This window comes from Hathewaya histolytica, from assembly GCF_901482605.1.
Taxonomy (GTDB): domain Bacteria; phylum Bacillota; class Clostridia; order Clostridiales; family Clostridiaceae; genus Hathewaya; species Hathewaya histolytica.
In genome coordinates this window covers 1,668,870-1,784,212 of sequence record NZ_LR590481.1, presented here as the reverse complement: position 1 = coordinate 1,784,212, position 115,343 = coordinate 1,668,870, and the positions used below count along the sequence as shown (strand labels likewise).

At 29.0% G+C, this 115,343-nt stretch carries 93 protein-coding genes, 4 pseudogenes, 6 riboswitches and 1 other annotated feature (1 of these 104 only partly in view); of the genes and pseudogenes, 75 read left to right on the top strand and 22 right to left on the bottom strand.

Going from position 1 to position 115,343, the window contains the following annotated elements; all coding sequences use genetic code 11:
* Nucleotides 1–193: 193 nt before the first annotated feature.
* The 11 genes and pseudogenes from FGL08_RS08690 (at nt 194) to FGL08_RS08640 (ending at nt 11,335) form a co-directional block, all read left to right on the top strand.
* Nucleotides 194–1,159, top strand: a pseudogene (locus tag FGL08_RS08690) (helix-turn-helix transcriptional regulator).
* Between the two features lie 572 nt (nt 1,160–1,731).
* On the top strand, nt 1,732–2,643 hold the full coding sequence (locus tag FGL08_RS08685) for a CPBP family intramembrane glutamic endopeptidase (protein ID WP_138210416.1): 912 nt from the start codon (nt 1,732–1,734) through the stop codon (nt 2,641–2,643).
* A 4-nt stretch (nt 2,644–2,647) separates the two neighbouring features.
* Entirely contained in the window at nt 2,648–3,040 is a 393-nt protein-coding gene (locus FGL08_RS08680) for a helix-turn-helix domain-containing protein (RefSeq protein WP_138210415.1), read from the top strand.
* A 205-nt stretch (nt 3,041–3,245) separates the two neighbouring features.
* Nucleotides 3,246–4,031: a pseudouridine synthase gene (locus FGL08_RS08675; RefSeq protein ID WP_138210414.1), complete on the top strand. Its 786-nt coding sequence runs from the start codon at nt 3,246–3,248 to the stop codon at nt 4,029–4,031.
* A 136-nt stretch (nt 4,032–4,167) separates the two neighbouring features.
* Nucleotides 4,168–4,692 (top strand): GNAT family N-acetyltransferase, encoded by a 525-nt coding sequence (locus FGL08_RS08670; protein ID WP_138210413.1) that lies wholly within the window; start codon nt 4,168–4,170, stop codon nt 4,690–4,692.
* A gap of 76 nt (nt 4,693–4,768) precedes the next feature.
* A riboswitch (cobalamin riboswitch) is annotated at nt 4,769–4,956 on the top strand.
* 420 nt (nt 4,957–5,376) lie between these two features.
* Nucleotides 5,377–6,513: an ABC transporter substrate-binding protein gene (locus FGL08_RS08665; RefSeq protein ID WP_138210412.1), complete on the top strand. Its 1,137-nt coding sequence runs from the start codon at nt 5,377–5,379 to the stop codon at nt 6,511–6,513.
* 3 nt (nt 6,514–6,516) lie between these two features.
* Nucleotides 6,517–7,578 carry a FecCD family ABC transporter permease gene (locus FGL08_RS08660; protein WP_138210411.1) on the top strand — a complete coding sequence of 354 codons (1,062 nt, stop codon included), beginning with the start codon at nt 6,517–6,519 and terminating at the stop codon, nt 7,576–7,578.
* Nucleotides 7,578–8,336, top strand: coding sequence for an ABC transporter ATP-binding protein (locus FGL08_RS08655; RefSeq protein WP_138210410.1), 759 nt, complete (start codon nt 7,578–7,580; stop codon nt 8,334–8,336). The genes FGL08_RS08660 and FGL08_RS08655 overlap by 1 nt, the downstream gene beginning before the upstream one ends.
* Nucleotides 8,337–8,401: 65 nt before the next feature.
* Nucleotides 8,402–9,181 (top strand): nicotianamine synthase family protein, encoded by a 780-nt coding sequence (locus FGL08_RS08650; RefSeq protein ID WP_138210409.1) that lies wholly within the window; start codon nt 8,402–8,404, stop codon nt 9,179–9,181.
* On the top strand, nt 9,178–10,497 hold the full coding sequence (locus tag FGL08_RS08645) for an opine metallophore biosynthesis dehydrogenase (protein WP_138210408.1): 1,320 nt from the start codon (nt 9,178–9,180) through the stop codon (nt 10,495–10,497). The genes FGL08_RS08650 and FGL08_RS08645 overlap by 4 nt, the downstream gene beginning before the upstream one ends.
* The gene (locus tag FGL08_RS08640; protein WP_243117966.1) at nt 10,484–11,335 is read left to right on the top strand and encodes a DMT family transporter; all 852 of its coding nucleotides are present in this window, start codon (nt 10,484–10,486) and stop codon (nt 11,333–11,335) included. The genes FGL08_RS08645 and FGL08_RS08640 overlap by 14 nt, the downstream gene beginning before the upstream one ends.
* Nucleotides 11,336–11,472: 137 nt before the next feature.
* Here the strand turns inward: FGL08_RS08640 and cloSI are convergent, their stop codons facing one another.
* Nucleotides 11,473–13,053 carry a clostripain gene (gene cloSI, locus FGL08_RS08635; protein ID WP_138210406.1) on the bottom strand — a complete coding sequence of 527 codons (1,581 nt, stop codon included), beginning with the start codon at nt 13,051–13,053 and terminating at the stop codon, nt 11,473–11,475.
* Nucleotides 13,054–13,791: 738 nt separating this feature from the next.
* On the opposite strand from cloSI, the gene FGL08_RS08630 reads away from it, so the two are divergent.
* The 6 genes from FGL08_RS08630 (at nt 13,792) to FGL08_RS08605 (ending at nt 18,709) form a co-directional block, all read left to right on the top strand.
* A complete protein-coding gene (locus tag FGL08_RS08630) occupies nt 13,792–14,289 on the top strand; it encodes a hypothetical protein (RefSeq protein WP_138210405.1) in 498 nt (165 codons plus the stop codon).
* A gap of 19 nt (nt 14,290–14,308) precedes the next feature.
* On the top strand, nt 14,309–14,791 hold the full coding sequence (locus tag FGL08_RS08625; protein ID WP_243117965.1) for a hypothetical protein: 483 nt from the start codon (nt 14,309–14,311) through the stop codon (nt 14,789–14,791).
* A gap of 386 nt (nt 14,792–15,177) precedes the next feature.
* A riboswitch (cobalamin riboswitch) is annotated at nt 15,178–15,364 on the top strand.
* Between the two features lie 117 nt (nt 15,365–15,481).
* A complete protein-coding gene (locus FGL08_RS08620; protein WP_138210404.1) occupies nt 15,482–15,802 on the top strand; it encodes a CGGC domain-containing protein in 321 nt (106 codons plus the stop codon).
* Nucleotides 15,803–15,837: 35 nt separating this feature from the next.
* Complete coding sequence (locus FGL08_RS08615; protein ID WP_138210403.1) at nt 15,838–16,851, top strand: ABC transporter substrate-binding protein; 1,014 nt, start codon at nt 15,838–15,840, stop codon at nt 16,849–16,851.
* 2 nt (nt 16,852–16,853) lie between these two features.
* Entirely contained in the window at nt 16,854–17,942 is a 1,089-nt protein-coding gene (locus FGL08_RS08610) for a FecCD family ABC transporter permease (RefSeq protein WP_138210402.1), read from the top strand.
* Nucleotides 17,942–18,709: an ABC transporter ATP-binding protein gene (locus tag FGL08_RS08605; protein WP_138210401.1), complete on the top strand. Its 768-nt coding sequence runs from the start codon at nt 17,942–17,944 to the stop codon at nt 18,707–18,709. The genes FGL08_RS08610 and FGL08_RS08605 overlap by 1 nt, the downstream gene beginning before the upstream one ends.
* A gap of 137 nt (nt 18,710–18,846) precedes the next feature.
* On the opposite strand, the gene FGL08_RS08600 is transcribed toward FGL08_RS08605, so the two are convergent.
* Both FGL08_RS08600 and FGL08_RS08595 read right to left on the bottom strand, forming a co-directional pair.
* Nucleotides 18,847–20,412 carry an FAD-dependent oxidoreductase gene (locus tag FGL08_RS08600; protein WP_138210400.1) on the bottom strand — a complete coding sequence of 522 codons (1,566 nt, stop codon included), beginning with the start codon at nt 20,410–20,412 and terminating at the stop codon, nt 18,847–18,849.
* Between the two features lie 129 nt (nt 20,413–20,541).
* Nucleotides 20,542–21,432, bottom strand: coding sequence for a LysR substrate-binding domain-containing protein (locus tag FGL08_RS08595; RefSeq protein WP_138210399.1), 891 nt, complete (start codon nt 21,430–21,432; stop codon nt 20,542–20,544).
* 112 nt (nt 21,433–21,544) lie between these two features.
* Here FGL08_RS08595 and FGL08_RS08590 point away from each other — a divergent pair, with 112 nt between their 5' ends.
* Together FGL08_RS08590 and htpG are read left to right on the top strand one after the other, a co-directional pair.
* A complete protein-coding gene (locus FGL08_RS08590) occupies nt 21,545–22,588 on the top strand; it encodes a YeiH family protein (RefSeq protein ID WP_138210398.1) in 1,044 nt (347 codons plus the stop codon).
* A 345-nt stretch (nt 22,589–22,933) separates the two neighbouring features.
* Nucleotides 22,934–24,814, top strand: coding sequence for a molecular chaperone HtpG (gene htpG, locus FGL08_RS08585; protein WP_138210397.1), 1,881 nt, complete (start codon nt 22,934–22,936; stop codon nt 24,812–24,814).
* A 72-nt stretch (nt 24,815–24,886) separates the two neighbouring features.
* Here the strand turns inward: htpG and FGL08_RS08580 are convergent, their stop codons facing one another.
* Together FGL08_RS08580 and FGL08_RS08575 are read right to left on the bottom strand one after the other, a co-directional pair.
* Nucleotides 24,887–26,107, bottom strand: a complete 1,221-nt coding sequence (locus tag FGL08_RS08580) for a NupC/NupG family nucleoside CNT transporter (protein WP_138210396.1) — start codon at nt 26,105–26,107, stop codon at nt 24,887–24,889.
* A 340-nt stretch (nt 26,108–26,447) separates the two neighbouring features.
* Entirely contained in the window at nt 26,448–26,933 is a 486-nt protein-coding gene (locus tag FGL08_RS08575) for a ferritin family protein (RefSeq protein ID WP_138210395.1), read from the bottom strand.
* A gap of 280 nt (nt 26,934–27,213) precedes the next feature.
* Here FGL08_RS08575 and FGL08_RS08570 point away from each other — a divergent pair, with 280 nt between their 5' ends.
* The 3 genes from FGL08_RS08570 (at nt 27,214) to FGL08_RS08560 (ending at nt 31,878) form a co-directional block, all read left to right on the top strand.
* A complete protein-coding gene (locus FGL08_RS08570; RefSeq protein ID WP_138210394.1) occupies nt 27,214–28,209 on the top strand; it encodes a helix-turn-helix domain-containing protein in 996 nt (331 codons plus the stop codon).
* Nucleotides 28,210–28,397: 188 nt separating this feature from the next.
* Complete coding sequence (locus FGL08_RS08565) at nt 28,398–30,152, top strand: ABC transporter ATP-binding protein (RefSeq protein WP_138210393.1); 1,755 nt, start codon at nt 28,398–28,400, stop codon at nt 30,150–30,152.
* A 1-nt stretch (nt 30,153) separates the two neighbouring features.
* Nucleotides 30,154–31,878, top strand: a complete 1,725-nt coding sequence (locus tag FGL08_RS08560; RefSeq protein ID WP_138210392.1) for an ABC transporter ATP-binding protein — start codon at nt 30,154–30,156, stop codon at nt 31,876–31,878.
* A 164-nt stretch (nt 31,879–32,042) separates the two neighbouring features.
* Here the strand turns inward: FGL08_RS08560 and FGL08_RS08555 are convergent, their stop codons facing one another.
* A complete protein-coding gene (locus tag FGL08_RS08555) occupies nt 32,043–33,506 on the bottom strand; it encodes an IS1182 family transposase (protein ID WP_138208895.1) in 1,464 nt (487 codons plus the stop codon).
* A gap of 165 nt (nt 33,507–33,671) precedes the next feature.
* Complete coding sequence (locus FGL08_RS08550; RefSeq protein ID WP_138210391.1) at nt 33,672–35,096, bottom strand: spore germination protein; 1,425 nt, start codon at nt 35,094–35,096, stop codon at nt 33,672–33,674.
* Nucleotides 35,097–35,290: 194 nt separating this feature from the next.
* Between FGL08_RS08550 and FGL08_RS08545 the strand changes: the two are divergent.
* Together FGL08_RS08545 and FGL08_RS08540 are read left to right on the top strand one after the other, a co-directional pair.
* A pseudogene (locus tag FGL08_RS08545) lies at nt 35,291–36,275 on the top strand (helix-turn-helix domain-containing protein).
* A gap of 96 nt (nt 36,276–36,371) precedes the next feature.
* Nucleotides 36,372–37,574 (top strand): RtcB family protein, encoded by a 1,203-nt coding sequence (locus tag FGL08_RS08540; protein ID WP_138210390.1) that lies wholly within the window; start codon nt 36,372–36,374, stop codon nt 37,572–37,574.
* Between the two features lie 61 nt (nt 37,575–37,635).
* Here the strand turns inward: FGL08_RS08540 and FGL08_RS08535 are convergent, their stop codons facing one another.
* Nucleotides 37,636–38,934, bottom strand: coding sequence for a 2-hydroxycarboxylate transporter family protein (locus FGL08_RS08535; protein ID WP_138210389.1), 1,299 nt, complete (start codon nt 38,932–38,934; stop codon nt 37,636–37,638).
* A gap of 564 nt (nt 38,935–39,498) precedes the next feature.
* Between FGL08_RS08535 and FGL08_RS08530 the strand changes: the two genes are divergently transcribed.
* The 9 genes from FGL08_RS08530 (at nt 39,499) to FGL08_RS08490 (ending at nt 48,589) form a co-directional block, all read left to right on the top strand.
* Nucleotides 39,499–40,434, top strand: coding sequence for an ABC transporter substrate-binding protein (locus tag FGL08_RS08530; RefSeq protein ID WP_138210388.1), 936 nt, complete (start codon nt 39,499–39,501; stop codon nt 40,432–40,434).
* Nucleotides 40,435–40,509: 75 nt separating this feature from the next.
* Nucleotides 40,510–41,490, top strand: a complete 981-nt coding sequence (locus FGL08_RS08525) for a FecCD family ABC transporter permease (RefSeq protein WP_138210387.1) — start codon at nt 40,510–40,512, stop codon at nt 41,488–41,490.
* The gene (locus FGL08_RS08520) at nt 41,480–42,451 is read left to right on the top strand and encodes a FecCD family ABC transporter permease (protein ID WP_171012026.1); all 972 of its coding nucleotides are present in this window, start codon (nt 41,480–41,482) and stop codon (nt 42,449–42,451) included. The genes FGL08_RS08525 and FGL08_RS08520 overlap by 11 nt, the downstream gene beginning before the upstream one ends.
* A 1-nt stretch (nt 42,452) precedes the next feature.
* Nucleotides 42,453–43,229 carry an ABC transporter ATP-binding protein gene (locus FGL08_RS08515; protein ID WP_138210385.1) on the top strand — a complete coding sequence of 259 codons (777 nt, stop codon included), beginning with the start codon at nt 42,453–42,455 and terminating at the stop codon, nt 43,227–43,229.
* 278 nt (nt 43,230–43,507) lie between these two features.
* Nucleotides 43,508–44,872, top strand: coding sequence for a Trk system potassium transporter TrkA (trkA, locus tag FGL08_RS08510; protein ID WP_138210384.1), 1,365 nt, complete (start codon nt 43,508–43,510; stop codon nt 44,870–44,872).
* 1 nt (nt 44,873) lies between these two features.
* Nucleotides 44,874–46,319, top strand: a complete 1,446-nt coding sequence (locus FGL08_RS08505; protein ID WP_138210383.1) for a TrkH family potassium uptake protein — start codon at nt 44,874–44,876, stop codon at nt 46,317–46,319.
* Nucleotides 46,320–46,478: 159 nt separating this feature from the next.
* Complete coding sequence (locus FGL08_RS08500) at nt 46,479–47,111, top strand: hypothetical protein (RefSeq protein WP_138210382.1); 633 nt, start codon at nt 46,479–46,481, stop codon at nt 47,109–47,111.
* A 19-nt stretch (nt 47,112–47,130) separates the two neighbouring features.
* The gene (locus tag FGL08_RS08495; RefSeq protein WP_138210381.1) at nt 47,131–47,685 is read left to right on the top strand and encodes a hemerythrin domain-containing protein; all 555 of its coding nucleotides are present in this window, start codon (nt 47,131–47,133) and stop codon (nt 47,683–47,685) included.
* Between the two features lie 139 nt (nt 47,686–47,824).
* Nucleotides 47,825–48,589, top strand: coding sequence for a MerR family transcriptional regulator (locus FGL08_RS08490; protein ID WP_138210380.1), 765 nt, complete (start codon nt 47,825–47,827; stop codon nt 48,587–48,589).
* A 129-nt stretch (nt 48,590–48,718) separates the two neighbouring features.
* Here FGL08_RS08490 and FGL08_RS08485 read toward each other — a convergent pair whose 3' ends face one another.
* Complete coding sequence (locus FGL08_RS08485) at nt 48,719–49,684, bottom strand: IS3 family transposase (protein ID WP_171012025.1); 966 nt, start codon at nt 49,682–49,684, stop codon at nt 48,719–48,721.
* Nucleotides 49,685–49,695: 11 nt separating this feature from the next.
* Nucleotides 49,696–50,382 (bottom strand): helix-turn-helix domain-containing protein, encoded by a 687-nt coding sequence (locus FGL08_RS08480; RefSeq protein ID WP_138210378.1) that lies wholly within the window; start codon nt 50,380–50,382, stop codon nt 49,696–49,698.
* 375 nt (nt 50,383–50,757) lie between these two features.
* On the opposite strand from FGL08_RS08480, the pseudogene FGL08_RS08475 reads away from it, so the two are divergent.
* From FGL08_RS08475 to FGL08_RS08415, 13 genes and pseudogenes are all read left to right on the top strand, one after another.
* Nucleotides 50,758–51,417: pseudogene (locus FGL08_RS08475) on the top strand (ABC transporter ATP-binding protein); the annotation flags it as partial.
* Nucleotides 51,418–51,519: 102 nt separating this feature from the next.
* Entirely contained in the window at nt 51,520–52,641 is a 1,122-nt protein-coding gene (locus tag FGL08_RS08470; protein WP_171012024.1) for an ABC transporter permease, read from the top strand.
* Nucleotides 52,641–53,744, top strand: coding sequence for an ABC transporter permease (locus FGL08_RS08465; protein WP_138210375.1), 1,104 nt, complete (start codon nt 52,641–52,643; stop codon nt 53,742–53,744). Before FGL08_RS08470 ends, FGL08_RS08465 begins: the two co-directional genes overlap by 1 nt.
* Nucleotides 53,745–53,849: 105 nt before the next feature.
* Nucleotides 53,850–55,559, top strand: a pseudogene (locus FGL08_RS08460) (WG repeat-containing protein); the annotation flags it as partial.
* 289 nt (nt 55,560–55,848) lie between these two features.
* Nucleotides 55,849–56,775, top strand: a complete 927-nt coding sequence (locus tag FGL08_RS08455) for a DUF2935 domain-containing protein (RefSeq protein WP_138210373.1) — start codon at nt 55,849–55,851, stop codon at nt 56,773–56,775.
* A 45-nt stretch (nt 56,776–56,820) separates the two neighbouring features.
* Nucleotides 56,821–56,920: riboswitch (purine riboswitch) on the top strand.
* A gap of 84 nt (nt 56,921–57,004) precedes the next feature.
* Nucleotides 57,005–57,997 (top strand): adenosine deaminase, encoded by a 993-nt coding sequence (gene add / locus FGL08_RS08450; RefSeq protein ID WP_138210372.1) that lies wholly within the window; start codon nt 57,005–57,007, stop codon nt 57,995–57,997.
* A 182-nt stretch (nt 57,998–58,179) separates the two neighbouring features.
* Complete coding sequence (locus tag FGL08_RS08445) at nt 58,180–58,500, top strand: nitrous oxide-stimulated promoter family protein (protein ID WP_138210371.1); 321 nt, start codon at nt 58,180–58,182, stop codon at nt 58,498–58,500.
* 480 nt (nt 58,501–58,980) lie between these two features.
* Nucleotides 58,981–63,027, top strand: coding sequence for an NEAT domain-containing protein (locus tag FGL08_RS08440; RefSeq protein ID WP_138210370.1), 4,047 nt, complete (start codon nt 58,981–58,983; stop codon nt 63,025–63,027).
* Nucleotides 63,017–63,733, top strand: coding sequence for an NEAT domain-containing protein (locus tag FGL08_RS08435; protein WP_138210369.1), 717 nt, complete (start codon nt 63,017–63,019; stop codon nt 63,731–63,733). Before FGL08_RS08440 ends, FGL08_RS08435 begins: the two co-directional genes overlap by 11 nt.
* A gap of 90 nt (nt 63,734–63,823) precedes the next feature.
* Complete coding sequence (isdE, locus tag FGL08_RS08430; protein WP_138210368.1) at nt 63,824–64,720, top strand: heme ABC transporter substrate-binding protein IsdE; 897 nt, start codon at nt 63,824–63,826, stop codon at nt 64,718–64,720.
* Between the two features lie 20 nt (nt 64,721–64,740).
* Nucleotides 64,741–65,736: a FecCD family ABC transporter permease gene (locus tag FGL08_RS08425; protein WP_415578640.1), complete on the top strand. Its 996-nt coding sequence runs from the start codon at nt 64,741–64,743 to the stop codon at nt 65,734–65,736.
* The gene (locus FGL08_RS08420; RefSeq protein ID WP_138210366.1) at nt 65,729–66,523 is read left to right on the top strand and encodes an ABC transporter ATP-binding protein; all 795 of its coding nucleotides are present in this window, start codon (nt 65,729–65,731) and stop codon (nt 66,521–66,523) included. The genes FGL08_RS08425 and FGL08_RS08420 overlap by 8 nt, the downstream gene beginning before the upstream one ends.
* Nucleotides 66,524–66,547: 24 nt before the next feature.
* A complete protein-coding gene (locus tag FGL08_RS08415; protein WP_138210365.1) occupies nt 66,548–67,135 on the top strand; it encodes a sortase in 588 nt (195 codons plus the stop codon).
* A 159-nt stretch (nt 67,136–67,294) separates the two neighbouring features.
* Here FGL08_RS08415 and FGL08_RS08410 read toward each other — a convergent pair whose 3' ends face one another.
* On the bottom strand, nt 67,295–68,395 hold the full coding sequence (locus FGL08_RS08410) for a DEAD/DEAH box helicase (protein WP_138210364.1): 1,101 nt from the start codon (nt 68,393–68,395) through the stop codon (nt 67,295–67,297).
* A 382-nt stretch (nt 68,396–68,777) separates the two neighbouring features.
* Here FGL08_RS08410 and FGL08_RS08405 point away from each other — a divergent pair, with 382 nt between their 5' ends.
* The 5 genes from FGL08_RS08405 (at nt 68,778) to FGL08_RS08385 (ending at nt 73,205) form a co-directional block, all read left to right on the top strand.
* Entirely contained in the window at nt 68,778–68,975 is a 198-nt protein-coding gene (locus FGL08_RS08405; RefSeq protein ID WP_138210363.1) for a cold-shock protein, read from the top strand.
* A 145-nt stretch (nt 68,976–69,120) separates the two neighbouring features.
* The gene (locus FGL08_RS08400; protein WP_243117964.1) at nt 69,121–70,734 is read left to right on the top strand and encodes a spore germination protein; all 1,614 of its coding nucleotides are present in this window, start codon (nt 69,121–69,123) and stop codon (nt 70,732–70,734) included.
* On the top strand, nt 70,734–71,885 hold the full coding sequence (locus FGL08_RS08395; protein ID WP_138210362.1) for a Ger(x)C family spore germination protein: 1,152 nt from the start codon (nt 70,734–70,736) through the stop codon (nt 71,883–71,885). Before FGL08_RS08400 ends, FGL08_RS08395 begins: the two co-directional genes overlap by 1 nt.
* A gap of 1 nt (nt 71,886) precedes the next feature.
* The gene (locus FGL08_RS08390; RefSeq protein WP_138210361.1) at nt 71,887–72,096 is read left to right on the top strand and encodes a hypothetical protein; all 210 of its coding nucleotides are present in this window, start codon (nt 71,887–71,889) and stop codon (nt 72,094–72,096) included.
* 8 nt (nt 72,097–72,104) lie between these two features.
* A complete protein-coding gene (locus FGL08_RS08385) occupies nt 72,105–73,205 on the top strand; it encodes a GerAB/ArcD/ProY family transporter (protein ID WP_138210360.1) in 1,101 nt (366 codons plus the stop codon).
* A 71-nt stretch (nt 73,206–73,276) separates the two neighbouring features.
* On the opposite strand, the gene rluF is transcribed toward FGL08_RS08385, so the two are convergent.
* On the bottom strand, nt 73,277–73,999 hold the full coding sequence (gene rluF / locus FGL08_RS08380; protein WP_138210359.1) for a 23S rRNA pseudouridine(2604) synthase RluF: 723 nt from the start codon (nt 73,997–73,999) through the stop codon (nt 73,277–73,279).
* 285 nt (nt 74,000–74,284) lie between these two features.
* On the opposite strand from rluF, the gene FGL08_RS08375 reads away from it, so the two are divergent.
* The 3 genes from FGL08_RS08375 (at nt 74,285) to FGL08_RS08365 (ending at nt 78,626) form a co-directional block, all read left to right on the top strand.
* Nucleotides 74,285–75,244 carry an alpha/beta hydrolase gene (locus FGL08_RS08375; protein WP_243117963.1) on the top strand — a complete coding sequence of 320 codons (960 nt, stop codon included), beginning with the start codon at nt 74,285–74,287 and terminating at the stop codon, nt 75,242–75,244.
* 170 nt (nt 75,245–75,414) lie between these two features.
* Nucleotides 75,415–77,115 carry a methyl-accepting chemotaxis protein gene (locus FGL08_RS08370; protein WP_138210358.1) on the top strand — a complete coding sequence of 567 codons (1,701 nt, stop codon included), beginning with the start codon at nt 75,415–75,417 and terminating at the stop codon, nt 77,113–77,115.
* Nucleotides 77,116–77,184: 69 nt separating this feature from the next.
* Nucleotides 77,185–77,364: riboswitch (cobalamin riboswitch) on the top strand.
* Nucleotides 77,365–77,612: 248 nt separating this feature from the next.
* Nucleotides 77,613–78,626 carry a TroA family protein gene (locus FGL08_RS08365; protein ID WP_138210357.1) on the top strand — a complete coding sequence of 338 codons (1,014 nt, stop codon included), beginning with the start codon at nt 77,613–77,615 and terminating at the stop codon, nt 78,624–78,626.
* 183 nt (nt 78,627–78,809) lie between these two features.
* Here FGL08_RS08365 and FGL08_RS08360 read toward each other — a convergent pair whose 3' ends face one another.
* The gene (locus FGL08_RS08360; RefSeq protein WP_138210356.1) at nt 78,810–80,057 is read right to left on the bottom strand and encodes a putative manganese transporter; all 1,248 of its coding nucleotides are present in this window, start codon (nt 80,055–80,057) and stop codon (nt 78,810–78,812) included.
* Nucleotides 80,058–80,247: 190 nt separating this feature from the next.
* On the opposite strand from FGL08_RS08360, the gene FGL08_RS08355 reads away from it, so the two are divergent.
* Together FGL08_RS08355 and FGL08_RS08350 are read left to right on the top strand one after the other, a co-directional pair.
* Nucleotides 80,248–81,609, top strand: a complete 1,362-nt coding sequence (locus tag FGL08_RS08355) for an MATE family efflux transporter (RefSeq protein ID WP_138210355.1) — start codon at nt 80,248–80,250, stop codon at nt 81,607–81,609.
* Nucleotides 81,610–81,654: 45 nt separating this feature from the next.
* Nucleotides 81,655–82,029: a PH domain-containing protein gene (locus tag FGL08_RS08350; RefSeq protein WP_138210354.1), complete on the top strand. Its 375-nt coding sequence runs from the start codon at nt 81,655–81,657 to the stop codon at nt 82,027–82,029.
* Between the two features lie 87 nt (nt 82,030–82,116).
* On the opposite strand, the gene FGL08_RS08345 is transcribed toward FGL08_RS08350, so the two are convergent.
* Nucleotides 82,117–82,647 carry a tryptophan transporter gene (locus tag FGL08_RS08345; RefSeq protein ID WP_138210353.1) on the bottom strand — a complete coding sequence of 177 codons (531 nt, stop codon included), beginning with the start codon at nt 82,645–82,647 and terminating at the stop codon, nt 82,117–82,119.
* Nucleotides 82,648–82,783: 136 nt separating this feature from the next.
* Nucleotides 82,784–83,030, bottom strand: a binding site (T-box leader).
* A 283-nt stretch (nt 83,031–83,313) separates the two neighbouring features.
* Here FGL08_RS08345 and FGL08_RS08340 point away from each other — a divergent pair.
* The 9 genes from FGL08_RS08340 (at nt 83,314) to FGL08_RS08300 (ending at nt 93,754) form a co-directional block, all read left to right on the top strand.
* Entirely contained in the window at nt 83,314–85,011 is a 1,698-nt protein-coding gene (locus tag FGL08_RS08340) for a M3 family oligoendopeptidase (protein WP_138210352.1), read from the top strand.
* A 242-nt stretch (nt 85,012–85,253) separates the two neighbouring features.
* Nucleotides 85,254–86,546: an NCS2 family permease gene (locus FGL08_RS08335; protein WP_138210351.1), complete on the top strand. Its 1,293-nt coding sequence runs from the start codon at nt 85,254–85,256 to the stop codon at nt 86,544–86,546.
* A gap of 169 nt (nt 86,547–86,715) precedes the next feature.
* Nucleotides 86,716–87,849 carry a THUMP domain-containing class I SAM-dependent RNA methyltransferase gene (locus tag FGL08_RS08330; protein ID WP_138210350.1) on the top strand — a complete coding sequence of 378 codons (1,134 nt, stop codon included), beginning with the start codon at nt 86,716–86,718 and terminating at the stop codon, nt 87,847–87,849.
* A 112-nt stretch (nt 87,850–87,961) separates the two neighbouring features.
* A riboswitch (cobalamin riboswitch) is annotated at nt 87,962–88,146 on the top strand.
* A 172-nt stretch (nt 88,147–88,318) separates the two neighbouring features.
* On the top strand, nt 88,319–89,188 hold the full coding sequence (locus FGL08_RS08325) for a DUF4430 domain-containing protein (protein ID WP_138210349.1): 870 nt from the start codon (nt 88,319–88,321) through the stop codon (nt 89,186–89,188).
* Nucleotides 89,189–89,204: 16 nt separating this feature from the next.
* Nucleotides 89,205–90,107, top strand: coding sequence for an energy-coupling factor transporter transmembrane component T (locus tag FGL08_RS08320; protein ID WP_138210348.1), 903 nt, complete (start codon nt 89,205–89,207; stop codon nt 90,105–90,107).
* Entirely contained in the window at nt 90,098–91,723 is a 1,626-nt protein-coding gene (locus FGL08_RS08315) for an ABC transporter ATP-binding protein (RefSeq protein WP_138210347.1), read from the top strand. The genes FGL08_RS08320 and FGL08_RS08315 overlap by 10 nt, the downstream gene beginning before the upstream one ends.
* A complete protein-coding gene (locus FGL08_RS08310) occupies nt 91,716–92,432 on the top strand; it encodes an ECF transporter S component (protein ID WP_138210346.1) in 717 nt (238 codons plus the stop codon). Before FGL08_RS08315 ends, FGL08_RS08310 begins: the two co-directional genes overlap by 8 nt.
* A gap of 83 nt (nt 92,433–92,515) precedes the next feature.
* Nucleotides 92,516–92,671, top strand: coding sequence for a hypothetical protein (locus FGL08_RS08305; protein WP_138210345.1), 156 nt, complete (start codon nt 92,516–92,518; stop codon nt 92,669–92,671).
* Between the two features lie 141 nt (nt 92,672–92,812).
* Nucleotides 92,813–93,754, top strand: coding sequence for a patatin-like phospholipase family protein (locus FGL08_RS08300; RefSeq protein WP_138210344.1), 942 nt, complete (start codon nt 92,813–92,815; stop codon nt 93,752–93,754).
* 100 nt (nt 93,755–93,854) lie between these two features.
* Here the strand turns inward: FGL08_RS08300 and FGL08_RS08295 are convergent, their stop codons facing one another.
* Together FGL08_RS08295 and FGL08_RS08290 are read right to left on the bottom strand one after the other, a co-directional pair.
* Nucleotides 93,855–94,043 carry a ferredoxin gene (locus tag FGL08_RS08295; protein ID WP_138210343.1) on the bottom strand — a complete coding sequence of 63 codons (189 nt, stop codon included), beginning with the start codon at nt 94,041–94,043 and terminating at the stop codon, nt 93,855–93,857.
* Between the two features lie 72 nt (nt 94,044–94,115).
* Nucleotides 94,116–94,460, bottom strand: coding sequence for a cupin domain-containing protein (locus FGL08_RS08290; protein ID WP_138210342.1), 345 nt, complete (start codon nt 94,458–94,460; stop codon nt 94,116–94,118).
* A gap of 354 nt (nt 94,461–94,814) precedes the next feature.
* Between FGL08_RS08290 and FGL08_RS08285 the strand changes: the two genes are divergently transcribed.
* From FGL08_RS08285 to FGL08_RS08270, 4 genes are all read left to right on the top strand, one after another.
* Nucleotides 94,815–95,363, top strand: coding sequence for a biotin transporter BioY (locus FGL08_RS08285; protein ID WP_138210341.1), 549 nt, complete (start codon nt 94,815–94,817; stop codon nt 95,361–95,363).
* Between the two features lie 114 nt (nt 95,364–95,477).
* A complete protein-coding gene (locus FGL08_RS08280; protein WP_138210340.1) occupies nt 95,478–96,890 on the top strand; it encodes a DEAD/DEAH box helicase in 1,413 nt (470 codons plus the stop codon).
* A gap of 164 nt (nt 96,891–97,054) precedes the next feature.
* Nucleotides 97,055–98,281: a polysaccharide deacetylase family protein gene (locus tag FGL08_RS08275; protein WP_243117962.1), complete on the top strand. Its 1,227-nt coding sequence runs from the start codon at nt 97,055–97,057 to the stop codon at nt 98,279–98,281.
* Nucleotides 98,282–98,479: 198 nt separating this feature from the next.
* Nucleotides 98,480–99,769 (top strand): flagellin N-terminal helical domain-containing protein, encoded by a 1,290-nt coding sequence (locus FGL08_RS08270; RefSeq protein WP_138210339.1) that lies wholly within the window; start codon nt 98,480–98,482, stop codon nt 99,767–99,769.
* A 120-nt stretch (nt 99,770–99,889) separates the two neighbouring features.
* On the opposite strand, the gene FGL08_RS08265 is transcribed toward FGL08_RS08270, so the two are convergent.
* From FGL08_RS08265 to FGL08_RS08245, 5 genes are all read right to left on the bottom strand, one after another.
* Complete coding sequence (locus FGL08_RS08265; protein WP_138210338.1) at nt 99,890–100,264, bottom strand: hypothetical protein; 375 nt, start codon at nt 100,262–100,264, stop codon at nt 99,890–99,892.
* A gap of 385 nt (nt 100,265–100,649) precedes the next feature.
* Complete coding sequence (locus tag FGL08_RS08260) at nt 100,650–101,879, bottom strand: aminopeptidase (protein WP_138210337.1); 1,230 nt, start codon at nt 101,877–101,879, stop codon at nt 100,650–100,652.
* Between the two features lie 115 nt (nt 101,880–101,994).
* On the bottom strand, nt 101,995–103,317 hold the full coding sequence (locus FGL08_RS08255; protein ID WP_138210336.1) for an MFS transporter: 1,323 nt from the start codon (nt 103,315–103,317) through the stop codon (nt 101,995–101,997).
* A 395-nt stretch (nt 103,318–103,712) separates the two neighbouring features.
* Nucleotides 103,713–105,029 (bottom strand): MFS transporter, encoded by a 1,317-nt coding sequence (locus FGL08_RS08250; RefSeq protein ID WP_138210335.1) that lies wholly within the window; start codon nt 105,027–105,029, stop codon nt 103,713–103,715.
* A gap of 359 nt (nt 105,030–105,388) precedes the next feature.
* Complete coding sequence (locus tag FGL08_RS08245; RefSeq protein WP_138210334.1) at nt 105,389–106,696, bottom strand: MFS transporter; 1,308 nt, start codon at nt 106,694–106,696, stop codon at nt 105,389–105,391.
* 732 nt (nt 106,697–107,428) lie between these two features.
* On the opposite strand from FGL08_RS08245, the gene FGL08_RS08240 reads away from it, so the two are divergent.
* From FGL08_RS08240 to colG, 3 genes are all read left to right on the top strand, one after another.
* A complete protein-coding gene (locus tag FGL08_RS08240) occupies nt 107,429–108,322 on the top strand; it encodes a M15 family metallopeptidase (protein ID WP_171012023.1) in 894 nt (297 codons plus the stop codon).
* 177 nt (nt 108,323–108,499) lie between these two features.
* Nucleotides 108,500–108,994 (top strand): hypothetical protein, encoded by a 495-nt coding sequence (locus FGL08_RS08235; protein ID WP_171012022.1) that lies wholly within the window; start codon nt 108,500–108,502, stop codon nt 108,992–108,994.
* A 410-nt stretch (nt 108,995–109,404) separates the two neighbouring features.
* The gene (colG, locus tag FGL08_RS08230; RefSeq protein WP_138210331.1) at nt 109,405–112,761 is read left to right on the top strand and encodes a collagenase ColG; all 3,357 of its coding nucleotides are present in this window, start codon (nt 109,405–109,407) and stop codon (nt 112,759–112,761) included.
* A 45-nt stretch (nt 112,762–112,806) separates the two neighbouring features.
* On the opposite strand, the gene mscL is transcribed toward colG, so the two are convergent.
* Nucleotides 112,807–113,208, bottom strand: coding sequence for a large conductance mechanosensitive channel protein MscL (gene mscL, locus FGL08_RS08225; RefSeq protein ID WP_138210330.1), 402 nt, complete (start codon nt 113,206–113,208; stop codon nt 112,807–112,809).
* Between the two features lie 272 nt (nt 113,209–113,480).
* Between mscL and yfcE the strand changes: the two genes are divergently transcribed.
* From yfcE to FGL08_RS08210, 3 genes are all read left to right on the top strand, one after another.
* Nucleotides 113,481–114,023: a phosphodiesterase gene (gene yfcE / locus FGL08_RS08220; protein WP_138210329.1), complete on the top strand. Its 543-nt coding sequence runs from the start codon at nt 113,481–113,483 to the stop codon at nt 114,021–114,023.
* A gap of 21 nt (nt 114,024–114,044) precedes the next feature.
* Nucleotides 114,045–114,221 (top strand): HTH domain-containing protein, encoded by a 177-nt coding sequence (locus FGL08_RS08215; RefSeq protein ID WP_138210328.1) that lies wholly within the window; start codon nt 114,045–114,047, stop codon nt 114,219–114,221.
* 40 nt (nt 114,222–114,261) lie between these two features.
* A riboswitch (cobalamin riboswitch) is annotated at nt 114,262–114,441 on the top strand.
* 184 nt (nt 114,442–114,625) lie between these two features.
* Nucleotides 114,626–115,343: the 5' portion of an energy-coupling factor ABC transporter permease gene (locus FGL08_RS08210; protein WP_138210327.1), read on the top strand. The gene runs 14 nt beyond the window's last position; the window shows 718 of its 732 coding nt (coding positions 1–718); its start codon is at nt 114,626–114,628; the stop codon falls past the right edge of the window.

Here is a 115,343-nt window from a genome sequence, read left to right as displayed (position 1 = left end):
ATAGCATGGAGAATGGCAACGGTGCAGAGAAAAATTTCTTTGATAGGGGTATTAAAAATCTCATATTGTGGGCCAGACGCAAAGATATATAACTTAAAAGAGAAAAATGAAATAACAGCAAGTAAAATCAAGAAGTAATCTCTCTATTTCCTTATAATAAATGCAGGACGGTTGAAACGAGGTGAACAGACGAATGTACCAGTGGCAGAAGCAAATTCAAATAATCGTTGATGAAATTGACAAATGTATTAAAAATTATAATGATGAAGCCTTGACACTACGCTTTCTTTCTCGCAGGCTGGGTTATTCGGAATTTTATACAACGAGAAAATTCAAAGAAATATCGGGTATGCAATTTAGGGATTATCTGCGGCATAGAAAATTAGCCTTTGCACTAAAAGAGGTTCGGGATAGTGAAAAAAGTATTTTGAATATTGCTTTTGATTATGGTTTTTCATCACATGAAGCTTTTACCAGAGCTTTCAAGGGAACATATGGTGTAACTCCAAGTGAATACCAAAAAAAGCCTAATCCTGTCGTTCTTCGTACAAAAATAAACCCTTTCGACCGCTACTTTTTAGGATTGGGAGAGATTGGTATGATGAAATCTACAGATGATGTTAAAACTTATTTTGTAACCATTCCTGCACACAAGTTTTTACACATTAAAAACTATGAGAGTAATGGATATTGGGATTTTTGGCAAAAGCAAAGTCTTATTCCGGGACAGGACTGCGAAACAATTTGTGGCTTACTCGATAGTATCAAGGGCAAATTGGATGATGATGGTGGGAGCTAATCTAACAGTGGCAGCGGTCAGATTATGGCGTACATTAATGACCCGGACGGCAGACTCTGCGATTGGGGTATTCCACGTACAGAGTGTTATGGTGTACGTCTTCCTTTTGATTATAAAGGCGAAGTACCACCACAAATGCTTATGATTGATGTTCCTGAAGCTGAGTATATTGTTTTTGAACATGGGCCATTCGATTATGAGCAGGAAAATCGTAGTGTGGAGGAAAAGATTGAAAAGGCAATGGTAACTTTTGATTTTGCAGGCACTGGTTACTGCTTTGATACTTCCCCCAGTAGAATAATTTACTTTTATTTTAATCCGGAACGTTTTTTTAAGTATATCAGACCAGTGATGAAGTAAATAAAATGGACTGCTTAGACACTATTGTTTCTAACGAGAAAAACAAACAGGAAATAACAAGTTCCAATTTGTTCAGATTAATATATTAAAAGAGAGGGGATAGAAATAATGATATTATAAAATTTTATTATATGTATAGGAAATTAAGAAATGCAAATTAAAGGATAGGTTTAAAGCCTATCTTATTTTTTAGAGAAAAATATGATTAAAACTTGAAATTGAAATTTAATTAATTATATTGTATATTGAGAAATTCATAATTTTTTATTAAAGTTGGATAGGAAATTTCAGGATAAGTTTGTTAATTTGAAGGTATACAATAGATTTAGAAATAAAGCTTTAGTATGTCTTTATTTTATAATCGAGATTTTGAATTGCCATTAAATGTTTAAAATAGGCTCTTAAAACACTAGGGTACTATAACTGTTAACGCCTAAGAATTCAAGAATGTTAAGTTTGGGTGACATATTGCTAAGAGTAATTGGTAGTCATTATTAAAGAGAAAATGTAAACTTTGTTATATAAAAAGTATATTTATTTTAATATAAATAATTAATTGGGGGACAGAGTTTATGAAAAAAATGATAATGATGATTAATCCATTAAAGAAGGATGTAGATGATATTTCTAAAGGAGCATATGTAATTAAAAAATTACTTGGTTTTATTTTAGTATATATATCATCTAGTATTATTGCAGAGTGTATAGTAATATTAGGGTTAAATATAACAGGTTATGACTTTTTACATGGAGAGATGCCGAGCGACGATTTTATGATGTTAATTAAATGTTATGGTTTTTCGGTTCACTTAGCAATAACATTACTATATTGTAGATTTGTAGAAAAGATGAGCCTAGCGAGAATGGGGATAGTAAAAAAGAAAGTTGTAAAGTCATATTTTTTAGGAATAGGAATAGCAGCAATACTGCTCGGTAGTATATTTATTTTATGTGTATCTAGTGGGAGTATTGTATATTACGGAAAAAATGATGATATAAATATGATTTTAATTTTGGGTTATCTAGGATGTTTTATTATTCAAGGTGCCATGGAAGAAATTATGTGTAGAGGATTTTTGATGAATTCGCTTCTATATAAAGTTTCTACTAATAGAGCAATATTAATTAGTTCAGTTATATTTGCATTTCCACATTTTTCTACGCTTTTTCAGTTTAATATAATGATTGGAATTATAGGAATAGTTAATTTGTTATTATTTTCGACATTAGTATCTTTGTTGATGATAAAGTATAATAATATATGGGTATCGTGTGCTGTTCATAGTGTTTGGAATTTTACATTAGCTATTATAATTGGAATTAATTTAAGTGGTGCAAACAGTATATCATCTGTATTTAAATTTAATGTTAATGAGAATATGAAATTATTAAGTGGAGGTCAATACGGAATTGAGGCTGGATTAATTTGCACAATGGTATTGATTTTGTTTGTTATAGTATTAGGCAGAAAGGTTGAGAGATGAAAAGATGACGTTTAATAATAAATTATATTCTTTGAGAAAACAAAAGGGTTTATCTCAAGAAGAATTAGGCGGAAAGTTAAATGTTTCAAGACAGACCATTTCCAAATGGGAACTTGGTGAAACTACACCAGAATTAGAAAAATTAATAGCCTTAGGACACTTTTTTGAAATATCCCTAGATGAGTTGGTAATGGATGTAAAAGCAAAAGAAAGTACAAAAACAGGATTATTAGCAATGAATAGGTTTAAAACAATAATTGATAGTATTGATCAAGAAAAAGTTAAGATCTCTATAAAGAAAATATTGAAAATGGTACTAATAACTATAGTAATAATTCTTGTTATTGATTTAATTTCAATGATTGTGTACTTTGTGCTTAATGGCTTTCCGGTATAAATATTTATATAGTTTTTAAATATTATTATAAAATGTTTCATAGGACATGTTGTGAAATTACTGAAGAGAATTTAATTAAAAATTATAAATTGAATTGAATAAAATTAGATGATAAACTTAAAAATATATAAAATGCATAAAATGAAAGGGGGAAGATTTAGTAAGGGTTTCTACTTATAAGACTCTCTCTAACTAAAGATAAAATATGAGATTAGATAAATTTTTATCAGAATCATCCACTGAAGGGAGAAAGAGCATTCGAACCTATATTAAAGAAGGCAGAGTTAAGGTAAATGGAGAAGTAATAACAGAACCTGCAATAGAAATTAAGGAAGATTCTGATGTTATTGAGTATAGTGGTAAAGTTGTTGATTATACTGGAAAAGTATATTACATGTTTAACAAACCTGCAGGTTATATCACTGCAAGGAAGGATAAAGTTAATAAAACCGTATTTGATTTTTTTCATGATGCTAACATGAATGGAGTATTCCATGTTGGAAGATTAGATAAAGATACGGAAGGATTATTGCTACTGACTAATGATGGTGAATTTGAACATAAATTAATGTATCCTGAAAAGCATGTTGAAAAAACCTATTTCTTTTGGGCTTTGGGTTCCTTAGATGAGGAAGATAGGAAGGAATTGGAGCAAGGAGTTTACATTTCGAAAGGTGAAATACTAACGAAACCTGCAAAAATAAAAATTGATAAAAGTGGAATGTATAAAGAACTCAACTATAAAATGCCTATTGAGAATTTATATAATATAGATTCAGGTCAATATAATCAGCCTGTGGTTTCTGGATATCTTACTATTTCAGAGGGACGTAAGCATCAAGTGAAACGTATGTTAAAGGCAGTAGGGTGTTATGTTGTATATTTAAAAAGGATTTCCATTGGGGGATTAATGTTAGATGAATCCTTAGAAAAAGGTCAGTATAGGTCATTGACAGAATTAGAGGTTCAAAAGTTACTAGGAAATTTATGAAAAATTTTTGTGTTAAATTCTACTTTTGGTAATTTGGTGTATTTCTTTATAGAACGTTTAAACAATTAATTATAGTTTATGGGGCTAGAGTATTGTTAAAAATACGTGGTAGATAATAAAAGGGGGATTGAGCATTTTGGAGTATAAATTACTTAAAAGGTCAGAACTTTCATTATTGGGACAAGTTGATAGAAAAGAAGTAGTAAATGAGGTTTATTATTTTAGGAATAATAAGCTTGAAATAGTAAATGAATTTTATAATATTGAAAGTTGGAATTTGAAAGAACTTAATGAATATATTATTAGATTAGAAGATATATATGATAGGAATGGAATAATATATGGAGCATTTGATAACAATAAAATTGTAGGTTTAGCAGCCTTAGAAAGCAAATTTATTGGCAGAAATAATGACCAACTTAAACTTGATATGTTATATATAAGTAATAATTATCGTAAAAAGGGTATAGGAAAGAATTTAGTTAATTTGTTATCTAAAAGAGCAAAAGAGTTAGGTGCTAAAAGCCTGTACATATCGGCTACACCCTTTAAAAATACAGTAGGTTTTTATTTTTATATGGGTGCAAAAGTAGCCAGTGAAGTAAATAAAGAATTGTATGAATTAGAACCCTATGACATACATATGGTATTAGAATTATAATAATTAATCTTTTGTGATGGAATTTTCAAAATTATTTGCTTAATTTGATTGTAGTATGTTAAAATGATTTTATAAAATTGAATATGTTAAAATTAGGTTTAATAGATATTAATATCTATTAATTAAAAGGGAAGTGGGTTTGAATCCCACGCGGTCCCGCCACTGTAATAGATGAGTTCCTACAATTATGCCACTGGGAAACTGGGAAGGCTGTAGGAATGTTGATGCTTAAGCCAGGAGACCTGCCTATTTTAATATACTTATAACTCTACGAGCGATAGGGGGTATATATATGTTTGAAAAATATTTTTTTGAATAAATAGCCCTTTGACAATTGTTAAAGGGCTATTATTTATGGGGAAAAATATTTTTTTGGCATGGTAAATAATATAATCTATGTTATTAGCTTAAATAATTTACAAAATAAATTATTAAAATATCTTATATGTAATATATTTTCAAAATATGAGATAAGCATAATTAAATGGTATATTTTTTAAATTATATTCTTGATAAAAAATAAGCCGTATGATATTATTAAATGCAAATAATATGCATTTGCATTTAATAATAAGCATTTTGGAATATTCATAAAATGCAAAAGGGGGTAGGGAAGAGATTTAAATTAAAAAGTCATAGGATTAAAAATTATCTGTTATAAGAACGATATTTGGGAGGTATACTATGAAGAAAATACTTAGCATTATATTAGCTATATTAGTGATTGTAAGCCTAGGGGGGTGCTCACAAGGCAATGATAAGAAAAAGTCGGAAGCAAGTAAGAGTATTGAGGTAGAAGATATTAATGGAGATAAAATTGTTTTAAAGAAACCAGCTGAAAAGATATTTTTAGGTTTTTACATAGAAAATTATTTTGCTATATCTGGAGATTTTAAATTAGATAGAATTGTTGCAATGTCAAAAGGAGAAACAAAAGACTTAATGAATGCAATGTGGTCAAAATATGCAAAAGTAGCTCCAAATCTAGAAAATTGCATAGACACAGGATCCATTTATTTAGATAGTTTTAGTATGGAAAAGTTAATCGAAGCAAAACCAGATTTGGTTATCCTTGCACCTTATCAAGCTAAAAAGCTAGGAGATGGTATTAAGACAATTAAAAATCTTGGGATTCCTGTAGCGGTAGTTGATTACAATTCATTTACTTTAGATAAACATATAAAGAGCACAGAAATACTCGGTAAGCTTTTAGGAAAAGAAGAAAGGGCAAAGGAACTTATAGAAAACTATAAAAAGCAAATAAAAGATGTTGAAGATAGAGTAAAAGAAATACCAGAAAGTAAATTTAAATCAGTTTATTTTGAACTTGCAAGTCAAGGGCCAGAGACTTATGGAAACTCTTATGGAAGTTCTCTGTGGGGAAACATACTTAAAACTGCAAGATGTAACAACATAGCAAAAGAAAAAATTAAAGAGTACGGGCCATTAAATCCTGAATATGTTATTTCTACAAACCCAGAGGTTATAATTTTTTCTGGACAAACTAATTCTAAAGATGAGGGTAAAAAAAGATTTGAAATGGGCTTTGATGTAAAAAAAGAAAGATCCTTAGAAACTATGAATATGTATTTAAAAAGGCCAGGTTGGGATAACTTAAATGCAGTTAAAAATAAAGAAGTATATGGTGTTGATCACAGTGGACTTAGAACACTTTATGATTACGTATATCTTCAATACATTGCTAAAGCTATTCACCCAGAAAAGTTTAAAGATGTAGATCCACTAGCAAACTTAAATGAGTTCTATAAAAAGTATTTACCTGTAAAACCAGAGGGTACTTTTATGATAAAGGGGGAATAGGTAATGCAAACCCCAAAAGAAGTGCTGGAGGATTTAAATAAGGGAGAAGATATATACAAAAGTATTAACCGAAGAAGACTTCTTTTATTTGTTATAGTAACTGTAGTATTAGCCATGGTTTGTATTATAGATTTGGTTGTTGGACCATCTGGTATGCCACTATCTGATGTAATAAGTACATTGTTACAAGGACCAGGGAATACAAGTGTAAATTCAGCTGTAATGTGGTCTATAAGACTTCCAATGACTTTTACCTGTGTATTTGTTGGAGCATCATTAGGACTTGCAGGATCGCATATGCAAACAATATTAAACAACCCTTTAGCAAGTCCATACACACTTGGCATATCTTCATCAGCAGGCTTTGGAGCTTCACTTGCTATTTTAACAGGTTTTACTATTGGAAATATAGGTTGGCTTTCTATACCACTGATGGCATTTCTATTTTCATTTATATCTAGCTTATGTATTTATTTCATAGGTAAAAATAAAGGCATGAAATCTATAACAATGATATTAACAGGGATTGTTATTCACTTTTTATTTCAAGCACTACAATCTCTAGTTCAATATATGTCTGCACCAGAAGTATCTCAACAAATTGTATTTTGGATGTTTGGAAGTTTATTAAAATCCAGTTGGATTGGTGTTTTTGTTACAATGAGTATTTTTATCATTTGTCTCTTATTAACAACAACAGTAATATGGCAAATAACAGCATTATCTGCTGGAGAAGAAAGGGCAAGAAGTCTTGGAATAAATGTGGACAAACTAAAATTAAAGATATTTTTAATTGCAACATTACTAACAACTGGAGCGGTTTCTTTTATAGGTCCAATTGGATTTATAGGGCTAATCTCTCCACACTTTGCAAGGATGTCAATTGGAGAAGATCAAAGATATTTATCGCCTATTTCTGCTATATTTGGTGCTCTTATTATGGTTGTTGCTTCTATAATATCTAAAATGATAAAACCAGGTGCAATGATACCAATAGGAATTGTTACATCCATTGTTGGGGTACCATTCTTATTATTCTTATTACTATCGAAAGGAGCAGAATAATGAGTTTTATGAAGGCTGACAAAGTTTCAGTTAAGTTTAAAAATAAGGAAGTTTTAAAAGATATAACAGCTACATTTCACGAAGGCGAGGTAACTTCTATTATAGGGCCAAATGGTACAGGAAAGACTACATTTATAAAGGCTATATCAAAAATGATTAATTATGAAGGAACTATACATATGAATGAAAATCCAAAAGAAAAACTTCCTATGGATAAAATTGCGTATGTTCCTCAAATGAGTAGTAGTAACTCTAACTTAACTGTATTTGAAATGGTATTGCTTGGACATATGAAGGATTTAAGATGGAAAATTCCTAAGGAAAAATTAGAAGAAACAAATAGGATATTGAAAAAAATAAATTTGAGTCATTTAAGTCGTAATAAGTTTTCAAGTCTAAGTGGTGGACAAAAGCAACTTGTTATTATGGCTCAGGCCTTAGTTTCAAAACCCAAAATACTACTATTAGATGAACCAACTAGTGCATTAGATATAAGACATCAATTGCAAGTCCTAGATTTAGCAAGAGAATATACTAAAGAAAATAATGCTATTACTATTGTGGTAATTCATGATTTAGCTTTATCTACAAGATATAGTGATAAAATCATATTACTTAACGGAGGATATGTAGCAAAAGAAGGACTTGCAGAAGAAGTATTGGACCCATTTTTATTGAAAGAGGTATATAAAGTAGAAGTAGAAGTTTGTTGTACTAAGAAGGGGTATCTTAGCGTAACGCCAGTTAAATGCAGTTAGTAATAAAACATTATTTTATTAACGATTAAATACTAAGAACAAAAGGTTGAGAGGTTAGGGGAGATATGGAAAAACATAAATTTTTATTAGATTTAAAATTAATAAACATAGATATTAATGAAATTATGAACTTATGTAATGAACATAATGAATGTTGTACAGTTTTAAAAGATAAGCTTGATTATGTATGTGAATTTATATTAGATAGTTCTAATAACTTAAAATGGAATAAATATATATCAGAAAAAGATCAAGATACTTTAATAAGAGATTTGAGATATGCTACTGCAGCAGCATTAGGGTGTGTTGAAAAATGTCAGGCACGTAGTATATTAAGTGATAACCTAGATTCATTTAAGTATTCTGATGACCTAAGACTTGCAGTAGAAAATGAAATATTAGAATTTGATATAAATAAGAAGTCAAAAATTTTATTTATAGGTTCTGGTGCTATGCCAATAACAGCATTTACTATAAATAATGAAGTTAACTCTGAAGTAGTTTGTTTAGATATTGATAATGAAGCACTTGATTTATCAGAAAAGTTATCTAATAAATATGGTATTAAAAATATATCGTTTTCATCAAAAGATATACGTAATTTTGATTTAAAGAGCTTTAGCCATATTATAATAGCTTCTTTAGTTGAATCAAAACTAGATATTGCAAAGTACTTATTAGAAAATATCGATGATGATACAAAGATTATTTTAAGATATGGAAATAAATTAAAGAGCATATTTAACTATCCCTTGGATATAAAGAAAATAAGTAACTGTCAAAAAACAATAATAAAAGATAATAAATATATTTATGAAAGTGTAGTTTTGGAGAAAATTTTATGATGAATAAAAATATGAATAATAATTTAAAAAATACACTGATAATAGGTTCTGGCCCAGTTGCAATTAATATGATAATTAATTTATCCAAGGGATTTTCAGATGAAATTGGAGTAGCTGTTAGAGATAGTAACAAATCTTTATGCTTTGTAGAAGAATTAAAAAAGAATAATTTCATATTAAAAGGAAATGTAGCTAAAAAAGAATTATCTATGATGGAAGGAAGTTATAAACTAAAAAATTTATATGTAGACTATTCCGATATAAAAGACATTTGGGAAACCATGATATTGTGTGTTCCTTGTGATTGTTATATAGAAGTATTAAAAAGTTTAAACCTTAAAAAATTAGAAAGATTAAAAACCATTATTTTAGTATCACCAGAGTTTGGATCAAGTATATTAATTTCTAACTATTTAAAAATATATGGAAGAGATATTGAAATAATTAGTTTATCAAACTATTTTGGAGCTACAAAGTATACATCTACAGAATCTTTATTAGAAATAACAACAAAAGCTTTGAAGAAAAAAATATATATGGGTTCAACTCTAAAAGGTAGCAATAAGATAGAAGTTCTTGAAAGTTTTTTTAAAGAAGTTGGGGTTACTTATGAAGTATTAGATGAAGCACTAGAAGTAGAAAGTAAGAACATAACTGTTTTCGTCCACCCAGCTTTTTTAATTAATGATATTAGTTTAAATCAAATATTTGACTATGATAAAACCAATAAATATGTGTACAAGCTTTATCCAGAAGGCCCAATAACAATGAAAACTATTGAAGTTATGTGTTATCTATGGAAGGAAATATCTAATGTATATAGTCATTTGAAAATTAAACCTATAAATCTTCTTAAATTTTTAAATGATGATAATTATCCTGTGCTTGAGAAATCTATATCAAGAGAGGATATAGATAATTTTACTAAGTATAGTCAAATAAAACAAGAATATTTACTTTATGTTAGATATTCTTCAATATTAATAGATCCTTTTTCTATTCCTGATGAGGAGGGGAGATATTTTGAGTTCTCAAAAGTCTCTTACCCTAAAGTCTATAAAGATAACTTTGGAAAATGGAATATACCTAGGATGCCCTTTGAGGACTATAGAAAGATTAAGCTTTTATATAGCATTGGATCAATGTTAAATGTAGAGATGAGAAATACAAAAGAGTTAATAGATGTATTTGATATGTATTTAAATAGATTTATTAATGATAAAGGTAAAGAAAATATGAATGATAACATATTTAAAGATAATATCTTAAACAGTGCAAAAATTATAGTTGAGGAGCGATTTAATGAAAATAAATAAAGGTGTTTTATTAGCTATACTATCTTCTCTCACGTTTAGTATAATGAATGTTTTGGTGAAATCTGTAAGTGCCAGGATACCATCTAATGAAATAGCGTTTTTTAGGGGTATAATTGGAACGGTGCTAATATTGATTTTAATGAAAACTTCTAATATAAAGTTTTCTAAAGAACAAAAACCATTATTATTGCTTAGAGGTATGCTTGGAGGACTTTATATGGTAACTTACTTCTTTGCTATTTCTACAATGAAGCTTGGAGATGCAGCAATACTTGCTCACTTATCTGGACTTTTTGTAATGCTATTTTCATCAATTTTTCTAAAGGAGAAATTACCGAAAAATGCTTGGATGTTTATCATTATTATTTTATTTGGTGCCGCACTTATCATAAACCCATTTAGATACTCTACTTATTCTTTCTATGCCATCTTTGGATTGTTAAGTGCAGTTTTATCGGCAAGTGCTTCAATTACCATAAGAAAATTAGCAAAGTCTAAGAAACATCATCATTACGAAATAGTGTTTTATTTCTTAGCTGCATCTACTATAGTTGCTGGAGTATTGATGAGAAATAACTTTGTAATACCAACAGCAAAAGAATTAATCCTGTTAATCTTGTTAGGTGCCGTTTCCTTATTAGCACAAATATTCTTAACAGGTGCTTTCGGAAATGCTAATGCAGTAATTGTAGAAGTTGTAAGATATATAGGAATATTCTTTAATACCGCTTGGGGATTTATTTTATTTGGAGAAGCTTTATCTGTATATTCTATTATAGGAGGAATACTAATTGTTGGAGCATCTATTGTTTTATCTAGACAAAAAGCAGTTTCATAAGAAGAATAGTTGAAATAAAGGAATGAATTATTAAAATATTGCCTCAATTTAGAAAGGCAATTTTCTAGATTGAGGCAGAAGTTTTTAGTTGAATATAAATTTTATAAATTACAATTCAATTATAGTAATATTGAGTTTTACCATTGGTAATGATTAACTCCTCCAGTTACATCATTAGTTTTATCAAACCAAGAATCTAGAAGTTCAAACCAATTTCCAACTTTATTTATTTCAGGATCTTGTCCATCTTTACACCAACTTAATTTTCCGTAAGGATTCAATCCATATTTAACTGTATCTATTGAATTATACCAACTTTGCATAGTCCAATGAGGTATCTTGGTTGATGTATAATAAGTTGAATATTTTTTATCTCCATTAGGTAAGAATATACTCAATCCATTTTTTCCTTCTTTAAAATTATTACTAGGGTCTCCAAAAGAATAAACTATCATTTCATTTAATTTATTCATAGCATTTGAAGCTAAATCTTTAGTTTTACTACTAAAATTTTCACTTTTATTTATTTTTTCACATAAATCATACACGTCAAAATAAGGATATTCAACCCATTCTCCTTCAGAATATTCATCGAAGTAATGCATTAAATCTGTATGAATTCCACTTCCTCTTAATTTTTCAATTTCAGATTTTTTGTTTTCATTACTTAGATTAACAGCTAAATTATCTATGGCTCTTTTTACTGATTCAGCTTTCTTTAAATCATAAAAGCTTAAGTGTTGATCATAGCGACCATTGGCATGTGTTGAGTCTCTTTGCTCTTCTACAAATAATGCACCTAATTGCTCATTGGTAATGGTTGCAGGATCAAAGTTTTGTTCTTTACCACCTAAAGTTAAATCATCCTCATTATTAGTTCCTCCACCAGCTTTTATCCTATCGAAAATCTTATCATATTTGAATCCAGGACCCCAAACTACTGGGCTTGAAGCAACTAAAGTATCGGCAGAAAATCCTCCATTACCTGGTCTATACTGATACGCTACTTCTGCAGTTCCCATAAGGCATGCATCAAAGGCAAGTAAATCAACTGATTGTTTTTCTGTTAAATGATCTGAAATTTCACCCATATAAAGGCAGTCTGCTTCACCATTTTTATCAAGGTTACTATCATCCCAGCAAATTGCTCTATTTAATCTTGGATTTGATTTTTCCCTTGCACCACCACCATGATTAGCCATTATAAGCACATATTTATCAGCCTCATAATTAGATTTACAATAATCAATAAATTTTTTAAGAACTTCAGGATCCCCCATGTTAGCTTCATATTTACTAGTAGTACTTATTTCTGGAAATTCATTTTTACCGTCTAATCTATTTGCCTTATTGTGTTCAATCTTATAAAGACGTGTATCACTAAAATCTTCACCTAAAACTTTTTCGTCACTGCTATATCTTGGGGATCTGTCTACAAGAGCAATTAAATTTAAATTAGGACTATCCTTATATCCTGTTTTCATTTCCTCGATATCATTTAATAGACTTCCTTCCAAGTTATTATCTGCGTCGCAATAGTACATAATAGTTACTTTTTGATTTTTGTTTTTATTACTCTTGCTTGTAACTTGTTGTACTTCTTTTAAGTTATTATCCTTGGATTTAGTTACTGGATTTGCATATACGGGTTTGGAATTTAAAAATGAAGTAGTTATCAAAGCTGTCATTAATAGTGTTGATACTTTTCTTCTTAACATAATACATACCTCCAAAAGTATATTTTAAATTTAATTTATAGTTTTATAGCATCTATAAATTAAAATTTAATCCATATAAATACATTATGTACCATTATAAGAGTTATTATTTAAAGTTTTACATTATTTTTATATTTAATATATTCTATAATGTTTAGGATAATCCTTCTTAAACTTCAGAAAAAAATTATTTTTTTAATTTAAACTATAATTTCATTATAATTAATATTCAAGCATTACAATCGGGGGGTATATTTTATGGTCTTTGAATTTACTTATATATTACAATCTCAAAAAGGAAGTTATCTGAACTGTTAGATATATTAAGTGATCAATCATTTGTTTTGTTAAAAATCTACATTAGGTCTTTAGGTTCAAGGATTTAATATAGGACTCTTGCTTTTTATATTACGTGGTAAAAGCATTCTATGATATAATGATTACGTAATTATGGTAGTGATGGAAAAATCAAAAGCTGAATTTAACTATTTAGTAGAAGAGTATACTAACTTACAAATAATTTTTTAAAAAAGCAATTAATTAATAAAAGCTGATACTCCATTATTAGATGATACAAAAGATTACTTTAATCTTTATATATATGGCATTGATTATAGCTAGATAATCAGTATTGGGTTGATAAGGGCTGGATAAAGGATAAAATAAAATGATTGTTTTTAAAGTCATTATGAACAAATCTGTGCTTTCTAAATTAGTCATTTGGGTTGGAGGTTAAGTATGAATTTTGGGATATTATTAATAGAAACTGTACTTATAACAATGATTTTTAATTTGGTTATATTCATTCCTTTATGTAAAAACCCAGTTTGGTGGATTCATGATTATCCAAAAGATATTCAAGAAGAATATTTTAAAACTCATGAAAGAATACCATCAGAACCATTAAGTAAAACAGCTATAATTAAGAAAGGAATATTTCTTTTACTTAGCCTTATAGTACTTGTTATTCTAATGGGTTTAGCCCAGGTAAAAACCTTTTTAGAGGGTTTCTTAGGAAGCTTTTTTATTTGGGTTATAATTAATATTTGGGATTGTTTCTTTATGGATTGGATTTTATTTGCTAATATTAAGGCAATAAGATTACCTGGCACTGAACATATGAATAAAGAATATCATCAAAAAAAGTATCATTTTGTTCATGGAGTAATAGGAATATTAATAGGAATATTCCCATGCTTATTTGTAGGGGTATGTATTTTATTAATTAACTTATAAATTCTATTTGCAGGGCAAAATGAAAGGAGAAAAAATGATAAATAAAAATAAAAGTTTAGCATGGTTAGATGAACATAAAAAAATTACTCTTGATGAAGCAATTAAAGATGTTAATAATCCAGTTAGAGGTATTTACGGTATTTTTGTGAAAGATGAAGAAATGAGATGTGTATATGTAGGACGCACATCCAGTATATACCAGAGGATGTTCAGCGCTGAGGGACATATAACTAAGTTGATGAATGAAAATCATACAAATTTACAGCTAATGGCTGCAGTGCAAAGTGGAAAAGAAATAGTTATAAAAATATTAGAAAAGGTTCCGTTCAAGTTTGATAATTACTATAAAGATATGCAACGCTTAGCATCAGCAGAAAATAAATATATTGATATTTATCAAGAGAAAAATCAGTGCTTAGAACAAGTTCCTGAGGGAACAAGGATAAGTGAAAATGAATGGGAAGATATGAAACTCCAAAATTCCAATTTGAAGGGGAGATAGGTGTGGATATATGTAAAGAATTTTATAGTGAAGAAAATCGTAGTACGCCATTATTGCATTTACAAGATTGTCTAGAAAGTCATACAAAATATTTGCAAGGATTGAGGATTTAAAAACTTATCTTGATAAGAATAAAAATAAAATGCCTATTAAAACTTAATCTATTTCTTTTGTGGATAGCTTATTTTTATATGCCAATTTTTTATTGTGCTAGTGACATCTTATGTATACATTTTATGGTTTATAAAGAAAATAAAAATTATAATTACACTATAATAATTTTATAAAAAATACAAGTAAATAAGTTTATATAATAATTTTTGTAATATAATGTTGAAAAATATTTGATTAATCTGATTATTATATGTTAAAATGATTTTGTAAAATTGAATATATAGAGAATAGGTTTAATAGATATTAATATCTATTAATTAAATGGGAAGTGGGTTAGAATCCCACGCGGTCCCGCCGCTGTAATAGAAGAGTTCCTGCAATTATGCCACTGGGAAACTGGGAAGGCTGTAGGAATGTTGATACTTGAGCCAGAATACCTGCCTGTTTTTAATTTGAGAGCAACTCTACGAGCGATAGGGGGTGTAATGTCTTAGAATTTTTTTGATATGTGAACCCTTAACTTTGTGTTAAGGGATTATTATTTTATAGGGATAATTTGTTTTCAAGAGGTGAAATATGAAAATAGCTATTGGTGTATGTGAAAGAATTAATGGAATATGTACAACCATGGGATGCTTTAGAGCTTTCAATAACAGAGATAAAACCTTCAGTAGGTATAAAAATCAACAGTTAGAACTTGTATCTTTTTTTACCTGTGAAGCATGTTCTAATAAATCTGATGAAAATTTAATCAATATAGCTAAAAAATTAGAATCAGAAGGTGTTCAAAAACTTCACTTAGGTGTTTGTATTGTTAAATGTGAAGTTGAAAGGCTCAAAGAAATAAAATCAATATTTGAAAAGTATCATATAGAGGTAATAGAAGGTACTCACTAAGAATATTAGTAAATTTACAAAGGGGAGAAATTTAAATGAAAAAGACGATAAGTATAGTTTTGGCAGCATTAATTGCAATAGGAGTAACTGGATGTAGTGGTAAAGATACAGCAACTAAACCTAAAACAGAAACAAAGGTAGAGGATAGTAATAAACAATCGTCACATTATCCTGTTACAATTACAACATATGATTATGCTAAGAAGCCTGTTAAAGTTACATTCCAAAAGTCACCGGAAAAGGTTGTTGCAGTTTATCAAAACTCAATAGAAACATTATTAGCATTAGGATTACAAGATAAAATTGTTGGGGCAGCTGGATTAGATCATGATGTTAAAGTTGAATATAAGGATGCTTTTAGTAAGGTGAAATATTATGAAAAAGTGCCAACAAAGGAAGAAGTAATCGGATTGCAACCTGACTTTATATTAAGCTGGTATTCTTTATTTGGCGATAAAAAACTTGGTGATGTAGGCTTTTGGCATGAGAGAGGTACAAATACATATATGGCTCAAAATAGTGGTGTTATTAAACAAAATACACTACAAAATGAGTACGATGATATTCTAAACGTAGGTAAAATTTTTAATGTGGAAGATAAAGCGAATAAGATGGTTAACACAATGAAAGATGAAATTGAAAAATCTAAAAACTTTGTTAAAGGAAAAAAAGCTGTAAAAGCAGTAATCCTTGAAGTGGAGAAGGAAGGCGTATACAGAATCTATGGAGAAGATAGTATAGGTGGAGATATAGCAAAACAAGTTGGAGCAGACTTGGTAGCGAAATCAAATGGAACTATAGGAAATGAAGAGTTAATAAAGCTTAATCCCGACGTTATTTTTACTGTTTACTATGGCAAAGAAATCGATAGAGATTCTGCATTAAAAAGTATTATGGATAATACTGCACTTTCAAGTATTTCAGGAGTAAAGTCTAAGAGAGTTCACCCTATAATGCTAAGTGAAGTTTATGCTAGTGGTATTAGAACACTAGATGGTATAAAAACAATTTCAAAGGGCTTATATCCTGAGCTATATGGGAGTAAATAAGGATGAAAAAAATTGGTAAACATAGAGAACAAAATGGTTTACTTAAGGGAACACCTGCTTATGTAGGTGTTTCCATTGCACTTATGATCATTTTGATTTTTTCTATTTTAATAACTGTAACTATGGGTTCAGTAGATATTTCTATAAAAGATGTATATAGTATAATAATCTATAAGATATTAGGCGTTGGGGATGCGAATATTTTATCTAAGGGTCCTGTACACGACATTGTATGGTTTGTAAGACTGCCAAGAATTATTCTTGCAGTTGCTGTAGGCATAGGTCTTTCAGTATCTGGAATTGTCATGCAAGCTATTGTAAAGAATCCTTTGGCGGATCCTTATATACTGGGAGTTTCTTCAGGGGCATCTTTAGGGGCTACACTTGCCGTAGCACTTGGAGTAGGTGTTTTTTTGGGTGGTAATTATGTAGGGATATCAGCTTTTATAGGAGCATTTTTAATATCAATACTTGTGTTAAGTCTTGCAAATGTTAAGGGAAGAGCAAACTCTACAAAGCTTTTGCTAGCAGGTATGGCATTAAGCACTGTATGTTCAGCATTTTCAAGTTTTGTTATATACTTTACTAATGATAGAGAAGCTAGTAAAACAGTAATGTATTGGCTTATGGGAAGCCTTGCCGGTGCAAAGTGGGAGGTTATAGTAATAATTTTCCCAATTGTAATATTAACTACATTATTTTTTATGACGCAATATAGAACTCTCAACTTGATGTTACTTGGAGATGAGGTTTCCATAACTTTAGGTAAGGATCTACATAAATATAGACAGTTTTATCTTATAGTTACATCTATTATGATCGGCTTTATAGTATACTCATCCGGTATGATTGGATTTGTTGGACTAATTATTCCCCATTTAGCAAGAATGATATTTGGTACGGATCATAAAAGAATTGTTGTAATATCAGCACTGATAGGAGCTATATTTTTAGTTTGGGCGGATGTTTTATCTAGAATAATAATACCAGGAAATGAACTTCCAATAGGTATATTAATTTCTATGATAGGTGCTCCAAGTTTTATATATTTAATGGTAAGTAAGTCATATGGATTTGGAGGTAATTCTTAATGGAGTTAAAAACTTTAAGCATAGAAGCATATTTAGGGGAAAGTCATATTTTAAAAGGCCTAGATATCAATGTAAAGAAAAAAGAATTTGTAGGAATTATAGGACCTAATGGTAGTGGTAAAAGTACACTTTTAAAATGTATATACAGGACATTGAAACCTTCTATGGGAGCTATATTATTAGATAATAAAAATATTAAGGATTTTTCTATTAAGGAAACTGCGAAAAAAATGGCTGTGGTATCACAACATAATAATTATAACTTTGACTTTACTGTTGCTGATATGGTTTTAATGGGACGATCACCACATAAAAAGTTTATAGAAAAAGATAATGCTGAGGACTATAGGATTATGGAAGAATCCTTGGAAAAGGTAGGCATGAAAGAGTATGTTAACCGAAGTTTTTCAAGTCTTTCAGGTGGAGAAAGGCAAAGAATAATTCTTGCAAGGGCATTGGCACAAAAAACTGAATGTCTAATATTAGATGAACCTACAAATCATTTAGATATAAAATATCAACTACAGTTTATGGCTACAGTAAAGAAACTTGAAATTACAGTTATATCTGCTATTCATGATTTAAATATTGCCGCATTATATTGTGATAAAATTTATGCTATGAAGTCAGGTAAAATACTTAGTTATGGAACTCCAAAGCAAGTACTAACAGAGGAGTTAATAAAATCTTTATATGAAGTGGATGCTAAAGTTACTGAGGATAGGGAAACTGGTATCTTAAATATTATGTATAAACCATGTATATAAATATGTAAAATAGTAAGATTTATTTTGCATTAGCATAATATACTTAATGAATAGATTTAAAGTGAATCTTATTAATTGTACAATAGAAAATATATTTAAAAACTTTTAAAGGGACATATAGCTGTCCCTTAGTTATTTTAGAAGTCTTCTTTGAATAGTTTTTCAATGGTGTTAACATCATTAGTAAATTTCAAGGGTCTTACTGCTGGTCCTTCTATTATTTCTCCTTTATATGAAAATCTTGAACCGTGACAAGGGCAATCCCAGGATTTTTCAGCAGGATTCCAATTTAATTCGCATCCCATATGTGTACATGTGGTGTTTACTAAATACAGAACGCCATCTTCATCCTTATATGCTCCAGCTCTTTTTCCTTCCAATTCTAAAACTTTTCCTTCTCCTTTATTGAGCTCTATATGTTCTGGTAATGTAGAAAGTTTACCATCTATAAGATTTTTTGCTACACTGAGATTTCCAGTCATAAAGTTTTTAGCAGATCCAATAATATTTTTACGTGATGGGTTATATACGTCTTGCCATGGGCTTTCTCCTTTAACAATCAAGTCTCTAAGAAGTATTGAAGAAGCTATACTATTTGTCATGCCCCACTTTCCAAAACCAGTGGCAATATACAAGTTGGGTGTATCTGAAGTGAAATGGCCCACATAAGGTAATCCATCTAAGGTCATGCAATCCTGGGTAGACCAATGGAAGGGTATATCTTCTACAGTAAAGGTGCTATTTGCAAAATCTATTAAGTCTTCATATTGTTTTAGGGTATCTTTACATTGCCCAGTTTTGTGGCTATTGCCACCTACAAGTATAAGTTCATGATTTTCATAACTTTGAGCTCTAAGTGAACGTGTAGGTTCTTCAGCATTTATATACATTCCACCTGGATATTTCTCTTTTGCTTTAATTGCAACCACATAAGATCTCTCAGGAAAAAGTCTAGTAAAGTACATTCCATGTTTATTATAAAAAGGGTAATGAGATGCAATAATAACTTTTTCGGAAGTAACTTTTTTCCCCTGTTCAGTTGTAAGTATATAGTTCTTATCTTTTGTAATATCAATTACTCTACTTTCTTCAAATATGAGAACTCCATTATTATGTATAACTTTGGTTAAACCAAGTACGTATTTAAGTGGGTGAAACTGAGCTTGATTATCAAAACGAACTGCCCCCTTAATGGATATTGGAAGAGGTGTTTCTTCTACGTAAGATGCCTTAATACCTAAGGTTGATGCTATTTTAGCTTCTTGACTAATTTTTTCAATGTAGTCTTCTTCTGATGTGTATATAAATGCAGATTGAGAAATATAATCACAGTTAATATTATTTTCATCTGCAATTTTCTTTATTTCACTAATGGCAGACTCATTAGCCTCAGCATATTGTTTTGTTAACTCTAATCCTATTTGATTTTGAATTTTACTATAAATAATATCATGTTGGGATGTGATTTTTGCTGTTGTATGCCCTGTAGTAGCTTGAGCTATATGATTGGACTCAAGAAGTGCTACTTTTAAACCTTCTTTCTGTAACATGTACGCACATGATACACCTACTATGCCCCCACCAATTATAGCTACATCTACATTTATATCTTCATTTAAAGGTGGGTAGTCTGTTATATCTGTAGATGCCATCCAATAAGATTGGGGCGAGTTTTTAAAGTTCATTTGATTATCTATATTCATACTTTGCCTCCATATATAAATTCTTACAGATCTATTGTTTACTTTTATAAGGAAAAGTATTCATAATCATGGGTGGGAAGAGGGCATAATTTTAATGTATATAGAAAATTAAATTTTTACGTAATCAATCTAACTAATACGATTTATAAAAAAATAAAAGAATTTATCTATATCTTTTTCAGTTATGTGATTTTTTAGATGTATAAAGTTAAACTCTCTTTGAATAATAAAATCGGATATTTCAATCTTAGCAATGTTACCATTATTTATTTCCGACATTGCAGCATCTTCATACATAAAGCTAATACCTAGATCGCTTTTCACCATTTCTTTTATAACATTTACATTTCCAATTTCTATTGTATCTTTAAAGTTTTCAAGGGTTAGATTTTTATCAAAAAGTCCTCTTTCAAGCACTTCGCGAGAGCCTGAGCCTTTTTCACGAACTATTATTGTTTCATCTTTAAGATCATATAATAACACAGTTTTTTTTGATACTAATGGATGAGTTATAGGTGCTGTAAGTATAAAATTAGCGTTTTTATATAATTGAGTTTCATAATTTGCTTTGTTAAATAGCCCTTCAACTATGGCAAAACTAATTTCCCCCTTTTCTAGCATATCCAACACTTTTTTTGTGTTATTAACATACATTGTTATTTCATATTCAGGAAACTCTTTTATGAAGTCTCCAAGTAATGGGGATATGGTGAATTCACCAATAGTCAATGTAGTTGCAAATTTTAGTGTCTTAATTTTTTTATTTGTTTCTTTAAGTTCTTCTGCAATTAATTTTTCATTAGCTTTTGCACTTAATGCATACTTGTGAAAAAGTTCTCCTGCCTTTGTAAGTTTCAACTCTCTATTTTTATATTCTAGAAGCTTACAACCATAGTTTTTTTCTAAAAATTGAATATGCTGAGTTACTGCAGGCTGAGTTATACAAAGTTCTTCTGAGGCTTTGGTATAACTCTTATTTTTACATACAGCTAAGAAAGATTCTATTCTTAAATCTAGCATTTTATAAGCACCTCTATAAATTTAATTTATTAATATATAAATATTTATAATTAGATTTTATAGTAGCTCAGTGCTAAAATCAAGAAGTAATATATTTAAGGAGCTGAATTTTATGTCATGTATAAAAAAATATTTAGTAGGGATATTTATTACAGTAATACTTGCACTTGTATCAAATTTTTTAAGTGGATTAATTCCATACAAATTAATAAGTGCTGGGGTTTTTGCACTACTTTTAGGAATGGCTTTAAATCCAGTAGTTTCTAAACAAAATATACTTAATGAAGGATTGAAATTTACTTCAAGTAAGGTTCTTAAAATTGCGATTATACTTATGGGAGCATCTCTTAGTTTTTCACAAGTAGTAGAGGTTGGTAAGTTTTCATTGATTGTTATGACATTTACTCTTATAACAGCTTTTGCTGGAGGATATATATTAGGTAAACTTTTTAACATGGATTGGAAGCTTTCATCACTTATTTCTGCAGGGACAGGCATCTGTGGGGGTTCTGCCATTGCAGCTATTGCACCAGTTATAGAAGCAGAGGATAGTGATATTGCTTATGCTATATCTGCTACATTTATATTTGATATTGTTATGGTAATTCTCTTTCCTATAATGGGAAAGTATTTTGGAATGACAGATTTAGGATATGGATTATGGGCTGGAACAGCTGTAAATGATACCTCATCTGTAGTTGCTGCTGGATATGCTTTTTCTGATGCTGCAGGTAAATTTTCTGTTATAGTTAAGCTTACACGTACTTTATCTATTGTTCCTGTAGTACTTATATTTTCATATATTAATGAGAAGCTTAAGAGAAAAAATGATCAACGAGAATTTTATTTAGAAGAAAAACATAAAAATCATGAAAAGCGAAAGGTTAATATTAAAAAGATTTTTCCTTGGTTTATAATTATGTTTATTGGATTAGTTTGTATTAAAAGTGCTGGAGTAATTCCAGATACCTTCAGTAAATATATAACTAGTACAAGCAAGTTTTTAATGGTTATGGCCTTAGGAGCTATTGGACTTCAAACAAATTATAAAAAGCTTTCAAAATCAGGGTTTGCTCCTATGGTTCATGGATTTATCATATCAGCTTTAGTTGTTATAGCTGCATTTTTAGTACAGATGTTTATAGGTCAGATATAGTTTGTTTCATAATATATGTTTAAAATATTCATAATTTATAGTATAATATGTAAAGGGATGCCAATTATGGTATCCCTGTTTTATTAATATATACTTATTTAATATACCCATAAAATAATTGAAGAACTATAGACTTTAGGTGAGGAAATATTAATTATTTTTATTATGTTTAAAATTAAAGTATATTAAATAAATTGACATAAACTTTAAAATATGTTATATAAAAATTAAAGATATTAGCACTCAAGTATAAAGAGTGCTAATAATTAAATGCATTGATTGATTAATATATAAGTTAATAACTTATATATTATGTTTTCTTTTATTGGAAGGGAGAGAGGTAAATTGGAAACAAAACAATTTAAAGCAGAATCTAAAAGACTTTTAGATCTTATGATTAATTCAATTTATACTAATAGGGAGATTTTTTTAAGAGAACTTATTTCTAATGCTAGTGATGCAATTGATAAAATTTATTACAAAGCATTATCAGATGATTCCTTAAGCTTTGAAAAGGAGAACTATTATATTAAACTAATGGCTGATAAAGAAAATAGATTATTAAAAATCTCTGATACTGGTATTGGAATGACAAAGGAAGAACTTGATGATAATCTTGGAGTTATAGCTAAAAGTGGATCTTTACAATTCAAAAAAGAAACGGAATTAAAAGATGGATATGATATAATTGGTCAGTTCGGTGTAGGATTTTATTCTTCATTCTTAGTAGCTGATACAGTTACAGTTATAAGCAAAGCCTTTGGAAGTGATGAAGCTTACAAGTGGGAATCTAAAGGGGTAGATGGATATACTATTGAACCATGTGAAAAAGATTCCTTTGGTACAGAAATCATACTTAAAATAAAAGAAAATACAGAGGATGAGAATTTTGATGAATACCTAGAACAGTATAAAATAAAGTCAATAATTAAGAAGTATTCTGATTTTATTAGATATCCAATAAAAATGGATATAACTGAAGAAAAGCTTAAAGAAGGTAGTGAAGGAGAATACGAAGAGTATACAGAAGAACAGACTGTAAATAGTATGGTTCCAATATGGAGAAAAAATAAAAAAGAACTTAAGGATGAGGATTATGAGAACTTCTATTCTGAAAAACACTATGGTTTTGATAAACCAATAAAGCATATTCATATTAGTGTTGATGGTATGGTAAGTTATAATGCAATTTTATTTATTCCAGAGAAGACACCATACGATTTCTATACAAAGGAATATGAAAAAGGTTTAGAATTATACTCAAATGGTGTTCTAATTATGAATAAGTGTGGAGATTTACTACCTGATTATTTTGGGTTTGTTAAAGGAGTAGTAGATTCAGAAGATTTATCACTTAATATATCTAGAGAGATATTACAGCACGATAGACAGTTAAAACTTATTGCTAAAAATATAAAAAATAAAATAAAGAGTGAGCTTGAAAACTTATTAAAAAATGAAAGAGAGAAATATGAGGAGTTTTATAAGTCTTTTGGATTACAATTAAAATATGGTGTTTATAGTGATTTTGGCATACATAAGGATGAGCTACAAGACTTATTAATGTTCTATTCATCAAAAGAGAAGAAGATGGTAACTTTAGATGAATATGTTTCAAGAATGCCAGAAGATCAAAAATATATCTACTATGCATCAGGTGAGTCTATAGAAAGAATTGAGAAACTTCCACAAACAGAGGTTGTATTAGATAAAGGATATGAAATATTATACTTTACAGAAGATGTAGATGAGTTTGCTGCAAGTGTAATGGCAAACTATAAGGAAAAAGAGTTTAAATCAGTATCAAGTGGTGATTTGGGTATAGACCAAGAAGAAAATGAGAACTCAACTAATTCTGATGACCAAGAGAATAATGATTTATTTGAACATATGAAAGAGATATTAAAAGATAAAGTTAAAGATGTTAGATCATCAAAGAGATTAAAAAATCATGTTGTATGTCTAGCAAATGATGGGGAACTTACTATTGAAATGGAAAAAATACTAAACTCCATGCCTAACAATCAGAACATAAAGGCAGATAAAGTTTTAGAAATAAACATAAATCATGATGTATTTAAGTCACTGAAAGAAGCTTATGAAAGTGATAAAGATAAATTTAAGTTATATACAGATTTATTATATAATCAAGCATTACTTATAGAAGGGTTAGCTGTAAGTGATCCAGTAGAGTTTACAAATAATATTTGTAAGATAATGAAATAGATAATATTAAATAAAAATTAAAGAGGATGTCTTAAAATGATTTTAATCATAAAAAGACCTCCTCTTTTTTATTTAGATTAACAATCCTGCTATGGTAGCAGTCATAAAGGCTGATAATGTTCCAGCTAGGACTGCTCTAAGTCCAAGTTTAGCTACATCTTTACGCTTTTCTGGAGCTAGGCTTCCAATAGATCCTATTTGAATAGCTATGGAACCAAAATTAGCAAATCCACAAAGAGCATAAGTTAATATAATTATGGTTCTTTCACTTAAAGCTTTTTGTGCTATTAATGGGGACAGATTACCATAAGCTACAAATTCATTTAAGACAATTTTTTGACCTAGAAGATTTCCAGCTGTTGCTATATCACTTGTTGGAATTCCCATAATATATGCAACAGGTGAGAATAACTTACCAAATACCCAGTTTAAACTTAGGAAACTTGCACCAAAGAATCCACCAACAAAAGATATAATATAATTTAAGAAGGCTATTAATGCTACAAAGGCTATTAATAATCCACCAACGTTTATTGCTATTTGAATACCTTCAATAGCTCCATTAGCAGCAGCTTCTATAATGTTAGTTGCAGTTTTTTCTTGTTCTAATTTTACTCCATTTTTAGTTACGGGTTCTTCTACTTCTGGTATCATAATTTTAGCAACAACAAGTCCTGCAGGTGCAGCCATAACGCTAGCTGCAAGTAAGTGAGAAGCGTTAACCCCAAGGGCAACATATCCAGCCATAACACTTCCGGCTACAGTGGCCATACCTCCAACCATAACAGCAAATAATTCTGAAGAGGTCATATCTTTTAAATATGGTTTTACTATAAGGGGAGCTTCATTTTGGCTTAAGAATATATTAGATACTGCAGAAGTTGTTTCTGCACCACTAGTTCCTAAAAGTTTTGCAAGAACCCTAGAAATTATGGATATAATAAATTGCATAACTCCAATATGATAAAGTATTCCCATAAGAGCTGAGAAAAATATTATTGTAGGCAATACTTGGAAAGCAAAAATAAATCCTATAGAATCATTATTTAATAAGTTTCCAAATAGAAATTTTGCCCCTTCTCCAGTAAAGCTTAGAAGTTTGTCTATAATTTTACCTAAAAGTCCAAAGAATTTTTGGCCTAAAGGAACTTTTAGAACTAATATAGCAAAGATTCCTTGAAGAGCGAATCCAAGAACAACTAGTCTCCAATTAATAGCTTTTCTATTATTAGAAAATAGATAAGCTATTCCTAAAAAAACAATTAAACCTAAAATACCTATTAATTTATTCATGAGCACGTCTCCATATGTATAGATTTTAGCTAATATAATAGAAAAACATTAATTATATTAAAATACCACCTATAAATATAATTTATATTAAAACATTTTTCAATATAATTTTTAATTCAGACTGAATATATAAAGAGATATAGAATAAATAATTCATTGCTTTGAGGTATAGTGTTTCCTCTAGAAGGAAAAATATTAATAAATGGTGACGCAAAAAAATATTATAACATAAAAGTTTTATAAGGAATATAAAATGATAAGAGGTAGGATTTATCTATGACTATAATAAGAGAAAAGGGACTATCTCAAGATAATGCTTTGAGATAGTCTCATAAATTAATTATATTATTTCCTTAAGAAGTTTTGAAAAGTATTCCACATGTTCTTTCTCTTCGTCAAGTATGGTTTTAAGCATGTCTTTAACATCTTCAGACTTAAGTCCTTTATACATATGAGTATAAAGTTCTACTGTAAGCTCTTCAGATTTAAGAGCTTGTTTTATAGATGATTCTAAATTTTTAAAAGCATCCTTAGGCTCTTCTTTTTTATCAAATACTTTATTTTCAATTAATTTTCTTAGATATTCACTTACTTCAGGATCACTAAGATAATCTGAATTTAATTCATCTTCATTTTTTTTAGAATACTCATCGAAGAGCTTTTGAAACTTTTCTTTATGCATAAGTTCTTGACCTGCTGCCATAACTAAAAATTCCTTAACTTTTCCATCAGTATATTTAGCACCATTTAAATAAAAATTACGTCCTTCTTCTTCAGTTAAAATTGCAACCTTAAGCATCTCAAGTATACTAAAATTATTTGACATATAATTCTCCACCCCTTCTACTAATTGCCTATTAACTAAATAATACATTACAAGGACATATTTATCAATACTTAAGGAAGTACTACCTAAGCAAAAATATTATCAATATCAATATAAATTTATAAGATAATCATATTAAATTTGGTTTTGTATTTATTTTACCAGTATTGGAACTTATATTGATTTTTTGTTACAAACCCCATATAATTTATATGGAATGAAAATCAAAATCATTTAAATTAGGTATATTATTTAAAGCGATTAGGGGAGTTGAGGAACTTTGAAAACTAAAAAAAACATTGTACGTATGTATGATAAATATATTAAAGAAGAGTTTCATTGCAAAACCTCAGAAGAACTTTTAGGCAAGAAATATATTATTGGCGAGCAATTTGGAGTTGGCAATTTTTCAAGAATGAAAATAGAGGATGGATTAGAAATTTCAAAGCTTGATATGTATTCAACAAATATGTATTTTGATAATAGGGGATATGGGGATCAGATTTTAGAAATGGGATATTGTTATAGTGGAATTACGAAAATTTTAGCTTTGCCTAGTAATAAAGAATACGTTCTTAAGGAAGGTCAAATTTTTTTATATAAAGTATCAAATGATGTAGATTATTTTAAATTTAAATATGATAAATGCAGGACTATTTCTATCCATATGCATTTTGATACTATTAAGGATGCCGTGAATCCAATATGGGAACACAAGGTAATAATGGACTGGGAAACACAAATGAATAACGTATTTGAAAAAGATATATTAATAATTGAGAAAGCTAGTTATGATATAAAAAGGATAGCAGAAGAAATAGATACCATTCCAATTAACAATATGATAGGATATATGAAGTTAAAGTTTAAGACTATAGAATTTTTATCTACTTTTTTTGAAAGAAACTCCAATATAAAATCAATCCAAAATTCAGAAGATGGGGAAAAAGAAATTATAATTAAGGCTAAGAATATAATAAATAAAAATATTCAAAGTACCCCATCCCTTAAGGAATTAGCTAGTAATTTAAATATAAGTTTATATAAATTACAAAAAGCTTTTAAAAATACTACAGGCAATACAGTTTATGAATATATAAAGAAATCAAGAATTGAAAAAGCAGAATATTTATTAAAAAATACGGATATGTCTATTTTAGAAATTGCAAATGAAGTGGGCTATGAAAATCCAAGTAAGTTTTCAAATGTCTTTAAAAGTTATAAGAATTTGAATCCATTACAATATAGAAAAGCAAATACTAATCAATATAAATAATAATGTTATTTTTCTAAAAAAGTTATTAAGAATGCTCTAAATTCAATAAAAATCCTATATTTAGGTTTTTGTTTTTGGAGCATTTTTTGTTTTTTTTGGAGTTGAAGTTGAAAATGATTTTCAATTATAATGAATGCAAGGTTTATTTCATAATTTTATTAAAATAAAGAAGAGGAAGGGGAGTAATTATGAAAGAAAAATCAAATTTAAGTTTTCTTCTAGAGGTATCCGACAGGGAAAAAATAAAATTATATATATCAGCTTTGTTTAGTATAATAAGTTCACTCTTTGCTATAGTACCATATATTCTTATGTATAATATAATATTGGAGCTTTTTAATGATTCGGTGAATTATGAAAGAATTAAATCCATGGCTATAATTGTAGGCATTATTATAATTTTGAGGATGGCTATATTCCTACTGTCAGGAGTATTTTCTCATATAGCAGCTTTTACAATACTATATGAACTTAGAATAAAGGCAATAAATCATATGTCAAAGCTTAATATGGGTTTTTTTACTGGAAACACTATAGGAAATGTTAAAAAAACAATTAATGAGGATATAGAAAAATTAGAAAATTTTATAGCTCATCAAATTCCAGACTTATCAGCAGCTATTGTAGCTCCTATTATAATTATAGGATATCTTTTATATTTAAACTGGAAACTAGCCTTAGTTTTATTTATTCCTATTATATTAGGATTTTTAAGTCAAATACGCATGTTTAAAGGTATGAAAGAAAAGATGACTCATTATCATGAGTTAGTTAAAAGACTTAACTCTACCATTATCCAATATATAAATGGAATGAATGTAATGAAAGCTTTTAATTTATCTGCAAAGTCTTTTAAAAACTACAAGGATATTACCGAAGAATATGCAGATTATTGGATTGATTTAAGTATGAAAACCGCCCCTCTTTATGGTGTGTTTTTGGTTCTTATAGATTCAGGACTTTTATTTATAATTCCTATTGGAGGAGTTATGTTTTTAAAGGGAAGTATAAATGCATCTACTTATGTAATATTTCTAATTTTAAGTGCAAACTTTCTTACTTCTTTTAAACAACTATTAGAATTTGGAGGAACTTTCTCAATGTTGTTAGAAGGAGCGGGAAAAGTAAGAGATATACTTAATAAAGAAGTACAGGTAGAAGGTAATAGGTTATTAAATAAAGACATTAATGGAAAAATAGAGTTTAATAATGTTACATTTAAATATGATAAAGAGGATATTATAAAAAACCTATGTTTAACTATAGAGCCTAAAAATATAGTTGCTCTTGTAGGTCCTTCAGGTTCAGGAAAAACTACATTAGGTCAACTAGTGGGAAGGTTTTGGGATGTAGAAGAAGGTAATATTACTATTGATGATATAGACATAAAAGATATAAAGATGGAAGAGCTTATGGATAGGGTATCCTTTGTATTTCAAGATGTATTCATGCTCCAAGATAGCATATTAGAAAATATTAGAATGGGTTCTGATAAAAACATGGATGAAATTATAGAAGCTAGTAAAAAGGCACAAATTCATGATTTTATAATGAGTTTACCTGAGGGGTATGAAACATGCCTTGGAGAGAATGGAATTAAACTTAGTGGGGGAGAAAAACAGAGAATTTCTATTGCAAGAGCTATATTAAAGAATAGCCCTATTGTAATTTTAGATGAAGTTACTTTTTATTCAGATATAGAAAATGAAAGTAGAATACAAGAGGCACTTAGGAATTTGTTAAAAGGAAAAACTGCTATAATTATAGCTCATAGGTTATATACAATAAAAAATGCAGATAAAATTGTAGTATTAGAAGAAGGTAAAATTATAGAGCAAGGTACTCATAATTATCTTATGAATAAAAAAGGCTTATATAAACATCTTTGGGATATGTATGATTATGAAATTACAGAAACGCCACAAGTAGCAGGAGGTATGTAATATGATAGGAGACATAAGGATATTATTAGGTGACCATAGCAAAAAACTTAGAAAACCCATAATTTTATTAACTATAGATAGCTTATTTAATATGTTTTCTTATTCAATGTTGTATTTTGTATTATTGGATTTAATTGACTCTCAGTTAAGTTTTGCCAAAATTAAAAGTTATACTATAGCAATGATAATAGCATTTATATTTAGAGCTATAGTTAATGCCATAGGATATACAGGAATACAGGCTAAAGGTGCTAGAGGCATTCAAAGTATGCGTATATCCCTAGGGGATCATATTAAAAATATAAATTTAGGATTTTTTAATAAGAATAGTATAGGAAGTTTATCTAATATAATGACTAATGATCTACAAGATTTTGAAAAAGTAATAACTCATAGCACTAGTGATTTAATAAAAACAGTAGTTCTTAGTTCCTATCTTCTTATAATAACATTTTTTATTGATAGCCAATTAGCTATTATTCAGTTAATTTTTGTATTTGTAGCTATGCCTATTATTTTTATAGGAGGTAAAAAAGTCTCTGCCATAGGTAAAGAAAAAAAGAAAGTTATGAATGAAGTTATATCAAGAATGGTTGAGTACCTTAGTGGTATACAGGTATTTAAGGCTCATAATTTAGCAGGGGAGAAGTTTGAGAGATTGGAAAAATCCTTTAGGGATTTAAAGAGGGAAAGTATAAGGACAGAAGTATCTATTGTACCTTTTGTGCTTATATTTCAGATAATAGTTGATTTAAGCTTTCCTGTATTACTACTTATAGCTACAACTAAATTTGGCGTGGGAGTTATTGATAAGAAAGCCTTTTTAACATTTATTGTAATAAATATGGCACTTACAAATGTATTAAGAGCTTTTGGTGCCCAATATGGAACTTTTAGATATATGAAACTTGCATCTCAAAAATTAATAAACACCTATAACCATCCAGAAATGAGTTATAACCATGAAGAGGCAAACTTTAAAAATCATAACATTGAGTTTGATAATGTAAGCTTTGAATATGAAAAAGGAGAAAATACTATAAATAATTTAAGTTTTAAAGCAAAGGAAGGAACTATGACAGCTTTAGTTGGCCCTTCAGGCTCTGGAAAAACTACAATTACGAGCCTTATAGCTAGGTTCTGGGATATAAATAGCGGAACAATAAAAATTGGTGGACAAGATATAAAAGAGATAAAACCTGATTCACTATTAAAACACATAAGTATGGTATTCCAAGATGTATATCTTTTAAATGATAGTATATATAATAATATAAAGTTAGGAAATGAAAGTGCTACTAAAGAGGATGTAATAAGAGCAGCTAAAATTGCCAATTGTCATGAATTTATAGAAAAACTAGAAAATAAGTATGATACTATAGTAGGAGAAGGGGGCTCAACTCTATCAGGTGGAGAAAAGCAAAGAATATCTATAGCTAGAGCAATACTCAAAGATGCACCTATAGTATTACTAGATGAAGCTACAGCTTCCTTGGATGCAGATAATGAACTAGAAATTAGAAAAGCTATAAAGAAACTTACTTTAAAGAAAACTGTTATAGTCATAGCACATAGGTTGAATACTATAAAGGATGCTGATCAAATTATAGTATTAAATGAAGGCCATGTGGAAGAGCTGGGTAGTCATAAAGAGCTTATAAAAAATAAAAAGAGATATTATAATATGTATAATGAGATGGAAAGAGCTAAAAATTGGGCAATATAAAAATAGATATTTTAGATAAAAACGGATGGTTTTAAACGAGACCACTGAAAAACTTATAGTTTTTCGGGGGTTTACTTTTTACATAATTTAAAAGACTCAAGTTTATACCATTTTGTGGTATGAGCTTGAGTCTTTTTGTATTATTAAACCCTAATCGGGTATATTTACTGATTGCTTAGAGTCAATATTCTCTTCAAGTTTACAGCAAAAATGGTCAATGCACCTTGCATTTGCATGCCAACAAGACCTGCGGCTGACGCAACATCATACCCATGTCTATGTTTCATTTCACTATTTTTAGCTTCAATTTTATATCTCTCTTTTGATTTTTCTTTAAAAAAATCAGTTTCTTGAAATTCAATATGTTTTTGATGCGTATTCGTTTTGATTGAAACTGAGTATGATTTAGTTTTAGCACCTTCTTTATAGCACCCTTGTTTTAAAGGGCAACACTGACACTTTTTAACATCAAAAAAATAAGAAATTACTGTACCTAGTCCATCTTTGGCATGTTTTTTAGGTCTAGTACTAGTTTTCTTAGTACTCATATGGCCAGCTTCACACGCATACATATCTGCATCTTTATTATATTCAAACTTCGTTTTAGTTTGTCTTTTGTTACCATGAGATACTGATTTACTAAGCTTTGCAATTAGATTTTTTTCACTTTCATTTACATATTCTATATTTTCTTTTTCTGAATAAGCTGCATCTCCAATAATATTTTCTATGTTTAAGCCAGAGGCTTCGCTCTTTTCAATAAGTGATTTTAGTTGTTTTCCATCGTGTTTTTCTCCCGAAGTAACTACAGCAGCAGTAATAATACGTTCCTCAGTCATTGCAATATGAGTTTTATACCCAAAGAAAGATGTATCAGCAGTTTTGTGTCCAACTTTTGCGTCAGCATCTTTAGAGAATGACAAAACCTCTAAATCATCTTCGATTGTTTCTTTTAATAAATTTAATTTTTCTTTTACAGCTGGATAACTTGAAATGACCTCTTCTTTTTCAATAACTGATATAAGTTTTTGACAATACTCTATTTCATCCTCAAGAAGACCGTTGTTAACTTTATTAGGAAACCTTGCTTTCATTGACTCATCAATGTTATAAACTGACTTTCGAAGTTTTTTAGATTGTTCAATTAAAACTTCCCTAGGTGTTTTTTGATTGTATCTAGCTTTGGTATGAGTTGAATCAACAATAATTGATTTTGATTTTATAATTTCCTTTTCCAATGCTATTTCTACGGTTTTAGAAATTAGCATGTCCATTAGATTAGTGTCCTTTAAGCGTAGCTTTCTAAATTTAGTTAAAGAACTTGGATTAATTACATCCTCCTCCGGAGCCATATCTAAGAAATATTTAAAAGACATATCATATTTAGAGCGTTCAACAACATCTACATCAGAAATATTGAAAATAGTTTTTAGTAAAAGATATTTAAACATTCTTATTGGGTCAATCGCTCCGCGACCGTTATTATTGCAATATGTAGAAACTAATTCATCGTAGATGAATGAGAAATCTACCATTTCTTTAATCCTTCTCAACATATTATCTTTAGGGATAATCCTATCATATATATCACCATATTCGCTTAATATCATCTTTTGATGCATTAACATAAAATCACCTGCTTAAATTAGTAATATAAAAATTATACTAAAAAATAGACATAACATCTACACAAACTGTAGTGTTATGTCTATTAAGATTAGGAGGGTACTTTTTCAGTACCCTCGTTTTAAACTATCCGTTTTTATCTTTATAAATAATTTATTTTTTAAAATTTAAGATTTTTTATTGTTATTAATTTCTGGTATGGGTCTTCTTAAGAACATATTACCAAAAGCTTTTTTATCAAAAGGTATTAGTGGCCATAGATAAGATTGATTTCCAAAGGCTTTTGTAGTACAGATTATAACTAAAATAATTATTAATCCAGCAAAGAAACCTATTGTTTTAAATAACCCTGTTGATATTATTAAAAACAATCTAAAGATACGAATTGACATACCAAATTCAATACTTGGTGATGCAAAGGTACCTATACCAGCAATAGCCATATACAATATAGTTTCAGGAATAAACCATCCAACTTTTACGGCTAATTCACTTAAAATTAAACCTCCAATAACACCAAGGGAAGTTGATAATGTATTAGGAGTATGGATAGATGCAGTTCTTAAAAAATCTAAACCAAACTCTAAAAGAATAAGTTGTATAAAAAGAGGTATAGAACCTATTTCTTTAGGACCTATAAATTTAAGCCAAGAAGGTAAAATATTTTGATTATACACTAACATCAACCATAAGGGTGAAATTATAAGGGCTAAAAACATAGCAAGAAATCTTACCCATCTTAAGTATGTACCTACTAGGGGATTTTGATAGTAGTCTTCTGCATGTTGTGTAAAATGAAATATTGTTACTGGTAACAGTATTACACTTGGAGAGGTATCTACTATTATTGCAATGTGACCTTCAAGAAGATGTGCGGCTACAACATCTGGCCTTTCTGTGAATCTTACTTGAGGAAGGGGGTTATACCATTTCTTTTTAATTAAAAGTTCTTCAAGGGTTTTTTCTGCCATAACCAGTGCATTAACATTTATTTCATCTAGTTTGTTTTTAAGCTCATCTAAAAGCTTATGGTCTACTACATTGTCAATATATCCTATTGCTACATCTGTTTTTGATTGACTTCCTACAGTTTTTAGTTCAAATATTAGTTGGGGATCTCTTATTCTTCTTCGTATTAATGCAGTATTAAAAATGATAGTTTCTACAAGTCCATCTCTAGCACCTCTTGTAACTTTTTCCAAATCAGGCTCTTGAGGGCCACGTACAGGATATTCTCTTACATCTAGTAAGATTCCTTCATTTTGTCCATCTATAAATAAAGCAGCACCACCAGAAAGAACAGAGGTTTTCATAGGCTCTAAGTTGTTAAAGGTATCCACTTCTATATATGCAATGTCAGTTTGAATAAGTTTTTTTATAAGATTAACGGAAAGTTCTTTTTCTTTTAATTTTTGAAGTCTTTCCAGTATAAAAAGTAAAATTTGATCTTTTGCAAAACCATCAATAAAAACTAAGTAAGCATTTTTGCTTCCTACTGTAATATCTCTACCTACTATATCAAAGCTTTTATCTAGTGCTAATTGATTTTTAACTAACTGTATATTTTTATTTAAATCTGAAGATAAATTCACTGAATTCCCTCCTTACTTAAGATATTTTATCCTTAATTTATAATTTTATTTATATAAGAATAATATGACTTAACTATTAGTTAAGTTTTATATAGCATATTTAACTGTTAATCCATTGGTATATAAGTTAAAGCAAGTTATACTAAGTATATAGAATTCATGAATCCTATAATAACTATATGGAGTGATAAATAATGGATAAATTATTAATAGGAGAGGTTATTTATAGATTAAGAAAAGAAAAAGGAATTACCCAGGAACAGTTGGCAAATTTTATTGGGGTATCCACAGCGGCAGTATCGAAATGGGAAAGTGGAAACTCATATCCAGATATAACTTTGTTACCAGTTATTGCAACAATCTTTAATGTTACTATTGATATGTTATTGAATTTTAAAATTGAACTTTCTCATGAGGAAGTTATGAAAATATACAGTGAATGTGAAAGTATATTTAGTATTAACAATTTAGAAAAAGCAATAGAGGTGAGTAAAAGTTATGTAAATAGGCATCCAGGAAGCTATTATTTAAAAAGTAGAATTGGCTTTTTATTTAATTTGTATTCATGGAAAGGAAGATAAAGCAATAGATACTTTAAATAAAATTCCTAAAAGTCAGTGTGATCCTAATATGATACTTGCAAGTATCTATATTGAAAGGAATGAATTTAAGAAGTCTAGAGAATTATTGCAAAGTAAATTATATCAAAGCATAAACAATATATCTCTTGTATGTATGGGACTTGCCAATTCATATTTTAAAGAAGGAAAAGATTTAAATATTATAGAGAGATATTATAATTTAATAATTGATATAAAAAATACATTATCACATAAAGGTGATTTGACATTACCTTTATCAATGGATTATCTGAATTTCGCCTAGTATTATCTAGAATTAAAGGCTTCGAAAAAGGTTATTGAAATGCTAAATAAAATGACAGAAGATATAAGGGTGAATGATATAAATAAGCTAGATAATATTACTTACCTTTGGTGTTTTAATGAGATTGAGGTTAGACCTAAAACAATAACAATGAATTTATATGAAAATATATTTAAAATCTTTGAACACTCAGATTTTGATATAATTAGGGAAAATGAAGATTTCATAAAAATAGTAAATGAGTTAAAAGATTTAGAGAAGGGATATTTAGATAGGGGGCAGAGAAATTATTAATTTTATCATAGCAAAAATAGACTAAAATTTATCAATGATTTAAACAACTTATGTTATTATTAGAGTTAGAAAATAAAATTTTAAGGGGAATATATGATGATTGATGTAAAGGGGAAGTATAATGATGCGATTATATATACTGAGAATATTGAATCGGATGCAATAAAGCAAATAGAAACATTGTGTAATCAAGAGTTTATAAAAGAAAGCAAAATAAGAATAATGCCAGATGTACATTGTGGGTCAGGTTGCACAATAGGTACAACCATGACAATTAAGGATAAAGTTGTTCCTAAACTTGTAGGTGTTGATATTGGTTGTGGAATGGAGGTTATAAAAATTGAAAATCGTCATATTGAGCTACAAAAACTTGATAAGATAATTTATAGGAACATACCTTCTGGTTTTAATATAAGAGATAAAGAACATAAATTAAGTGATGAGATTAATTTAAATGAGCTTAAATGTAGAGATGAAATTAATCATATTAGGGCACGTAGAAGTATTGGAACATTAGGTGGAGGTAACCACTTTATAGAAGTTAACAAAGACAATGAGGGAAATCTTTATATAGTTGTACACTCAGGAAGTCGTCATTTGGGACACGAAGTTGCAAGTATATATCAAGAAGAAGCTTATAAATCACTTAATAAAAATACAAAAAAAGATATTGAGCTATTTATAGAAGAGTTAAAATCAGCAGGAAAAGATAAAGAAATACAGAAGGAATTGAAAAGAAAAAAGAATGAAACTATTACAGATATACCAAAGAACTTAGCATATTTATCAGGAGAACTATTTAATGATTATATTCATGATATGAAAATTGTTCAATATTTTGCAGAACTAAATCGCAAGGCTATGATTCAAGAGATAATTAAAGGTATGAAACTTAGGGTAATAGAGCAATTTACAACTATTCATAATTATATAGATACAAAGAATATGATTTTAAGAAAAGGTGCAGTTTCAGCTCAAAGTGGCGAAAAATTGTTGATACCAATAAATATGCGAGATGGTAGTCTTATTTGCATAGGAAAAGGGAATTCAGATTGGAATTTTTCAGCACCTCATGGTGCTGGAAGGATTATGAGTAGATCAAAGGCTAAAAATTCATTTACACTTAACCAATATAAAAAAACAATGACTGGTATTTTTACTACATCTGTAAACAAAGAAACTCTAGATGAATGCCCTCTTGCATATAAACCTATGGAAGAAATAGTACACAATATTGGGGATACAGTAGATATTGTTCATAACATAAGACCAATATACAACTTTAAAGCATCAGAATAAGGGTAGCCCAATTGGACTACCCTTATAATTATTATAGAACTTAAAGTCAATCTAACATACACTAGAGGAATAATCTTAATAAGGTACTTGCTAAGATTAGCATAAAGGCTCCTCCTATACGAGAGGATATTTGTGCAAATGGCATAAGTTCCATTCTATCAGCAGCTGATAAAACTGCTACATCTCCTGTTCCACCCATGTTAGCCATGCAAAGACCTGCTGTAATAGAGGATTCTATAGCGTAAAATCCTACTAATTTTCCGCCTAAGGCAGAACCTATTATAGCACCTATTATAACAGCTAGCACTAATATTAAATATTGGAAGCTAAATGCTGTAGCAACTTGAGATAGATTTGTATATGCAATACCGATACCTACTAAAAGAGCACTTGTTAAATTTGTCATTACGAAGTTGAACCATTGTTTTGATGCAATCTCAATTTTTCTAGGAAGAATACCACAAATTTTAACAAGTGCAACTGTGATAATCATCCAAGCATAAGTGTGAACAGCTGGCAAGAATTTATTTACTATATTTCCAAAGGTGTAAAATGTTACTGCCATTAATAGTCCAATGCCCATCATTTTAAAGTTGATACTTTCATCTTCATTTTTCTCTATAACAGACTCTTCGTTATTAGTTTTCATTAACTTTCCATTACCTGACAAGCTAGGCTTTGCTTTCCCAAGTCTATCAAGTAGTCCTCCAGCTACTATAGCCATAGCATTACCTAAAGCCACCGCTGGAACCATAACAGATAGCATTTCTCCTGGGTCTACTTTCATAGCTTCACCGAAAATCTTGGCAAGTGGTACAGCACCTGCACCCATTCCTCCACCCATAATAGGTATTCCTATATAAAATATAGCTTTTTGAACTCCATATCCTGTTAGTCCACCTACTAGAGCTACAAATCCAATTGCACCTAGTACGCTACATATAATTACTGGCAAATATCTTAAAGATGCTTTTATTAATAAATCTCTATTTATCCCAAGTATACTCCCAGTTATAAGTGCAGCTATATAAAAATCTAAAAAGCCACCATCTTTCATAAAAACATCAACATTTTTTATAACATCATTAGGAAAAACTTTAAACATTACTAAAGCTGCGGAACCAAATATAACAACGATAGCTCCTCCGCCTAAAAAAGTATTTATAATAGGAGTTTTATTACCAATCTCATTAAAAATTGCCCCTATTACTATCATAAAAGCTAAAGCACCTATCATCCCCATAGGTAGTTTTCCAATATACGTTGCAATCAGTATAATTAAGGATATAATCGCAAAGGTTTGTACTGGAAGTCCCATAATTTTATATCCTAATTTTTCAGATTTTCCAATAGCATTCATAATTAATTCACCCCTTAAGTTATTCCCTTCTATAAAGTTTTATGATTATTACATAGATTTAGTTACGTATAAATGTATTATACCCTTAGAAAATTTTTTCATAATAACTTTACGGAAATTATTTGAAAATTGACTAATTAATCTGTAACTTTAATATACAACATTTTTCTATATTAATCAATAATAGTTATTAAATTAACATTATTATTATATGATAATAACGGTATAAATACATTAGTGATTCTTAAAGATAATAGCCTGTACTATACGGGATAGTTTTGATAAAAGTACTATAATTAAGCCAATAAATATGAAAAAATTATTTTAGTATATTTAGTGTAAGAATATTCTCATTTTAAATAGTTTTAAAGGGTGAGACAAGAAATTATCTAATATAAAAAAGTATCCATCTTTAATTATGGATACTTTTTTGTGATTGTAATATTTAGACTTTTTTAAATTACTATCATTATTAATAAAATTATATAGTAATTACATTTTAGTTGATATATAATATCAACTATTATTAGATATCAATAATTAAAATACTAAGGAGGATTTAAGATGAAGAGATTAACCAGTGTATTACTTACAGCTATGATAGGAGTTGCTTCTATTTTTGGATCAGGGTGTGCTACAGAAAATAAGGATAAAAGTACAGAAAGTAGTGAGGTAAGAGTTGTAAAACATGCTGGAGGAGAAGCTAAGATTAACGGAACTCCGAAGAGAATTGTTGTACTTGAAATTGCCTTAGCTGATGCATTAGCTGCTTTAGATGTGAAGGCGGTTGGTATAGCTGATGATAGTGATTCAAAGCTTGTAATAGATGAAATAAAGAACAAAGTAGGAAATTATACTTCTGTGGGAAGTAGATATGAGGTTAATCTAGAAAAGGTTAGTTCATTAAAGCCAGATCTTATTCTAGCTGACCAAAAGAAACAAAATGCTGTTTTAGGAGAATTAAATAAGATAGCTCCTACCGTTACAGTGGATTCTTTTAATGGAGGATATAAAGAAAGTTTAGATGCTATACATATAATAGCAGATGCTGTCAACCAAGGAAGTAAGGTTAATGATATATTAAAAAAACATAATGAGACTATAGCAAAATATAAAGAGCAAATACCAAAGGATGAAAAGAGAACAATACTTCCTGCAGTGGTAACTAAAAGTGGATTCCATGCACATGCAGATCATTCTTATGTAGGCTCATTCTTGACAGAGCTTGGACTAAAAGATCCTCTAAAGGCAAAAGATTCTTATAATAAGTTATCTATAGAAAAAGTTGCAGAAATAAATCCTGACGTTATGTATCTAATGGTTTCAGATGAAGATACTGTTATAAAAGAATGGAGCAATAATCCATTATGGAAGAACTTAAAAGCAGTAAAAAATAATAAGGTGTTTTATGTATCAAGACCTAAGTGGGCTGTTTCAAGAGGTTTAATTTCTTCAGAGGGAATTGCAAAAGACATAGTAGAAACTTTATATAAAAAATAGGTAAGTACATTAATAATTATAGGGGAATTAAAAGTTTCCCTTATAATTATTTTTAAATTAATAGGTGGTGATTTTATGAAGAAAAGTAATTTTATTATAATATCTCTATTTTTAATATTTCTAGGATTTATTTTAAGTATGAGTATCGGGCCTATAGAGGTTTCTGCAAAAGATATATATAATAGTATCTTTAATTTTACAGGTACGAAGGCGGAAAATGCTATTATTACTGTTAGGCTTCCTAGATTTTTGTTATCTATATTAATAGGGGTATCTTTAGCAGTTTCAGGAGCGATAATGCAAGGACTTACTAATAATCCATTAGCATCACCACAACTTATTGGAGCTAACTCAGGGGCAGCACTTTTTGTGGTTTTTTTTATATACATATTTGGAGGTAAAAGTAGTTTATCAATAACAATGATAGGATTTTTAGGGTCACTAGTAGGTGGTGTTACAGTATACACACTTTGCGGAAAGGATTTTTCACCTATAAAGTTGAGTCTTGCAGGGCTTTCTGTGCATCTTCTCTTATCATCTATAACTCAGGGAATTATAATAATAAATTCAAGAGTTAAAGATAATATTATTTTTTGGCTAGTAGGGTCTTTAGATAAGGCCAAATTAGATTATATGACATATAATTACACATTTTTATTTATTATTATTTTTATTTGTATTTTTGCGGGTAAGAAGTTGGACATGCTTTCATTAGGTGATGAAGTTGCATTATCTTTAGGAGAAAATATAAGAATTATAAAAATATTTTATATGTTTATGGCGTTATTACTTACAGGTTTTTCAGTAGCTTTAGCAGGACCTGTGGGATTTGTGGGTTTAGTTATTCCCAACATGGTTAAAATCGCTTTATCGGATAGGAAGAGAGATATTATGATTTATTCAGCTTTAGGAGGAGCTTTACTTCTTATATACTCTGATATAATATCTAGACTTATTTCATATCCTTTTGAAACACCAGTAGGTATAGCTACAGCTATGGTAGGAGCTCCATATTTCTTATGGTTATGCAAAAGGAGGAATAAAAGTGAAAAGTAAGTATTTATTAGTGACTTCTATATTATTATTAGTAGTAGTATTTGGTATTAGTTTTGGTGGTGTTAATATACCTATAAGTCATGTATTTAAGGAGTTATTTCTATTCAACCATACAGAAAGTCATTATATAATTATAAACTATAGGTTGCCCAGGGTTCTTATTGGATTATTAGCAGGATTTGGACTTAGCATATCTGGTGCATTATTTCAAGGGGTTATAAAAAATCCACTTATATCCCCTGATGTAATAGGTATTACTAAAGGATCAGGAGTTGGAGCAGTTATAGTTCTATTAATGTTCCCAAATGCTCAATGGTTATTACCGATAGGAGCGTTTACTGGGGCTATAGTTGTTTCAATATTACTTTATTTTCTAACTAGAAAAGAAGATTTTTCACCTAAGAATATTGTTCTTATAGGTATGGCCTTAGGTATAATTTGTGGGGCTTTTATAAATTACATGATAACAAGATATTCTTTTGATATAAATTCTGTATTAGTGTGGCTTACAGGAAGCCTTTGGGGAAGTAATTACTTAAAGGTTACTATATTAGCTATTTCCATTGCTATAATTTTACCTTTAGTTTTAATAAATTACAGGTCTTTAAATAACCTAATTCTTGGTGAAGAAATAGCAATATCTATAGGAGAAAATTTAATAGGTTCAAGAATTAAGCTTATGCTACTTGGAATACTTCTATGTAGTATATCAGTCTCTTATGTAGGGTCTTTAGGGTTTGTGGGATTAATAGCACCTCATATTGCGAAAAAAATTGTAGGTTGGAATAGTAAATATAATTTAATGATGTCTGCTTTGATTGGCGCTATATTGATATCCATAGGTGATTTGATAGGAAGGATATTAATGCCACCTATTGAAATTCCTGTTGGAATATTTACAGCAATTTTTGGAGTTCCTTATTTGTTATATCTTTTATCTAAAAATGAAAGGAGAAAGTAGCATGATATCTATAAAGGGAGAAGAGTTGACATATTTATATGATAAAGAAGAAATACTTAAAGGTATAAATGTTGATATTAAAAAAGGAGAGATAACTTCCATAATTGGAGCAAATGGATGTGGGAAATCAACACTTTTAAAAAATCTAACAAGAATTTATAAACCTAAAAGTGGAAAGGTATTTATTGATTTTAAGGATATTAAATCATATGGCTATAAGGATTTAGCACGAAAAGTTGCTATATTACCACAAGGGCCAGAAGGACCAGACGGAATAACCATTGAGGAGTTATGCCATTTTGGAAGGAATCCTTATAAGGCTTTTCTAGAGGGAAAGAGCAATAAAGATGAGGAAATGGTTGAGTATGCTTTAAAGGAAACTAGATTATATGATATAAGAAATAGAAGATTGAGAACCTTATCAGGCGGACAAAGACAAATGGCATGGATAGCTATGTCTTTAGCCCAAGAGACAGAGATTTTATTTTTAGATGAGCCTACAACTTATTTAGATTTAACCCACCAAATAGATATATTAGAACTGTTAAAAAGGATAAATCGAGAGAATGGTAAAACCATAGTAATGGTAATACATGATTTAAACCAAGCAGCTAAATACTCTCATAATTTAATTACTTTGCGTAAGGGTAAAGTTTATAGTATGGGAAATACCGTAAACATATTTACAGAAGATATGATTAAGGATGTGTTTTCTGTAAATTCAAGAATCATTGTTGAACCAATCAATAATGATTTAATATGTATTCCTATAACTTAAATTCTAATATAGAATTGAGATTTTATCTTCTTGTCATATCGATGGGAAGATTTTTATTTTTAATAGAGCATTTATTGAATTTCATAGATATTGTATAAAATAAAGGGATAAATTAATGTTGTTCTATAAGATGCTTTCACTATGGGTTTAGGGAAATTGTATTATAATATTAATTGTTGTATAATGAATAAATTATTGTATAATGTATTTATGTTCAAAATTAATAACTTTTGAAAGAAAAATTGCATTTTATTAACGAAAGGATAGGGAATGGCGAAATGTATATTGTAATTGTGGGAGATGGGAAAGTAGGATACAATTTAGCTAAACATTTATCCCAAGAAGGAAATGATGTTACCGTTATTGATAAGAGCTTGGATGCACTTAAGCGTGCTATGGATAATCTAGATGTAATGTGTATTAGGGGTAACGGTACTAGTGTAAATGTTCTTAAAGAAGCTGAAGTAAAAAATGCAGATGTAGTTATTGCAGTTACTGATAGTGATGAAAGGAATGCTCTTTGTTGTTTAGCAGCAAAAAAACTTGGAGCACATCATACTATTGCAAGGATTAGAGATCCTGAATATGCAGAGGAACTTTCAATGTTAAAAGAAGAACTAGAGATTGATATGGTTATCAATCCTGAAAAAGAGGCAGCCATGGAAATTGCACAATTAATAAAATTTCCATCTGTATCGAGTATAGAAAATTTTGCTGATGGTAAAGCAGATTTAGTTAGTTTTAGACTAGGTGAAGAGGATACCATAGTAGGAAAATCAGTATCAGATATTGACTTAAAGAATTGTTCTGTACTATTTTGTGCTGTGGAAAGAGGCGAGAAAGTCTTAATACCTACAGGTGATTTTGTATTACAAGGTAATGATAAGGTTTATGTTATAGGAGATCATCCTAATATAACATCATTTTTACAATACTTAGGTAAATATCAAAAGAGTATTAAGAATGTAATGATAATGGGTGGAGGAAGGATAAGCTATTATCTTACTAAATTAATTAATAAATCTGGAGTAAGAATAAAGATAATAGAGAAAAGTTATGATAAGTGTCAAGAATTAAATGAGTTATTACCAGAGGCAATTATTATAAATGGAGATGGAACAGAGGAAGAACTTTTAGAATCAGAAAATTTAAATGAAAGTGATGCTTTTATAGCTCTGACAGGTAGAGATGAGGAGAATATAATATCATCACTATTTGCATTAAATTCAAATATACATAATGTTATCACTAAGATAACTAGAGTAAATTACAATGATATAGTAAAAAAAGTTGGAGTTGAAAGTGTTATAAGTCCTAAAATGCTTACAGCTAATAAAATAATAAGATATGTAAGAGGACTAAAGAACAAACAAGGAAACTTTATTGAAAACCTATATAAAATAGTTGGGGATAAGGCAGAGGCATTGGAATTTGTGGCTAATGAGACTACTACATGCATAGATATACCTTTAAAAGATATAAAAATTAAAAAAGGAGTATTAGTTGCTTGTATAGTTAGGGATCACAACATAATAATTCCTGGTGGAAATGATTCTATTAAGAATGGTGATAGTGTAATTATAGTAACAGAAAGAAAGCATGTAGCAGATATAAATGACATACTACTAGGAGGAGAAGTTTAATATGAACTATTTAGTAGTATTTAAAATATTAGGAACTGTAATAAAATATGAAGCGCTAGTTATGGTACTTCCTCTTATTGCATCTTTATTTTATGGTGGGGAAGATGCATATAGTTTTATTATAACCATCGCTATAATGCTAGTTGTGGGAATCCCCATGTCTTTTATAAGACCTAAGAAAAAAACCTTCTATGCTAAGGAAGGTTTTTTGTCCGTTGCTATTTGCTGGGTAGTTATATCTTTATTTGGAGCACTTCCATTTTACATAAGTAAATCAATACCTTCTTTTGTAGATTGTATCTTTGAGACAGTATCAGGATTTACTACTACAGGTGCCACTATTTTAACACAAGTTCAGTCACTTCCTAAAGGTATATTATTCTGGAGGAGTTTTACACATTGGATAGGTGGTATGGGAGTTCTAATTTTTACATTAGCACTAATGCCTTCTGTAGGCGGGAATACCATACATTTATTAAAAGCAGAGAGCCCTGGCCCAACTCCAGGGAAAATTGTTCCTAGAATAAAGCAGACTGCTAAGATAATGTATTTAATATATTTTGTAATGACAATAATTCAAATAGTATTACTTTTATTTGCAGGTATGAATTTCTATGATGCCCTAGTTCATGCTTTTGGTACAGCAGGTACTGGAGGGTTTTCTAACATGAATAGTAGCGTTGGGGCATATAATAATGTTTATATAGAAGTTATAATAACTGTTTTCATGTTACTTTTTGGAGTGAATTTTACTGTGTATTTTCAGTTGATTACTGGAAATATAAAACAGGCCTTTAAAAATGAAGAAGTTAAATACTATATTGGTATGGTATTAGTGGCTATGGTGATAATTGCATTTAACATTAGAGGACTATATGGTAATTCACTAGGACAATCCTTTAGGCAATCTTCTTTCCAAGTTGCATCTATTGTAACAACCACTGGTTATGCTACTACTAATTTTGATTTATGGCCAACCCTTAGTAAGGCAATTTTAGCATTATTAATGCTTACAGGATGTTGTGCAGGTTCTACAGGAGGCGGAATTAAAACCGTACGTATAGTACTTTTATTTAAAGCAGTAAAAAGAGAGATTAATAGAATTGTTCATCCTAGAATGGTTAATTCAGTAAAATTAGATGGTAAGGTAGTTGATGATGAAACTACATCTCAGGTTGGATTATTTATATTTGCATATGTAGCTATTATTGTAATAGCAGTGCTTATAGTGTCTATAGATGGTATGGATATGGAAAGTACAATTACATCAGTGTTTGCAACCATTGGTAATATAGGACCTGGATTTAAAGTAGTAGGTCCTATGGGGAATTTTAGTAGTTTTTCACCACTAAGTAAAATTGTATTTTCATTTTGTATGTTAGCAGGAAGATTAGAATTATATCCAATGTTAATTATGTTAAGACCATCAATATGGCGAAAATCATAATATTTAAACAAAAAGCTATCAAAAATAATATTTTGGTAGCTTTTTTTACTTAGTAAAATTTTATGTAACCTTTGTTACCGAAATTCATTGTAGATTTATATAAAATGTATATAGATTAAATAAGACAATATAATAAAGTTTATATATGGAGGAATTGATATGAGTTTATATTTAGGTAAAATACATTACTGGTTATATAATAAAATAGTTTGGTTTGAAAGCTTGGAAAAGGAGATAATAAGTTGGGCAGAGAATAATCATCTACCTGTAGAGGAGTGGCACAGAGAGATTTTGGTAAGATATGATGCACCTACAGAAAATAAGCCCTTAGAAGAAATAATAGATACTTCAAATATTCATGGCTGGCTGCAAGGTAAAATTCATTCAGCAGAAGGAAGACAGGCTGCTTTAGTTACAGCTGTATTAAAGGAGAAAGAAGAATATAAAAAAGACTTAATGTCTATATTTAAAAAACAAGGAGAAAAGTGTGGAGTAGAATATGGGGAGAAAAACTGTCCTACATCACCTGAGGATATTTATAATGCTTTAAATGATTATATACTAGAAGGAATGCCTTGTGATAGAATAAATATAATTTTAACATCTAATGAAAATGAAATTTCCTGGGAAGGTAGAAAGTGTCTTCATGCTGAACATTGGCAAGCTGTAGATGGCAGTGTTGAGAATTTTTATGATCTTAGGGGAGAATGGATTTCTGCTTTCGTAGCTTCTTTAAGTAATGAGTTTCATTTTGAAACTCTGGGAAAAGGTGTTTATTCAATTAAAAGATAGATAATAGGGAGGTTTAAATATGAGTGCAATTCAATTAATGATAGATGAACATACTAATATAAAACGTATGCTAGTTGTTATAAGAAAGTATTGCTTTAAAATACTTAAAGATCAAGAAGTGAATTATAAGGACTTTTATAAAATTATTGACTTTGTAAGAAACTATGCAGATAAGCATCATCATGGAAAAGAAGAAGATTATCTTTTCAATAGAATGGTTGAGGAGATTAAGGGGCCAGCAGAAAAACTAGTAAAACATGGTATGTTAGTAGAGCATGATCTTGGTAGATTGCATATGCAAAACCTAGAGAAAGCACTTAAATCTTTAGAACATGGTGTGGAAGAAGCAAAATTAGATATAATAGCTAATGCTGTGGGATATTCAGACTTACTATATAGACATATAGAAAAAGAAAATGATATTGTCTATAAATTTGCAGAGAGAAGCTTATCAAAAGAAACTTTAAAACAACTAGATTTAGATTGCGAAGAGGTAGAAAAAAAGGCAAGAGAAAAAGGAATTCAAGAGAAATATATAAAACTTATAGAGGAATTTGAGAAAAAGATTAAATAGGAAATAGAGACATAGGAATATATAAATTAGCTTCAGTTAACTACTGAAGCTAATTTAATTTTAGTGATTTAAATAATTTAAAATCGTTGACATTAACCTTGCGTGAAGGTGTATAGTAGTCTTATCAGGAGGTGAGCGAATGGAATATACGGTGCAAAAGATAGCTAGTATGGCGGGTGTTACTACAAGAACCCTTAGGTATTATGATGAAATTGGAATTCTTAAGCCGGCAAGAATTAATTCTTCAGGATATCGTATTTATGGGGAATCAGAAGTGAACAGGTTACAGCAAATAATGTTCTACAGAGAACTAGGAGTAAGTTTAGAGAAGATAAAGCAAATAGTAACAGAACCTTCCTTTGATAGAACTAATGCACTTAGAGAACATCGCGAAAAACTTCTTGAGAAAAGAAAACAACTAGATTTGTTAATACACAATTTAGATAAAAGTATAGCTTTAACGGAAGGGAGAATGGAAATGACTGATAAAGAGAAATTTGAGGGATTTAAGAAAAAAATAGTTGCTGATAATGATAAAAAGTATGGTGAAGAAATTAGAAAAAAATATGGTAATGATGAAGTTGAAAAATCAAATAAAAAGGTATTAGATATAACTAAAGAAGAGTACGGTATAGTTACAAGTCTTGAAGATAAAGTAAAGAAAACACTTCATGAGGCTTTTAAAACTGGTGATCCAGCAAGTGACTTAGCTCAAAAGGTAGCTGATCTTCATAGACAGTGGATAACATATTATTGGAGTAAGTACAGTAAAGCGGCATATGCTGGTATTGCAGAAATGTATGTTGCTGATGAGAGGTTTAGAGCATATTATGATGAAAATCAGTCAGGAACAGCGGAATTTTTAAGAGATGCAATTTTGATTTATACAGGAATGAAAGAGTAATATAAGTAAAGAAATTATAAAATGAGTTAAATTTAAAGGTAGGAGGTAATGAACTGACCCCTGTCAAGTAGACAGGTAAAATAATTAAAAATGTATAAGATGATGCGACCACTTTTCTGATCGCATTTCTTATGCGATTTGTTTCTGTTTCTTTGCTTCTAATTCTGACTTATAAGCTTGTATACGCTTATTCTCTGGAATCGGATATTGTTTAGGTTGCTTTGACTGTAAAGCAGCATTTCTAATCTCCATAGGTGTCAGATTATCAAAACGTTCCTGATACCTTCCAGAATTATAGTACTCGATATATTCTGCTATTGCCTGTCTTAGTTCTTCTTCCGTGCTGAAATTAGATATATAATACATTTCTGATTTGATGATTCCCCAGAAGCCTTCTGTTGGTCCATTGTCAATACAACACCCAACTCGTGACATTGATTGCGTCATTCCCTGTTCTTGAAGCTTCTTTTGAAATACTTTGCTTGTATATTGAAATCCTCTGTCACTGTGAAACATCGGCATAGCATCGGGGTTCTTTGACAAAGCTAAATCATAAGTATCAAATACAAGCTTATTGTCATTTCGATTACTTAATACATAAGACACCACAGATCTATCATAAAAATCTAAGATAGCACTCAAATACACTTTTTTATTGCTCGTTGGTACTTTGAATTCTGTTACATCAGTTGCCCATTTTTCATTAGGCTTTGCAGCCTCAAATTCTCTATGTAAAACATTCCCTGCCGTTGTTTCTGGAGTAGAATGACGATAAGGTTTTTTATGATTACGAATTACTGATTTAACGCCTAATACATGCATGATTCGTTGAATTCTTCGTCTACTATAATGCTTGTCTTTATCACGATTGATATAGTTACGCATTCGGCGGTATCCCAAGGTATGTTTGAATTTTTCATCGTATTCCTTAATCCATAAAGCTATTTGTTCATTTTCCAATTCATCTGCAGTCTTTTCACGATGAAGCCACTTATAGTAACCAGCACGAGAAACGTTTAATTGCTGACACATACAACTTACATCCCAGTTCTTTTCTTGATTGAAATACTGGATAGTAAGATATTTAGGCTCCAATTTTCCCTTGGCTAGAATCGCCTCCTTTCGAATTCCTTCACTTTTTTTAACAACTCTACCGTCATATCCCTTTCCTCAAGCTGTCGCTTTAAACGTTTGTTTTCACGACGAAGTTTTTCAAGTTCATCTACTTCTTCATCTGATTTATGACGTCCACGATTGTCTGTTAATCCTTCTTCTCCGACTGCATCATATTTATGTACCCAATTATAAACTTGACTATAGGAAACATCATACTTTTCAGCAGTAGCTTTATAATCTCTTTTGTGTTCAATACAATATTTGACGATATCTTTACGCTCATTAAATGTTGTTTTTCTTCTTGCTTCAGCCATATAGACCTCCTGTTTTGGATCATAATCTTTGAGTTCCATATCGCTATTATACTTCAAAATCCATTGTTGTAGGGTATTAACTCCTGGAATATTATATTTTGCAGCAAGCTCTGTGACTGACCCGATTCCAGCAATGTATTCTTCAACAATCTTGATTTTAAATTCTTTAGAATAACTTTTATTCTTTTGGCTTGTATCAAATGCTGTGGCTCCATGAATTTGATATAAAAGTACCCATCGTCGTACTGCTTCACGACTTGAAATTCCAAGGCCTAAGCATATTTGTTGCATACTTTTTCTTCCACTTAAATAATCTTCAACAGCCATTATTCTTTGTTCTGCTGAATAACGTGATCTAGACATAATAAAATCCCTCCAAAATAGATTTGGTTATTTACCGTGTCTACTTTAGAGGGATCATATCATAAACTCTCCTACCTTTATTTTTTTGTTTATAAAAATTATATACAATGATTTTTTAACATATATTTTTAGATACAATAAACTAGTAAAATGGATATAATAATATATTATAGGTAATACACTTTATAAAATTCTGTAAAAATCAAAAGAAAAGTGGTTTAATTTATTTAAATTAATTATAATAGTATTATTTAATAGTAAATACTACTTGATAATTATAATTAAAAGGAGCTTAATAAATAGTATAATAAAAATGTAAAGTTTATTTTATGAATTTAATTGAACTTTGTTTATAAATGGGAGGATTTAACTAACATGATAGTAAATATAAATAATTTAGAAAAAAGTTATAAGGATTTTAAAGCAGTAGACATTACTGAGTTAAATATAAAAGAAGGAGAAGTTTTTGGTTTTCTAGGTCCTAATGGTGCCGGCAAAACTACTACTATAAGTATTTTAAGTGGACTATATACTAAGTTTAATGGTGATGTAAAGATTTTTGATAAGGATATTAGGAAAGATTCTTTCGAAATAAAAAAGCATATGGGAGTAGTGCCACAGGATTTAGCTTTGGTAGATGATTTAACAGCTTATGAGAATGTAACTTTCTTTGCAAGATTATATGGACTTAGGGGGCAAAAATTAAAGGATGCAGTAAAAGAGACTTTAGAGTTTGTTGGTTTATGGGATAGAAAAGGAGATTTTCCAACAAAGTTTTCTGGTGGTATGAAGAGAAGGTTAAACATAGCCTGTGCAATTGTTCATAAACCAAGACTTATAATAATGGATGAGCCTACAGTAGGTATTGATCCACAATCAAGAAATAATATATTAGAAACTGTAAAAAAATTAAATGAGCAAGGTTCAACTATAATATATACTTCTCATTACATGGAGGAAATTGAAGCAGTTTGCACAGATATTTGTATAATGGACCATGGAAAGATTATAGCAAGAGGAAATAAAGAAGAATTAAAGAGTCTTATTAATAAAGAAAATGGAGAGAAAGTTACCTTAGAAGAGGTATTCTTAAACTTAACTGGAAGAAAGTTAAGAGACTAGAGGAGGTGAATGACTATGAATTTTCTTACCATAGCTAGATATAGGATAATACAGTATATTCGAGATAGAAAATCCTTAATATCTATGCTTGTGATACCTATACTTTTAATAGCAATACTAGGTAATGCTCTAGGAAATAGTGAGGATTTTGCTGCTAAGAATATAGGGAAAATAAATGTATTATACATTAATAATCTTAGTGGAAATAGTGGAGATAACTTTGAGAAGTTTATAAACTTAAAAGAATTCTCTGATATTATAAGGCCTACTAAAATAAAGAAGATAGATGAAGGAAAGAGACTTATAGAAAAGAAGGAATATGAGGCTTTGGTTATATATGATGAGAGTATAAATGGTAAGTTCAAGGTGGTTGGTAGCGATTATAATAGCTTAAAGGTATCAATAGTTAAGAATATAATCGATTCCTATTCAGATAAGGCAAATAATTTTGAGGCATTATCTAAATTAAAAGCTAGGGATTTTTCAATAAAAAAATATAATAATGTGGATTCAGAAGTAGTAACTATTTCAGGAAAGAAGCCTACAGCAACAGATTATTATTCAATAACAATGCTTATTATGATTATAATGTTTGGAGCAATTTATGCTAACTTTGCTATAGATAAGGATTATTATAGTGTTGTAGGTGGAAGAATTAAATCAGCACCAGTGAGACTTTGGGAGGTATTCTTAGGAGAAGGAATTGGAGTTGTATTTACTCTTTTATGGCAAATTATAATCCTTTTACTATTTGCTAGATTTGTATTCAATGTTAACTTTGGTAATAGCTTGCTTGTTATACTTATAACAACATTATCTTTAGCCATTATGTCCACTATGCTAGGAATATTTGCATGTATGGTAACTAAAAAAGGATTGTACGGATTAGCATTTTTAAACATCCTAGTTCCTATATTTACTTTTCTAGGTGGTGGTTTTGTTAAAATAGACTTTGGTCAAGGAATCCTTGGTAAATTATCACATATGACACCAAATTATTTAGCCCAAGATGCTATATTTAAAAGCATTTATGGAGGAGGTTCTAAAGAAATATTATTAAATATTTTAGGAATTTGGATTTTGACTTTCATACTATTTATAGGGGCTAAGATTGCTGGAAGGAGGGACATAGTTTAATGACTGTTTATTTAACGAATTTAAAAAGATTGTTTAGAAATAAAATAAATATATTATTTATAGTAATTTTACCTATTATATTTATGCTTATTGCCTTTTCAGGGTCTAATGAAACAGAACCTTTAAAGGTTAATATAGTCGATAATGATAATACAGAGTTTTCACATAAACTTATAGATAATGTAAAATCCAAGGGGACAGTTCTTTTAGATAAAGAGGAAAATATACAAAAGAACTTAGTAGATAATAAAATAGACTATGCTATAGTAATACCAAAAGATTTTGCAGAAAAGATAATAAAAGGTGAAGATGTAGCTTTAAAGAGTTACGAAGTAAAAGAAGGAAACGCAGCTATGTCCATAAAGCTTTCTTTAGATGGATATTTAGATAATGTAAAAAAAATAGCTTCTCAATCTAATGGCGATGAAGAAACTTTTTATAAAGGAATTAAATATTATGAAGAGGGAAGTCATAAAGTTCAATACGAAAGTGTAGATAAGGGAGAGGAAAATAAGTCAAAGACTGCAGCAGCTCTTGGGTTTATAGTTATGAATATGTTATTTTTAACTACATCTACAACTAATATGCTTATAAAGGATAAGGAGAAAAATCTATTTACAAGATATTTTACTACTCCTTTGAGTAGAGGGAGATATATTATAGAAAATCTTCTAAGTTTTTTAACTGTGTCTGTAGTGCAAGTTATATTATTCTTTTTATTCATGAAATATATGTTTAAATTTAATTTAGGTGATAGACCTATTGAGGTATTAATACTATTTATAATATTTGCAGTATTTACTGTTTCTTTAGGATTATTTATAGCTACTAACTCTAATGATTTAAGACAGTCTGGAGCTATAAGTTCGCTTATTAACATACCTTTTGCTATGCTTGGAGGATGTTTCTGGCCTAGAGATATTATGCCTAGTTTCTTAAAAAAGTTATCAGAATTTATACCTACTACATGGATTAATGTAGCTAGCACAGAGGTTTTATATGGAGAAAGTTTATCACATGTAACAACTAATATATTATTGTTAGCTATTCTATCAATAATACTACTAATATTTTCAGTAATGAAATTAAGAAATAATAATTAAATATAAGGTTTCTCTAGTAACTCATAGTATACGCCTTTCATATAATGCTTTTAAAAGTGATATAGGAAAGGTGTATTATTTTTTATGAGAGACTTATTAAAATATAAGAACATAAACTTATATCCAGCGCCTTTAAATACTGTAGGTGGTGTTAAATGGGGATATATAGACAAACGAGGGAAATTTATAATTAAGCCTTTTTATGAATTAGCCTTAGATTTCCAAGACAATGCACTTGCTATTGTGCAAATAGGCAATTACTATGGGATTATAGATAGTGGAGGAAACTATATAGTGAAGCCTAAATATAATTCTATAAGTGAATTTTCAGAAGGTAGAGCTATAGTTATTGATGATGAGGGTTTTAAGATAATTAATGAAAAGGGAAAGGAATTAACTAGTAAAGCTTATAATTATATAGGGAACTTTAAGGATGAAAGAGCTCAGTATAGTGTGGTAACTTCTAATGATAAATATATTTATGGATATCTAGATAGGGATGGTAAAGAGGTTATTCCTGCCAAGTATGAGTATGTAAATGATTTTAATGAAAAAAAAGCAATAGTTAAGATTGGAATTGCTCAATATGCACTAATAGATATTAATGGAAATATATTAAACAAATATGGATATGAATTTGTAGGTAATTTAAGTGAAGGGCTTTTATTATTTAATGAAAAGCCGGGAGGAAAATATGGATTTATAGATACAAAAGGAAATGTTATTATAAGTCCACGATTTACTTATGCTCAAAATTTTAGTGAAGGAAGAGCCATAGTGAATGTTTCAGAAGGAATTAGTAATAGATATGGCCTTATAGATAGAAGTGGTAATTATACAATAAGTCCACAATATAATGATATAATTTTATTAGGGGAAAATAGAGTAGCACTTGGAATAGCTATAGATCAAAATTTACCTTTTATAGGTTCCAAATATGCTATTTCAGATATAAATGGCAACATTCTTACTAATTATATTTACTATGGAGTTTCAAATTATAAAAGTGGAATTGCATCTGTTTATGACTATATAAATACATTTTTTATTGATAAAAAGGGAAATATGGTCAAAAATCTACCTGTAGTAGAGGGAAGCGGATTTTTAACTATAGAGAATAAATTGATAAAGTCTTATGTGGATTATAAAATTTCTTATTTTGATAAACAAGGAAATTTAGTATGGAGCCAAAATTCAATTATACCTTTAGATAATCAGTATAGAGTTATAGAAAAGAAATATAAGCCTAATAAAGATTATCTAGTATATTATCCAGAGGTTCGTGGTATGCAGGATAGTAATTTAGAAAATAAGGTTAATAATCAGCTTAAGATTCTATCACAGGTAAAACCAGTAAAAGAAAATATTCAACTAGAATATAGCTATTTAGGGAATTTTAAAATAGAATTTTTTAAGAAAAAATTATTAATATTAGAGCTTAATGGTTATAATTATACATTTGGAGCAGCACATGGTATGCCAAGTAAGATATATACTAATATAGATTTAGTTACGGGACAATTTTATGAATTAAAAGATTTATTTAAAAAAGATAGTAATTATGTAAAAGTTTTAAGTGATATAATAGGAGAAATAATAAAAAATGATCCAGAATATGAGTATGTATTTCCAGATACTTATAAGGGTATAAAAGAAAATCAATCTTTTTATGTATCCGAAAATATATTATATATTTATTTTTATCCTTACGAAATTGCTCCTTATGCTGCAGGTTTTCCTACTTTTAGGATACCTTATAGGGATATAACTACTATAATAAATAAATTAGGTGATTTCTGGAGAGCTTTTAATTAATATTTTAAGGAAACATATAGAGCTTGAGCAGCTCCTTTCCTACTCACCAAGGGGCTGTTCAGTTTAGATTTTAAGTATTTTTAATAATTTCACATAATAATTATGAAATGAAATAGTATTAAAAGTTTTTACATAGATAGATATAAAAAGACAATATATTAATAATTTGTAATAAAAACGAATTTTTTAACTTTTGCACAAAATATTCAAGGAAGAAAGCTGTAACTTTATATGTATATGCCTAATATAATGGTATTAGTGAGTAATTATTATATTAGGAGGTCTAAATATGTTATCAGGTACTGAATTTATAAGACAGTCTTTAGAGTTACATCTTTTTTTTGCAAGAATTATGAAAGAACACTCATTTTTTTTGCAAATAGGATTTATGCAAAAAGATTCAAGACTTAGACGAGAAGCAGATGAGTTTAGAATGGATTTTGATAGACTTTTAGCAGATGTTGTAGATTTGTCTAATGGTGTTGTGAGTAAAAATGTATTAAGATCTTGCGAAATAGTAACACCTTTTACTGCAAAAGCTGAAAAGGTATCAGCATGTCTTACGGGTGTAGATATTCCTATTGGACTAACTAGGGCAGAAGAAAAGTTAGTAGGTAGTAGTTCAAATATATGTGATTGTAAACTTGAAGAAAGAGTATGTAGAGTTAATGAGAGGGCTATTAAGTTAGTTAGTGGCTTAATAGACTTTAAAACTAAATTATTATCAGATGTTTTATCTTGTAGGGTATTTACAGCTAACTATCCTCTTCTTATAGATCATATATTAAGGGAAGCGAAGTTATATCGTAGCATGATTCAAAAGCTACAAAATAATGAAAAAGTTAATTTAGAAAGGGAAGCAGCTGAGCAGGAAGTTTTCTGGAATAGAATTATGGCAGAACACTCAAAATTCATCCGTGGACTTCTTGATCCTACTGAAGAGGATCTTATAAATATAGCAAATAATTTTGGAAATGAATTTGATGAGCTTACAGAAGAGGCGAAAGAAGCCCTTGATATGACAATTCCAATTTCAGAAGTTACAGAAGAGAGCTTAGATGCAACTAGGGAAATAAGACAATTTAAAACACAAGCTACAGAAGGATTAATAAATTGTCAAATTAGGTCTATAATAATACCATTACTAGGTGATCATACCCTACGTGAAGCAAATCACTATTTACGCTTATTAAAAATATTTGAAGAAACAGTATAAAATATAATATAGGGTATTCTTGACACTTAAAACAAAAATAGTTATAATAACAGACAATAATTATTTCGTATAACCCCAATAATATGGTTTGGGGGTCTCTACCAGGAACCAATAATTCCTGCTTACGAAGAAGATACAATCTTTAATGTATCTTCTTTGTAGGTGGGATTTTTTATTATAAATAAGGTTTAAAATATGAAAATAATACAAAATTAAAGGGGATGAGGAAATGTTAATAAAGTTACCTAAAATTGAATTACATTGTCACTTAGATGGGAGTCTTAGACCAGAGACCATAATTGACATAGCGAAAAAAGAGGGTATAAATTTATTTTCTTTTGACATTGAAAAGGTGATGGAATCAGTTGTAGCACCTTTAGATTGTGAGTCATTAGATGAGTACTTAGAAAGATTTGCAATTCCTAATAAGGTAATGCAATCTAAAGAAAGTTTAAGAAGAATTACCTTTGAACTTTTTGAAGACGCGGCAAAAGAAAATGTTAAATATATGGAAGTGAGGTTCGCTCCATTACTTCATACTTTAAAGGGATTGACTGTAGATGAAGTCATCGAAAGTGTAATACAGGGACTTAAAGATGCAGAAAAAGAATATGATATAAAAGGAAATATAATATTAGGTTGTATGAGAATAGCAAATGAGGATAAAGCTTTTGAAGTTGTTGAAGGCGGTAAGAGATTTTTAAATAAGGGCGTTGTGGGTATAGACCTTTGTGCCTCAGAAATAAAAGGATTTGCTCATGAATTTAAAAATGCTATAGGTTTAGCTAGGGAATATGGTTATAGGGTGACAATTCATGCAGGGGAGACTGGCATAGGGGAAAATGTTTTAGATGCAATAGAAGTTTTAGGAGCTGAGAGAATAGGTCATGGTGTATATATAAAAAATTGTAAAGAGGCATATAAACTTGTAAAGGATAGAAATATACTTCTAGAAATGTGTCCAACAAGTAATATTCAAACTAAGGCAGTTGAATCTTATGAGGAACATCCATTTTATGATTTTTATAAAGCAGGAATTAAGGTGAGTGTTAATACAGATAACAGAACTGTATCAAATACCGATATGACAAATGAATGTGAAGTGTTATTTGAGAAAATTGGAATAACAAAGGAAGATTATAAAAAGATTTATTTAGATAGTGTGGATTCTGCATTTACAGACGAAGATACAAAGAACTGGTTAAAGGAATTTATTAAGTAAAAATAGCCAGGATTAAACAAGGTATTGAAGGATAAAAAGCGAGAACTTATTATGAGCATATGTGTTCCTAGTATTTAAATATAAGTAATAATTGATTGATTTTTATGCCTAGTACTATAGAGTTTGATTATTTGTATAATTTAGAGTATTTTATAGATATATAAAATACAAGGAGATAATAAATGAAAACTACAAGGATTAATAAACAAAAAAAAGTTATAAAAATAATGGTTGAGTTTTATTGTAAGAAAAAACATAATACTAAGGGGGAATTATGTGACCAATGTGAAGAATTGTTAGAATACGCTTATTTACGTCTTAATAAATGTAGGTACGGAAATAATAAGCCAAACTGTGATAGTTGTAAAACTCATTGCTATAAAAAGGAAATGAAAGACAGGATGACAGAAGTTATGAAATATTCAGGGCCTAGAATGTTATTACATAATCCCAAAATAGTTATTGCACATTTTATAGATGGATTTAAGTATAAACCTAAATAAATAATGAAAAAAGCTGGTTCTTAGGAATCGGCTTTTTTCATTATCCAAAAATAAAAGGTACTATTGTACATAGAAATATTTCTATTATGATATAGCCTTTCTAATTTATAAAATACGTGGTATTTTAGCCAGTTAAATAAGGGGTATATAAACTAAAAAACAAGGTGTTTTCAATAAAAAAACAAGAATTTTTATAATATAATATATAAATTTTTAACTTGCGAGAACATAGATGGATACTTAGTTAAGCTAAGGTGCAAATAAAAATTAATATTAATTGAATTGAGAAATCAATTGAAAATTATTAGTAATTACAATAAAATGAAATACGAAAATATAAAGGGATATAAAAATTTTATTTGGGAGGAAAATAGATGAACAAAAATTTCAAATTAAATTTAGGGATTAAATCTTAAATAGTTATGTCATAATGAAAAGCTTTCATAATACAAGTAAATTTAATTAAACGGGGGTAAAATAATGAATAAAAGTTTATCTAAAAGAGTTGCGATGTTAGTGATTTTAACTAATATTGCTACTTTAGGGAACACAATTATTTCAATGCCAGTATACGCTCAAGAGAATAATATAGCAAAAGCTACAGTAAAAAATATTAATGAAGTCAAAGAAAAAAGTGGATTATATGAAGTATCAGTAAAAACATTACAAGAAAAAAGTGATTCTCCATCTATGGCAGGAGGTTATTTAGAAAAAGTAAATTACGAAATTAAAGATGGTAAAAAATTTTTTATATTTTCATTGGATAGCATAGATTGGATGAAAAATATATCAGTGTCCATAGACGGGAAGGAAGTAAAACCTAATTTAACAGATATAGTTAAAAAAGGAACTAGTGATGGTAAAGGTGAACAAAAAGGGAAAATAAAATTTGAAGTTGAGAATTTTGATTCAAAGTTAGTATTACACATGAATGTAGTGCCGATGGGAAATGCAAGTGTTGCATTTAGGGTAGTGCCAGAAAAAGGTACACTTAAATTAGTAAAGGAATATAAAGAAGCTGTTTCAAAGGAAACACAAAACACAAAACCAGACGTACAACCGAATCCAAGTTCAGAAGTAAAATCAGAAACAAAACCAAATGTGAAGCCAAATCCAAATTCAGAGATGAAACCAGGAACCAATATAGAGGTGGTAAAAGAAGGGTTATATGAATTAAAAGGAAAGGCATTAAAAGAAAGTTCAAGTCAAGTATCAATGTCAAATAGTTATTTAGAAAAGGTAGAGTATGAAATAAAAGATGGAAAAAAACATTTAATAACCAATTTTACTTCCTTTGATATTATGAAAAATATTAAAGTAATAGTAGATGGAAAAGATGCAACAACAGAAATTGAAAAAACAGATAAGGGTAAAAAGGGGAAAGTAAAATTTGAAGTAGCAGATTTAGATTCAAAAGTTACATTTAAAATGACTGTAAATCCATTATTTTTTGATATGAATGTATCATTTGATCTCTCTTTAGAAAGAGATACCCTGAAATTAATAAAGGAATATAATGAAGACAAATCAGATTCAAATCTACCTATTGGCGGAAATAGCAAGCCTGAAAACAAACCAGGAGAAAATATTAAGGATGAGTCAAAAAACAAAATTGCTGACGGAGTTTATACTGTAAATTTTCAAGCTTATAAATTAGATAATCCGAAAGATACGTCTATGCTAGGAGGATTCTTTGATAAAAACGTAAAACTTCAGGTTAAGGATGGGAAGGCTAAATTAACTTGGCTTAATATTTGCAATGCCAACATGTTATATGATTTTCGTATTGAAAGTAATGGAGTATTTGCAGAGAGTAAGTCAACTCCACAAGGAGAACCTACTGTTTCTGGAGAGTATATGATGCAAACTTTTGAAACCGAAATTTCAGATCTAAGCATACCTCATATAGGAGGAGTTCTTGTAAGTGCTATGGGAGGACAAAAGAGTGATATTGGTAATCATGAGAAATATACAAAAGTAAAATTTGTATTTGATAAAAATATTGAATCAGGCTGGAAAGGCTTTGAAGAATATAAAAAAGTTAAGGAAGATAATAAGGTTTTAAACGAAGCTTTAATAAGAAACGGCTTGGATAAAGATAAAGATGGAATAGTATCTTCAAAAGAACTTTCAGAGGCACAAGGTACAATAGATTTATCTGATTTAGGAATAAGTGATATTTCTATACTTAGTAAGCTAGGTGCTGATGTTACTGAATTGTATCTAAATGGAAATCAAATTAAAGAATTACCTAAAGGAGTTTTTGATAATTTAACAAATTTAAAGGTTTTATATTTAAATGGTAATAAGATAAATAAACTTCCTAAAGGTATATTTGATAAATTAAAAAATCTAAATACTTTAGGACTTTCAACAAACCTCATTAGTGAACTGCCAGAAGGAATATTTGATAATTTAGGCAATTTAACTGAGGAGTTAAGTATAGGTAATAATAAAATTACTGAGTTACCTGAGCATATATTTGATAATTTGAGCAAATTAAAAAGTTTGGGGCTTTCAAAAAATAACTTAAGAAGATTGCCAGATAATATTTTTAATAAGTTATCCTCTTTAAACGGGTTATATATTTATGAAAACCAAATAGAAAATATTCCTGCAGGAATTCATAATTTGAAAAATCTTAGTAGATTATCTATTAATGAAAATAAAATCGAAAGCATACCTAAAGAAGTTGCAGAATTAAGAATGTTAAGCGATTTAGATTTGTCAAATAATTATATTAAAGAAATACATCCAAGTATATTTAAAAATCTCCAAAATCTAACTAATCTGAACCTTAGTGATAATCAAATAACTTCTATACCAGATGATGTTTATAAGAATATCCCTAAATTATTAATATTTGATGTATCTTTAAATAGGATAACAAATATACCTGATACTTATAAGAAGTATATAGATAAGAAGAGTGAAAGATTTTATCCACAGAAACTAGGAGCAAATTTAAGCCTGACTGCAAAAGATGGCAAAATAAATAGTAATTATGATTTATCAGTTTTAGATCTTCTTTGTTGGATAAGAACACCGAATACTTACAATGGTGAGAAGATTCCGAAAACCGCTCAAGAGTATAAAATATATTTAAAGGATAGATCAGCTAAGGAACTTTTAAATGACAAAGGATATGATTGGACAATTAAAACAGAGTTGCAAAAGAAAAATTCTAATGGGAAGTACGTTACCATAAAAAGTAACTCTACTGATGAAGAATTAGATACAAAATATTCTTATGAAGATGGGAATATGAAACATGGGGATGAATATAGAATTATTAAATCAGTTTATGCAGGTAACGGATCATATAAGAATATCATATTTACTGATATAGCAAAAGCTGTAGCTAGCAAAGAAGAAGAAAAACCACAACCAAAACCAGAAGATAGATTACAAAAAGATGGTTTATATAGTACTAAATTTAGAGTATTAAAAGAAAATAGTGATGAACCATCTATGGCAAGTCAATATGTAAAAGAAGCAAATTATGAAGTTAAGGATGGCAAGAAGTACTTAGTAGTAACTTTAGATAAAGGTGAGTGGCTAAAAAATATATCGGTTAAAGTAGATGACAAAGACGTAGTTCCTGAAGTTAAAGTCATAGAAAAGAATGAAAATGGGGATGAAAAAACTGAAGTAAAATTTGAAATAGGAAGTATAGACTCAAAGGTGTACTTACATATGAATGTAGTACCTATGGGTAATGCAAAAATAGGGTTTAGGTTGGCTGTACAGAAAGATTCATTGCAAGAAATAAAAGATAATAAAATAGATGGTAATGGAAAAGAAAATCAAAAGCCAGAACCAAAACCTGGGACAAAGCCAGATATAAAACCACAATCAAAACCAGATGTAAAATCGCAGGAAAATAAGATTAAAGATGGATTATATAATGTGAACTTTAGAACATTAAAAGAAAATAGTAATGAACCATCTATGGCAGGTCAATATGTAAAAGAAGTAAATTATGAAGTTAAAGATGGAAAAAAATATTTAGTAGTAACTATAGATAGAAGTGATTGGATGAAAAATCTAAGAGCTAAGGTAGATGGTAAGGAAATTATTCCTACTGTGATGGACAAGTCTAAAAATAAAAATGGTGAAGAAGTAAGTAGAGTTAAATTTGAAGTAGCAGGTTTAAATTCTGAAGTGATGTTAACTATGAATGTAGCTCCAATGGGTAATTCTAAGGTTTCATTTAGAATTAAACCTATGGAAAATACTTTAAAACTTATTAAGGGATATGAGGAGCTTAATAACAAAAGTTCTAAAGGTAAAAAAGATGACCTAGAAAAAGATAATTTAAATATGAAAGAGCTAGTAAATGTAGATCCTTTAAAATTAAAAGAAACAACAAAAGCTTCTAAAAATGATAAAATGATAAAAAAATTACCTCAAACGGGATTGCCTATTAATACAGGGATTTTAGGAACTTTAGGTTTATTAATGTCTGGTGTAGGAGTTTCATTAAAGAAGAAATATGTAAAAGGAGAAAAGAAAAATGAAGAGTAAATTTATAAAGATTACATTAACTACAGCTTTAGTGGCTAGTATATTAATTCCATCTAAGAAGGCTTTTGCTATGGATATGAATAAAAAAGTTGCAAATCCAGCAGGTAATTTAATTAGTGTAATTGCTATACAGAACAATAAACTTAAAGATGGAAAGTATAACGTAGGAATTCAGACTTTAAAAGAAAAAAGTGATGAATTATCCATGGCAGGTCAATACGTTGATAGTAATGCTGTAATAGATGTTAAGGATGGAAATATAAGCATTGGTATTAAGATTATGAGAAATGATTGGATGAAGAATATAAAGGTTTCTGTAGATAATTCTAATGTGGATTATAAACTTATAAAACATGATAATGAAAATAAGGTAGCCACTTTAAAATTTTCAATACCAAGTACAAAATCTAATATCAAATTTCGCGCCAATATAGAACCTATGGGAAATACAGAAGTTTCATTTAGGACAAAACTTAAGGATGATATGCAAAAAATATCTGATAAAGAGAATAAAGAAGATAAAAGTAATGGTAATACTGAGAAAAACACAAAAAATGTAGAAGGTAAAAAAAGTAATAAGGGAGTAGCTAAAAGTAATGCAAAAGAGTTGCCTCAAACAGGACTGCCAATAAAAAGTAGTAATTTATTTGTAGTAGGTGGGTTAAGTACAATAATTGGAGCTATGTTATTTAAAAGAAGAAAGTAAACTATTTTAAATTAAAACTCTGTTTTAAGAAGACTATAACTCTTTTAAAGCAGAGTTTCATTTTATTAGATTATGAGGAGGCTGTATTATATGAAAAAGTTTTTAGCTCTAATTTCGGTATTCTTAATAAGTTTTAACTTAATTTCTTGTGGAAATCCAAATAAAGAAGTATCTAAAGAGACTATTAATAAGCCTTTAAAAGACATTAAAGAGCCTAGAATAGTTGCAGGAAGCATAGCTGTTGCAGAAATTTTATCAAATTTAGATATTAAAATGGTTGGAAGAGCAAGCACTCAATATGGTATATCAGATAAGATAAAAGATATTCCTGAAGTAGGATTACCCATGAATCCTGATTTAGAAAAAATAAAGGCATTAAAGAGCGATGTTTATATGACATCAGGAGCTTTACAAGAAATTATAGGAGATAAACTAAAATCGAGTGGTTTAAATGTAGAATATTGCGATTTGGACTCTTATGATTCTGTAAAAAAAACTATAAACGATATATCTAAAAAATATAACAAAGAAGAGAAAGGGAAAAAAATCCTTGAAAGTATAAATAAAAAAGAAAAAAGTATACTGGATGGAACAAGTGGAAACAAAAAGATAAAAGTTATGATTTTATTTGGTGCGCCAGGACACTTTATGCTAGCAAGTGAAAATTCTTTTGCTGGTAGCCTTATTAATAAACTTGGAGGAGAAAATATAGCAAGTAAAGCCAATATGAAAGGACAATATGTTCCTTTTTCTTTAGAAACGGCATTGAAAGAAAATCCAGATGTGATTTTTAGAATGTACCATGGATATATAGACGAGGCTAAAAAACAAACAGAAAATGAATTTAAGATAAATCCTCAGTGGAAAAAATTTAAGGCCGTAAAAGAAAATAGAATATATGATTTAGATCCAAAAGTTTTTGGAGTTACTGGAGATATAAATATAACAGAATCACTAGAAAAAATGAAGGATTATTTATATAAATAATTGGGAGAATGATGAAACGTATGGCGAAAATAAAGGATAGTACTAAAGTATGGATAATAGTTTTATGTATTATAGTATTAGCGATATTATCAATTTTAACTATTGGTATAGGAAGTGCTGATATATCTATAGGTAATATAATTGATATATTTTTAGGTAAAGGTGATGAAATTAATGCAAGTATAGTTATGGATATGAGACTTCCTAGAATAATTCTTGCTATATTTGTGGGAGCAAGTTTATCTATATCAGGAGTTCTTTTACAAGCAGTTATGGGTAATCCACTAGCGGATCCTGGAATAACAGGAGTTTCTTCAGGAGCTAGCTTAGCTGCTATTTTGGTAATGATTTATTTCCCGCATTTATATAGAATATTACCATTAGTGGCTTTTTTCGGAGCTATTTTAGCTTGTGTAATGGTATTTGCACTTTCATGGGATAATGGGTTAAATTCCTTAAGAATAATATTAGCAGGTGTAGCTGTTAATGCTATATTTTTAGGGGCAACTTCCCTTATGTCTATTTTAAATAGTGATAAAATTCAAGGAGTACTATTATGGATAAATGGAAGTTTAGCCTACAGAGGATGGAGAGAAGTTAAATATATAGTACCATATACTCTTATAGGTATAATCCTTTCTTTCCTTTGTATAAAGGGTGCCAATATTTTAGCGTTAGGTGATGATGTTGCTACAAATTTAGGACTTAATGTTAATAGGACTAGAATATTTATATCTTTAGTTGCAGTTTTTTTAGCAGGTATTAGCACTTCAGTTGTAGGTATAATAGGATTTATAGGGCTTATTGTTCCCCATATATGTAGGTTGATAATAGGTTCGGATCATAAATTTTTAATACCAATGAGTTCTGTAGTTGGGGCTATATTGCTTCTTTTGACTGATACCATAGCAAGGTTTATAGCAAGACCAATAGAATTACCAGTAGGAGTAATAATGTCTATGGTAGGCGGTCCATTTTTCTTATTCTTATTAAGGAGGAGAAAATCCAATGCTTAAGGTAAATGACTTTACAATAGGATATGATAATAAGATTATAGTTAAAGATTTTAACTTAGATATTGAAAAAGGAGAGATTGTTACTATAATAGGTCCCAATGGTTCTGGAAAATCTACAATTTTAAAGTCTATAGGCAAACTTTTAAAGCCAATGCATGGTACTGCTTATTTAGATGAGAAGTCACTTTGGAATATGAGTAATAGGGATATAGCAAAGGAAATGGCTTGTTTATCTCAGCATAACTCTACACCTAAAGATATGACTATTAGAAAAATAGTAGGTTTTGGAAGAAGTCCTCATAAATCTTGGTTTCAAACTTTAGATAAAGAAGATGAAAAAATAATAGATTGGGCTATAGAAAAGACTCATTTAAAACATTTAGAGAATGAAAATATAATAAATATATCCGGGGGAGAAAGACAAAGGGCTTGGATAGCCATGGCACTTGCACAAAAGCCTAAGATATTACTATTAGATGAGCCTACTACATATTTAGATATAAATAATCAAATTGAAATATTGGAACTAGTAAAAGAACTAAATATGAAACTAGACCTAACTGTTATAATGGTTTTACATGATTTAAATCAAGCAGCAAAGTATAGTAGTAGAGTTTTAGTTATAAAAGATGGGGAAATACAAGCAGAGGGTAAACCGGAAGAAGTTTTAGATCAAGCATTAATAAGAAATGTTTATAATGTAGATATGAATATACTAAAGGATAAACTAGGTGAGAGAATTATCTTTATCCCTAAGGGTGTATATAGAAAAGAGGAAGTTATATAAGAATTATATAAGAAGGTAATAGGTATGAAAAGAGGTATTGGATCTACTTTATTAATTGTATTTGGCATAATACTTATGTTATCATCTTTTGGATTGAAGTTCTATTCTAAAAAGAAAGAATCTAACCTAGTTAATAAGTTAGATAAAGAGTTTAATAAAGAGTATATTAGGAATAAAAATAAGAATTCAGAAAAGATTGTAGAGAAAAGGAAAGTAGATATTGGGGATGGCATAGCTATAATGCAAATTCCATCTATAAACTTAAAAACAGTAATTGTAGAGGGTATTGAAAAAGAACAAATTAGATACTATGTAGGACACTTTACAGATTCAGTAATGCCAGGAGAGGAAGGAAACTTTTCTATAGCAGGTCATAGTAGTCATATATATAATGAGCTTTTGAATGAACTTTATAAAGTTAATGTTGGAGATGATATAAATATAAGAACATTAACAAAGGAGTTTAAATATAAGATAGAGAAAAAGTTTATAGTAGAACCTACAGAAGTTAGGGTATTAGATCAAATTAAAAATGAGAAGGTTATGACCATTGTAACTTGTACAGAAAAAGGCAATAAAAGATTAATAGTAAAAGCTAAAATTCAAAAATAATTAAAAGATATTTTAAATTTTTATGGTAGATAATGATTTTAAATAATAGGAAGTAACTTACAGTATTAATACTTTAAGTTACTTCCTTGTTTTATGGGTTTGAATTAAATTTTTAATTTAATTACTATAGTATTCATAAGTTTGAATATAGAAATAACTTTATAAAGTGGATATATTTAAATCAATTTCTTTTTCGATATTTTGTAATGTGAATTTATCATTAGGTGTTGTAAACAAGTATGCAATTCCACTTTCACCAGCTCTTCCAGTTCTTCCTATACGGTGTATATAGCTTTCTGCATTTTCAGGCATATCATAGTTATATATATGAGTAACCCCAGTTACATCTAATCCTCTTGATGCTACATCTGTGGCTATTAAATATTGAATATCACACTTTCTAAAGGATTTCATTATTTTTTCACGTTTTGATTGTGCTAAATCTCCATGTAGTTTTTCACAATTATAACCTTTTTTATGCATAAACTCTTCTAATTCATCAACTCTTCTCTTTGTTCTACAAAATATAATAGCCATAAAAGCATTATCTTTATTTAGAATTTTACATAAGTCTTCTCTTTTTTCTCTATCTGTAGTTTCTATTAAAAATTGCTTTATATTTTTTAGAGTTACTTCTTCTTTTTCTATTGATATCACTTTTGGATCAATCATATACCTATAGGCAAGCTTTTTTACATCAGAATTCATTGTCGCTGAGAAACAAAGTGTTTGACGTTTTTTAGAAGTTTTTTTTATAATAGATTCAACCTCGTTTTTAAAACCCATAAGAAGCATTTGGTCAGCTTCATCTAATACTAAGGTTTTGATTCCTTTAAGGTCTATAGAACCACGGCGTATATGATCTAGAAGTCTTCCAGGAGTTGCAATTACCAAATGAATATTTTGATTTAGTTTTTTTATCTGAGAACTTACATCTTTTCCGCCATAGGCAGATAGAATATTTATATCTTTAGCTTTTTTTAGTTTAATAGCTTCCTCAGTTATTTGAATGGCAAGTTCCCTTGTTGGAGTTATTATAAGACCTTGAATTTTGTTTGAGTTAGGAGATATATTCTCGAACATTGGAAGAAGGAAAGAAAGAGTTTTTCCAGTGCCAGTTTGAGATTCAGCTATAATATCAGTTCCACTTTTTATTAAGGGAATAGTTTCTGATTGAATTGGAGTTGGCTTATTTATACCTGAAATTTTAAGTATTTTTATTAGTTCATTATTAATTCCTAAGTCTTTAAAGTTTATCATTATAATTTACCTTTCAATATAATTTTAATTTAGTTTTTATATTTATAAACTTGTTAAGTATAACATAGTTTTATCTTAATAAAAAGATAACATGGATATATTAGAGATTATAAATGTATTATTTACATAGTTATATCAGTTTTATTAAGAATAATTATTATATTTGAAAAATATTTTAAAATTTTTTTAAAAAAGGGCTTGAAATATTTTATATATGTTGTATACTTATAGAGAACCTTAATTCAGAAGTAAATGATTTATGATATTAATAGTTTTGAAATTATTTAAAGTTAATAATAACTTGTTGTATAAATTTCGAAATTTTTATTAATGATTATTTTTACAAAGAATTAAAGGAATAAAAATTTCGGAGGTACGAAAAATGAACGGAATAGTAAAATGGTTTAACGCAGAAAAAGGATTTGGATTCATCACTACAGAAGAAGGAAAAGATGTATTTGCTCACTTTTCACAAATTCAAAAAGAAGGATTCAAAACTTTAGAAGAAGGTCAAAAAGTAACTTTTGACGTTGTTGAAGGTGCAAAAGGACCTCAAGCTGAAAACATCCAATTAGCTTAATTTTAGAAAAAAACCTAAAGATTTATCTTTAGGTTTTTTTATTTTTTGCTTTTAACTTAATAATAGATAATATTTATATTATAGGAGTTTAATCTTTAATAAGAAAAATAAGTTACCTTGGCTAGAAGTAGTCAAGGTATTTTTTATGAATAAGGAAAAATATTATGGAAACCATATAATTAAGTGGAAAACTGCATGGATAGGAAGTGATTTTATGAAAGCGTCATCTAAAAATAATAAAGGTAATGAAGATGGAAAAATTTCAAATAATAATATAGATCAATATAATTTACATAGTTCACTTCAAGAAAATATAGATTTATTTAAAAATGTTATTCTGAAAAATAATGATACTGTGATTTATAGGGAGTTTAGAAATAAGAAATCATCACAGAAGTTTTGTTTGATTTTCTTAGATGGAATGGTTAATAGAGAAGTTATAAATGAAAATATTTTATATCCTTTAATAAATGATAGGCTTAAGGATGAAGATAAGGATGTCATAAAGTATATAGAAGAAGAAGTTGTAATAGTTGACGATGTTAAAGAAGAAATCGATTTGGATAAGCTATTAACAGCCCTATTATATGGTGATTCTTTATTACTCGTAGATGGCTCAAATAGTGCATTAATTCTTAATACAAAAGGATGGGAAACTAGGTCTATATCTGAACCTCAATCAGAAACTGTAGTAAATGGTCCAAGGGAAGGATTTAATGAGTCTATAAATACAAATAAGAGTTTAATAAGAAGAAAAGTTACTTCTCCACATTTGAAATTTGAGTCTAGAGAAATAGGCTCCAGAACTAAAACTAAAATTTCTGTTGCTTATGTAGATGGCATAGTAAACCCTAAAATATTAAAAGAACTAAAAAAGAGATTAAACAAGATTGATATAGAAGGTATTTTTTCTAGCGAAACCATAAGAGAATATATAAATGATAATCCATTATCGCCTTTCGCAACTATAGGAAAGACAGAGAGACCAGATGTAGTTGCATCAAAATTGCTCCAAGGAAGAATAGCTATACTTTGTGATGGTTCCCCTGTTGTGCTTACTTTACCCTTTTTATTTTTAGAATATTTTCAGGTAAATGAAGATTATTATGATAATTTTATTTATGCATCTATAAATAGACTTTTAAGGGTATTAGCTTTTATATTAACTATAGGTACCCCGGCTATTTATATTGCATTTACAACCTTTCATAAGGAAATGATACCTACAAAGTTAGCACTAAGTATATATATGGCTAAAGAAGGTGTACCACTTCCAGCATCATTAGAAGCTATTATAATGTTGATAACTTTTGAAATTATTAGGGAAGCTGGTATAAGATTACCTAAACATATAGGTGCTGCTATAAGTATAGTGGGGGCTTTGGTTTTAGGTGATGCCGCAGTTAACGCCAAATTTGTAAGTGCTCCTATTGTAATTGTAACTGCAATTGCGGGTATATCAGAACTTATAGTTTATGAAATGAGAGCAGGCGTTATTGTATCTCGATTTATATTTCTGATTTTAGCTTCTTTTCTTGGTATATATGGAGTTATTTTTGTTGGCATGGGATTAACTATACATCTTATGTCTATGAAAAGTTTTGGAATACCTTATATGTTAAAACTTATTGACTTAGATAAATATAATATAAGAGATACAGCTATAAGATTCCCGTGGTGGGCTTTACGCTATAGAACAAAATTTATTTCTGAGGATATTGAGAGAAGTAAAAAATACATTAAGAGAAGGAATATGTAATGAAAAAATATATAAATAAAATAATAACTTTATTTATATTAATCTGTATTTCTACAGTATTTACTGGTTGTTGGGATTATTCAGAAATTACAGATTTTAAATATGTAGCTGGTATGGCTGTAGATAGAGATAAAAAGACTGAGGAGTATATATTGACCATGGAAGTTTTAGATGCTTCACCTGATGGAAAGAGTATAACTTCAAGTATGGTTCAAAGTAGAGGAAAGACTATACATTCAGCTTTAAGAGAAGCTATTAAAAATACAGGCAATATGATGCAGTTATCTCATGCTAAGCTCTTTATTGTAAGTAAAGATATAGCAGAAGAAGGCATAATTCCTGTACTTGATTTAATAAATAGAGATGTTGAGGTTAGAAATGATATGTGGGTTTTAATCTCTAAAGATAAAACTGCAGGGGAAATACTTACTCAGGATAAGAATGAGAATAAAATATTATCCTATGACCTAGCATCTGCAGCTAAGAGTAGTAACGAAATAGGAGAGTATAAGTCAATAGAGGTTTTTAGGCTCATTGATTACATATCTACTAAGGGTATTTCGGCAGCAGTACCTATGATTAGTACTGTTAAAGATGGAGGAAAGCCTACAGTTGAAATTTTTGGAACAGCTGTATTTAAAGGTGATAAAATGATTGGAGAACTAGACAAAGGAGAAAATTTAATTTTCCAAATCTTAAAAGAAGATAATGTAAAATTCGTATATCCTATTGTTTTAGGTGAAAATCAAGCCGTAAGTTTAGAAATAATGAAAGTAAGTAAGAAGTATAATATAAGTAAAGAAAAAAATATACCTTCTTTAGATATGTACATAGATATGGATGTAGCTTTATCAGAACTTGCAGAAACAGGTATAAATTATATAGCAAAAGAAGATAGAGAAAAGTTAAAGGTGGGTGCAGAAAAAGTTATAGAAGCTCAATCCAATGCTCTAATAAAAAAGCTTCAAAATGAATATAAAAGCGACATAATAGGTTTTGGATCGATTTTTAAGAAAAAGGCACCTAAAGAATGGGAAAAGGCTTCAGGTAATTGGAGTGAAACTTTTCAAAATATAGATATAAATGTTTTTGTTAATCTTAATATAAAATATAGTGGGCTTACTAATAAAAATATAGAAATAGGAGATTGATATGATATATTTAGTACTTTTATTTTACTTTAGTATATCTATTTATGAAGTAAAGCATTTATATAATAATGATTTAAAAAGGGAAATTCCTTTATATATTTTCATAATGTCCATAAGTGTTATAATTAGTTCTTTAGAGGCATTAAATATAGAGGTACCTGATCCTATGATACCTTTCAGCAAATTTTTAAGAATGTTTAATATATTTTAGGAGGAATTATGAGGAGAGAAATAGTTTCCAATAAACAAATGCAACTCCTTATCTTTATATATTGTATAGGAGCATATTTATTATTTAGCATTGGCGGAGAAGTAAAGGAACATGCTTGGATGGCTACTATTCTAGGCGTTATTTTTACTATTCCAGTAGTAATTATGTATGCAAAAACCATGGAGTCATATCCAGGAAAAAACTTATTTGAAATTATAGATATAATTTTTGGAAAGTGTTTTGGCAGTATTTTAAATATGATATTTATTTTTCATCTTATTTTTCTTGGGGCTTATATATTAAATGATTTTACTGATTTTATTAAATTGACAGCTTTATTTAATACACCTAAGTTTATACCCATGTTATTTATAGCTCTTTTAAGTATATGGATATTAAAAGAAGGTATTGAGGTTTTAGCTGCTTGGTCACATTTTCTTATTAGAATAATACTTATATTTATTGTTCTAATATGGATATTGTTAATTCCACAGATGAAACTTACCAATATATATCCTATATTTTATATAGATATCAAAAGTATATTAAAATCAGGATTGAGTATAGTAACCATACCTTTTAGTGAAGTAGTTATATTTCTTAGTTTTTTTGATTATATTAATAAGGATGAAAAAGTAAAAAATATATTTATTAAGCCCCTACTAATAGGAGGAGCATTAGTAACTTTGGCTACGTTAATAGATATAATGCTTATTGGTGGTGAAGGACACTTTTCATACTATTATCCGGGATATGAAGGAATAAGAAGATTAAAATTTGAAGGTGAATTTCAGAGGGTAGAAATAATAGTTTCTATAGCTTTTGCTATAATACAATTTCTTGAGATTAATGTTTGTATATTAGGGGCATCCAAGGGGTTAGAAAAAGTTTTTAGCTTAAACAATTATAGAGATATTTTAATACCAGTTGTGTTGTTGCTGTCAAACTTTGCTTATCTAATATTTGGCAGCATTGAAGAATCTATGAATTTTATTAAAACACTATGGCCTATATATGGTATAATATTGCAAATAATTCTCCCAGGGTTAGTTTTTATAGGTGTTTTGGTAAAAAAAATAATTGTGCCCAAATTTAGAAAGGTTAAATAAATAATATATACATTCTAGATAAATACCTGTGCATAGTTTTTAGTAAATTACACACAAGTATTTATTAATATTTATATCTTAGATGCTTCTTCTGTTTTAGTTGAACTTTTCACCATTCTATTTATTTCAGTTAGTTCTTTTGGTGTTAGGTATCTCCAGTTACCTTCTGGAATATTTTTCAAGGTTACATTCATAATTCTAACACGCTGAAGTTTTTTTACATTATATCCAAGATACTCACACATTCTTCTAATCTGTCTATTAAGACCTTGAGTTAATATTATTCTAAAAACATAGTTACTTTCTTTTTTTAAAAAACACTTTTTTGTTACAGTACCTAATATAGGTATGCCATTCCCCATTTTTTTTATAAAATCTTTAGTTATAGGTTTGTCTACAGTAACTATGTATTCTTTTTCATGGTTATTTCCAGCTCTTAAAATTTTATTTACAATATCCCCATCATTAGTTAGAAATATCAGTCCTTGAGAGGGCTTATCTAACCTTCCAATATGAAATATTCTTTTGGGATAATTTATATAATCAATAATATTTCCCTTAATACTTCTGTCTGTAGTACAGGTAATCCCTGTAGGCTTATTAAAGGCGATATATACAAATTCATCACGGCTTTTTAAAGGTTTATTATTAACCAAGACTTTATCTTCATCTGTAACTTCTATTCCTATTTCTGCTACTTTCCCATTTACTTTTACCTCTCCTGCTTTTATTAATCTATCTGCTTCTCTTCTTGAACAGATTCCTTTTTCACTAATAAATTTATTTAGTCTCATAAAATATTTCCTTTCTTATAAGTTAAATCATAAGTAAAAGTATGTACCTAAATTGCATAAATATTAAAACTTATAGTCAATGTAAATTATATAGGTAATTTTTAAAAATTACAACCAAAGTAGTATATTGCTACTTAATGGTTATTACATATGATAAAATAGTATTATGTAAGTATTAGATATTATTACATAGGATTATAAACATATTAAACTGTTAGTGTATAAATTTTTTTATTAATATAATGAATCTTTCAGAATTTTAAAAGCTATTAAAGGAGGATTAGAGTGAGATTATTAAATATAAAAAAAGATAAAGAGGAATTATCTAATAAACTTAAAATAGCAGGTATAGCTGGAGGACTTGGAAGCTTACTTAGTCTTATAGGAGTAGGGGCTGTATCTATTTATACTGGTTTAAGATTAGTAAAACCCAAAAGAGTCGTTATAAAAGAATTGCCAAATGAACATGGTCTGGAGTTTGAAGAAATAACATTTAAGAGTAAGCATGATAATACACTATTAAAGGGGTGGTGGATTCCTGCTAAATTTAATGGAGATTTTAATTCAGATAATAAGACTGTTATTTTTGCTCATGGGTACGGAAATAATAGGGGGGTATATAGCATATCTGTAATAAAACTTGCTAAACGATTATGTATGGAAGGATATAATGTTTTAGTTTTTGATTTTAGAGCTTCAGGAGAGTCAGAAGGGAAATATGTTACTATTGGTAAGTTTGAGAAATATGATCTTTTAAGTGCCATTGATTTTGTGGTAGATCAAAGGAAGTCAATAAACATACATCTGATAGGTTGGTCCATGGGAGCTGCAACATCTATATTAGCAGGAGCAGAATCTAAGTATGTAAAGTGTGTAATTGCAGATAGTCCATTTGGAAATTTAAAAGAATACCTTAATAAAAATCTTTCCTATTGGTCAGGGTTACCTAATATACCTTTTAGATCTATAATATTAGGCGTATTACCAAAAACTTTAGGAATAGACATAAAAGATGTAGATACAGTGAAAGCAGCAGAGAAATTTAAAGGTAAACCTCTATTTTTAATCCATAGTAAGGATGATAGTGCAATTCCGTATGAAGAGAGTATAAGGATATTTGAAGTGCTAGATAATAAGGAAAGCAGTAAATTATGGATTACAGAAAAAGCGGAGCATATACGATCTTATTTAGTGTATAAAGATGAGTATGAAGATAATATTGTGGATTTTTTAAATAAAAATTAATTTTAAATCTCCAAATACTACATTTAAATTTTGTAGTATTTGGAGATTATTTTTATTAAAGAAAGATTATTTTAAATCGATATATTTAGTATTACGTAATTTAAATGTATAAAATTCATGTACTTATAGTTAAAATCAATAAAATTTAAAATTATACGGAGGTTATAAGATTGAAAAAGGTAATCAGAAATATAAGGATAACTCATATTATATTATTTTTGGCTTGTACTGGAACATTAGTCAGTATTATTATTGGAAGTTTTGGTTTCATAGCTACTTCTAAAATAAATTCAAATGTAGCAAATATGTATGATGACCAACTAATGCCAATTACATATATATCGACGATTAAGGAAAATTTTATGTCTATAAGGTTAAATCATGCTAATACTAAGATAGGTTTCAATCCAAAGTATATGACTGATATAGAGGAAAATGAAAAGGCGATACTTGATAGTTATAAAAAATATACGTCTACTCCATCAGATGAAACAGAACAAAAGTATTTACAGAGTTTTAGTGATAATTATAAAATCTATTTAGAGCTGGTTAAGAAATCTATTGCGGATATGGAAGGTGGAAAAAAGTTATCTAAGGAAGAGGCAGAAAAAATAAGCAATATTGGAGATAAGATTGAAAAGTGCTTAGATGATCTTAATAAATATGATATTAAATATGCAGAAAGTGATAAATTCGAAAGTGACAAAATATTTAAAATAAATAGAAATCTTCTTATAGGAATTTTAATTACTTGCACATTAATATTTTCTTTTATAGCTATACTTACTATAAGAATCATAAAGACCTATTTAAATAATGTGGATAATATGCTAAAGGAACTAGCTTCAGGAAACCTGGATTTAGATATTAAAGATGAGGGCAGAAATGAATTCGAACATATGAAGATGAATATCGGAAATACTGTAAAAAGTTTTTCTCAAATTATCAAGACTTTAAAGGAAAAAACAGAATTAATAAATGTTTCTTCAGAGAATCTAAGTGCAATTTCTGAGGAGATGGCATCTTCATCTGACAATGTATCCAATGCAATAAATGATGTAGCCAAAGGTACAGGTGATCAAGCAGAGAGTTTAGTTGATATTACTAATATACTAAATGAATTTAGTGTTTCTGTAAATGAAATTGTAAGTAGTTTAAGTGAACTTAATATTAGCGCCAAAGATGTATCTAAAACAGCTAATATTAGTAGCGAAAAGATGGTGGAACTAGATAGTTCCTTTAAATTTGTTGGCAGTACTTTTAAAAATTTTGCAGAAAAAATAGAAGTTTTGGGTAACAGTATCAATAAAATCGATGAAATAACTATTTTAATAAATAATATAGCTGAACAAACTAATCTATTAGCATTAAATGCTGCAATTGAGGCAGCACGAGCTGGTGAGTCTGGTAGAGGTTTTGCTGTAGTGGCTGATGAAATAAGAAAATTAGCAGAGCAAAGTAAGGAATCTTCAAATAATATAAGTGTGCTTATAAATGAAATATCAAAAGAAACTAAAAATATTGTACAACATACAGGGGATATAGATGGCAGGTTAAAAAATTCATCAGATGTTATAAGCGATTCTCTTGTTTCGTTTAAAGAAATTATTACATCAATTGAGGATGTAGTTCCTAAAATAAATGCTTTAAATAAAACTGCAGAGGACATAGAAAAAGAAAAAAATAATATTTTTGAAAGGGTAGAGGGAGCATCATCTATTGCAGAAGAAATATCAGCATCATCAGAAGAAATAGCTGCATCATCACAAGAAATGAACTCATCTTCCCAAGAGGTTGCAAAAACAGCTAATGGATTTGCAAGTTTAACCATGGAGTTACAGGAAGGAATAAATAGATTTAAAATCAGATAATTATAAATTTTTTATATTTTCTTCTTGACATTAAATTTTTAATACTGTAATATGTTACTTATGTAAAATATAATATTTATAGTTTTAGGTTTCTTTTATAAGAATTAATAGGGAAAACGGTGTAAATCCGTTACAGCCCCCGCTACTGTAAGCACAGACGAGTCCTAAAATCCACTGAAGTTCTACTTTGGGAAGGATGGATAAGAATGAAGTGCAAGTCAGGAGACCTGCCTAATATTTAAGCATAGTTTTCGGTGGGAAAATAACTTGCTCTCATATAAAAAGTAAACTTTAGTGTTACTTTTCTTATCTGCGCATATAAAACTCCGAGAGGAGTTTTTTTATTTTATATATTAAACTAGTTTAATATATCTATTAACATAGATTTATTAAAATAAAAATTTCCAAATTTTTAGTATCACTGAGAGCTATATCAAGATAATTTTTTAAATTACTTGGTATAGCTTTTTATTTAGAGGATAAAAGGGGAGACAGATATGAACAAAAGTTTTAAATTTATGAGTAGATTTTTTACATTAGTAGTATGTTTTGTAATTTTAAGTGTTGTATTGTCTGCATGTGGGTATGGAGAAAGAAAAGAAAATATTAATAATTCATCAAAAAAAGTTGAGGAGCAAGTTAATGTTAAAGATATAAGATTAAAAGAAGATGGAAATAAGGTTTATGTATGTTTAAAAGATGCTTTTAATTCTGTAGGCAATGAATACATTACTAAGGATTCAAAAGCTGAAATAAAAAGTGGTATGGAAACTTTAAAAGTTACAGAAAGAAGTAAAGAAATAGGAACTACATTTTCTAAAATAATTATTCCAGATGAAATTATAAATGTAAATGGAGAACTTTATGCAAGTTTAGGGTCTTTAAAAGAAATTATAGATGGGAGAGTATGCTATAGTAAAGATACTAAAAAAGTGACTATTAAACCAGAAATGAAATTAGAATATTCCAAAGGATTTTCAGTTAAATATTTAAAAGGTGGAGTGAAGAAAATTACTGATGGAAATAATAGAATATTAATTTTAATTCCAAGAGAAAAAGAAGTATCCCAGGCTTATAAAAACGAAAATGTTGTTAAGATACCAGTAAAAGATGTACTTGTATCATCTTCAAATCACGCTTCTTTCTTAAAATCTTTAGAGGAGATACCTTCTTTAACTGCTGTTATTTTAGATTCAAATAGATGGAATATAGATGATATAAAAAAGGGGATAGAAGAGAAGAGGATAAGTAATGTATGCCAAGGAGGGGATTATGATTATAACAAAATTAGAGTTCTAAATCCAGAAATAGCATTTACTTATAATGGAGAACAAGCGCAAGCAGATTTAATGAAAAGGTTAGATGATATTAAAATACCTTATGCTGTGGATAATGCATATATTGAAAAAGATCCTTTAGGAAGAATGGAATGGATAAAGTTTATAGCTGCCTTCTATGATAAGGAAGAAGTAGCGGAAAAGGTATTTAATGATGCCGTTTCAAATAGATAAATATAGAAACTTTTTAAAAAAAGCTATAGCATGAAAATACATCTAGATAAATGTGAGATTTTAGTTTAAACAGTTAATAACCCCATATATAAAATAGCTATATTCCTATTGAAGTTAATTTCCATAAGAATATAGCTATTTTTATAATCATTATCATGATCATGAATATAGAAATTCAAATTATTATTTTAAAAATTTAATTTCTATAAAGTAGAATATCGCACCAAATAGTAAAGCGGGTATAGTGGTGACTACAGTAGCCCAAAAGGATGATTTTTTATCCATGGCTATAAGAGGGAAGAGTGCATCGCCATCTTGAGATATAGCATTAGATAGTAATGCTGCAAATGGAACAAATCCTTTGGTAAATAGGGTTACAAATATTATTTGAGGTCCACATCCAGGAATTAGCCCTATTGAAGCACCTACTATAACTGATATAAATCCAGTAGCTGTTAGCCAGCCTTGAACTACTGATTCTCCACCCATAAAATATATTGAAATTTCATAAATAATATAGGCTACAAAAACCCAAGTGTTAACAAATGCAGTTTCGCCAGCATTGTGAATAAAAGTTTCTTTGAGAGAAAACATCTTACTTTCAGTTTCTTCATGGGTGTCGTCTCCGAGAAATTTATTATTAATAATCATATAAACTATAGAAAATATAGTTCCACTTATACCTATAATAGAACCTAGATGAGGTATAATCATTGAAGTATTAACATCAATTTGAGCAAGTAATGCTATACCAAGTACTAAACCAATTGTTATTAGAAGCCAAAATATTTTATAACCTATACCATGAGTGAATTTATGACTCCAAATACTTAAAGAAGTTTCTTTTTTACTATGGTGTAATGCTATATCTATATAATCCCCCTCATTATGACCTATGTGAAGGGCATTGTTATTATGGCTAGTACAATTTTTACACTTCCCTTTTTCAAACTCAGTTTGTACATTTTCTAATCCCTTATGAGAAGCTACCTTTTTTGACTTCTCAATATTTTTTCTTAAGCTTAATTTTTCTTCTAAATTTAGATAATCCACTAAATATCCAACTAGTATAGCTATTATAAAAGAAAGAATACTAACTAAAATATAGTGTTTCATGGAAACTGTAATTAGTACAAAAGCAGAATCGCCCATAGTAGCAATCAAGGTTGCAATTACAGTTCCAAAACTTACACTTCCTTTTATAAATAGCGGCATTACTAAAATTGCACCACCACAACCAGGAGTAAGTCCTAAGAAGGCGCCTATAGCTGGTTGAAGCCTTTTACTATTTTCTATACCTCTTACTAGTTTCCCGCCTTTTTTATAGTCTAGGTATCCAAAAATAATTAATACAGCACCTACAAATACTCCTACTTGAAGAAATGCATCTTCTGCAGATTTTAATATAATTCCAATAATATCATTAAACATAGTTTTTCTCCTTTCGATAAAGTATTATCAGTTATTATTGATAATCAATATCAATTAAATTATAAACTATCCATAGGGATAAATCAATACATTTTATTCGAAATTTAAGTAGGTTATGCTATTTTAATTATAAATACTTAATGATATAATCATATTAATTAGAGTATCGAAATATATTAGGGGGGATCATATGAATTTAAAAGAGAGAAGAAATCTTATATTAAATGGGGATATGTATAAGGTTATAGTTACATTATCCATACCTATTATGATTAATAATTTGATTCAAACTTTCTATAATCTAGCTGATGGAGTCTGGGTAAGTAAGCTTGGTTCTGTTCAATTTGCAGCAACTTCTTTTGTATGGCCTGTAAACTTTTTATTTATATCTATAGGTATTGGATTGTCTATTGCAGGGACCTCTTTCTTGTCTCAGTTAATAGGTGCTGAAAAGGATAAAGAAGCAGGGGAATATGCAAGTCAACTTATTGTAATCTCTTTTATATGTTCCATAGTTTTTGCCGTTATAGGATACTTAATAACACCTATGGTAGTAAAGCTAATGGGGGCAACAGGAGATCTTCAAAAGTACAGTATTATATATCTTAGAATAACTTTTTTAGACACACCTTTTATGTTTTTCATTTTTAATTTTAACTCTATATTAACTGCACAAGGAAATACAATCACTCCTACTATACTTAGTGGTATAAGTGCTATCTTAAATGTAGTTTTAGATCCTATATTTATATTTACTTTTAATATGGGGATAGCAGGGGCAGCTATAGCTACTTTAATTTCCAAGGCAATTTTAGCTTTCATAGCATTATTTATGGTTATGCATCCTAAAAGTAATATAAGACCTGGTTTTAAGAATTTTAAATTCAATTCATTTATCATTAAAAGAATTATAAATGTTGCTTTGCCTTCTTCGGTAGGTCAATCAGGTTCCGCTTTAGGTTTTATAATTTTAAATAGTTTTATAGCATCTTATGGAACTGCTACCATTGCGGCATTTGGTATGGTAAATAGGATAAGTTCTCTTATAATGCAACCTGCCATGGGGGTTGGAGCTGCATTAACTTCTATTATAGGTCAAAATTTGGGATCAAATAAAATGGATAGGGTAAAAGAGGGATTTATAAAGTCTTTTAAACTTACTGTTGTATTTTCGATAATTGGGGCTATGGTATTAATATGGAAAGATAATGCTGTTATAAATTTCTTTATTCAATCCAAAGATGATATGGAGGTTATAAACCAGGGTATAACATATCTTAGATTTACTTCTATTTCACTACCATTGATGGGGGTTTTTAGTGTTCTACAAGGTGTATTCCAAGGTTCTGGCCATACTAAATATTCTATGGCTATGGAAATAGGTAGGTTATGGTTTGTAAGACTTCCAATGATATTAGTATTTAAACACTTTACTAGTATAGGGGCTACAGGAATATGGTTTTCTATGTGTTTTAGTAATCTTATAGTATGTATTTATGGATTTGTGGTGTATAAAAAGGGGCATTGGGAAAATAAAATTATAAAAGCATAATAATATGATATAATTATATATTATATTGGTTTGGAGGTATAAGATATGGCAGATATTAAACCTAAAATAGCTGCTCTAATGGAATGTGACCCTAGTTCCGGTATAGAGTCCTATGAGTTTATGCTTATACAAGGAGAAATTATAGAGCTTTCTTATAAGTCTGTTAGAGATAGACTTATTGTTACGAATAAAAGGTTGATAATTATTAATATACAAGGACTTATTGGCAAAAAGAAAGAGTATATGGTTATACCTTATTCTAAGATATCAAGTTTTTCAGGAGAAACTGCTGGAACTTTTGATATTGATGCTGAGCTTAAAATATGGTGTTCAGGACTAGGATCTATAGAATTTGAATTTTTAAGAAATACAGATATAAAACCGCTTGTTAGAATTTTAAGTGAACATATATGTAGGTAATATGCATAAAAACTAATATAAAACCACTATGAAACTTATTTTAATAAATTTCATAGTGGTTTTTGTATAAAATCTATTTGTTTTTACTTAGTTATAAAGGTGTTTAACATCCTTAAATAAAGAGGTGTTTTTAATTATTATCTTATATAAGATAAGGCCTAAGGCAAAATTTGCAAAGGATGTTGGTACAACTACAGCTAAGAATAAAGATATAAATGATACAGGAATGCCTACTAGGATTGAAGCTATGAAAAGAAATGTGCTTCCACTTATTATGGTGCCTAAAATAAATATAAGAGAAGGCTTTATAATATTTCCACAGTTCATATACCTATGAATTAAATAAATCACGTTGCCAGTTACTAATTTATCTATAAAGTTTGGAAGCTGACCACCAGGAAAACCTGTGGTTAAAGAAGATAAAATACCGTAAGCTATACAAGTAGCAATAGCTTCTTTGTAGCTATCAGTAAGCATCAAGGATATGAACATTGTAACTAATAAAAAGTCCGGTTTAACTCCCATAAATACAGGAGGAACTATAAAGTGAAATACAACTCCTAATGCCAGAAGTATAGAAATTGAGGTTAATTTTTTTACATTTAATGATGGTTTCATAATAATATCTCTCCTTTAAAATTAAATTCTTTATAATAGATTTTTTAAGAAAATAATACTTTCACCACATTTTAATTCCTCCTTTCATAGGTTAGTCTAAATAATTTTATATAAAATAAAAAAACTCCACCCTAAATATTAGGGCGAAGTTTAAATTCGCGGTACCACCTAAATTAGATTATAGGAATATAATCTATCTCATAACTGGAGCACTAACATGCTCTGTCCTTTTTAACGGTAGGCTTCCGGTAATTACTACTTGCAAAAGCTTTCGGATTACTTCTCCAAGGTCCATTCACTAAAAATATCATAATTGGTTCTCAGCTTTCCCAACTCTCTGGATATGATAGTTTTTAGTTACTCTTCCTCATTAACGAATTTTAAATATTTAACTATATTTTATCATAGGACATATGTCCAATCAACAAGTAATTTAAAAATGTTTTTTGTAATATGTTATTAAAAAATAAGAATGAAATTAGGAACTATTATAATGTATTAATTTAATAACCACATGGTTACAGTTATTTATGTGAACATATAGACTAATTTTAAAATAGTTGTATTTCAGATAAAGGAGATTTAAATTTATATAGAAATACTATTATAAAAATTAATAAGCTGTAGTAAAATAGAGTATATAATTAATTTTAAGGGGGAATAGCTATGCAAAAGTTTAAAGACTATAAATACGAAAGACCTAATATGGCAGAAGTTGAGAAAAGTCTTAAAGGTTTAATTAAAGAATTTGAAAGTGCTACTTCCGTAGAAGAACAAGATGAAATTTTAAAAAAAATAAATTCTATTAGAAATCATGTTGAATCTATGGCTAGGTTAGTGGAAATAAGAAATTCTATTAATACAGTAGATAAATTTTATGAAGAAGAGAAGGCTTTTATGAATGATAATATGCCTATATATGAGGGAATAATATCAGAATATTATAAGGCTTTAATAAGTTCTAAATTTAAGTCTAAGTTAGAAGAAAAGTGGGGAAATCAGTTATTTAAAATGGCTGAAACCAGTATAAAAGCTTTTAAACCAGAAATTATTGAAGATTTAAAAGAAGAAAATAGATTAATAACAGAATATGATAAGCTTAAGGCTTCAGCTAAAATAATGTTTGAGGGAGAAGAAAGAAATCTTTCTGAATTAGAACCTTTTATACAATCAAAAGATAGGAATATGAGAAAAAGAGCCTATGAAGCATCTTCATCTTTCTATATTGAAAATGAAGCTAAGTTTGATGAAATTTATGATAAATTAGTTAAAGTAAGAACTAGAATGGCTAAAAAATTAGGATTTAAAAATTATGTAGAGCTTGGATACATAAGAATGATGAGACTTGATTATAATGCTGAAATGGTAGCAAACTACAGAAAACAAGTTTTGGAATTTATTGTACCTGTAGCTGAACAATTAAAAAAGAGGCAAGCTAGTAGATTAGGGCTTACAGAATTAAAATATTATGATGAACCACTAGAATTTTTAAGTGGAAACGCCACTCCAAAGGGAGATTCCAATTGGATAATAGAGAATGGAAAGAAAATGTACAAAGAATTATCACCTGAGACATGTGAATATTTTAACTTTATGATAGATCATGAACTTATGGATCTTTTAAGTAAGAAAGGAAAAGCTGGTGGGGGATATTGCGAAATTATACCAGAATTTCAATCACCATTTATATTTGCAAACTTTAATGGAACTTCAGGGGATATAGATATTTTAACTCATGAGGCAGGGCATGCTTTTCAAGCTTATGAAAGTAGGCATTTAGGAGTACCTGAGTACGGATTCCCAACTAGTGAGGCAGCAGAAATACATTCTATGAGTATGGAATTTATAACTTGGCCTTGGATGAAACTATTCTTTAAAGAAGATGAGGATAAGTATAAATTTAGTCATTTAGGTGGGGCATTAACTTTTATACCTTATGGTGTAACAGTAGATGAATTCCAGCACTTTGTATACGAGAATCCAGAAGCTACTCCTGAGGAAAGAAAAAGTGCTTGGAGAGAAATTGAAAAGAAGTATTTACCAAATAAGGATTATGAGGAAAATGATTTTCTAAATAGAGGGGGATTCTGGTTTAAGCAAAGCCATATATTCCAAACTCCATTCTATTATATAGATTATACCTTAGCACAGGTTTGTGCACTACAGTTTTGGGTTAAATCTAGAGAAGATAGAGAGAAGGCTTGGGAAGATTATTTAAAGATATGCAAAGTTGGTGGTAGTAAATCTTTCTTAGAAATAGTGGAGCTTGGAAACTTGAAAAATCCATTCCAGGATGGTTGTATTTTAAGTGTGGTAGAACCTGCAAAACAATGGTTAGATTCAATAGATGATAGTAATATGTAATAATTAGTTTATTCAATTTGAGGTATAAATACAGATACTATTGCTAATAATAAAAAAGTTATCATATCCTATTTAAAACTATGAAAACAATATTGTTTTCATAGTTTTTTTATGAAAAACTTTATTAAACACAAATTTTTTTGTGTTTAATTATAAAAATATTCGTATTTACTATTGAAAAAATTTAAAAATATATTATTATAATAAGAGTGAGCATAAAAACCTAACGAAAGAGGGATAATATGGAGAAATTTTTTAAACTAAAGGAAAATAATACGAACATTAAGACGGAAATAGTAGCTGGTATTACTACTTTTATGACTATGGCTTATATACTTATAGTTAACCCTTCAATACTTTCAGCAGCTGGCATGGATTCAGGAGCTGTATTTACAGCAACAGCAATTTCAGCAGTTATATCTACATTGGTTATGGGATTGTATGCGAAACTTCCTTTCGCACAAGCTCCTGGTATGGGACTTAATGCATTCTTTGCATTTACAATTGTAAAAGCCATGGGATATTCTTATCAATTTGCATTAACAGCGGTATTATTAGAAGGACTTATATTTATATTATTAACTGTTTTCAATATAAGGGAAGCAATTGTTGATGCTATACCACTTAATATAAAAAGAGCTATATCTGTTGGAATTGGTATGTTTGTTGCTCTTATAGGACTAGAAGGAGCAGGAATTGTAGTTCACCCAGAGGGCGGAGGATTATTAATTGCATTAGGAAATATAACAAAAGGAACAGGACTTCTTGCTATTATTGGGATATTATTAACAGGTATATTAATTGCAAGGAATGTTAAAGGTGCATTATTTATAGGGATGCTCTTAACTTCTGTTATAGGAATACCTATGGGTATAACTCCTATGCCAAAGAGCTTAGTTAGTATGCCACCCTCAATTTCTTCAGTGTTTTTTAAATTTGAATGGCATAATATATTTACAGTAGATATGGCCATAGCATTATTCACTCTTTTATTTATGGATATGTTTGATACTATTGGGACTTTGGTTGGTGTTACTACAAAGGCAAAGATGTTAGATAAAGATGGTAAAGTTCCAAATATGAAGAAAGCACTATTAGCAGATGCTATAGGCACTACAGCAGGCGCATGTTTAGGAACAAGTACTGTAAGTACATTTGTAGAGAGTGCCTCAGGAGTTGCAGAAGGTGGAAGAACTGGTTTAACAGCAGTATCTACAGCAGTTATGTTCTTTTTAGCATTATTCTTTGCACCAATATTTGCATCCATAACTCCAGCAGTTACAGCATCAGCCCTAGTATTAGTTGGTTTATTTATGATAGAGCCTATAAAAGAGATAGATCTTACTGACTATACAGAAGCTCTACCTGCTTTTTTAACTATAATAATGATGCCTTTTGCATATAGTATATCTGATGGTATAGTTTTTGGTGTAATATCATACATAATATTAAAATTATTTTCAGGAAGATTTAAAGAAGTTACAATACCAACTATTATAGTTGGAGTAGTATTCATATTGAAATTTTTAATATAATATAAAAAAGCACCTAAATGAATTGTAATAAAGTTTATTTAGGTGTTTTATTTTTGCTATATATGCTAAAAATAAAATAAGCTTATTAAAATTTTAATATTTTGTTTTGAAAATCTATCTTTAATGGTAGAATATAAAATGAACTTTAATAAAATTAGGAGAGAAGAGAATGGAATATACTTTAATTGCGACCTCAACTTTTGGTCTTGAAAAGGTTGTGGCAGATGAACTTAAGGAATTAGGTTATGAAGATTTAACTATAGAGAATGGAAAGGTTACCTTTATTGGCGATGAAATGGACATAGTAACTTGTAATATGTGGCTTAGAACTGCTGATAGAGTTTTAATTAAGATGGCAGAATTTAAAGCAGAAAGTTTTGAGGAACTTTTTCAAGGAACTTTAAAAGTAGAATGGGGAGATATTATTCCTGTAGATGGATTTATGCACGTTACAGGGAAGTCAGTAAAGTCAAAGTTATTTAGTGTACCAGATTGTCAGTCTATAGTAAAAAAAGCTGTAGTAGAATCTATGAAAAGAAAATATGATGTAGAAAAGTTCCCAGAAGATGGTGCTGAATATAAAATAGAAGTTGCTCTTCTAAAAGATATAGTTACATTAACATTAGATACAACTGGTCAAGGATTACATAAAAGAGGATATAGAGAAAATGCTGGAGAAGCTCCAATGAAAGAAACCTTGGCGGCAGCTTTAGTACTTTTAAGTGGATGGGAACCATCTTTAGCATTTGCAGATACTTTCTGTGGTTCAGGTACTATAGCCATAGAAGCGGCTATGATTGCTAAAAATATGGCGCCAGGACTTAATAGACATTTTGTATCAGAAAGATGGGGTATAATTCCTGAAGATTTATGGAGTGATATTAGACGTCATGCTAAAAGTTCTATAAATAATAAAGAATTTAAAATACTTGCATCAGATACAAATTTAAGAGTGCTTAGAACTGCTATGGCTAATGCTGAAAAGGCTGGAGTATCTGAATACATTAATTTTCAAAGGTTAGATATGAAAGATTTTTCAAGCAAAAAAAGATATGGAGTTATAGTAACTAATCCTCCTTATGGTGAGAGGCTAGGGGAGTCTAGAGAAGCAGAAGAACTATATAAAACCATGGGAAGTGTGTATAGTCAACTTAAAGACTGGTCATATTTTGTAATTACATCTCATCCAGAGTTTGAAAGTTGTTTTGGAAGAAAATCAAACAAAAACAGAAAATTATATAATGGTAAAATTAAATGTTACTATTATCAGTATTTTGGAGATAAGCCACCTAAAGAGCTTTAATAATATTTTGAAATAAGAGGTATGATATTTAGAAACAAATACGTAAATGCTTTATAAATAAGTATTACGTGTTGATATTAATTATCAAATATAATATAATTTATTTTAGATAAATTAAATAATAATTTTAGGTACTTAGAACCTATAAGTTATAAGGGAAAGTGGTGAAATTCCACTGCAGCCCCCGCTACTGTAAAGCTGACGAATCCTAAATTGGACCACTGAAGTTTATCTTTGGGAAGGTAAGGAAGTAGTATGAAGCAAAGCCAGGAGACCTGCCTAATAATTGTGTTTAGTCTTTCGGAGGGAAGGATGAGGCCAGTTGCTAAAATCAGAGAATACAATTTTAATGGTATTTATAATTTTTGTGATTGATAAAAGCCTCTTTTAGAGGCTTTTTATTATGGAGTTTATTTAGCTCCAAATATTTTTACATATTAATATAAAATTTATAGATGGTGGTGTACTTATGAAAAAAGTATTTAAAAATTATTTAGCTTTACTCTTATGTTTTATTATGTTTTTTGCTGTAGGCTGTGGAAAATCAAGTGAGTCTTCTACTGATACTAAAAGCGATACTTCAGTTTCTAAAAAGGATAATTTAGAAAATAACCATAAAGAAACAAAGGTAGAAGAAAAGAATGAGGAAAAAGGTAAGGAAAATAAAAACTCAAACAATTCAAATAAAGAATTGACTAAAGAGTCTGTTAAAAAAGAAGAAAATAAAAAAGGTAGTAAGGATAAAGATACTAACTTAAATAAGAATGCTAAAGATAATAGTAAAAATAATAATAGTAATTCAAATAAGAGCTCCAGTGCAAGTCAAAGTAATGATACAGAATTAAAAGGGACAAGTAATAGCTCAGGTAATAAAGGAGAAGTTACAACTAAAGATAATTCTTCTAAATCTAAAAAACCGGTTAATCCTGCTAAGAAGCCTGATGAAACTTTCACTTTAGTTATATCTAAGAATACAAAAAGTTATACGGGAGGAAACCCTCAAGTTTTACTTAAGAAACAATTAAAAATACAAAGTGGAAAAAGCCTTATGAGCTATCTTAGAGAAAATTCTAGTGTAATTGATGAAGGTGGATTTATAAAGTCCATAAATGGAACTAGAAGCCTTTACCCTATTCCAAATTCTAAAAAAACTGCTGATCAAAAGAAAAATGGAATTATGGGCATAGATTGGTTTATTTATTCAAATGGTAGCAAAATAAGCGTAGGTGCAAATGATTTATATCCTAAAAATGGAGATGTGATTTTATTTGATTTTCATGAATGGAATAAGGGTGAGTTCTCTGTTAACAGATTCTTGAATGAATATTATATAGCTTAAGGTAAGGTGCTAAATTATGCTTACGTATAAAAATAGAAATTCATATCTTCAAGGATTACATCCATTAAGTGGAGTCATGCTTTTATTGTTATACTTGATAACTTTTATAGTGATGGACAATCCTCTATATATAATTTTAATAATGAGTTCCATATTATTTTTATCCTATATAGATGGTTCTTTTAAGGAGTTATTTAGATATATTAAACTTATTATACCTTTTGCACTTTTAATCATAATAATAAATCCTATATTGGTTAAGAATGGTGAAACGGTGATATATGAAGGAACCATTAATTATCCTATATTTGGGACATTAAGGATAACAGTAGAGGCAATATTATTTGGATGCTTAAATGGACTTAGAATAATATGTATAACTTTAGTATTTGGATTTTTTAATCTTGTTATACATCCAGATAGAGCTTTTGCTTTCTTTTCGAAATATCTTAAAAACTCCGCTCTTTTAATGAGTATGACCATACGATTATTTCCAAGTATGATAAAGTCTTTTAACTCTATAAAAGAAGTAGAAAAGTTAAGAGGTAATAAATTAGTTTATGATAATATGAAAAAAACACTAATTAGTCAGGGAAATATAGTTAATATACTATTTTTATCTAGTATGGAAGATGCCTCTGATATGGCGGAGGCAATGTATTCTAGGGGATATGGTGCTTCAAAGAAGAGAAGCTCTTACTTTAAAGAAAAGTTTAAAAAGGATGATTTACTAATAATTTCTCTGTGTCTAATAGGCCTTATAAATTTGTTTTTATTAAAAGTTAAAGGATACACGGATTTAGAGTTTTATCCTAAAGTTCAGAATCCTATAGAAAGCTTAAATGTTTATGGATATATATTCTGTGCAATTTTATTTTCACCATTTTTTATAAATTGGAGGTGGAAAACTTGGAAGTAATCAATATAGAAAATGTAACATTTAATTATCCAGAATGTAGTGAAAGCGCTATAAAAGATATAAATCTTAAAGTAAATGAGGGTGAATTAGTACTAATAGTAGGGCCTTCTGGGTGTGGAAAGTCTACTCTTATAAGACTCATAAATAGACTTGTACCTAGTTATTGTGGTGGAACTATAATGGGTAACGTATATTTGAAGGGTAAAAATATTGAAGACATGGCTCCTCTTGAAATAGTAAAACAGGTTGGCATGGTATATCAACATCCTGAAAAGCAGATTATTCTTCAAGATATAGAAAGGGAAATTGCTTTTGGACTTGAAAATTTTAATACTGATATAGACTCTATGAAAAGGAATGTTGCAGAGGTTATATCTTTATTAGGACTTAATGATATTAAAAATAAACAAACAGATGAAGTATCCGGAGGCCAAAAGCAGAGAATTGCTATAGCTTCAGTGCTTTCTATGGATCCCGATATAATTTTATTTGATGAACCAATATCTCAACTAGATCCAATAGGTGCAGAAGAGGTTTTAAATTCAATAAAAAAATTAAATGCTGAAATGGGAAAGACAGTAATTTTAGTAGAGCAAAGACTTGATAAATGTTTTTCTATGGCAGATAGGATAATATTTATGGAGGGAGGAAATATTATAGGTGAAGGAAAACCACGTAATATTCCTGAAAATATAAATAAAAAATATCATCTTCCAAGTTTAACATATTTATTTAAGAGTTCTGGGCTAAAAGAGTATCCCGTAGATCTTAAAGAAGCGAGACAATCTATAGAAGGAATAAAAATAGATAAATTAAATAATAGTAACACTCTAGCTTCAAAAGAGCCTATTATGGAAGTTAAAAAACTTAAGTTTTCTTATTCTAAAGGAGAAGAAATTTTAAAGGATATAAGTTTTAATCTAAATAGGGGAGAAGTTCTTACTGTTATGGGTGAAAATGGAGCAGGTAAGAGTACTTTATTTAAAATTATTACTGGACTTATGGAAGGATATAAAGGGAATATATCTATAAAAGGTAAAGATATAAGGAAGATGAAAGAAGAGAAACTTAAGTATATAGGCTATTTATCTCAAAATCCTAATGATTATTTTGGCCGTGAAAATGTTTTTGAGGAAGTGGGATATACTTTAAAGAATATAGGTGAATATAATAAGGATAAAATAGAAGAGGTCTTACACCTTTTAAATATAAATCATTTAAGAAATAAGAACCCAAGGGATTTAAGTGGTGGAGAAAAACAAAGAGTTGCTATAGCTTGCACACTTGTCACAGACCCAGAAATTTTAATTTTAGATGAACCTACAAGAGGAATGGATTCACTTGCGAAAGAGAATCTTGGGGACATAATTAATACTTTAAAGAATAAGGGAAAAAGTATAGTATTAGTAACACATGATACAAATTTTTCTGGTGATTATTCAGATAGAGTTATGCTATTATTTCATGGAGAGATTATCGCTATAGGTAATGCTGAACATATTCTATGTGAATCTATATACTATTCTCCCCAAGTCTCTAGGTTATTTAAAAATAAATGCAAGGTAATAAAATCAGAGGAAGCTTTGAATATTTTGAAGGTGAATAAATATGAATAAAAATATAAAAGTAGGGCCTTTAATAATAATTTCATATATAGTATTACTTATTACTATGACTTACTTAGAAATAGGCATGGAAAGGGTTATTGAAGTATCTACTGTATTTTTACTGATTTCTTTCTTTGTTTTATTTGAGAGTAAAGAGATGAATTCTAGAATCATGTGTGCTGTTGCTACATTATCTGCTTTAGCTGGAGTATTAAGAGTTCCATTTGCTGTAATACCTGGTTTTCAGCCTGTTACTTTTATTGCAGCTGTGTCAGGATATACTTTGGGTCCTATTAATGGATTCATGGTAGGTGCTATGAGTGCATTTATATCAAACTTTTTCTTAGGTCATGGTCCCTGGACCTTGTGGCAAATTATGGCTTGGGGGCTTTGTGGTGTATTCTTCGGTATATTTAGTAAGATAATTAAAAGGTTTGGCTTTAAAAGCTTTATAATATTATGTGGAATTTGGGCATATATATACGGATTGATATTAAATCAATGGTATGTTTTAAGTTTTATAAAACCCATAACTTTAAAAGCTATTTTCTCAGGAAATATATTGAGCTTTTGCCAAGATACTTCTCATGCACTGGGAAATATCATGTTTGCTTCAGCATTTGGAAAAACCTTTATAGAAGTTCTGCAGAGGTATAATAGACGGAATAAAGTCATTAAAGTAACTCAAAATGACCACATAAATATGAAACGTATATAAATAATATAACCAAAATTTAAATGGTTATTTATAAGTAAAATATCCATACTATTAATATAACATTGAATAAATGAGGTGATAGTATGAAGAAGAAAGATAAAAGAGAGTGGACTAAAGAAAATTACTTAGCAAATGGTTCTAAAACTCAGAATCAATGGGCAAAAAATAAGTTAGATACAACTATAGAGCAACCAGGAATAAATGAAAGTGGTATAGAGATAAAGAAAAAAGGATTCTAAGTTAGTAATATTATAATAAGCTTTTAAAAGATGCTGTTGCAAAACTAAATATTTAGTTTTGTGCAGCTTTTTTATTTTGAACACAAAACCTAAAATATTATCATACTTATATTAAAGCGATGGTTTTTTAGGAGGAGTACTATGAAACTGGATGCCGTATTTCAAGGCGGCGGTGTAAAGGCCACTGGCCTGGTAGGTGCCCTTTGTAGGATAGAGGAATGTGGGGTACAGTGGATGAAGCTTGCAGGTACATCTGCAGGTGCAATTATAGCATCACTTATAGCCGTTGGATATACCGGAGAAGAGATAAAATATTTAATGTATGACTTAAACTATACTGATTTTAAAAGTGAGAGTTACATTAATAAAATACCCTTCATTGGTAAAATACTTGGACTTGTACAAAATAAGGGTTTATTTAATACAGGTGTTATAGAAGAATATCTTAATATATTATATAAAAATAAGGGTAAAAGAAAATTTAAAGATTTATATGTAAATGGAGAATCAACACTAAAAATAATAGCATCAGATGTAACTAATAAGAAGTTGCTTATTCTTCCAGAGGATATAAAAGAATACGGAGTAGATCCTAAGGAATTAGATATAGCAAAAGCAGTTGTAATGAGTATAAGTATACCTTTCTTTTTCCGACCTACAAAGCTAGATTATAAGGGGGAAAAGTGCTTTATAGTTGATGGAGGATTAACTAGTAACTATCCTATATGGATATTTGACGTGAAAGGAACACCTAGATGGCCTACTATTGGCTTTAAACTTGAAAAGAGTCATAAGAATCACGTATTTAATAAATTTAATAATGGTTTCTTTCCTTATGTATATGATGTAATGGAAACTTCCATAGGATGCTATGATGAAAAGTTTTTAAGTGATAAAGATAAGATAAGAACTATATCTATACCTACTTTAGATGTAAAAACTATAGAATTCAATATTAGCAAAAAAGAGAAAAAAGAATTATTTGATATCGGATATAAAAAGGCTGATGAATTTATAAGAAATTGGAGTTTTAAAGAGTATATAAGAAAACATAGAAGCCAAAAAGTATTAAGGATGGGCTAATTTATTAAAAAATAAATTATTAAAATAATATATATTAATGTAAGAAAAAATAAGAGTTAATAGGAAGATAAATTTTCAAATTAACTCTTATTTAAAGAAGTTATTCTAAACCAATAGCATTTACAGGACAAGAAGTTTCTGCATCTTTTGCGCTATCTTCTAAAGAAGAAGAAATTTCTACATCTTTAGCAGCAGCCTTGCCATCATCATCCATAAAGAAAATATCTTCACATATTGTGGGACATAATCCGCAACTTATACAAGTATCTTTATCAACAAAAGCTTTCATAAAAATACCTCCTTAATAATAATCTAAGATAAAGTGTATTATCATAGATTATCTTTCCCAAAAATAAATTAATTATAGGCTAAATACTACGGTTAAAAGCATTTTAAATTGTTCTGTTGCGTGCAATGCATGAGGAATTCCAGAAGGCATTACTATAGTTTCACCTGCTTTTACTGAGAAGTCTTCCTCGCCAACAGTAATCTTAGCTTCTCCATCTAGTATATATACCATGGCATCTCCAGAAGAAGAGTGGGAGCTTATCTCTTCGCCTTTATCGAAAGCAAAAAGTGTAAGACTCATTGTTTTTCCTTGAGCAAGTGTTCTGCTCACAACCCTTCCTTCTTCATAATCCACTAAATTGTCCATAGCTAGAACTTTACTAAAATCTATATTTTTAATTAAATGTTTATTTTCCATAAAAAATCCTCCTTATATAAGTTATTTTTAAATTTCTAATTTATTATTAACTATATAATATCATTTTATAGGAAATAATCCGTAACATATGTTACATAGCTAGTAATAATTAAAGATTATTAGTTTTATAAATAGAAATGTACTCTATAATAGGATTTTCTAAAAACTATAAATTATGAGTAACGGAATATTTTATTTTAAATTTCGGTTAGATCTTCATCCACTTTAATAATGTAAATACATTTGAGCAAAAGTATAATTATTTTTAAAGTTAATAAAAGAGGACTTACTTTGACAAAAATAAATAAAAATATTAAAATAAATGTAAACCAAAAATATTGGGAGGTTTACAATATGGACAATAAGGTAAAATTTGATATTAGAGATATTACATTATGTGCTTTATTTGCTGCTATAATAGCAGTGCTTGCACAAATTAGTATTCCTATAAAACCAGTTTCCTTTACTTTTCAAATTTTTGGAGTGGCTTTAGCAGGAATTATTTTAGGGTCAAAAAAAGGGTTTATTTCTGTAATGGTTTATATTTTATTGGGTTCTATAGGAGTTCCAGTTTTTGCAGGGATGAATGGAGGGATTCAAGTTTTAGTTGGACCTACGGGGGGATTTTTAATTGGATTTCCATTTATGGCTTTAATAGTTGGATATTTTTCAGAAAGGAATGGTAAAGTAAGTTATATTTTTTTAGGAGCAATTATAGGATTAGTTTTAACTTATTTAATTGGAAGTATGCAACTTGCTTTTGTGGCAAAAATGAGTTTTTCCAAAGCTTTATGGGTAGGCGTAATACCTTTTGTAATTCTAGATTTATTTAAAATTGCTATAGTAGTATTTATAGGTTGTAACATTAGAAAAAAATTGATAAATAGAGTAAGATATAATTAAAGAGTTATATAAAATATAAGTCTGTCTCCTTATAATTAGATAAAGGGGCAGATTTTTGTTTTAATTATACTTATTTAAGGGTAAAATAGAATAGTCAAGGAGGGTAAAATACCAATGAATAGATTTGAAGAGTTTAATTTAGATAAAAAGATATTAAAAAGCATACAGGATATAGGATATAAGAATCCTTCCGAAGTTCAAATTAAAGCTATACCAGGAATATTAGCAGGAAAAGATTTAATAGTAAAATCACAAACCGGTAGTGGAAAAACAGCAGCATTTTCTATTCCAATTATAGAAAACATTGAAATTGAGAAAAATGAAATTCAAGCTTTAATTTTAACACCTACAAGGGAACTAGCTGTTCAAGTTATGGATGAGATAAATTCTCTTGGTCTATATAAGAAAGTGAGGGCTATTTCACTATATGGTAAACAACCTATGAAAGTTCAAAGAAATCAACTTTCTCAAAGGGTTCACATAGCAGTAGGAACTCCAGGAAGAGTGATGGATCATATAGAGAAAGGTAACTTACATATAAATAATATAAAGTATTTTGTTATAGATGAAGCAGATGAAATGCTTAATATGGGATTTATAGAACAAGTTGAAGATATTATAAATACTTTACCTAAGAATAGACAAACACTTATGTTTTCTGCTACATTTTCTGAGGAAATAAAAAAAATTGTGAAATATCATATGATAAATCCAGAGATAGTTGAGATAAATTCTGAAAAACTTACTGTGGATAAGATAAATCAACTTTATTATGAGGTTAGGGAAGAAGATAAGATAAGGCTATTAAAGGATATTTTTAAATTAAAAGAAATTAATCAAGGTATCATATTTTGCAGAACAAAGAAAAATGTTACAAGTCTTTTTTTAGATTTTAAAAAAGAAGGATATTCTATTTGCGAAATTCAGGGAGATATGGAACAAAAAGATAGACTTAAGGCATTAAAAGATTTTAAAGAAGGTAGATATGTTTTTATTGTAGCTACAGATGTAGCCTCAAGAGGAATTGATGTAAGTGGTGTTACTCATGTTATAAATTATGATATTCCTTTAGAATTAGAATCTTATGTTCATAGAATAGGTCGAACTGGAAGAGCGGGCAATAAAGGTGAAGCTATAACTTTTGTTACTCCTTATGAACAAAAATTCTTAAAAGGCATAGAGGAATTTATAAATTATAATATTCCAAAAGAATTCCCCCCTAGTAAGGAAGAGTTAGAGAAGGCAAATAATACAATACAAAAGAGAGTAATCAAAAAAAATACGCCTTCTTTTGAAGTAGTTAAAATAACAATTAGTAGTGGAAAAAAGAAAAAGACACGTAGAGGTGATATTGTAGGAGTTTTAGCTAAAGATATAGGAATACCAGCGGATAGTATAGGTGTTATTGATATTTTTGATAATTATAGTAATGTTGATATATTAAATGGTTTTGCAGAAAAAGTACTTAAAAATAAAGAAATTAATATAAAAGGAAAACCTGTTAAACTTTATAAAAGTAAGGAATAGTTAAGAGATTGTCAAATTGACAATCTCTTGTTTTTTATTAAGATCTAGTAATATGTTAGGGTGTATATGAAAATTTAAATTAAATGATACAGATTTGTAATTGGTATGTAAATATTAGAAACATATAAGTTGTTAGAATATATACATGATAGGAGGTAATTTACATGAAAAAGAAAATAATATCAAATAACAAATTAATAATACTTATGATTATATGTTTATTAGGAATGGTTGTAACTATAGAAATATTAAATTTACAATCAAATTCAAAGAATGAAAAAGTTAAAAGTGTGTCTAATAGTAAAGGTGGACAAGTACATAAGGAAAATAAGAATAAAGAATTACAAAACAAATCAAAGGAAAGTAGTAAAAAGGGTGATGAAGAAAAAGAAGGATCTATAAAGAAAGAAAATTTTATTGAATATCATGGTAATGTAGAGCATATTTTCTTTCACCCATTAATTTTAAATAATACAGCTGCATTTACAGGTCCTAAATGGCATACAGATAATATGGATGATTGGTTTGTAACCCTTGGAGAATTTAAAAATATATTAAATTCTCTGTATAATAAAGGATATGTATTAGTAGATCCAAATGCTTTATATGAAGAATATACTTCAGGGAATAAAAAGCTTTTAAAAAAGAAAACATTAGAATTACCTAAAGGTAAGAAACCCTTAATAGTTTCTATTGATGACTTATCTTATAACGAAGGTATGAGAAAGGCTACGGCACTTAAACTTATACTAGATAAAGATGGAAGCATAGCTACTTATAGAAAAGATAATAATGGAAAAGAAATTATAGCACATGATGAAATAGTTAATATAATGGACGAATTTATAAAACAACATCCAGACTTTTCATTAAATGGTGCTAAGGGAGTAATTGCACTTACTGGATATGAAGGGGTATTTGGATATAGGTCCAATCTAGATTCACCAATACGTGAATCCGAAGCTAAGAAGGCAAAGGTAATAGCGGATAAACTTAAAGACAATGGATGGAAGTTTGCAAGTCATAGTTACGGTCACTTGGATAATAAGGAAATAAGCTATGAAAAGTTAAAGCTAGATGCAGATAAATGGGAAAAGCTTGTAAAACCTGTGGTAGGAGATACACAAATCTATATTTATCCCCATGGAACATCAGTTCCTGAAAATAGTGATAAGTTTAAATATCTACAATCTAAGGGATTTAAAATAATTTATTCAGTAGATAGTAGTTCCTCAGAGATAATATCTAATAATTCTGCAGTTGTTAGAGCTGGAAGACTAGCAGTAGATGGCATAAGTATGAGAAATAGAAGAGAAAAGTTTTTGAAATTCTTTGATTCAAAGGAAGTATTGGATTTAAAATCAAGACCAAAAAGACCGTATAAATTTTAGATAAATAATATTTTAGATTTTTATTAGAATAAATTCCACTTGGTATAAAAAAAATTAAAAAAATTTATAAAATCCTATAAAGTTTATTTTTAATACAGCGATATTAATAGTGTAAGGTTTAAAAAACAATCTTACATAAATAAAAATTAAAATGGCAAGCAGGGAAGTTTGCCTCAAAATTCAAGGAGGGAATTTATTATGATAATTAATCACAATATGAATGCTATGAATGCTCATAGACAAATGGGAATCAACACAATTAATTCTGGAAAAGCTATGGAGAAATTAAGCTCAGGCTTAAGAATAAACAGAGCTGGAGATGACGCTGCAGGACTTGCAATATCTGAAAAAATGAGAGGCCAAATCAGAGGTCTTGATCAAGCTTCAAGAAACTCTCAAGATGGTATATCAATGATCCAAACAGCTGAAGGTGCTTTAAATGAAACTCATTCAATTCTTCAAAGAATGAAAGAATTAGCAGTACAAGCATCTAACGATACTAACACTACAGAAGATAGAGCTCAACTTCAACAAGAAGTTAACCAATTAACTTCTGAAATTAATAGGGTTGGTAATACAACTGAATTCAACACTCAAAAATTATTAAATGGAAACAAAGCTGGAGATGCTGCTAAAGCTGGAGATATAATCAAAGCTAAAGCAGAAGATGTTAAAGCTGGTGAAGTAAACTTTACTGTAAAAGGTCTTGAAGATGGTAAAAAGCTTAATATATCAGGAACTGACGTATCTATAGCTACAGCAGATTTTGCTAATGCAGGAGCACTTAAAACAAAGTTAGAAGGTGGAATTGCAGACACTGATATAACTGTTACAGGAGATAATACTGCTGGATTTAAAGTTACTATAAAAGAAAAAGCTACAAAAGAAGGTACTAAAATAACAGCAGCTACAGTAACATCAGAAGCTGGTACACTTTCAGAAGTATCTGGACACAAGGGTGTTAAGGTTGGTGATACACTTGAAACAGTATCTGCAGATAGAGAAGGAAGAGTTAAGTTACAAGTTGGTGCTAATGAACACCAAAGTATGTCAATTGAAATTGGGGATATGAGATCAAAGGCTTTAGGAATCTCTGGAGATGCTGATGCAGCTGCAGCTGATGGAGCTAAATTCACAAAAACTACTGCTGTAACAGATGGAACTAGCGATGCTACAACAGAAGCAGGATTAGATTTATCTTCTCATGCTAATGCAACAGCAGCTGTAAAGGTTTTAGACTCTGCTATAAACACAGTTTCAACTCAAAGATCTAAACTTGGTGCATACCAAAATAGATTAGAGCATACAATCAACAACTTAAATACATCTTCAGAAAACTTACAAGCATCTGAATCAAGAATAAGAGACGTTGATATGGCTAAAGAAATGATGAATTTCTCTAAAAACAATATACTTGCTCAAGCAGCTCAAGCAATGCTTGCTCAAGCAAATCAACAACCACAAGGGGTTCTTCAATTATTAAGATAGTATTAAAACAAAGGATGGGTATATACTCATCCTTTATTTATGCTTTGATATAATATTTTTAAGTAAAAGTTAAATGCCTATAGATGAGATCACTATAGGAATTTTTATAATAAGTTATTTTTAAGATTCACTTTTTTTATCATAGAATTCTGATTTAGCTTTATTTAAGGTCTTTTTTAGAAAGTTTTCTTCATCTTCTGTTGTATTTTCTATAAAGTCCTTTATTCTAGGAGCATTTTCTTCAGAAACATCTGTTACATATTCAAAACTATTACCTAAACCATCTTTTATTATATAAGTTTGGGTATCTGAACTTTTTCTTAGTTTTTTTATACCATTTTTAAGATTTTTCTTTAAACTTTTACCAGCTTTTTTTACACCTATAGAAAAATCCTTGCTATTTTCTGATTTGAAAAGTTTATAAGTTAAGAAAGCCCCTCCAGCTGCTAATAAGCTACCTACTAAAAATTTATTTACATCATTCCTTCTTTGCATATCTATAATTACCTCCTAATGTAAGAGTGTATTCATAAATTTATGAATACTATGTAGAAAAAGAAAGTTAAGAACAATAAATTATATTACAAACATTTTTAGTTTACCCTTTTAAAAATTATTTATTAGTTATAAATAATTATATCACAAATTTTAATAAAAATCGATATTTTACAATTAAATATTATAATATTAACAAAAATATTAATGTTCTGTTTTTTAGGCAATAGTTTTAATTAGATTGTTATAAGAAAAATAGGTAATAAAGTTTTAATAAGTAAATAAAGAGTACTAACTTATTAAAGTCAGCACTCTTTATTTTTATGCGTAAATTTTTATTTGCTTAGCACAAATTAATATATTTCACCTTAAAGTTGTTTTAAAATTAAAATGCCCAGTCACCGTTTTTAAAGATTTCAATTTCTTTTCCATCTTTTGTAGTAGCAGTTATATTTAAATCTTCTGTTCCTACCATAAAATCAACATGAGTTAAGGAATCATTAACTCCAGCCTTAGCTAATTCTTCTTCATTCATCTCAGTTCCTTTTTCTATACATACAGAGTATGCTTTGCCAATAGCAAAGTGACAAGAAGCATTTTCGTCATATAGGGTGTTATAGAATACTATGTTAGAATCTGAAATTGGAGAATGGAATGGAACTAAAGCAACTTCTCCAAGGTAGTGTGAACCTTCATCAGTTTCTATTAGATGTTTTAAAGTATCATATCCACTTTCAGCAGAGAAGTCTACTATTCTACCATTTTTAAATGTAAGCGAGAAGTTATCAATTAAGTTTCCACCATAATTTAATGGTTTAGAACTTACAACAGTTCCGTTTACTCCTGTTTTTAAAGGCATAGAGAATACCTCTTCAGTAGGCATATTTGCAAGGAATTCTATACCATCTTGAGTATGTTCAGAGCCGCCTAAGAAAATGTATCCTTCAGGAAGTTCTACATTTAGATCAGTTCCTTTATTGTTTTTATAATGAAGAGTTTTCATATTTGCAGCATTTAAAAATTCTAGTTTTTCTTTTAAATTGCTTTTATGGTCTTCCCAAGCGTTTACAGGGTTTTCTCTGTCTACTCTTACTATTTTAAATATGGATTCCCAAAGTCTTTCTATAGCTTCTTCTTCTGAAACACCAGGGAATACTTTTTTAGCCCATCCAGCGGTTGGAACAGAAATTACTGACCAAGCATTTTGGTTGCTCATTAATTTTTCATTAAATTCTTTAATTGCAAGTCTTCTTGTTTTTTGAGCTGCTGCTAATCTATTTGGATCAACATCTTTCATAAGTTCTGGGTCTGCAGCATGAATGCTTAAGAAAGCAGCTCCATCTCTTACATTTTGAATATATAAATCTCTTTCATAGTCAGGCATAGATTCAAAAACTTCATCTGGAGCTTTCATAAATCTTATTTTAGAGAATTTCTCATCACTCCAATTCATAACAACATCTTTGGCACCTACTTCATAGGCTACCTCTGCTATCATTCTACTGAATTCTGCACACTCTATTGGAGTGTTTATAACTAATTTTTGGCCTTTCTGAATGTTAACACCAGATTTTACTGCTAAATCAGCATATTTCTTTAAAAAATCTTTATTCATTTTAATTTTTGCCCCTTTCTAAATATACTAACAATTATTATAATTCTACAATGAATAGAGTATTCCTTCAAAAAATACAAAAATAGAGCATCAAAAATAGATGCTCTATTTTAATTTATGCTTTAGCCTCACTTTTGGTTTCTGCTGTAGCTTCTTTATCTCGTTTTGCCCAATTATATTTCTTAAAGTAAACCTTGTATAAAATAATTTGTGCAATTACATATAGTACAGCGGCTATGTAGTATGGAATTCTATAGCCATCCAGATATAATCCCATAAATGTAAATGCAGGAATTTGCATTACGAATCCAGCTATAAAAGAGGATAGAGATTGAGTAATACATCTAAAACTAGATTGAAGTCCGGTTACAGTGGCTCTTTTTTCTGGTTCAACAAATTCAAGTATTTGAGTATATGCAAGTGGCATATTTAGATTCATAAGACCAGACCTCATTAAGAATGATACAGTTATAATAGGAATTAATAATTTATCTCCAAATACGTGTGCATTTGCAATTGCCATCATAAATGGTATGGAGAGAAGGGAAGTGATTCCTATAGTATGGATTGTACCAATTTTCTTTTCAATTATTGGACATAATAACATACATATAACCATTACGAAGTATTTTAAAAATGTAATATTACCTATAGCAAGAGGGCTAAGTTTCAATCCATCTTTCAAAAAATTAGCCATAAATGGAGTGAATAATCCAGCTCCTAATCCTATAAGACCACTATAAATTAAGAATATGACAACTTCTCTATTTGCAACTTCTTTGAAAGATTCTTTTAAAGATTTCTTTTCTTTTTTCTCTTCAATTTTTAATTTTATATCATTCATGAATAGAATAGGAATTAAGCTTAATCCCGATAATATAGCTGTTATGACTAAAAAACCTTTATAAGCGGCAATTTCAGTGATTCCAAAATGATTTTGAAGGAAGACTATTCCGTTACCAGAAAGTTTAGAAACTAGCGCTATAACACCCCAATTTCCAGCGTACATAATTGAATATATTGTGGTTCTTTGTTTTTCCGTAGTTAAAGAATTAAGAATTGGTGGTGGCAATATATCCCAAGCTGAACTTGGAGGTCCTGCAAGCAAAGTTGCTAAAATTAGAGTAAACATATTTGGTACATAGGCTGTTATACCAAAACTGATGGCTCCAATAACAGATGCAAAAATCATCATCTTTTTGAAGCCAACTTTATTTGTAAGCATCCCCATAGGTATAGCTAGAACTCCAAGTAAAATAGTATTCAGACTTAACATAGAGCCTACGGCGACCGTACCAAACATCATTTGAATTAATATTGTGTAAACAGTAAAGTAAGCTCCCCATTGAATAGCAAATAAAAAGTAAGATAATAAGAACAGTTTGGCATCTCTCGGAGATTCCTTGATGTCTAACCAATAGTTTTTTAATGTTGACAAAAATAAGCCCCCCCTTAAATATTAAAAATAGATTAATAACTAACTAATTACAATTATAAAATTATTTTCTGAATATATCAACAATTGATGTTAGTGGAAATTTTACAATATATATCATAAAATTTAACCTTAAGATCACTTTCTAATATAATTAGTATATTATATTAGAAAGTGATTAATTTTAAGGTTATTTATTAGAATGTTTATCAATGTGGTGTAATAAATGTTGAAATTTGTCTATGAAATATTAAATTTATTACTAATAGTTTATTTATAATAATATTAAAAAAGTATATAATATAAAATTTTTAATAAAGCCATTAATATATATTAATACTATAAATAACAAAGAGCATCTTCTGATAGATGCTCTTTCTAAAAACTATTTATTTTAACTAAGTAGTAGCAAGTTCTTCTTCTTTCTTTTGATTACCTTTTTTTGATGGCCAATTATATCTTTTATAAAAGACTTTAAATAGTATTACTTGTGCTACAGTGTATAGTATTCCAGATATATAATAAGGAACTCTATATCCATCCATAGTTAAGCCAAGCACAGTAAATGCAGGTATAGACATTACAACACCAGCTATTGCTGAAGAAACTGAAGATAATCCAGTTCTAAATGTAGATTGAAGCCCTGAAACAGTAGCTCTTTTATCTGGTTCAACAAACTCCATTATTAAGGTGTTCATAATTGGCATATTTAAGTTCATAAGCCCAGATCTCATAAAGAAAGAAACAGTAAGTATTGGAACCATAGCTCCACCAAATTTATCACAGTTAGCTATAACTAGCATAAATGGTATTGAAAATAATGATGACAGTCCAAGTGTTACAATTCTACCAAATTTCTTTTCAAAGAATGGACAAAGTAGCATACCAATAACCATTGCAAAGTATTGTACAGACATAACATTACCAACTGTTTTTGGGTTAAGTTTTAAGCCCTCTTTAAAGAAGTTAGAGAAGAATGGGGTGAATAACCCTAACCCTAATCCTATAAGTCCAACATATACTAAGTATACAAGAACATCTTTATTTGCAACTGTTTTAAAAGATTCTCCTAAGGATTTCTTTTCCTTATTTTCTGGAATTTGAATATCTATATTTGAAAGCATAAGTAAAGGAATAATTGAAATCATAGAGATTACACAAGTTAGTATAAAGAAATATTTATATGCTTCTAATTCAGCAATACCCATGCCATTTTGAATTCCTACAATTATATTTCCTGAAAGTTTAGAAACAATTGCAACTATACACCAGTATCCAGCAAACATTATAGAGTAAATAGTTGATCTTTGTTTCTCATTAGTAGTAGCGTTTATAAGTGGTGCACTAAGTACATCTGTTGCAGCAGCCGGTGGACCTTGAAGTGCTGTAAATACTAAAAGTAAAATAATATTTTTAGTATAAAGAGTTAATACCATAAATAAGGTGTTAAAAACGGCACCGAAGATCATCATTTTTTTAAAACCAAATTTTTTGTTAAGAATTCCTACTGGGACTGCGGATAATGCAGAAAATAAAGTTGATACGGACATCATTAAACCTAATGCCTTAGTATCGAAAGAATTTTGAATTATAACCATATAAGCAGTCCAGTACGACCCTCCTTGTAGTGCCCAAAGGAAATAAGCAACTAAAAACAGCTTAGCATCCTTTGATGAATTTTTTATGTCGCTTATATAATTTTTAACAGCTGACATAAATGAGCCCCCCTTTTTTATATAATTTAATACTATAATAACAATTCAATACAATTATAAAATCATTTTCAGAATATATCAACAATTGTTATTAGATAAAATACTACAAAAAAATTAATAGGTCCCATGTTAGGTGAAATATTTTTAAGTTTAATTAGGTTAATACTTTAAAAAGTACTTATAATAAAAACTATTATTAAAAATAACAGAGAAATAATATTATAAATGTTGAAATATATATATTTAAAGCTTTATATATCATTAATGATTTATTTATAATTTAAATATTAAAAAGGTAACCTTTATAGTAGTTATTATAAAGGTTACCTTGATTTAAGTTATATAATTTTATTTAGAAGTTAGCTTGCAGCAACTTCTTCTAAGTTTTCTTTAGCCACAGGACGGTTATATTTCTTGTAGAACACTTTAAATAGTATAACTTGTGCTATAAAGTATAGTGCTCCAGCTATGTAATAAGGAACTCTATATCCATCCATAGTTAAGCCAAGTACACTAAATGCAGGGATAGACATTACTACACCAGCTACTCCTGAAGAAATTGATGATAATCCAGTTCTAAATGTAGACTGAAGTCCTGAAACAGTAGCTCTCTTATCAGGCTCAACAAATTCCATTATTATAGTGAACATAATTGGCATATTTAAATTCATAAGTCCAGATCTCATGAAGAAGGCAACAGTAAGTACTGGAACCATAGCTCCACCAAATTTATCACAGTTAGCTATAATAAGCATAAATGGTATTGAAAGTAATGAAGATACTCCAAGTGTTACAATTCTACCAAATTTTTTTTCAAAGAATGGGCATAGTAACATACCAATAACCATTGCAAAGTATTGTACGGAAATAACATTACCAATTGTTTTTGGATCAAGTTTTAATCCGTTTTTAAAGAAGTTAGAGAAGAATGGAGTAAATAATCCTAGACCTAATCCTATAAGTCCAACATATATTAAGTATATAAGAACATCTTTATTTGCAACTTCTTTAAAGGATTCTCCAAATGATTTCTTTTCTTTCTTTTCTGCAACTTCAAGTTTGATGTTTGAAAGCATAAGTAGAGGAATAATTGAAATTAATGAGATTGCACAAGTTAAAACAAAGAAATATTTATAAGCAGTTAGCTCAGGTATATTCATGCTATTTTGTATACCTACAATTAAGTTTCCAGATAATTTAGAAACAATTGCAACTATACACCAGTACCCAGCAAACATCATAGAATAAATAGTTGATCTTTGCTTTTCAGTAGTAGTAGCATTTATAAGTGGAGCACTAAGTACATCTGTTGCAGCAGCAGGAGGTCCCTGAAGTGCTGTAAATACTAAAAGTAAAACAAAACTTTTAGTGTAAAGTGTAACTACCATGAATAACGTATTAAAAATAGCGCCGAAAATCATCATTTTCTTAAAACCAAATTTTTTGTTAAGAATACCTATAGGAATAGCTGATAATGCAGAGAATAAAGTTGATACTGCCATCATTGTTCCTAATTGAACAGTACCAAAAGATTCTTGTACTATAACCATATAAGCAGTCCAATAAGACCCCCCTTGTACTGCCCAAAGGAAGTAAGCAATTAGGAATAACTTAGCATCCTTTGATGAATTTTTTATGTCGCTGACATAGCTTTTTATAGCTGACATAAATAAGTCCCCCTTTTCTAAAATTTTGTAGAATTAAATAATATAATGTAAAATCATTATACTATAAAATTTGAATTGTTCAAATATTTTTTAAATTGCAAACTTAGGAATAACTAGAATAAAAGGAATAATATAAGATAGATTATAGAATTAGTTTTAAATTAATTTAAAAAAGAATTAATGTATTAACAAAAAAGCTCTATAGTGAAAATTAAGAAAATTACATATATAATAATATTAAGTAACTATAACTAAAATATAGGTATTTTTAATTAAAAAAACATGTACATATGCCTATATCTAAAAAACAAATTGGGTAGGAAGATTATAAAACTGATATATAATTATAAAATAAGCGTAAAAAATGTAATATTAAAGTATAAAAATAAAATAAAAAATATTTTATATTTCAATATATTGAAAATTAAGAGGCTTTTATAAAAATTGAATTAAATTAAATGTTTGCATTTAAATTATATCTTTAAAATTCATTATGATGAAATTTGTATTCTTAATTATACTGTTGATTATAAAGAGATAAAGAGGAATTAAATGTGGATAAATGAAAAAACAGTGGTGTTATAGTTATTGATTCAAAATAATAGGCGTACTATATTATAATTAAACTTAGATTAGAAATTGAATTTTAAGATAAATTTTTTTTATTATGATAAGTATGGTATAATTGAATAATATAATTTCATCGTTTAATGATTGGAGATGAATATAACAATGAGTAAGAAATACAATAACTTATATAAAACCAATAAGAGATATATTTTATTAGCATCTTTTATTTTGTTTCTTTACCTAGTAGGAAATAAAAATTTAAATATTATACATGTTTCTCTAAAACATGATTTTGAAAAAAATTATATTAATGCGAAGGCCTTATTAGATGATCCTTCTAAAGAAATAAAATTTTTAGACTTGATATTGGTAGATAGAAATGGCGATTCTAAAAAAGATCCTAAAAAAGCTATGGAAACTTCGCTTAGAGGTAAGTATAAGATAGAAAATACTACATATATAAAAAATGGTATTACGTATGTTAAAAATTTAAAGGATGTAGGGGTACTTGTCAATAAAAACAGACGCATAACATCTTCATATGAACCTGAAGAACTTTCTCGTGTTAATATACCTTTTCATAGAACTAGTTTTTCAAAGGAAAATATGATGGTTAAAGAGGCTGCTAGGGCGGCAGAAAAATTAGTTGGAGACGCTTCAAATGAAAAACTTTACTTAAAAGGTGTTTCAGCGTATAGATCTTATAATAACCAGGAAACTACATATTCATACATAAGTAAGACTAAAGGAGAAGAACATGCTGATGTATACTCGGCTAGGCCTGGGCAAAGTGAACATCAAACAGGGTTTGCTATAGATCTGGGCATTCGAAGCTTAAACTATGATCTAAATGAAAACTTTTCTAATACCAAAGAGGGTATTTGGCTTTCTCAAAATTGTTATAGATATGGATTTATAATAAGATATCCCAAAGGAAAGGAACATATAACAGGTTATTCTTTCGAACCTTGGCATATTAGATATGTTGGAGTAGAATTAGCAAAATATTTGACAGAAAATAATCTTACGCTAGAAGAGTTTTATTCTTTTAAATAAAATTTAGTATTGTTACTGTGAAAAAGGGCTTATAAAAATAAAGTGCTATTGTACTAAAATGCAATAGTTCTTTATTTTTATAAGCTTTTATAATTCTCACTATACTCTCTAGATGGTATAATAAGAGCCCAAAATACGAAGAATATAATAAAATATAATTTAAAAAGGATGATTTCAATGCGAAAAAGAGTTTTTTTGAATATATTTTTTATTTTATGTTCCTCAATTTTTTTTATGTCCTGCACAGGAAAATTTCAGGTTATAGATCGGGGTGATGGGGGAGATGAAATTTATTTAAACAAACAAGATGGTGTGAGTTTTGAGATTCCTAAAGTGTGGGATAAAAATTATAAGATTATCACTTCTAGAGATAAAAGATATGGCAAAAAGTTAACTTTTAAAAAAAAGGATAAGAAATGCAACGTTATACTTTTAGAAATATGGATTTTGAATGAGGAATATTGGAGTGAATTTAAAGATGTTAGGAAGTTTAAACTTATAGGTAAAAGCGAAAAAGGCGTAGTAGTTTATTCAAGAGGTAAATTAGATAGCATATTAGAAAATAATGGATTGGACATTATGCATCATAAAGAAGAGAAAAAGAAAGATATAGAAAAAATGTACATTAAAGATGAAGAAATTAGCGATAGAATCAAAATAATTAGAAATTAATAAAAAAATGAAAATAGAAAAATTCATTTTACTAAAAATTTATGTTTACTTTCTATAACAATCTTTGTAAACTGTAAATACTAATGTAGTATTTTTTAGAAAATAATAATCTGTTAAAAAGTATATTTAGGAACTAAAAATGAATAAATTTATAAAAACTATTTACAATATCTAAAATAATGTATATAATTTTTATTAAATAGATTATTTTGGTATTAAGGGGGTGATTGAAAGAATAAACAGAAAATTGATATAATTCAATAAATAAAATCTAAAGAGAAATATCTAAGTAATACACAAATCTAATATTAAAACCATTTTAATATTAAGAATATTTTGTTAATAGGTAAAGGTTAAAAGGCATTCTATTATTAAGGTTAAAAGGTATTAATTATTAAGGGGGATTATCTATGAAAAAAAATATTTTAAAGATTCTTATGGATAGTTATTCTAAAGAATCTAAAATTCAAACTGTACGTAGGGTTACGAGTGTATCACTTTTAGCGGTATATCTTACTATGAATACTTCAAGTTTAGTTTTAGCAAAACCAATAGAAAATACTAATGATACTAGTATAAAAAATGTGGAGAAATTAAGAAATGCTCCAAATGAAGAGAATAGTAAAAAGGTAGAAGATAGTAAAAATGATAAGGTAGAACATGTGAAAAATATAGAAGAGGCAAAGGTTGAGCAAGTTGCACCCGAAGTAAAATCTAAATCAACTTTAAGAAGTGCTTCTATAGCGAATACTAATTCTGAGAAATATGATTTTGAGTATTTAAATGGTTTGAGCTATACTGAACTTACAAATTTAATTAAAAATATAAAGTGGAATCAAATTAATGGTTTATTTAATTATAGTACAGGTTCTCAAAAGTTCTTTGGAGATAAAAATCGTGTACAAGCTATAATTAATGCTTTACAAGAAAGTGGAAGAACTTACACTGCAAATGATATGAAGGGTATAGAAACTTTCACTGAGGTTTTAAGAGCTGGTTTTTATTTAGGGTACTATAATGATGGTTTATCTTATTTAAATGATAGAAACTTCCAAGATAAATGTATACCTGCAATGATTGCAATTCAAAAAAATCCTAACTTTAAGCTAGGAACTGCAGTTCAAGATGAAGTTATAACTTCTTTAGGAAAACTAATAGGAAATGCTTCTGCTAATGCTGAAGTAGTTAATAATTGTGTACCAGTTCTAAAACAATTTAGAGAAAACTTAAATCAATATGCTCCTGATTACGTTAAAGGAACAGCTGTAAATGAATTAATTAAAGGTATTGAATTCGATTTTTCTGGTGCTGCATATGAAAAAGATGTTAAGACAATGCCTTGGTATGGAAAAATTGATCCATTTATAAATGAACTTAAGGCCTTAGGTCTATATGGAAATATAACAAGTGCAACTGAGTGGGCATCTGATGTTGGAATATACTATTTAAGTAAATTCGGTCTTTACTCAACTAACCGAAATGACATAGTACAGTCACTTGAAAAGGCTGTAGATATGTATAAGTATGGTAAAATAGCCTTTGTAGCAATGGAGAGAATAACTTGGGATTATGATGGGATTGGTTCTAATGGTAAAAAGGTGGATCACGATAAGTTCTTAGATGATGCTGAAAAACATTATCTGCCAAAGACATATACTTTTGATAATGGAACCTTTATTATAAGAGCAGGGGATAAGGTATCCGAAGAAAAAATAAAAAGGCTATATTGGGCATCAAGAGAAGTGAAGTCTCAATTCCATAGAGTAGTTGGCAATGATAAAGCTTTAGAGGTGGGAAATGCCGATGATGTTTTAACTATGAAAATATTTAATAGCCCAGAAGAATATAAATTTAATACCAATATAAATGGTGTAAGCACTGATAATGGTGGTCTATATATAGAACCAAGAGGGACTTTCTACACTTATGAGAGAACACCTCAACAAAGTATATTTAGTCTTGAAGAATTGTTTAGACATGAATATACTCACTATTTACAAGCGAGATATCTTGTAGATGGTTTATGGGGGCAAGGTCCATTTTATGAAAAAAATAGATTAACTTGGTTTGATGAAGGTACAGCTGAATTCTTTGCAGGATCTACCCGTACATCTGGTGTTTTACCAAGAAAATCAATATTAGGATATTTGGCTAAGGATAAAGTAGATCATAGATACTCATTAAAGAAGACTCTTAATTCAGGGTATGATGACAGTGATTGGATGTTCTATAATTATGGATTTGCAGTTGCACATTACCTATATGAAAAAGATATGCCTACATTTATTAAGATGAATAAAGCTATATTGAATACAGATGTGAAATCTTATGATGAAATAATAAAAAAATTAAGTGATGATGCAAATAAAAATACAGAATATCAAAACCATATTCAAGAGTTAGCAGATAAATATCAAGGAGCAGGCATACCTCTAGTATCAGATGATTACTTAAAAGATCATGGATATAAGAAAGCATCTGAAGTATATTCTGAAATTTCAAAAGCTGCTTCTCTTACAAACACTAGTGTAACAGCAGAAAAATCTCAATATTTTAACACATTCACTTTAAGAGGAACTTATACAGGTGAAACTTCTAAAGGTGAATTTAAAGATTGGGATGAAATGAGTAAAAAATTAGATGGAACTTTGGAGTCCCTTGCTAAAAATTCTTGGAGTGGATACAAAACTTTAACAGCATACTTTACGAATTATAGAGTTACAAGCGATAATAAAGTTCAATATGATGTAGTTTTCCATGGGGTTTTAACAGATAATGCGGATATTAGTAACAATAAGGCTCCAATAGCAAAGGTAACTGGACCAAGCACTGGTGCTGTAGGAAGAAATATTGAATTTAGTGGAAAAGATAGTAAAGATGAAGATGGTAAAATAGTATCATATGATTGGGATTTTGGCGATGGTGCAACTAGTAGAGGCAAAAATTCAGTACATGCTTACAAAAAAGCAGGAACATATAATGTTACATTAAAAGTAACTGACGATAAGGGTGCAACAGCTACAGAAAGCTTTACTATAGAAATAAAGAACGAAGATACAACAACACCTATAACTAAAGAAATGGAACCTAATGATGATATAAAAGAGGCTAATGGTCCAATAGTTGAAGGTGTTACTGTAAAAGGTGATTTAAATGGTTCTGATGATGCTGATACCTTCTATTTTGATGTAAAAGAAGATGGTGATGTTACAATTGAACTTCCTTATTCAGGGTCATCTAATTTCACATGGTTAGTTTATAAAGAGGGAGACGATCAAAACCATATTGCAAGTGGTATAGATAAGAATAACTCAAAAGTTGGAACATTTAAATCTACAAAAGGAAGACATTATGTGTTTATATATAAACACGATTCTGCTTCAAATATATCCTATTCTTTAAACATAAAAGGATTAGGTAACGAGAAATTGAAGGAAAAAGAAAATAATGATTCTTCTGATAAAGCTACAGTTATACCAAATTTCAATACCACTATGCAAGGTTCACTTTTAGGTGATGATTCAAGAGATTATTATTCTTTTGAGGTTAAGGAAGAAGGCGAAGTTAATATAGAACTAGATAAAAAGGATGAATTTGGTGTAACATGGACACTACATCCAGAGTCAAATATTAATGACAGAATAACTTACGGACAAGTTGATGGTAATAAGGTATCTAATAAAGTTAAATTAAGACCAGGAAAATATTATCTACTTGTTTATAAATACTCAGGATCAGGAAACTATGAGTTAAGGGTAAATAAATAATTTATCTTATAAAAAAGAGTGTGCCTAATACATGGCACACTCTTTTTATTTATTTTTTTCTTTTAAAAGATCTCTGATTTCACCAAGTAACTCTTCTTCTCTTGAAATTTCAGGAATCTTAGCTTCTTCAACTGCTTCTTCTTTTCTTTTAAATCTGTTTATTAGTCTTATAAATAGGAATATTGAAAAAGAAATTATTAAGAAGTCCAATATATTTTGTATAAATTGACCATAATTAAGAGTCAAAGGTTTTTCTGAATTTAATCCATGAAGTGTAAGTTTTGCGCTAGTAAAATTAATTCCACCTAAGATAAGTCCTAGAATAGGCATTATAACATCATTTACTAAAGATGTTACAATCTTTCCGAAGGCACCACCTATGATAACACCTACAGCAAGATCGACTACATTACCTTTCATGGCAAATTCCTTAAAATCTTTCCACATAAAAATCCTCCTAAAGTATTTAATATTAATTATTAAATAACAAGTATAATCTTATATTTAAATTTAACATTAATTATACTAAATATCAATATGAAATTATTAAAAGTTTTACATTTATATGATATAAATAATATTGGTATTTAATATTATCAGGTTGATTGTTCTTTGTGTTCTTTAAATTTCAAAAAATATGATATAATATAAGAGATAGTATCGTTGTTTGATATATCTATTTAAAAAAAATTACTTAGTTTTGTTAAGAGGTGTTTTAAATGAAGATTATGTTTATATCTGATATTCATGGTTCTTTATATTTTTTAAATAAAGCATTAGAAAGATTTGAAGAGGAAAAAGCAGATTATATAGGGATTTTAGGAGATGTATTATATCATGGACCTAGAAATGATTTACCAAAAGAATATAATCCAAAGGATGTTGCAAAAATCCTAAATAGGTATAAAAATAAAATAATAGCCGTAAGGGGAAATTGTGATAGTGAAGTAGATCAAATGCTTATAGACTATCCAATGCTTAGTGATTATAGTATAATTTTTTTTAATAACAAGAAAATATTTTTAACTCACGGACATATTTTTAATAAAGATAATATGCCTCATTTTAATATAGGAGATATTATGATAAGTGGTCATACTCATATTCCAAGTATAGAACATATAGACGGGGTAACTTTTATAAATCCTGGTTCTATATCTATACCTAAAGGTGGAAGTGAAAATTCTTATGGTATTTTAAATGAGGATGGATTCTCAATTAAAAATTTAAATGGAAAGGTTATATTAACTTTAAATATATAATAGACTAAAGGAGGAATAAGAATGAATACAATAGAAATGGTTTTAAATAGTTTAAAAGAGGCAGGGGAACCGCTAAAGGCTGGAGAGATAGCAGAAAAGACTGGTATTGACAAAAAAGAAGTGGATAAAGCTATAAAAAAATTAAAAGCCGAAGAAAAGATAACTTCTCCTAAGAGGTGTTATTATACTATTGCATAATATTATCTCACATGATAATATTAAAATATATTAAAAAATAATAAAATGTAATGTTTAGGTTCTATTTGTAGATTAATAGGGAAAGTGGTTGAATTCCACTACAGCCCCCGCTACTGTAAAAGATGATGAAACTCAAAAATGCCACTGTATTTTTATATGGGAAGGTAGAGGAGTAAAAGGATTCTTAAGTCAGGAGACCTGCCTAAACAAATATAAGTAAACTTCGGAGGGAAGTGTAATCTTAATTTATATCCTAGTATAAAGCTTTTATGGATAATTATAAGTTTTATATTATAGTACTGTAAGATTGAACCCTAACCTTCTGAAAGGTTAGGGTTTTTTATCTATATGGGGTTTATTTAAGATTTACATATATATTAATTATTATATAGGGAGGAATATTAATGAAACAATTTAAAAAGTGGGGTGTTTTTACTTTCTTATTATTAACCTTTATGACAACTCCTTTGTATGCTAAGGCTATGCATATAGCTGAAGGCTATTTGCCTATGAAGTGGGTAGTTATATGGTTCGTAGCTTCAATCCCATTCTTTATTTTAGGAATTATTAGGATAAAGGATATTTTTAAGGATGAGCCTAATAAAAAGATGTTAATTGCATTAGCAGGTGCATTTGTTTTTATGTTATCTGCATTAAAAATCCCTTCAGTTACAGGTAGCTCATCACATGCTACTGGTACTGGATTAGGAGCAGTTATTTTTGGACCTACAGTAATGACAGTTTTAGGCGTTATAGTTTTACTGTTTCAAGCAATTTTACTTGCACATGGGGGACTTACAACCTTAGGTGCGAATACTTTTTCTATGGCCGTAGCTGGACCAATGGTATCTTATTTTGTATATAAAATGTCTAAAAAAATGGGTGTTAAAGCTTCTGTAGCAGTGTTTATTGCTGTTACATTAGGAGACCTAGTAACTTATATAGTTACAGCAATTCAACTTGCTATAGCTCATCCAGATGCAGTAGGCGGATTTATGGCATCATGCATAAAATTTTTGGGTATTTTCGCTGTAACTCAAATACCACTAGCTATTGCGGAAGGTATATTATCTACAATAGTATTTAATCTATTAATTGATTATAGAAAAGAGGGGATAATTC

Bases quoted from the DNA above. Each gene is read 5' to 3' on its own strand.
- FGL08_RS08685 (WP_138210416.1), top strand. From the start codon at position 1,732: ATGAAAAAAATGATAATGATGATTAATCCATTAAAGAAGGATGTAGAT.
- FGL08_RS08680 (WP_138210415.1), top strand. From the start codon at position 2,648: ATGACGTTTAATAATAAATTATATTCTTTGAGAAAACAAAAGGGTTTA.
- FGL08_RS08675 (WP_138210414.1), top strand. From the start codon at position 3,246: ATGAGATTAGATAAATTTTTATCAGAATCATCCACTGAAGGGAGAAAG.
- FGL08_RS08665 (WP_138210412.1), top strand. From the start codon at position 5,377: ATGAAGAAAATACTTAGCATTATATTAGCTATATTAGTGATTGTAAGC.
- FGL08_RS08660 (WP_138210411.1), top strand. From the start codon at position 6,517: ATGCAAACCCCAAAAGAAGTGCTGGAGGATTTAAATAAGGGAGAAGAT.
- FGL08_RS08655 (WP_138210410.1), top strand. From the start codon at position 7,578: ATGAGTTTTATGAAGGCTGACAAAGTTTCAGTTAAGTTTAAAAATAAG.
- FGL08_RS08650 (WP_138210409.1), top strand. From the start codon at position 8,402: ATGGAAAAACATAAATTTTTATTAGATTTAAAATTAATAAACATAGAT.
- FGL08_RS08645 (WP_138210408.1), top strand. From the start codon at position 9,178: ATGATGAATAAAAATATGAATAATAATTTAAAAAATACACTGATAATA.
- FGL08_RS08640 (WP_243117966.1), top strand. From the start codon at position 10,484: ATGAAAATAAATAAAGGTGTTTTATTAGCTATACTATCTTCTCTCACG.
- cloSI (WP_138210406.1), bottom strand. From the start codon at position 13,053: ATGTTAAGAAGAAAAGTATCAACACTATTAATGACAGCTTTGATAACT.
- FGL08_RS08630 (WP_138210405.1), top strand. From the start codon at position 13,792: ATGAATTTTGGGATATTATTAATAGAAACTGTACTTATAACAATGATT.
- FGL08_RS08625 (WP_243117965.1), top strand. From the start codon at position 14,309: ATGAAAGGAGAAAAAATGATAAATAAAAATAAAAGTTTAGCATGGTTA.
- FGL08_RS08620 (WP_138210404.1), top strand. From the start codon at position 15,482: ATGAAAATAGCTATTGGTGTATGTGAAAGAATTAATGGAATATGTACA.
- FGL08_RS08615 (WP_138210403.1), top strand. From the start codon at position 15,838: ATGAAAAAGACGATAAGTATAGTTTTGGCAGCATTAATTGCAATAGGA.
- FGL08_RS08610 (WP_138210402.1), top strand. From the start codon at position 16,854: ATGAAAAAAATTGGTAAACATAGAGAACAAAATGGTTTACTTAAGGGA.
- FGL08_RS08605 (WP_138210401.1), top strand. From the start codon at position 17,942: ATGGAGTTAAAAACTTTAAGCATAGAAGCATATTTAGGGGAAAGTCAT.
- FGL08_RS08600 (WP_138210400.1), bottom strand. From the start codon at position 20,412: ATGAATATAGATAATCAAATGAACTTTAAAAACTCGCCCCAATCTTAT.
- FGL08_RS08595 (WP_138210399.1), bottom strand. From the start codon at position 21,432: ATGCTAGATTTAAGAATAGAATCTTTCTTAGCTGTATGTAAAAATAAG.
- FGL08_RS08590 (WP_138210398.1), top strand. From the start codon at position 21,545: ATGTCATGTATAAAAAAATATTTAGTAGGGATATTTATTACAGTAATA.
- FGL08_RS08580 (WP_138210396.1), bottom strand. From the start codon at position 26,107: ATGAATAAATTAATAGGTATTTTAGGTTTAATTGTTTTTTTAGGAATA.
- FGL08_RS08575 (WP_138210395.1), bottom strand. From the start codon at position 26,933: ATGTCAAATAATTTTAGTATACTTGAGATGCTTAAGGTTGCAATTTTA.
- FGL08_RS08565 (WP_138210393.1), top strand. From the start codon at position 28,398: ATGAAAGAAAAATCAAATTTAAGTTTTCTTCTAGAGGTATCCGACAGG.
- FGL08_RS08560 (WP_138210392.1), top strand. From the start codon at position 30,154: ATGATAGGAGACATAAGGATATTATTAGGTGACCATAGCAAAAAACTT.
- FGL08_RS08555 (WP_138208895.1), bottom strand. From the start codon at position 33,506: ATGTTAATGCATCAAAAGATGATATTAAGCGAATATGGTGATATATAT.
- FGL08_RS08540 (WP_138210390.1), top strand. From the start codon at position 36,372: ATGATTGATGTAAAGGGGAAGTATAATGATGCGATTATATATACTGAG.
- FGL08_RS08535 (WP_138210389.1), bottom strand. From the start codon at position 38,934: ATGAATGCTATTGGAAAATCTGAAAAATTAGGATATAAAATTATGGGA.
- FGL08_RS08530 (WP_138210388.1), top strand. From the start codon at position 39,499: ATGAAGAGATTAACCAGTGTATTACTTACAGCTATGATAGGAGTTGCT.
- FGL08_RS08525 (WP_138210387.1), top strand. From the start codon at position 40,510: ATGAAGAAAAGTAATTTTATTATAATATCTCTATTTTTAATATTTCTA.
- FGL08_RS08515 (WP_138210385.1), top strand. From the start codon at position 42,453: ATGATATCTATAAAGGGAGAAGAGTTGACATATTTATATGATAAAGAA.
- trkA (WP_138210384.1), top strand. From the start codon at position 43,508: ATGTATATTGTAATTGTGGGAGATGGGAAAGTAGGATACAATTTAGCT.
- FGL08_RS08505 (WP_138210383.1), top strand. From the start codon at position 44,874: ATGAACTATTTAGTAGTATTTAAAATATTAGGAACTGTAATAAAATAT.
- FGL08_RS08500 (WP_138210382.1), top strand. From the start codon at position 46,479: ATGAGTTTATATTTAGGTAAAATACATTACTGGTTATATAATAAAATA.
- FGL08_RS08495 (WP_138210381.1), top strand. From the start codon at position 47,131: ATGAGTGCAATTCAATTAATGATAGATGAACATACTAATATAAAACGT.
- FGL08_RS08490 (WP_138210380.1), top strand. From the start codon at position 47,825: ATGGAATATACGGTGCAAAAGATAGCTAGTATGGCGGGTGTTACTACA.
- FGL08_RS08480 (WP_138210378.1), bottom strand. From the start codon at position 50,382: ATGTCTAGATCACGTTATTCAGCAGAACAAAGAATAATGGCTGTTGAA.
- FGL08_RS08470 (WP_171012024.1), top strand. From the start codon at position 51,520: ATGAATTTTCTTACCATAGCTAGATATAGGATAATACAGTATATTCGA.
- FGL08_RS08465 (WP_138210375.1), top strand. From the start codon at position 52,641: ATGACTGTTTATTTAACGAATTTAAAAAGATTGTTTAGAAATAAAATA.
- FGL08_RS08455 (WP_138210373.1), top strand. From the start codon at position 55,849: ATGTTATCAGGTACTGAATTTATAAGACAGTCTTTAGAGTTACATCTT.
- add (WP_138210372.1), top strand. From the start codon at position 57,005: ATGTTAATAAAGTTACCTAAAATTGAATTACATTGTCACTTAGATGGG.
- FGL08_RS08445 (WP_138210371.1), top strand. From the start codon at position 58,180: ATGAAAACTACAAGGATTAATAAACAAAAAAAAGTTATAAAAATAATG.
- FGL08_RS08440 (WP_138210370.1), top strand. From the start codon at position 58,981: ATGAATAAAAGTTTATCTAAAAGAGTTGCGATGTTAGTGATTTTAACT.
- FGL08_RS08435 (WP_138210369.1), top strand. From the start codon at position 63,017: ATGAAGAGTAAATTTATAAAGATTACATTAACTACAGCTTTAGTGGCT.
- isdE (WP_138210368.1), top strand. From the start codon at position 63,824: ATGAAAAAGTTTTTAGCTCTAATTTCGGTATTCTTAATAAGTTTTAAC.
- FGL08_RS08425 (WP_415578640.1), top strand. From the start codon at position 64,741: ATGGCGAAAATAAAGGATAGTACTAAAGTATGGATAATAGTTTTATGT.
- FGL08_RS08420 (WP_138210366.1), top strand. From the start codon at position 65,729: ATGCTTAAGGTAAATGACTTTACAATAGGATATGATAATAAGATTATA.
- FGL08_RS08415 (WP_138210365.1), top strand. From the start codon at position 66,548: ATGAAAAGAGGTATTGGATCTACTTTATTAATTGTATTTGGCATAATA.
- FGL08_RS08410 (WP_138210364.1), bottom strand. From the start codon at position 68,395: ATGATAAACTTTAAAGACTTAGGAATTAATAATGAACTAATAAAAATA.
- FGL08_RS08405 (WP_138210363.1), top strand. From the start codon at position 68,778: ATGAACGGAATAGTAAAATGGTTTAACGCAGAAAAAGGATTTGGATTC.
- FGL08_RS08400 (WP_243117964.1), top strand. From the start codon at position 69,121: ATGAATAAGGAAAAATATTATGGAAACCATATAATTAAGTGGAAAACT.
- FGL08_RS08395 (WP_138210362.1), top strand. From the start codon at position 70,734: ATGAAAAAATATATAAATAAAATAATAACTTTATTTATATTAATCTGT.
- FGL08_RS08390 (WP_138210361.1), top strand. From the start codon at position 71,887: ATGATATATTTAGTACTTTTATTTTACTTTAGTATATCTATTTATGAA.
- FGL08_RS08385 (WP_138210360.1), top strand. From the start codon at position 72,105: ATGAGGAGAGAAATAGTTTCCAATAAACAAATGCAACTCCTTATCTTT.
- rluF (WP_138210359.1), bottom strand. From the start codon at position 73,999: ATGAGACTAAATAAATTTATTAGTGAAAAAGGAATCTGTTCAAGAAGA.
- FGL08_RS08365 (WP_138210357.1), top strand. From the start codon at position 77,613: ATGAACAAAAGTTTTAAATTTATGAGTAGATTTTTTACATTAGTAGTA.
- FGL08_RS08360 (WP_138210356.1), bottom strand. From the start codon at position 80,057: ATGTTTAATGATATTATTGGAATTATATTAAAATCTGCAGAAGATGCA.
- FGL08_RS08355 (WP_138210355.1), top strand. From the start codon at position 80,248: ATGAATTTAAAAGAGAGAAGAAATCTTATATTAAATGGGGATATGTAT.
- FGL08_RS08350 (WP_138210354.1), top strand. From the start codon at position 81,655: ATGGCAGATATTAAACCTAAAATAGCTGCTCTAATGGAATGTGACCCT.
- FGL08_RS08345 (WP_138210353.1), bottom strand. From the start codon at position 82,647: ATGAAACCATCATTAAATGTAAAAAAATTAACCTCAATTTCTATACTT.
- FGL08_RS08340 (WP_138210352.1), top strand. From the start codon at position 83,314: ATGCAAAAGTTTAAAGACTATAAATACGAAAGACCTAATATGGCAGAA.
- FGL08_RS08335 (WP_138210351.1), top strand. From the start codon at position 85,254: ATGGAGAAATTTTTTAAACTAAAGGAAAATAATACGAACATTAAGACG.
- FGL08_RS08330 (WP_138210350.1), top strand. From the start codon at position 86,716: ATGGAATATACTTTAATTGCGACCTCAACTTTTGGTCTTGAAAAGGTT.
- FGL08_RS08325 (WP_138210349.1), top strand. From the start codon at position 88,319: ATGAAAAAAGTATTTAAAAATTATTTAGCTTTACTCTTATGTTTTATT.
- FGL08_RS08320 (WP_138210348.1), top strand. From the start codon at position 89,205: ATGCTTACGTATAAAAATAGAAATTCATATCTTCAAGGATTACATCCA.
- FGL08_RS08310 (WP_138210346.1), top strand. From the start codon at position 91,716: ATGAATAAAAATATAAAAGTAGGGCCTTTAATAATAATTTCATATATA.
- FGL08_RS08305 (WP_138210345.1), top strand. From the start codon at position 92,516: ATGAAGAAGAAAGATAAAAGAGAGTGGACTAAAGAAAATTACTTAGCA.
- FGL08_RS08300 (WP_138210344.1), top strand. From the start codon at position 92,813: ATGAAACTGGATGCCGTATTTCAAGGCGGCGGTGTAAAGGCCACTGGC.
- FGL08_RS08295 (WP_138210343.1), bottom strand. From the start codon at position 94,043: ATGAAAGCTTTTGTTGATAAAGATACTTGTATAAGTTGCGGATTATGT.
- FGL08_RS08290 (WP_138210342.1), bottom strand. From the start codon at position 94,460: ATGGAAAATAAACATTTAATTAAAAATATAGATTTTAGTAAAGTTCTA.
- FGL08_RS08285 (WP_138210341.1), top strand. From the start codon at position 94,815: ATGGACAATAAGGTAAAATTTGATATTAGAGATATTACATTATGTGCT.
- FGL08_RS08280 (WP_138210340.1), top strand. From the start codon at position 95,478: ATGAATAGATTTGAAGAGTTTAATTTAGATAAAAAGATATTAAAAAGC.
- FGL08_RS08275 (WP_243117962.1), top strand. From the start codon at position 97,055: ATGAAAAAGAAAATAATATCAAATAACAAATTAATAATACTTATGATT.
- FGL08_RS08270 (WP_138210339.1), top strand. From the start codon at position 98,480: ATGATAATTAATCACAATATGAATGCTATGAATGCTCATAGACAAATG.
- FGL08_RS08265 (WP_138210338.1), bottom strand. From the start codon at position 100,264: ATGCAAAGAAGGAATGATGTAAATAAATTTTTAGTAGGTAGCTTATTA.
- FGL08_RS08260 (WP_138210337.1), bottom strand. From the start codon at position 101,879: ATGAATAAAGATTTTTTAAAGAAATATGCTGATTTAGCAGTAAAATCT.
- FGL08_RS08250 (WP_138210335.1), bottom strand. From the start codon at position 105,029: ATGTCAGCTGTTAAAAATTATATAAGCGACATAAAAAATTCATCAAAG.
- FGL08_RS08245 (WP_138210334.1), bottom strand. From the start codon at position 106,696: ATGTCAGCTATAAAAAGCTATGTCAGCGACATAAAAAATTCATCAAAG.
- FGL08_RS08240 (WP_171012023.1), top strand. From the start codon at position 107,429: ATGAGTAAGAAATACAATAACTTATATAAAACCAATAAGAGATATATT.
- FGL08_RS08235 (WP_171012022.1), top strand. From the start codon at position 108,500: ATGCGAAAAAGAGTTTTTTTGAATATATTTTTTATTTTATGTTCCTCA.
- colG (WP_138210331.1), top strand. From the start codon at position 109,405: ATGAAAAAAAATATTTTAAAGATTCTTATGGATAGTTATTCTAAAGAA.
- mscL (WP_138210330.1), bottom strand. From the start codon at position 113,208: ATGTGGAAAGATTTTAAGGAATTTGCCATGAAAGGTAATGTAGTCGAT.
- yfcE (WP_138210329.1), top strand. From the start codon at position 113,481: ATGAAGATTATGTTTATATCTGATATTCATGGTTCTTTATATTTTTTA.
- FGL08_RS08215 (WP_138210328.1), top strand. From the start codon at position 114,045: ATGAATACAATAGAAATGGTTTTAAATAGTTTAAAAGAGGCAGGGGAA.